The following is an 86,891-nucleotide window of genomic DNA, read 5'->3' as shown; positions in this document are numbered from 1 at the left end:
CAAGAAGAACGCCCCCTGCATCATCTTCATCGACGAGATCGACGCGGTCGGCCGCCATCGCGGCGCCGGCCTCGGCGGCGGCAACGACGAGCGCGAGCAGACGCTGAACCAGCTGCTCGTCGAGATGGACGGCTTCGAGCAGAACGAAGGCATCATCATCATCGCCGCCACCAACCGGCCCGACGTGCTCGACCCGGCGCTGCTGCGCCCCGGCCGCTTCGATCGCCAGATCACCGTGCCCAACCCGGACGTCAACGGCCGCGAGAAGATCCTCAAGGTCCACGTCCGCAAGGTCCCGGTCGCCCCCGACGTCGACCTGCGCATCCTCGCCCGCGGCACCCCCGGCTTCTCCGGCGCCGACCTGATGAACCTCGTCAACGAGGCGGCCCTGCTCGCGGCGCGGCGCAACAAGCGCCTCGTCACGATGGCCGAGTTCGAGGACGCCAAGGACAAGGTCATGATGGGCGCCGAGCGCAAGTCGATGGCCATGTCGGAGGAGGAGAAGCGGCTCACCGCCTATCACGAGGCCGGTCACGCCATCGTCGGCCTCACCGTGCCGGCGGGCCTGCCCGTCCACAAGGCGACGATCATCCCGCGCGGCCGCGCGCTCGGCATGGTCAAGTTCCTGCCCGAGGGCGACCGCTATTCGATGAAGTACAAGGAATACACCTCGCATCTCGCCGTCGCCATGGGCGGCCGCGTCGCCGAGGAGATCGTCTTCGGCAAGGAGAACATCACCTCCGGCGCCGTCGGCGACATCGATCAGGCGACCAAGATGGCCCGCGCCATGGTCACTCGCATGGGCTTTTCCGACGAGCTCGGCCTCGTCGCCTATGGCGAGAACCAGGACGAGGTCTTCCTCGGCATGTCGATGGGCCGCCAGCAGAACGTCTCCGAGGCCACCGCCCAGAAGATCGACCGCGAGGTCCGTCGTCTCATCGAAGAGGCCTACGAGGAGGCCAAGCGCATCCTCACCGAGCGCCACGACGAGCACATCAGGCTCGCCGAAGCGCTGCTCGAATACGAGACGCTCACCGGCGACGAGATCAAGGATCTGCTCGCCGGCAACCCGCCGCGCCGCGACGGCGGCGACGGCGAGACCGCCGCGCCCTCCCGCTCCTCGGCCGTCCCCCCGGCCGGCTCCAAGCGCGCGCCCGACGGCGGCGAACCGGAAGGCGGCCCGGTGCCGCAGCCGAGCTGAGCGGATCGCACGACGATCGACGACCCCCGACGCCCGCGACGACCTCGCGGGCGTCTTCGTATCCGCCGAACGAACCCTCGGCCCGCGCGGCCGCCCACCCGACACCGCATCGGGCAGCTTGACCGATCGTGGTGAGCTCGAGTTACAAGGCCCCGCTTCGCCCGGCACCTCACCACGAAGCGTCTGCGCTCACCGCCCGGTCTCCCATGCTTCATGGTGAGGTGCCGGCCACAGGCCGGCCTCGAACCATCGCGCACCGGCTTCGACGCGATCGCTCCCTCACCGGACGCCCCCTCACCGCCCGTAGGCAGCGAACGACGCTCTTCTTCCCCCGACACCGTCGCCGCCGCGACATTTCCCCCACAGCGCGTTCGCACGCCGAAATTCCGTGCGATCGGCGACGCCGATCCGGAAAATCACTTGCGCGGCGACTGGACTCGCCCTTGCATGCAGGAACGGGCGTGCGAACCCGAAGGCGGGCTCGCCGAACCCGATGCGGGGGGACAAGAACACATGTCGGACCAGATTTCCGCCGTCGACGAACGGCTGCCGCTGCCTCGCCTGTCGGCGCTCGGCCTGCAACACGTGCTGGTGATGTACGCCGGCGCGGTGGCGGTGCCTCTGATCGTCGGTCGCGCCCTGAAACTGCCGCCGGAACAGGTGGCGATGCTGATCAGCGCCGATCTCTTCGCCGGCGGCCTCGTCACCCTGTTGCAGGCCTGGGGCGCGCCGGGCGTCGGCATCCGCCTGCCCGTCATGATGGGCGTCACCTTCGCCGCCGTCGGCCCGATGATCGCCATCGGCACCAACCCGGAACTTGGCCTCCTGGCGATCTACGGATCGGTCATGGTCTCCGGCCTCTTCGGTGTGCTGATCGCACCTTTCGTGAGCAGATTGCTGCCGCTCTTCCCGCCGGTGGTCACCGGCACGATCATCACCGTGATCGGCATCTCGTTGATGCGCGTCGGCGTCAACTGGGCGGCCGGCGGCATCGGCAACCCCAATTTCGGCTCGCCGCTCTATCTCGGCATGGCGCTCTTCGTGCTCGTGGTGATCCTGGCGGTGACCAAGTGGGGCAAGGGCTTCGTCGCCAACATCGCCGTGCTGATCGGCATCGTCGTCGGATGCGCGGTCGCGGCACTCCTCGGCCAGATGCATTTCGCCAAGGTCGCGGCGGCACCGTGGTTCGGCATCATCACGCCCTTCCAGTTCGGCATGCCCGTCTTCGACATCGGCGCCATCGTCACCATGTGCCTGGTGATGATCGTGGTGATGATCGAATCGACCGGCATGTTCCTGGCACTCGGCGAGATGACCGGCACGAAGGTCGATCCCGCCCGCCTGACCAAGGGCCTGCGCGCCGATGGTCTCGGCACCTTCATCGGCGGCGTCTTCAACACCTTCCCCTACACCTCCTTCTCGCAGAACGTCGGTCTCGTCGGCGTCACCGGCGTCCGCTCCCGTTGGGTGGCGGTGGCCGGCGGCTTCATCATGCTGGCGCTCGGCCTGATGCCGAAACTGTCGGCGCTGGTCGAATCGGTGCCGCAGTTCGTGCTCGGCGGCGCCGGCCTGTGCATGTTCGGCATGGTGGCGGCGACCGGCATCCGCATCCTCGCCGACGTCGACTTCAAGGTTCAGCGCAACAACCTGCTGATCGTCGCCATCTCGATCGGCTTCGGCATGATCCCGTTGGTGGCGCCGAAGTTCTTCGAACACATGCCCAAGGCGATCTCGCCGTTGCTCGAGTCCGGCATCCTGCTCGCCTCGATCGTCGCGGTGATCCTCAACGCCTTCTTCAACGGCCTGAAGGGCGAGGCCGAGGCGCTCGCCGAAGCCACCGCCGCCGGCGAGGCGGCCGAACACGTCTGAGCGACCGATCCGCGCGACGAGAACCCGCCCGCCCGCGCCCCGCGGGCGGGTTCTTCGTCGTCCGGCTTCGCCTTCTCGCCGCGGCGGTGCTATAGGGATCGCCGAACGACGGAGAGACCCGCGTGGCCGTGGCGGCGGCCGGAGCGGTGGAAGCAGGGGACCGACGCACGATGGCGCGGAAATATTTCGGAACCGACGGCATTCGCGGACGCGCCAACAAGTGGCCGATCACCCCCGACATCGCCATGAAGGTGGCGATGAGCGTCGGCCTCGCCTTCCGCCGGGGCGGCCACCGCCACCGCGTCGTCATCGGCAAGGACACCCGCCTCTCCGGCTACATGATCGAGATGGCGATGGTCGCCGGCTTCACCGCCGTCGGCGTCGACGTGTTCATGACCGGTCCGATCCCGACCCCCGCCGTGGCGATGCTGACGCGCTCCCTGCGCTGCGATTTCGGCGTCATGATCTCCGCCTCGCACAACGCCTATCAGGACAACGGCATCAAGATCTTCGGACCGGACGGCTACAAGCTCTCCGACGAGATCGAACTCGAGATCGAGCGCCTGATCGACGAGGACCTCACCGAGCGCCTCGCCGAGAGCGCCGACCTCGGCCGCGCCAAGCGCATCGACGGCGTCGACGACCGCTACATCGAATTCGCCAAGCGCACCCTGCCGAAGAACATGTCGCTCTCCGGCCTGCGCGTCGTCGTCGACTGCGGCAACGGCGCCGCCTATCGCGTCGCGCCCCAGGCCCTGTGGGAACTGGGCGCCGAGGTGATCCGCGTCGGCGTCGAGCCGGACGGCTACAACATCAACCGCGACTGCGGCTCGACCGCACCGGCGGTGTTGCAGAAGAAGGTCCACGAGGTGCGCGCCGACATCGGTATCGCGCTCGACGGCGACGCCGATCGCGTCATCATCGTCGACGAGAAGGGCCGGATCGTCGACGGCGACCAGCTGATGGCGGTGGTGGCCGAGAGCTACGCGAGCGACGGCCTGCTGTCGCGCCCCGGCGTCGTCGCCACCGTGATGTCGAATCTCGGCCTGGAGCGCCGTCTCGCCGGCCTCGGCATCGACCTCGTCCGCACCAGGGTCGGCGACCGCTACGTCGTCGAGGAGATGCGCTCCGGCGGCTACAACGTCGGCGGCGAGCAGTCCGGCCACATCGTGCTGTCCGACCATTCCACCACCGGCGACGGCCTGGTCGCCGCTCTGCAGCTTCTCTCGGTGGTCAAGCGCTCCGAAAAGCCGGTTTCCGAGATCTGCCACCGCTTCGACCCGGTGCCGCAGATCCTCGAGAACGTCCGCATCCGCGGCGGCCGCCCCCTCGACGACGAGACCGTCAAGGCCGCCATCCGCTCGGGTGAGGCTCGTCTCGCCGGTTCGGGCCGCCTGGTGATCCGCGCCTCCGGCACCGAACCGCTGATCCGCGTCATGGGTGAAGCCGACGACGCCGACCTGCTGCGCGACGTGGTCGCCGAGATCGTCGGCACTCTCGGCCGCGTCACCGCCTGAGCCACCCCCTCCCCCGACCGTCCCTCGCCCGGCACCATACTATGCCGGGCGCCCGAGGCTCGGCGCCGACCGGACGGCGCCCGGCCCGTTTAAGATTTCGTTGAGCATGTTTTTCGTGGTTAAAGAATACGGTTAAGCGACGCTTAATGTTTCCCTGCGATGGTCTCCTCGTTCCGGTCGACATCTTCGGTCGATCGACGTGTTTCGAGTGGGAACATCGCCATGCGCCACGTCCGATCTCTCATTCTCGCCTGTCTCGCCGTCACCGCTCCGGGTGTGGCCTTCGCCGCCGACATGCCTTGGGGGCGCGGCCCGGTGGTCGTCTCCGAGCGCGGTCCGCAGGAAGAGGAGATCGGGACCGGTTGGTACCTGCGCGGCGACATCGGCTTCTCCCGCGCCACCGCGCCGTCGATGACCATGGGCGCCACGCCCTTCTCCGACGTCGGCCGTGACGGCTCCTTCGTCTACGGCGGCGGCTTCGGCTACAAGTTCAACGAGTGGTTCAGGGCCGACCTCACCGTCGATCAGATCTCTTCCTACGGCCTGAAGCATCGCATCGGCTCGGTCGGCTGCTTCGCCGTCGACACCTGCACCGTCGATCGCAAATTCGACGGCACGGTCGTGCCGATGCTGGCCAACGCCTACGTCGACCTCGGCAACTGGTGGGGCTTCTCCCCCTACGTCGGCGGCGGCGTCGGCGTGTCGCGCATGCGCACCGGTGGGGCCTTCACCTACACCGACACCACCACCGCCGCGACCGTCACCACCGTGGCGAACACCCACGTCAAGTGGTCTCCGACCTTCGCGGCGATGGCGGGCCTGACCGTCGATCTCGGCTCCGGCCTGCAGCTCGACGCGGGTTATCGCTACCTCTGGCTCTCCGAGGGGGCGACCGGAACGATGGCCCAGACCGGCGCCGGCGGTGTCGTACCGGCCACCGTCGAACTCAAGAACTCCGGCTTCCATCAGGCGCGGATCGGCCTGCGTTACTTCGTCTATTGAGCCGCCGAAGTATCGAACGGGGGGCGGTTCGGATGTTCGGTAGGAAAGGACGTGCCTCTTCGTGCCCCATCTCGTGATCTCGGCATGGTTAGCGCGATGTGTCGAAGTCGACGGGAGCTTTACCGGAAATTAACCACGATCGTGCTCAGATCGGCACGAGCCATTCGAGTAGACGGGGATCGCTTCGGTGATCCGACGACAGCAGACGGGATTGAACCCATGACCAGGATCTCGATTCACCTGATGGCCGCTGCGGCCGTCCTCGGCCTCCCGGCGGTCGCGCAAGCGGCCGACATGGGCGGTCCCTTCCGGGCTCCGTCCGTGGTGCAGCCGATCGCCGAAGTCGGATCTTCCGGCGGCTGGTATCTGCGCGGCGACGTCGGCATCGGCATCAACACCGTGCCGAAGTTCTCGTCGACCGGATCGGCCGGCATCGACGCCAACCCGGCCGCCTCGTGGCTCGCTCGCGACATCAACGACACGCCCTTCATCGGCGCCGGTGTCGGCTACCAGTTCACCGACTACCTGCGCGGCGACATCACCGCCGAGTATCGGTCGAGCACCCGCTTCCGCGCCAATGCCGCCTACCCGCGCGGCGCCGGCGACACCGCCTATCCCTATTACGACGGCGACCTCACCTCGACCGTCATCCTGGCCAACGGCTATGTCGATCTCGGCAACTACAACGGCCTGACGCCCTACGTCGGCGCCGGTGTCGGCATGGCCTACAACAAGATGGGCAACGTCTATCAGCACACCTCCTTCCCGGCCTTCGGCACCTATGCCGACGGTGTGCTCGGTTCCTCGAGCAAGTGGAACGTCGCCTGGGCGCTGCACACCGGCGTCAGCTGGGACGTCAACCCGCGCCTCAAGCTCGAAATGGGCTACTCCTACAAGAACCTCGGCAAAGTCGGCTCCGGCGAACTGCGCTGCAACGAAGCCGGCGGCGTCGTGACCAACTGCAACGAGTGGCTCAAGCTCAAGAACCTCGCCACCAACGACCTGCGCATCGGCATGCGCTGGCTCCTGAACCCGGTCGAGCCGAAGCAGGTCGCCTATTCGGCTCCGGTGATCGCCAAGTACTGAGGTCCGCTTCGTTCGGACGACGAGGGCGCGGAACCGCGGGTTCCGCGCCCTTCGTCTTTTGCGATGCCTCCGCGACGGCGCCGCTGCGCCCTGCGACCAAATATTCTCGCCATCTGCCACTTCGTCGTTGATTCCCGCGCCCGCCATCGCTACGAGCGTCGGCGGGACACCCCTCCCCACCGAAGGGCGCCCATCTGAAAGGATGGTACACATATGACGACGTCTGCTCGCCCGGCCACGAAGCCGGCCTGCCCGAACTTCTCCTCCGGCCCCTGCGCCAAGCGCCCCGGTTGGACCGTCGAAGCCCTGAAGGGCGCCCTCACCGGCCGTTCGCATCGCGCCAAGCCGGGTAAGGCCAAGCTCCAGCTCGCCATCGATCTCACCCGCGACGTGCTCGGCGTTCCCGCCGACCACAAGATCGGCATCGTCCCCGCCTCCGACACCGGCGCGGTCGAGATGGCGCTGTGGTCGATGGCCGGCGCCCGCGGCCTCGACATGCTCGCCTGGGAATCCTTCGGCGAAGGCTGGGTGACCGACGTCCAGAAGCAGCTGAAGCTCGAAGACGTGCGCGTCTTCAAGGCGCCCTACGGCGAGCTGCCCGACCTCTCGGCCGTCGACACGAAGACCCGCGACGTCGTCTTCACCTGGAACGGCACCACCTCGGGCGTCCGCGTCCCGAACGCCGACTGGATCGCCGCCGATCGCGAAGGCCTCACTTTCTGCGACGCGACCTCGGCCGCCTTCGCCATGGACCTCGACTGGTCGAAGCTCGACGTCGTCACCTTCTCCTGGCAGAAGGTCCTCGGCGGCGAGGCGGCGCACGGCATGCTGATCCTCTCCCCGCGCGCGGTGGAGCGGCTCGAGAGCTACAAGCCGGCGTGGCCGCTGCCCAAGATCTTCCGCATGACCAAGGGCGGCAAGCTGATCGACGGCATCTTCGTCGGCGAGACCATCAACACCCCGTCGATGATCGCGGTCGAGGACTATGTCGACGCGCTCCAGTGGGCGAAGTCGGTCGGCTCGTTGAAGGGCCTCATCGCCCGCGCCGACGCCAACACCAGGGCGATCGCCGACTGGGTGGCCGCCTCGAAGACCTTCGCCTTCCTGCCGAAGGTCGAAGCGACCCGCTCCAACACCTCGGTGTGCCTGTCGATCGTCGACGCCGATGTCGTCGCCAAGGGCCCCGAAGCGGTCGGCAAGGTCGCCAAGGCGATCGTCTCGCTCCTCGACAAGGAGGGCGTCGCCTACGACATCGGCGCCTATCGCGACGCCCCGGCCGGCCTGCGCATCTGGTGCGGCGCCACCGTCGAGACCGCCGACGTGAAGGCGCTCACCGCCTGGCTCGACTGGGCGCTGGCCGAAGCCAAGGCCGCGGCCTGACGACCCCGAGGCCCGGTTCCTTCGCCCTTCGAGGCTCGGCGCAGGCCGAACACCTCGGGTGAAGGAACCTCCTCGACGACCCGCGGGAACCGATGTTTCTCGTGCCGTCGTCCCCACCACTCCCCGCCCCGATCCGCTCGGGGCATCGGAAGGACCGGCCTCGCGACCGACGGGGCGGAGCGTCCTTCATGGTGAGGTGCCCGCGGAACGCGGGCCTCGAACCACGAAGGGCGCGGTCCACCGGCGCGATCCCCCTGCTTCTTCGAGGACCTCACCATGGCTCCGCGCGTTCTGATTTCCGACTCGATGTCCCCCGCCGCCGTCCAGATCTTCAAGGATCGCGGCGTCGAGGTCGACTACCTGCCCGCTCTCGGCAAGGACAAGGAGAAGCTCGCCGAGGTGATCGGCGACTACGACGGCCTCGCCATCCGCTCGGCGACCAAGGTCACCGCCAAGCTGCTCGAGAAGGCGACCCGCCTCAAGGTCATCGGCCGCGCCGGCATCGGCGTCGACAACGTCGACATCCCCGCCGCCTCCGCCAAGGGCGTCATCGTCGAGAACACTCCCTTCGGCAACTCGATCACCACCGCCGAGCACGCCATCGCGCTGATGTTCGCGGTCGCCCGCGAGATCCCCGCCGCCGACGCCTCCACCCAGGCCGGCAAGTGGGAGAAGAACCGCTTCATGGGCGTCGAGATCACCGGCAAGACGCTCGGCATCATCGGCTGCGGCAACATCGGCGCCATCGTCGCCGAGCGCGGCATCGGCCTGAAGATGCGCGTCGTCGCCTTCGATCCGTTCCTATCGCCCGAGCGCGCCGCCTCGCTCGGCGTCGAGAAGGTCGAACTCGACGAGCTTCTGAAGCGCGCCGACTTCATCACGCTCCACACGCCGCTCACCGAGAAGACCCGCAACGTCCTCTCCGCCGAGAACCTCGCCAAGTGCAAGAAGGGCGTGCGCATCGTCAACTGCGCCCGCGGCGGCCTCGTCGACGAAGTGGCGCTGCGCGCCGCCCTCGATTCGGGCCACGTCGCCGGCGCCGGTTTCGACGTCTTCGTCGAGGAACCGGCCACCACCAACCCGCTCTTCGGCCACCCCAACGTCGTCTGCACGCCGCACCTCGGCGCCTCGACCAACGAGGCCCAGGAGAACGTCGCCCTGCAGGTCGCCGAACAGCTCTCCGACTACCTCCTCACCGGCGCCGTCACCAATGCCCTCAACATGCCGTCGGTTTCGGCGGAAGAGGCGCCGAAGCTGATGCCGTTCGTCCGTCTCGCCGAACTCCTCGGCTCCTTCGCCGGCCAGCTCACCGAGACCGGCCTCGTCGGCGCGCGCATCGAGTACGAGGGCGAAGTCGCCGAGATGAACACCCGCGCCCTCGGCGCGGCGGCGCTCGCCGGCCTGCTGAAGCCGCAGCTCGACGCGGTGAACATGGTCTCCGCCCCGGTCATGGCCAAGGAGCGCGGCATCGCCGTCGAGGACGTGCGGCGCGAATCGGCCGGCACCTACGACAGCCTGATCCGACTGACGGTGAAGACCGAACGCCAGGAGCGCTCGGTCGCCGGCACCGTCTTCGCCGACGGCAAGCCGCGCATCGTCGAGATCAAGGGCATCCAGATGGACGCCGAGTTCCAGCCCTCGATGCTCTACATCACCAACAAGGACAGGCCGGGCTTCATCGGCCGTCTCGGCACTCTGCTCGGCGAAGCGGGCGCCAACATCGCCACCTTCGCCCTCGGCCGCAAGGCGGCGGGCGAGGACGCGATCTGCCTGATCGCCATCGACGGTCCGGTGTCGGACGAACTGCTGGCTCGGGTCGCCGCCCTCGACGGCGTCGTCCACGCCCAGCGTCTGGCGTTCTGATCGGCCCGGCGCTTCGCCGAAGTTTCGCGGCGGCGAGGGCGACCTCGCCGCCGTTTCAGCTTTCCAGCTCTTCCTTGAGCATCTCCAGCGCCAACCACTCGTCCTCGGCGGCCGAGAGCGCCTGCGTCTTCTCGTCGACGGCCTTGGAGACCCGGTCGAACCGCTTGGGGTCGCGCGCATAGAGATCGGGATCGGCGAGGAGGGCGTGCAACTCGCCGAGTTCCTTCTGCAACGCCTCGATCCTGCCCGGTAGGGTCTCCAGCGCGTGCTTCTCCTTGAAGGAGAGCCGTCGCCGCTTCTTCGCCTCGTCGCGCGCCGGCGCTGAGGCCGATTTCTCCACCTTCGGCGCAGTTTCCGGCTTGTCGACCCTGCGGGCGGCGACGCCGGCCCCGCGCTGGGCGATCATGTCCGAATAGCCGCCGGCATATTCGACCCAGCGGCCGCTGCCCTCCGACATGATGACCGACGAGCACACCCGATCGAGGAAATCGCGGTCGTGGGAGACGACCAGCACGGTGCCGGGGTAGTCGCCGAGCATCTCCTCGAGCAGGTCGAGCGTCTCGAGATCGAGATCGTTGGTCGGCTCGTCGAGCACCATGAGGTTCGACGGCTTGGCCAGCGCCCGCGCCAGCATCAGCCGTCCCCGCTCGCCGCCCGACAGCACGCCGACCGGCGTGTTCGCCTGTTCCGGCGGGAACAGGAAGTCTTTCATGTAGGAGACGACGTGGCGCATCTCGGCGCCGACGCGGACATGATCGCCGCTGCCGCCCGACAGCGTCTCCTTGAGGGAGGCGTTCGGGTCGAGCGCTTCGCGCTTCTGATCGAGCGTCACCATCTCGACGCCGAAGCCGATCTTCACCGACCCGGCGTCGGGCGCGAGCGTGCCCGTCAGGAGGCCGAGCAGCGTCGACTTGCCGGCGCCGTTCGCCCCGACGACGCCGATGCGGTCGCCGCGCGCCACGCGCAGCGAGAAGTCGACGACGATCGGCCGATCCCAGGCCTTGGCGACGCTCCTCGCCTCGATGACCAGCTTGCCGGACTGCTCCGCCTCGGCGATGCCCATCTTCACTTCGCCCTGGACGCGGCGCTCGGTCTTGCGGCGGTCGCGCAAGGTGCCGAGCGCGGCGAGGCGGCGCTGGTTGCGCTTGCGCCGCGCCGTCACGCCGTAGCGGAGCCAGTCCATCTCCATGGCGATCTTGCGATCGAGCTTGTGGCGCTCCTTTTCCTCGAGCTCGAGCAATTCGTCGCGCCACGCTTCGAAGGCGGAGAAGCCGCGATCCATCCGCCGGGTGCGGCCGCGATCGAGCCAGATGGTGGCGCGCGACAGGGTCTCCAGGAAGCGCCGGTCGTGCGAGATCAGCACCAGCGCCGACTTCATCGACTTCAGCTCCGCTTCCAGCCACTCGATCGCCGGCAGATCGAGGTGGTTGGTCGGTTCGTCGAGGAGCAGCACGTCCGGCTCCGGCGCCAGCACCCGAGCGATGGCGGCGCGGCGGATCTCGCCGCCCGACAGCGTCTTCGGATCCTCGTCGCCATGGAGCCCGAGATCCTCGAGCAGGCGCTGCGCCCGATAGGGGTCGTCACCGGGGCCGAGGCCCGCTTCGACATAGGCGAGCGTCGTGGCGAAACCCGAGAGATCCGGCTCCTGCGGCAGATAGCGGACGGTGACGCCCGACTGCACGACGCGCTCGCCGCCGTCGGCCTGGAGAATGTCGGCGGCGACCTTCAGGAGCGTCGACTTGCCCGAGCCGTTGCGCCCGACGAGGCAGAGCCGATCGCCCTCGTGCACCATCATTTCGGCGCCGTCGAGGAGCGGCGCGCCGCCGAAGGTGAGGGTGACGTCGCGGAGGGTGAGAAACGGTGCGGCCATGGCGCCCGATCTAGCCGATCGGAGGCGGAAAGGCCATGCCTCGCGGGCAGACGTGGCGTTCGCTCGCAGGTCCGCGGACGACGTCCCCCTCGATGCGTCGCCCCGAGTGCACTTCGCGCCTCCCTGCCTCTCCACACCGCAGCACCTGCGCCCGCCGCGCCGCGCCTCCGCCGCCCACCGCATTACCGATCTTTAATACGATGCTTCTTGAAAAAGATATATCTTATGTTAGATAGGAAGCATCCGATATATCTCGAAGACGAGATGTCGGTTTCGAATTCCTCAGAGAGGTGCTCTCATGCCCCATCCCGAACATGCCCGTGGTCCGGGCTTCTCCCCCGATCAGGCGCCCGACGGCGGCGCGGAAGCCTTCCGTCACGGCCGTGGACGCTGCTGCCACGGTGGTCCGCGCTGGCCGCTCGCCGCTGCCGCGGTCGGCGGAGCCTTCTGGCTCTTCCCGCCGCTCGGCGTCGCCTCCCTCGCCTATCTGGCGATGCGCAACGGCCGTCACGGTCGCGGTGAAGGCTCCGGCGAGGGCTTCGGCCCCGATTTCGCCGGCGGCGGACGTCATCGTGGTCGCCACGGGTTCCGCGGTTTCGGCGGCTTCGGCGGCGGTCGCCGTCGCGGCTGGTCGAGCGGCAACGCCGCCTTCGACGAGGCCCGCGCCGAGACCTGGCGCCGGCTCGAAGAGGAGGCAGAGGCCTTCGACGACTTCCGCCGCCGCGAGCGCATGGCCCGCGACCGCGAGGTCTACGATCGCTTCCGCGGCGAACGCGCCGCCGCCCCGGAAGCGCCGAAGACGCCGGACGACGGCGGCCCGACCGCCTGAGGTCGCCGCACGCGGCTCCACCCGAGCCGCACGGTGAGCGTGAAGGCCGGATCGACCTCGTGCGATCCGGCCGAGATCCGCCGAACCGGAACGCTCCGGTCCGGCATCACCCCCGAGCCCCCCGAGCGGCGCCTCCGGCCCACATGAGCCGGAGGCGCCGCGCGTGCGTTCGGTTTTCCTTCCGCTCCCACGGCGTGCTATCGATGGTGCGGCCCGCGAGGGACGCACCAGACGAGGACGATTCGACGAGATGCGGTCACGCTTCTGTGGACCCGGCGGCGGTGAGGACGACGACGAGGAGACCGGCTTCGGCGGTCCCTTCGGCGGCTTCTTCGGCCGCCATCGCGGCGGGCCCTTCGCCCGGCGCCGGGGGCGTCGCGTCTTCGATTCCGGTGCGCTGCGCCTCGTCGTCCTCGGCCTCATCGGCGAAGAACCACGCCACGGCTACGACATCATCAAGGACCTGAAGCAGCGCTTCCAGGGCGCCTATGCGCCGAGCCCGGGCGCCATCTATCCGATGCTGCAGCTGCTCGAGGACGCCGGCCTCGTCACCTCCGAATCGCGCGGCCTCAAGCGCCTCTACACCATCACCCGCGCCGGCCGCGCCTATCTCGAAGAGAGCCGCGACGAACTCGATCGCATCCGCGCCCAGATCGACGAGGCCGCCGCCCCGATCGGCGAGGTGGCGATCGGCGAGGCGATCCGCGACTTCCGCGCCGCCCTCTACGCCCGCATGCGCCGCGGCACCCTCGACGAGGAGCAGGCCCGTCGCCTACGCGACATCCTCACCGAAGCGCGCGCCAAGATCGAGAAATTGTGAGGCCGCCGTCGCGCGATTCACGGCTGGCCCGCGCCGGCGACGGCGACGACGCCCGGCGCTTCGTGTAGGAAGGCTCCTCCTCCCTCTCGGATGTTCCGATGTTCGCCTCGCTGTGGATCTTCTCCACCATCGTCGCCGCCGGCGCGCAGTCGCTCAGGAACGCGCTTCAGCGTGGCCTGACCGTCTCCCTCGGCACCCTCGGCGCCACCCACGTGCGCTTCCTCTTCGGCCTGCCCTTCTCGATCCTCTTCCTGATGATCGCGGTGGCGGCGACCGGCGCCTCGCCCGCGCCGAGTCTCGGCTTCTGGGGTTGGGCGACGCTCGGCGGGCTCGGCCAGATCGCCGCCACCGCCTGCATGCTGCATGCGATGCGCGACCGCTCGTTCCTGGTGACCATCGCCTACACCAAGACCGAACCGGTCCAGGTGGCGCTCTTCGGCATCGCCTTCCTGCACGAGGTCCCCGGCCCGATGGTGGTCATGGCCATCGTCGCCGCGACCATCGGCGTGATGATCATGTCTTGGCCGAAACCGGGGGCGAAAGGCGGGCTCGTCGAGGGCGAGGGCGGCCGCGCCGCGATGATCCGCGCCGCCGTACTCGGCAGCGCCGCCGGCGGCTTCTTCGGCATCGCCGCGGTGTTCTTCAAGAAGGCGATCCTCACCTCGGGCACCGAGAACTTCTTCGTCGCCTCCGCGACCGCGCTCGTCGCCTCGCTCGCCATTCAGACGGCGGTGCTCACCCTGTGGCTCCTGGCGGCCGACCGGCGCGTGCTCGCCGAGATCTTCCGCCAGTGGCGGCCGTCTGTCTCCGCCGGCTTCCTCGGCGCCTTCGCCTCGCAATGCTGGTTCATCGGCTTCGCCACCGCGCCGGTGGCCGCCGTGCGAACGCTGGGTCTGGTCGAGATCTTCTTCGCTCAGGTGCTGTCGCGCAGCCTGATGAAGGAACGCCCGTCGAAACGCGAACTCGTCGGCATCGCCCTTCTGGTGATCGGCGTCGTGCTGGTGTTGCAGGCCTGATCGGTCCGGCTCCGTTGGGCGGAAAGAGCCGCAGGCGAAATCCGCCGGCGGCGTATCCGGGTCGACCGACATCCGGTGCAGAGGCGACTATCGCCGCTTTCCGGCTCGGCCGGTGCAATTCGCCGGCGGCTCGTCGCACCCGACGGCCGCGGTCTTTCTCAGAACCCGCCGCCGGTGTCCGATCCGCCGTCGCCGCCGAAGCCGCCACCGGTGGAGAAGCCGCCGCCGTCACCGCCGAAACCGCCGGACGATCCGCCGCCGCCCCACGACCCGCCGTCGTTGCCGCCGCTCCACCAGCCTCCACCGCCGCCGAACGTGTCGCCGGAGCGTCGGTGCGGCGCCTGATAGCCGCCGAGGATCACCCGCCACAACTCGGGGCTCGCGATGATGCCGCCGATGATGCCGCCGATGACGTTGCCGAGCATCGACTCGTTGTTGAAGGTGACGCCCGGCCGATCGTAGCCGGAACGATGGAAGCGGTCGCGGGTCTCCTCGAGTTCGCCGCGCCGCCGCGCGATCTCGCGGATCGTCGCCCGCGTCTCGGCGATCTCGGCTTCCGCATGGGCGATCGCTTCGCCGTAGTCCTGGATGTGCTGGACGATCTTCTCGTCCTCGGGCGTCCGCGTCTCGTAGGCCTGGGCCCACAGCGTCTGGATGTCGGTCGAGGCGAGGCTCTCGGCGACGCCCTCCATGGCGCGGGCGATCTCGGGATCGTCGCCGCCGACCAGGGCGCCGTGGCTGGCGTCGAGGGCGGCGAGATCGCCCTGCATCGAGGCGATACCGGCGTTGCCGGCCTCGATCTCCGCCTTGACCCGGGCGAATTCCGCCTCGAGCGCGACGATGCCGTCGGCCTCCAGCGCGGCGCGTTCGATCGCCGTGCGCTTCGCCACTTCCTCGGCGACCGCCGCCGCCTTGCGATCGGAATGCTCGCGCAGCCGCAAGGGGATCTCCAGCAGCATGGCGTAGTTCGGCCGTGCTTCGATGAAGCCGCAGACCTTCGCCACCTTGCGATCGAAGAAGCGGACGAACGGCCCGGCCGCATATTTCGACGTGCCGAAGCCGTTGGCCCACAGATACATGAAGAGCTTGTCGGCTTCGTAGGGCTTGCCCTTCTCGGCCCGATCCGCCTCGGCCTGGTCGGCCTTGGCGTCGGCCTTGCGGGCGACCTCCTCCGCCGCCGCGACCTTCTCGTTCGCCGCCTGCCACTCGCGCTCCGACGCCAGTCGCTCCTGGGTTCCGGCGCGCAGATCGTCCATGCGGGCGATCACGTCCTCGAGCCGGCCGGCGACGCCGTGGCGCTCGGCCTGCGCCTTCTTCAACGATCTGGTCGCTTCCGCCCGGCGCTGCTGGATCTCCTCGAGCGCCGCCCGCTTCTCGGCGAGCACCTTGAGCGCCTCGCGCTCGGCCCGGTCGAGCGAGAAGGACACCTTCTCGCCGGAGAAGGCGTCGAGGCGAACGCGGGCGAGCGCCCGGTAGGCCTCGGCCTGTTCGAAGCGCAGCCGTTCGGCCTGATTGGTGACCGAGGCCAGCGTCGCATCGAGACGGTTCTCGTCGTCGCGAACTTCGGCGATGGCGTTTTCGATCTGGAGGAGCGCGTCGCGTCCGGAAATCATGATGTCACCACTTGGTGATGGCGCCGGTCTGAACCGGCATGGCCCAACGGACGGCGATCTCGCCGCGACGCTTCTCGCCGAGACGCGGATTCTGGATGATGCCGTCGTCCTGCTTGTCGCGCGCCACCTGGTCGTAGGTCGCCTGCGGCACGCGCTGGCCCCACATCGTCACCTTGGAGGTCGACTGATCCTCCTCGCTGGTGATCGACCGCTCGAGCGCCCGCCCGTCCGGCCCGATCGCCTCGACGACGAGGTAGTGGTTGCGCACCCCGGGCTTGTTGTTGGGCACGCGGAACACGCCGGAGCGCACACCCTGGCGAGAGACGATCCGCACCTCGTAGGCCTCGCGCAGCGTCGCGGTCAGCTCGTCGAGATCGGTGATGGCGGCCTTGACGGCCAGCGCGTCCTTGCGCGCCAGAGCCGCCTCGCCGACCCCGGCGACCTCGGTGGCCCTGGCCTTGGCGTCGGCGATCTTCGCTTCGTCGAGCGCCGTCTGCTTCGCCTTGGTCAGCGCCGCCGGAAGGGTCTGGGTGATCTCGATGCGCGCCGCCTCCGCCTCGCGAGCGGAGCGACCGAGGACGAAATAGTTGAACGCCCCGCCGACGATCACCAGCGCCAGAAGCCCGCCGCCGATGATCTTCGACCAGCGGCCACGCTCGACCCACATGGTGGCCATCGTCCGCGACAGGCTCGGCGGCGCCGGCGTGTAGACGAAGCGGCTCTCTTCGAGCGCCTTCACCCCCTGCTCGACGATCGAGTCCGGCACCTCGATGCCCTGGCTCGCGTAGATCTGCTTCAGCCGCTTGACGAGTTCGGCCTTGCGGACGTCGTCGTCGAGCTCCTTCAGCGCCAGGTTCTCCTGATGCCGCAGCGTGTCGACGACGTCCATGGCGAGCATGAGATCGTCGAGCTTCTGCGGAACGGGCGGTGGCGCGGCGAGCGGCGGGATCGCGGTCGACGAAGTCGCGGTGACATCGGTCATGGAGAATGCGCCTCGTGCCGAAGCCCGGCGACGACGCGCCGGGACGGGCGGTTCCGGTCCCGCCCGCGAAGGGCGGAAGCGAGGAGCCGGAGATCGACGGACGACCTCCGGCTCGACGAGCCTCAGCCCTTCGGGGCTTCGAGCGTGTTGCCTTCGACGATCAGCCGGGCGATGCGGCGCTTGCCGTCTTCGACCGCGTCGCGGATCTCGGCCGAGTTCTTGGTCGAGAGGTCGCGCATCTCGGCGATGATCTCGGTCGAGCGCTCCTGGAAGTTGACGACCGAGTCGACCAGCTTCTTGACCGCGTCGGCGCGGATCGTCGGGCCGTAGCCGGCGCGCACCGCCGACTCCTGGACCTTGTCGCCGATTTCGGCCAGCGTCTCGAGGCTCTTCGACACGCCCTCCTTCATGGCGTTCAGCGTCTCGGTCGCCTCGTGCAGACCGAACATGCCTGTGAACGAGGCCTTGAGCGCCGTCAGCACCGAGTCGTTGGTCGAGAAGAAGCTCACCGCCTGCTGATAGACGCGCTCCTTGGCGTTGGTCGTCTGCATCAGACGCGCCATGATGACCTCGGACGTGTTGTAGCCGATGGTCAGGTTGTCGGAGAGGTCCTTGGCGATCTGATAGCGCTTCTCCTCGTCCTGGGTGCGACGGACGTGCTCGTCGCGCACCATCTCGAGGCGCGCCTTCTCGGCCGCTTCGGTTCCCTGGTAGTCGGCGACCGCCTTGCCGGCGGCATCGAGCGCCTGCTTGGCGACGTCCCACTTGCCCTCGGCGGTCTTCAACACTTCGAGCGCCAGCACCTCGGCCTGCTTCAGCGCGCCACGGTAATCGCGATAGCTCTCGAGGATGACGCCCTCGCGCTGGATCTGGTTCTTGGTCTCCTTGGACACCTCGAGGTAGGTCGCACGGATCTTGTCGAAGCGATCGGCGATGTCGCCGCGCGACAGCTTCATCCAGGCGTTGGTCGCCCGCTCGAAGATGTCGATCTTCCCGTCGGCGACCTGGTCGACCATCTTCTTGGCGTCGTCGCGGATCGAATCGAAACCGGCGGTGATCTGCTTGTAGCGCTCACCGATCTCCATGCCGGCGATCTGGTTGCGCACCACCTCGTTGAACACCTCGGTCTGGCCGAGGGTACGGGTGATGACGACGATCTTGTCCGGTTCGAGATCCGAGATCTTCTCGAGCAGCCCGACGATCGGCGCGTCCTGCGTCGCCGCCGGCGCGAGGCCGAGATCGCGCAACGCTCCCATGGCCTTGTCGAGATACTGCATCGGGGTCTTGATGATGACGTCGGACACGGGGAGATCTCCCTGGTTCATGGAGGGCGGCCGAACCGCCCGTGAGGGTCGACGGCGGACCGGACCGGTCGGCCGTCGCGACAGGTGGTGATCGCCTGCCCCTCCCGCCAGAGGGGGGACGCAATTCTCGTGGCAGTCGTCGTCGACATTTCGATGACGTCGCGTGACCACCCGCGTCCGAAGCGGCGAGGGGGAGAATGACACAACATCCCGAAGGACGAAACGCCGTCGCCGGCACGAATTCCGACGCACCCCTGCCTCGCACGGCCGAGATGGCAAGCTTCGCGGCCTCGGGTATCTTCAATCGATTCGAGCAGGAAAGCCCGCGCAAGTGCCCACCCTCGTCGTTCTCGTCTTCGGTTACCTCCTCTCCCAGTTCTATCGCTCGTTCCTCGCCGTAATCGCGCCGGAACTGGCCGCCGACGTCCACCTCGGCCCGGCCGAACTCGGGGTCGTCTCCGCCGCCTTCTTCGCCGCCTTCGCCGTCGTGCAACTGCCGATCGGCGCCTCGCTCGATCGTTTCGGCGCTCGCCGCACGGTGGCGATCCCGATGCTCTCGGCGGTGACCGGCGCCACCGTCTTCGCGCTCGCCCGCGAGCCGTGGCATTCGGTCACCGGCATGGCGCTGATCGGCTTCGGCTGCGCCCCGATCTACATGGGAGCCTTGTGGGTGATCGGCCGGACCACGACCCCGGCGCGCTTCGCCCTGTGGTCTTCGGCGATCGTCGGCATCGGCTCGCTCGGCAATCTCGCCGCCGCCACGCCGCTGGCCGCCGCCGCCACCGCCTTCGGTTGGCGCACCACCATGCTCGGCATCGCCGCGGCGACGCTGCTGTCGGCGTTTCTCGTCTTCCTGGTGGTGAAGGAGCCGCCGCCCGCGCCGCCGCACGACACCGATCGGCCGAAGCCGAGCATCGGCGAGGTCTTCCGGATCCGCGAGCTGTGGCCGCTCTATCCGATCGCCCTCGTCTCCTATCCGATCGTGGTGGCGATCCGCGGTCTCTGGGTCGGCCCCTACTTCTCCCAGGTCCACGGCCTCGCCCCGGTCGAGCGCGGCAACGCCGTCTCCATCATGGTCTTCGCCATGATCGCCGGCGCCTTCTTCTACGGCCCGCTCGATCGCTGGTTCGGCACGCGCAAATGGGTGGTGGTCGCCGGCACGCTCGCCACCCTGGTCGGGCTCGGCGCTCTCGCCCTCGCGCCGACCATGCCGGTGCTGCCGGCCGCGGCGATGTTCGGGGTGATCGGCGGCGTCGGCCTGACCTACGGCGTCATGATGGCGCACGCCCGCGCCTTCCTGCCGACGCCGGTGCTCGGCCGCGGCCTCACCTTGATGAACATGTTCATCATCGGCGGCGCCGCGATCCTCCAGCCGCTGTCCGGCGCCTTCATGGAGAAATCGCTGGCCGCCGGCATGACCCCGGCCGCCGCCCACGGCGCCCTCTACGGCGCCTTCGCCGTGGCGCTGGCCGCCTCGCTCGTCGTCTACCTCGTCTCGCGCGACGCCAAACCGGTCACCTGAACGACGCCGACAAGTATTCGTAGATCGAAAGATACGAATATGGCGAAGTAGGAGCTGCACCCGATCGCCGCGCCGGGTAGTCGCAACCCGGTCGGCTGATCGTTCGGAGTGCAGAACGCCCCTCGTTCTTCGAATTCCGCCGACCTGCGGAAAGTTTTCTCCACCTCGCCGTCGATTCGCAATCGCGAACGGCGCGGACCCGCGCGTCCTCTCCTAGAACATCTCGACGTGACGGAAAGCCTCCGAGCTCCGTCCGACGTCACGGTTCGCCAGGAGAGCCCCCATGCAGGTCGTCACCGCCAATCGCCTGATCGATGGCCGGGTCGTGTTCCGCGATGCCGCCGGCCGTTGGTGCGAGGCCTTCGCCGCCGCAGCCGCCCTCGAAGCCGCCGCCACGACGCAAGCCGTCGCCGAGAGCGCCCGCGACGTCGCCGCCCGTCTGATCGTCGACCCCTACGCGGTCGACGTGGTCGCCACGCCCGCCGGCCTCACCCCGACGAGCATGCGCGAGCGGATCCGCGCCGGCGGCCCGACCTCGGGCTCGGAAGTCGCCGCCCCCCGTCTCGATCGCGCCGCCTGAGCCGTCGCCGAGGAGCCCTCGCCATGTACGTCTACGATGCTCTCGATCGCCGCTTCGTCGCGGCGCGGGTCGAACAGTTCCGCGATCAGGTCGCCCGCCGCCTCTCCGGCGAGCTGAGCGAGGAGCAGTTCCGTCCCCTTCGCCTGATGAACGGCGTCTATCTGCAGCTCCATTCCTACATGCTGCGCGTCGCCATCCCCTACGGCACGCTGTCGAGCCGCCAGCTGCGCACCCTCGCCCGCATCGCCCGCACCCACGACAAGGGCTACGGCCACTTCACCACCCGCCAGAACATCCAGTTCAACTGGCCGTCGCTGGAGATGATCCCCGACATCCTCGCCGAACTGGCCGAGGTCGAGATGCACGCCATCCAGACCTCCGGCAACTGCATCCGCTCGATCACCGCCGATCATCTCGCCGGCGCCGCCCCCGACGAGGTCGTCGATCCGCGGCCCTATGCCGAGATCCTGCGCCAGTGGTCGTCGGTCCATCCCGAGTTCAGCTGGCTGCCGCGCAAGTTCAAGATCGCGATCACCGGCGCTCCGCAAGATCGCGCCGCCATCCGCGTCCACGACATCGGATTGCAGGTGGTGAAGCGCGACGACGGCGAAGTCGGCTTCACCGTCCACGTCGGCGGCGGTCTCGGCCGCTCGCCCTTCCTCGCCTGGACGCTGCGCGATTTCCTGCCCGAGAAGCATCTCCTCGCCTATGTCGAGGCGATCCTGCGCGTCTACAATCTCTACGGACGCCGCGACAACAAGTACAAGGCGCGCATCAAGATCCTGATGCACGAGGCCGGCTTCGCGACCGTCCGCGACGAGGTCGAGGCCGAGTTCGAACGCATCCGCGACGGCGCCCTCGAACTGCCGGCGGCCGACGTCGCCCGCATCGCCCGCCAGTTCGCCCTGCCGCCGCTCGCCGCGCGCCCGGCGGCGAGCCCCCGCGAAGACGCGGCGAAGGCCGCCGATCCCGCCTTCGCTCGCTTCGTCGCCACCAACGTCACGCCGCACAAGGTCGCCGGCCACGCTTCGGTGACGATCTCGCTGAAGCCGATCGGCGGCGTCCCCGGCGACGCCACGGCCGAGGCGATGGAGCTCGTCGCCGATCTCGCCGAGCGTTACGGCCACGGCGAGATCCGCGTCTCCCATCGCCAGAACCTGATCCTGCCGCACGTCGCCCGCGACGACCTGCCCGAGATCCACGCCGCGCTCGTCGCCGCCGGCCTCGCCACCGCCAACGCCGGCCTCGTCTCCGACACCATCACCTGCCCCGGTCTCGACTTCTGCGCCCTCGCCAACGCTCGCTCGATCCCCGTGGCCAAGGACATCGCGCGCCGCTTCGCCGATCCGGCGCGGGCGGCCGAGATCGGGCCGCTCGACGTCAAGATCTCCGGCTGCATCAACGCCTGCGCTCACCACCACGTCGGCGCCATCGGCATCCTCGGCGTCGATCGCAAGGGCGAGGAGTTCTACCAGCTCACGCTGGGCGGCTCCTCCGGCGAAGACGCCGCGCTCGGCGACAGCGCCGGCCCCGGCTTCCCCCCGGAGCGGGTCGCCGACGCCGTCGAGACGGTGGTCTCCACCTACCTCGCCCATCGCACCGCGCCGCACGAGACCTTCCTCGCCACGTGGCGCCGCGTCGGTCTCGCCCCCTTCAAGGAAGCCCTCGCCCATGTCGGCCGTTGACCTCGTCACCCTCGATCGGCGGCCCCGCCTCACCGCCACCGAGCGCGCCCGCGCCCGCGCCGACCGCCTCGACGCCGAACACGGCGCCCTGCCGGCGGTCGACCTGATCGACCTCGTCGTCCATCGCCTGTTTCCGGGTGAGGTGGCGCTGGTCTCGTCCTTCGGCGCCGATGCCGCCGTCCTCCTCGATCTCGTCGCCGAGGTCGACCCCTCGGTGCCGGTGATCTTCGTCGACACCGGCCGCCACTTCGGCGAAACGCTGCGCCACCGCGACCGGCTGGTCGAGCGGCTGGGCTTCACCGACGTGCGCTCCGTCACGCCCGCCCCGGTCGCGGTGATGGCCGCCGATCCGCTCGGCGTGCTCTGGCACGGCGACGCCGACGCCTGCTGCCGTCTGCGCAAGATCACGCCACTCGCCGAAGCCGTCGCACCCTTCGCCGCCTGGATCTCCGGCCGCAAACGCTTCCAGGCGGCGACCCGCGCCGCCATCCCGACCTTCACCGCCGACGGGACGCGGATCAAGGTCGATCCCCTGGCGACCTGGACGGCCGAGGACGTCGCCACCCGGGCCGCGGCACGTGACCTGCCGGCCCATCCGCTGGTCGCCCGCGGCTACCCCTCGATCGGCTGCCTGCCCTGCACCGCCCCGGTCGCCCCGGGCGAAGACGCTCGCGCCGGGCGCTGGCGCGGGCTCGAGAAGACGGAATGCGGCATCCACCTCGGTCTTGCGACCGATGAAGAACACGGGAGCGGAATATGACCAGCCACACGGACGTCTTCGCCCGCGGGCGCTTCGTCGCCGATCGTTGGACCGTCGTCGCCGACGACGCGTCGCTCCCCGAAGGACCGATCTTCGTCTCCCTCGCCCGCTGGCGCCGCGACGCCGATCGCCTCGTCTCGCGCGGTCAGCCGATCGGCCTGATGATCGATCCCGCCGATCGCCTCGACGACGTCGTCGCCGACCTGCCGCGCTTCGCCGCGATCGCCGTCCGCTTCGCCAAGTTCGCCGACGGCCGCGGCTATTCGATCGCCCGCCTGCTGCGCGAGCGCCACGGTTTTGCCGGCGAGTTGCGGGCCGTCGGCGACATCCTGCTCGATCAGGTGGCGCACTATTTCCGCGTCGGCTTCGATACCCTCGCGATCGACCACGCCCCGACCCGCGATCGCCTCCTCGCCGGCACCCCGGTCTGCCTGCCCCTCCACTACCAACCGGCGACCGAGCCGGCGACCGCTCCGGTCCCCGGCCGCCCCTGGCTCAGGGTGCCTTATCAAGACGCCTGGTGTGGTGTATGAGCATCTTCTAATACATTAGATCGCAGCGACCGCGGCTCCGGCCGTGGTGCGCCGAGCGACGGCGGCGCGGGTCTCTCGGTGCTCGCGCCGAGGACCGTCGGCGAACGTCGGACCGGCGGGGAATCCGGTTCCGGCGAGCCCGTTCGACGTGGGGAGGGAAGATGGAAGAGACGAACGGCACGCCCCTCGCCGAAGACCATTTCGGCGAGGACCCTTGCGACTTCTTCGACGACGGCGCGATCAAGATCCGCGTCACCGACACCGACGGCAAGGAGCATGTCCTGCCGGCGGTCGACGGTTGGCGGGTGATGGAGGTGATCCGCGACTGGGGTCTGCCGATCAAGGCCGAATGCGGCGGCTCCTGCGCCTGCGGCACCTGCCACGTCTATGTCGACGACAAGTGGATGGACAAGCTGCCGCCGGCGACCGACGAGGAGATGGACCAGCTCGACCTGATCTTCGGCGTCCAGGAGAACTCCCGCCTCGCCTGCCAGATCCTCACCGCCGCCGACATCGACGGTCTGGAGATCCGCCTCGCCCCCGGCAGCGAGGTCGACTGACGGCATCGAAGCGGCCGCGTTCCCGTCGCGTCCCGCCGCCGTGCGATCGACCGGCGTCGCTTCGAGCTTGCCTTCCGTACCGAAGTACCGGAGATCTCGGTTCCGGGCTCGATCAAGGCCCCGCTCACGAGATGCTACCGAGATCCCCATGTCCGCTCCGACCTCGCCGCCGCCCTTCGTCGTGCTCTCCCGTGAGACGATCTGGAAGGGCTTCTGCCACCTCGAGCGGGTCGTCTTCGACCTCCGCACCGCCGCTGGCGGCAGTCATCGCCATTCCTTCGTCATAGAGAGCCATGGCCACGCCGCCGCGGTGCTGGCCTTCGATCCGCTGCGCCGCGAAGCGGTCCTGGTGCGCCAATTGCGCCTGCCCCAGGCCCTCGAGGGCGACGACCCGATGAGCCTCGAGATCATCGCCGGCCTCCTCGATCACGCCGGTGAGCCGCCCGAGGAGACCGCCCGACGCGAGGCGATGGAGGAGGCCGGCCTCGCGCTCACCCGTATCGAACCGATCGCCGCCGCTCGGTCCTCGCCCGGCCTGTGCGCCGAGAAGGTGTGGATCTATCTGGCCGAGGTCGACCTCTCGACCGCTCGCATCGCCGACGGCGGCGGCCTCGCCCACGAAGGCGAGGAGATCGAAGTGGTGGTGCTGCCCCTCGCCGATCTCGCCGCCATGGCCGACCGCGGCGACGGATTGGACATGAAAACGCTCTACGCGGTGCAGACGCTGCGTCTCGAGCGGCCGGAGTTGTTCGCCGCGGCGTGAACCGCGAAATGCACGGCGACCTGCGGCGACGACGCCGGTGCGAAACACCGTCGTCCCCCGCCGGCACCCGGGTCGAATTCGCATCCGCGCCTTCCGCTCCCGTCGACGATCACGGTCGCGCCGTCCACATCCCCCCTTGCATCTGCCCCCCCGATCCATGATATGACCCCCTCGGGAGGTCGGCGGTGGACGTTGTCACTCGCCGACCGGGTCAGGTCCGGAAGGAAGCAGCCCAGACGAGTCGGACGCGGGTCGCGCGTCGGCCTCCTTTTCGATCCGCTTCCGGATCCCCTTTCCGAGACCGACGAGGCCGCCGACCCGCATGGACGGACTTTTCCCGCCCGATGCCTCCGCCTCGACGCCCACCGGCGTCTACCGCGTTCTCGCCCGTAAATACCGCCCACAGAGCTTCGACGACCTGATCGGCCAGGAGCCGATGGTCAGGACATTGTCGAACGCCTTCTCGATCGGCCGCATCGCGCAAGGCTACATGCTCACCGGCGTGCGCGGCGTCGGCAAGACGACCACAGCCCGCATCCTCGCCCGCGCCCTCAACTACGAGATCCCCGGCGAGATCGACCGACCGACCATCGCCATGAACCGCGAGGGCGTCCACTGCCGCGCCATCATGGAGGGCCGCCACGTCGACGTCATCGAGATGGACGCGGCGTCCCACACCTCGATCAACGACATCCGCGAGATCACGGAAGCCTCCAGATACAAGCCGGTGTCGGCGCGCACCAAGGTCTACATCATCGACGAGGTCCACATGCTGTCGACGGCGGCCTTCAACGGCCTGCTGAAGACGCTCGAGGAGCCGCCGGAGCACGTCAAGTTCATCTTCGCCACCACCGAGATCCGCAAGGTCCCGGTGACCATCCTCTCCCGCTGCCAGCGCTTCGACCTCCGCCGCATCGACACCGACGTGCTGATCCGCCACCTCGCCCGCATCGCCGAGGCCGAGAAGGTCGAGATCGACCACGAAGCGCTGCGCCTCGTCGCCCGCGCCGCCGAAGGCTCGGTGCGCGACAGCCTGTCGCTGCTCGATCAGGCGATCGCCCACGGCGAGGGCCGCATCGAGGTGCGCGAGGTGCGCGAGATGCTCGGCCTCGCCGACCGCGCCCGCGTCATCGACCTCTTCGAGGAGGTGATGAAGGGCGACGCGGCGGCGGCGCTGGCCGAGATCCGCGCCCAGTACGACGTCGGCGCCGATCCCGCCGTGGTGATCGCCGATCTCGCCGACTTCGTCCATTTCGTCACCCGGGTGAAACTGGTGCCGGCCGCGGCGGACGACGCGGCGGCGACCGAGGACGAGCGCCGCCGCGGCCGCACCTTCGCCGAGACCCTGTCGCTGCGCGTCCTGTCGCGCGCCTGGCAGATGCTGCTCAAGGGCTACGACGAGGTGAAGTCGGCGCCGAAGTCGCTCGCCGCCGCCGAGATGCTGCTCGTCCGCCTCGCCTATGCCGCCGACCTGCCGACGCCCGACGAGGCGCTGCGGATGCTGCGCGACGGCGCCCTCCCCCAGGGGTCCGGCGCGCCCGCCCCGCGCGGCCCCTCCGGTGGCGGCGGCGCCCAGGCGAGCCTCGGCGCACCCGCTCCCCGCCCGCTCCCCGCCGCGATGAGCCGGCCGGCGAGCGACCCGGTGGCCACCGCCTCGGCCCAGCCCGGCCCCCGCCTCGTCGCCTCGACCGAACCGCAGGCCGTGAAGCCGACGCCCGTCCCGCAGCCGAGCGTCCGCCTGACCTCGCTCCAGGACGTCGCCGCGCTCGCCGCCGAGAAGCGCGACATCCGGCTCAAGCTGGCGATCGAGAAACAGCTTCGCCCGGTCGGTTTCGAGACCGGCCGCATCGATGTTTCGCCGACGAAGGATGCGCCCTTCGATCTGCCGCAGGAACTCGCCCGCAAACTCTCCGACTGGACCGGCATCCGCTGGGTGGTGGCGCTCTCCCGCGACGAGGGCGGGCCGACCATCGCCGAGGAGCGCGAAGCCGCGCGTGATCGCCTCGTCACCGACGCCCGCGCCGATCCGTTGGTGGCGGCGGTGCTGAAACGTTTCCCTGGTGCCAAGATCGTCGACGTCCGCGTCCAGGCGCCCGAGGGCGAGGAGACCGGCGACGCCGGAGCGACGCCCACCGTCGACGCCGAAGATCCCGGCTGGAGCCCGGACGACTGATCCCCGAGCCCCCCTTTTCCGATCAGAGACGCGAGGACGTCCCATGGATTTCATGAAGATGATGAGCAAGGCCAAGGAGATGCAGGCCAAGATGGCCGGTCTCCAGGACGAGTTGGCGACGATCGAGGTCACCGGCACCTCCGGCGGCGGCCTCGTCTCGGTCACCATCACCGGCAAGGGCGAGCTCCGGAACGTCGAGATCGACCCGTCGCTCCTGAAGCCCGAAGAGGCCGAGATCGTCGAGGACCTGATCGTCGCCGCCCATCGCGACGCCCATTCGCGCGCCGAGGCGGCGATCGCCGAGAAGATGGCGGAGATGACCGGCGGCATGGGCCTGCCGAGCGGCTTCAAGCTGCCGTTCTGATACTGGGCTCATGAAATTCGGACGAGCCCGAGTTTCATGAGCGTCACGGCCTGGCCGGCCGACGCCCGTTCGGGCTTGCCTTCGCCGACGACGTTTCGAAAAAGCCGAAACTTCGTCGGCTCGGTATCACTCCTCGTCGCCGAGGAGCAAGCCGAGCTGCTCCGGCCGGCCCATCGGCACCGGCAGGCCCATGTGGCGGAAGGCCGCTTGCGTCAGCATGCGGCCGCGCGGCGTGCGCTGCACGAAGCCCTGCTGGATCAGATAGGGCTCGACGATCTCCTCGATCGCATCGCGCGGCTCCGACAGCGCCGCTGCGATCGTCTCGATGCCGACCGGCCCGCCGTTGAACGACACCGCGATGACGTCGAGATAGCGCCGATCGAGCTGGTCGAGCCCGGCGCGGTCGACCTCGAGCCGGATCAACGCTTTGTCGGCGATGTCGCGATCGATCGAAGCCTTGCCGGCGACCACCGCGAAATCGCGTACCCGGCGCAGAAGACGACCGGCGATGCGCGGCGTCCCGCGCGAGCGTCGCGCGATCTCGTTCGCCCCTTCCTCGGTGATGGCGAGCCCCATCAGCCGCGCGCCCCTTCGGACGATGAACTCGAGCTCCGCCACCGTGTAGAAATTGAGCCGGATCGGGATGCCGAAGCGGTCGCGCAGCGGCGTCGTCAGAAGGCCGAGCCGGGTGGTGGCGGCGACCAGGGTGAACTTGGCGAGGTCGATCTTCACCGACCGCGCCGCCGGCCCCTCGCCGATGATCAGATCGAGCTGGTAGTCCTCCATCGCCGGATAGAGGATCTCCTCGACCGCCGGATTGAGCCGATGGATCTCGTCGATGAACAGGACATCGCGGTCTTCGAGGTTGGTCAGGAGCGCGGCGAGATCGCCCGCCTTGGCGATCACCGGACCCGAGGTCGAGCGGAAGTTGACACCCAGCTCGCGGGCGACGATCTGGGCGAGCGTCGTCTTGCCGAGCCCCGGCGGACCGACGAAGAGCACGTGGTCGAGCGCGTCGCGACGGGTCTTCGCCGCTTCGATGAAGACCGACAGGTTGTCGCGCGCCGCGGCCTGCCCGACGAAGTCGGCGAGAGCCTGCGGGCGCAGCGAGGCGTCGAAATCCTCCTCGCGCTTCTCCCCCGATACCAGTCGTCTCGGTGTGGCCATCGAATCGCCTACCCGCCGTCGAACCTCGCCTCGTCCGTTCCCTAGCATGGCCGCACGCCGGGACGAAGCGAGAACGAACCGCCGAGATCCGCTCCCGTCCGGCTGTCGCGGTCGCATTTTCGCGCTAACATGCCGGCCGGTCGCGTCGCCACCGGAGGAGTGCCATGCCGAAGCCGTCGTCCATCGGGTCCATCGTCGGCCCTGCCGCGCTCGTTCTCGGCCTCACGGCCGCGCTCGCCCTGCCGCTCACCGCCCCGGCCACGGCACAACAGCCGGCCGAAACCTCTGCCCGCCTCACCTGCACCGGCCCCTTCTCGGCCGAGGCCTCCCACGCCTCGCTCGTCGCCATCGTCGGCAAGGACAACGCGATCTTCGAACTGGTCGACGGTGCCGAGGGCGAGAAGGTCGCCTCCACCGTGCTCTTTCCCAAGAACGAGAAACGCCGCCTCGAGCTGATGTGGGCCGACGAGAACAAGCGGCGCGGCCTCGTCCACGTCCGCCTCTCCGACACCTCCACCTGGGTGGCTCCCAACGGATTGAAGATCGGCATGACGCTGGCCGAAGTCGAGAAACTCAACGGCGAGCCCTTCACCCTCTCCGGCTTCGATTGGGACTACGGCGGCTACGTCACCGACTGGAAGGGCGGCACGCTCGGCGCCGACATCCCCGGCGGCTGCACCGTCCAGGCCCGCTTCACCGTGCCCGAAGGCGCTCCCGAAGGCCCCGCCTCGAAGGTTTCCGGCGACCGTGAGTTCGCCTCCACCGACAAGAACATGCGCGCCGTGAAGCCGGTGATCGGCTCGCTCTCCTTCGGCTTCCCGCAGCCCTGAACCGGAGGGCGGCTCGCCCCCATGTCCCGCGCCGCCCGCCTCATCGATCTCGTCCAGATCCTCCGCCGCCATCGCCGGCCGGTCGCCGGCGCGGTGTTGGCGGCCGACCTCGGCGTGTCGCTCAGAACCCTCTACCGCGACATCGCCACGCTCCAGGCTCGGGGCGCACCGATCGACGGCGAGGCCGGCGTCGGCTACGTGCTGAAGCCCGGCTTCCTGCTGCCGCCGCTGATGTTCGGCGACGAGGAGATCGAGGCTCTGGCGCTCGGCGCCCGTTTCGTCGCCGAACAAGGCGACCCGCGCCTCGCCCGCGCCGCCCGCGACGCCCTCGCACGCATCGAGGCGGTGCTCCCCGCCGATCTGCGCGAGCGGCTGGACGAGGCCGGGCTGTGGATCGGTCCGAGCGGCGCGCGCGCCCCTGAACCCGTCGACACCGATCTCCTTCGCCGCGCCATCCGCGAGGAGACGAAGCTCGATCTGGCCTATGCCGACGCCGAGGGACGCGCGACGCGACGCACCGTCTGGCCGATCGCCCTCGCCTTCTTCGAGCGCGTCCGCATCCTCGTCGCCTGGTGCGAGTTGCGCGGCGGCTTCCGCCACTTCCGCGTCGATCGGATGACCGACGCCGTACTCCTCGCCGGCCGCTATCCACGCCGCCGCCGGACGCTGGTGCGCGACTGGCGGATCGCCCAAGGGGTCCCGATCGCCGATTGATACTGACGGAATTTGTCAGCATCGGACCTTAGAAGGGAGCATCCGCAACGGGAGTTCCCACCATGACCGATCCGAACCTCGTCATCCTCTACGTCACCGACGTCGCCGCCTCTCTCGCCTTCTGGAGCGATCTCCTCGGCCGCCCGCCGGTCGAGCGATCCGACACCTTCGCCATGTTGCCGCTGCGCGACGGCGTCATGCTCGGCCTGTGGAAGATCGACGGCGTCGAGCCGACGACCCGCGTCACCGGCGGAGGCGCCGAGATCGCTTTCGCGGTCGTCACCCGCGACGAAGTCGACCGACTTCATACCAACTGGTCGGAATCGGGGCGGACCATCCTGCAGCCGCCGGCCGACATGGACTTCGGCCGCACCTTCTCCGCCGCCGACCCCGACGGCCATCGCCTGCGCGTCTACTGCCCCGCCGGCTGACGAGCGGCGAGACGAAACCGTGTGACGGCCGCCTGCGGCGAGACGCCGCCGCGGCCGTCGCGCCATTGTCGTCGAAACGAGATCTCCGGCGGCGAAGATCGGCCCCGCCGAACCGCGGGTCGCCACCGGCTCCCGGACGAGGCGCCCCGATGACCCCGACGGAAGCACCGGCCTTCCGCCCTCGCCGAAGGCTCGCCCATGCGCCCACCGTGTCTCTCCCGTCGCCGGATCTTCGCCCTCTTCGTCGGGGCCGTTACGGCGTTCTCGCTTCGGGAGGCCGTCGCCGCCGCCCCGCGCGCCCTCGATTGCCCGACCCGCGACTGCGGTTGGGTCTACGATCCGACGATCGGCGACCCCGACCACGGCGTCCCGCCGGGCCTCGCCTTCGCCGATCTGCCCGACGATTGGGTCTGTCCGAACTGCGGCCGACCCAAGTCCCTGTGGACGGCCGACCACGACGACTGAGGCGGCGTGGCCCTTCCCTGCCGGCACGCGCCGACGTCGCATCGAACTCCTCCTCGCCGTCGCGAAAAGGGGCAAGCATGTCCCGCCTCGTCGTCCCGTGCGTCCTGGAGGCCGGCGCCACCGTCGCCGTCGCAGCCGAGAAGCCGTCCTTCGACTGCGGCACGGCGAAGGCCGCGCGCGAGAAGGTCGTCTGTCGTGATGCCCGCCTCGCCGCCTCCGACCGGGCGATGGCCGCGGCCCATCGCGCCGACCTCAGCCGAGCGCCAGTTCCTTCAGTCCCAGCCGAATGAGCTTCTCGGTCGGCGCGTCTTCACCCGCCTCCCGCGCCGCCGCCGCCACCGCGGCGCTCGCCTGGAGCTGCGGATAGCCGAGATTGACCAGCGCCGAGACCGCATCGGCCATCGGCTTCGGCGCCGTCTTCTCGGAGATGCCGCCCGTCAGGCGCACCAGCGCCGGATCGACCGAGGCGAAGCTCGGCGCCTTGTCCTTCAGCTCCTGGGCGATGCGCTCCGCGAGTTTCTTGCCGACGCCGTTGGCCCGGCACAGCGCGGTGACGTCCTTGAGCGCGATGGCGGACGCCAGTTCCGACGGCCGCAGCGCCGAAAGCAGCGCCAGCGCCACCTTGGTGCCGACCCCCTGCACGGTGCAGAGCAGGCGGAACCACTCCCGCTCGTCGGCGTCGGCGAAGCCGTAGAGCCGGATCATGTCCTCGCGCACGATCGTCTCGATGGCGAGCACCGCCGCCTCACCCGGCGACGGCAGGTTCTGCAGCGTCCGCGACGAGCAGTGACAGACGTAACCGACCCCGTGCACGTCGAGGATGACGTGATCGTCGCCGTATTCCTCGACGATGCCCTTGAGCTTACCGATCATCTCACCTGCTCCTCGCCCCCGGCACGAGGTCGGGACCCACGATCGGCCGCGCCACGAAGAGAGGCCGCGCCCCCCTCCCTGTCCCTCCCCCTCCGGGGGGAAGGGGACGCGAGTGGCCGATCCATTCCGAATTCCACGGCTCACCGGGAGCCGAAGCAGTCCCGTCCCGAAAGCCCTCGCCTCGTCGTTCCCTCCCCCCTGGAGGGGGAGGGACAGGGAGGGGGGGCAGGACGCCGGCGGATCCGACAAAACCCATCCCTCACCCTCCGGCGATCCTGAGCGCCCGAGCGAGCGTCTGGCGATGGTGCGCGTGGCAGATGGCGATGGCGAGCGCGTCGGCCGCGTCCGCCCCCTTCCAGACGGCACGCGGCAACAGGAGCTTGACCATGTGCTGGATCTGCTCCTTGTCGGCGTGGCCCGCCCCCACCACCGCCTTCTTCACCGCGTTGGGCTGATACTCCGAGACCGAGAGCCCGGCCTTGGCCGGCACCAGCAGCGCCACGCCGCGCGCCTGGCCGAGCTTCAGCGTCGAGGTCGGATTGGTGTTGACGAAGGTGTGCTCGACCGCCGCCTCGTCGGGCCCGTGCTCGGCGATCACCGCCGCGAGCCCGTCGTGCAACTCGACCAACCGCTCGGCGAGATCGTCTCGTGCCGTCGAGGTGATGGTGCCGCAGGCGACGAAGGACAAGCGATTGGAGACGGCCTCGATCACCCCCCAGCCGGTACGCTGGAGGCCGGGATCGATACCGATGATTCGCACGACCGAGGACATGGCCGCGACGCTACATGTTCTTGGTTCGTTTCGTAAAGAGGCATCACCGCGCGGAGACGCGGCCGGTCCGAAGCTCGACCGTGGCGCTCCGCCCGCCTTCGAGCGACGCCGCCGCCTCGCTCACCGTGCAGGCGAGCACCGCGATCCGACCGGGTAGCGGAACGCGCCGGCGCTCGACCGCCCGGCCGCCGGCGAAGGACACGGTGACGAGCGCACCGCGATCCTGGCTCGGCAGGACGACTTCGGGAACCCGGTCCCGGTCGATGTCGACCATGCAGCCGAGATCGAGGTCGCGCGTCCCGGCGATGTGGTTGGTCACGCCGTCGAGCCGACCGACCTCCACCAGTTCCCGCCCCTCGCGGCGATAGAAGCGCAGCGACCCGGCCACGTGCGGCGTCACCACGGCGGCGACGAGCCGCTCGCCCGTACCGGCGAAGTCGGCGACGCCGACGGGATTGAGCCAACGATGCGACCGTCCGATCGGCCGGCTTTCGGCCAGGGGCTCGATCCCGGCGGCGGAAATGCGATAGACGGCGATGGCCGAGCCTCGAGCGAGATCGGTCCTGACGACGAGCGCCTCCGGTGCGCCGTCACCATCGAGGTCGACGAGACGGACGCGCAGGTCCTCGAAGACCATGTCGGGCTCGAGCCGCAGGCGATGGACCTTCCCGTCGACCGTGATCGACAGCCCACCCGCTTCGAGACCGTCTCCGAGGATCCCGTGACCGTAGCGATCGGTCGGATCGATCAGGCGCGCGACGGCGCCTCCGGCCCGTGTCGTCTGCCCGTCGGGAAGCGGCGTTTCGGCTGCCGCGGCCGAAAGAACGGCGCCTGTCCACAGGGCGACCGCCGACGCCCACGAACCGATCGTCCGACGAAGTCGTTTCATGCCCCCTCCGAGACGATGACGGCCGGAACCACGAACGGCCCGCACGCGTCGAGGCGTTTTTCGGGACTCTCCCTAGACCACCTCTTTCGCGACGCGGAATCACGTCCCCGCGAAACTCGGCGTGATCGCCCGCACGGCCTTCGCCGCCCCATGGAGACGAAGACGTGCGCCGGAGGTCCCTCTCCGGCGCCCGTCGGAGTTTCATGCGGCACGTTCGCGTCACATCGCGGCGAGCTTGGCCATCACCTCGTCGGAGATGTCGAAGTTGGTGAAGACGTTCTGCACGTCGTCGTCGTCTTCGAGCATGCCGATCAGCTTCATCAGCGTCGTCGCCTTCTCCTCGTCGACCGGCACGGTGTTCTGTGGCCGCCAGTTCGGCTTGATCGATTCCGCCGGACCGAGCGACGCCTCGAGCGCCTTCGACACTTCCGACAGACCTTCGAAGGTGGTCAGGATGGTGTGGCTCTCCTCGTCGGAGATGACGTCGTCGGCCCCCGCCTCGATCGCCGCCTCGAGCACCGCGTCGGTCGACCCGGCCGAGGCCGGATAGACGATCTCGCCGACCCGGTCGAAGGAGAAGGAGACGGATCCCGTCTCGCCCAGCGCCCCGCCGAACTTGGTGAAGGCGGCGCGCACCGCACCACCGGTGCGGTTGCGGTTGTCGGTCAGCGTCTCGACGATCACCGCCGTGCCACCCGGGCCGTAGCCCTCGTAGCGCACCATCTCGTAGGTCTCGGCGTCGGACCCGGAGGCCTTCTTGATGGCGCGCTCGATGTTGTCCTTCGGCATGTTCTCGGCGCGCGCGTTGAGGATGGCGAGACGCAGCTTGGCGTTCATCGCCGGATCGCCGCCACCGTCCTTGGCCGCCACGGTGATCTCGCGAGCGAGCTTGGAGAAGAGCTTGGAGCGGACTTTGTCCTGCTTGCCCTTCCGATGCATGATGTTCTTGAACTGTGAATGTCCGGCCATGGCTCTCGTCTCTCGGTCGGTCTGTCGCCCCGCCTCGATCCACCGCCCACCAGCCGCACGTTCACGCAGGACCCGGGGTCCGGCGAACACGGCTGTGACGACGCGGATCATGCCGGCGGTGGCTGCTCGCGAAGTCGGAAATCGGTGGTGCTTATAGGCGCCTCCGGCTCGGAAATCCAGCCGGGGTGTCCGCGCGACCAATTCTAAGGGAAAATATGTAGCTTCCGTCGAAGGCGAACGTTGCCCTTTACGCGGCGGTAATCAATTCACGTCACAGTTCGATCGAAATATTCCAACTATTGGTTTTTACAACCTGTTTCGTCCGCACCAACCGCCGGTCGAGGAGAGGAAGAAGAACGATGTTCGGCATGTTCGCCAAGCGTGAAACGCCCGTGGAATCCCAGAGCGCCAGCAATGATGTACTCGGCGTCGCCACGTTGCGCGCCATGCTCGATCAGATGCCGGTGAACGTGCTGCTCGCCGATCCGACGAACGGCGACATCGTCTATGTCAACAAGACCAGCGTCGAGACGCTGAAGACCATCCGCCACGAGTTGCCCGCCGGCGTCGATCCGGAGAAGCTCGCCGGTCGTTCGATGGACGTCTTCCACAAGAACCCGGCCCATCAGCGCCGCATCATCGCCGATCCGAAGAACCTGCCCTGGCGCGCCCGCATCAAGCTGGGCAAGGAAACGCTCGACCTGCGCGCCTCGGCCATCCACGGAACCGGCGGCGAATATCTCGGCACCATGGTCACGTGGTCGGTGATCACCGGCCTCACCAATGCCATCGACACCTTCGAGACCCGGGTCAAGGGCGCCATCGACACCGTCTCCGGTGCCGTCGGCTCGCTCCAGGGCCATGCCTCGAGCATGTCGCGCATCGCCGGCGAGACCGTCGCCCAGGCGAGCACATCGGCGAACGCCGCCCAGACCGCCACCGACGACGTCGAGAGCGTCGCCGCCGCCGTGCACGAACTCGACAGCTCCATCGCCGAGATCTCGCGCCAGGCGTCGATCTCCGCCGAGGTCGCCCGCGGCGGCGTCGTCCATGCCGGTGACGCCCGCGACAAGGTCCAGCGCCTGACCGAGGCGTCGGAGAAGATCGGCCACGTCGTCGGCCTGATCCAGGACATCGCCTCCCAGACCAACCTCCTCGCCCTCAACGCCACCATCGAGGCGGCGCGCGCCGGCGAAGCGGGGCGCGGTTTCGCCGTCGTCGCCTCGGAGGTGAAGAACCTCGCCGGTCAGACCACCAAGGCGACCGAGGAGATCACCGGCCAGATCCAGACCATCCAGGCCGCCACCCGCGACGCGGTCGCCTCGATGGCCGAAATCTCGACCACCATCGACCGGATGAACGAAGTGGCGAGCGGCATCTCCGCCGCGGTCGAGGAGCAGTCGGCCACCACCGCCGAGATCGCCCGCTCGGTCGCCGATGCCGCCAACGGCACCCGCGTCGTCGCTTCGACCATGGCCAACCTCCAGGACGAGGCGCACGAGACCGGCCGTTCCGCCGACAGCGTCGCCTCCGCCGTCGCCTCGACCGGTCACGAGACCGAGGTCATGCGCACCGAGATCGATCACTTCATCGAGATCATCAAGAAGATCTGACGCGGGTTCCCCCTCGCGCGACCGCATCGGCCGTCTCCGTCGGAGGCGGCCGATGTCGTTTTCGCGAGTGCCGCGAACGGGGGTCGGGATGCGGGCCGCGCGGCCGAACGGACGACTCGCCTTGCGCCTCAGAACCGCGGCTCGATCTGCGCCAGCCGGCCGCCGAGCCGGACCGGATGGACCGTACGGGCGAGCCCGCTCGCCTCGTCGATCTCCACCGCCACACCGCACAACGTCGCCTCGCCGCCGGCCGGTTCGAACCGCGCCCGGCCGATCTTCGAGGTGAAACGGTTGATCGGTTCGTCCTTCTCCATACCGATGACGCTGTCGTAGTCGCCACACATGCCGGCATCGGTCTGGAAGGCGGTGCCGCCGGCCAGGATCTGGTGATCGGCGGTCGGTACGTGGGTGTGGGTGCCGACGACCAGGCTCGCGCGGCCGTCGACGAAATGCGCCATCGCCTGTTTCTCGCTCGACGCCTCGGCATGCACGTCGATCACCACCGCATCGGCCTGCTCGCCGAGCGGGCAGGCATCGAGCTCGCGCTCGACCGCGGCGAAGGGGTCGTCGAGCGGATCCATGAAGATCCGCCCCATGACGTTCATCACCAGCACCCGCGCCCCGTTGCGCGCCACGTAGAGGTTGGCGCCGCGCCCCGGCGTGCCGTGCGGATAGTTGACCGGACGCAGCAGCTTCGGCTGGCGCTCGATGAACACCAACGCCTCGCGCTGATCCCAGGCGTGGTTGCCGAGCGTGATGACGTCGGCACCGGCGTCGATCAGGTCCTGGGCGATCTCCTCGGTGATGCCGAAGCCACCGGCGGCGTTCTCGCCGTTGACCACGACGAAGTCGAAACGGTGCGCCTCGACGAGGCTCGGCAGGCGGTCGACCACCACCTTGCGGCCGGCGCGACCGACGACGTCGCCGAGGAAGAGCAATCTCATGGCATGTCTCCGCGGGGCATGATCGGCCCCTCTTCGGTGAGGATCAGATCGAGACGGCGATCGTGCACCTCCTCGGGAACCCGATCGACCCGCTGGGTCGAGAACGCGATGCCGATGCGCAGCACCGGATGCGATCGCTCCAACCGCTCCAGCGCCCGGTCGTAGAAGCCGCCGCCGTAGCCGATGCGGCCGCCGCGGTCGTCGAAGGCGGCGAGCGGCATCAAGAGCACCTGCGGTTCGACCTCGGCCGCCGTCGCCGGCGGCTCCGAGAGACCGAAAGCGGCCGCCACCAGCGGCTCGCCCGGCATCCAGCGCCGAAACACCATGGTGACGCCGTCGCCGAGGAGCGCCGGCAGCACCAGCGAATGGCCCTTCGCCGCCAGTCGCACCATCGCCGGCCGCGGATCGATCTCGCTGCGGATCGGCCAGAACCCGGCGACGATCGCTCGCGGCGCCAGATCGAGCCCGTCGACCAGATCGGCGACCCGCTCCGCCACCGCCGTCCGCACTTCGACGGCGAGCCGGTCACGGCGCGCCAGCGCGGCGCGGCGCAGGTCGGCCTTGAGAGCGGCGAGGGGTTCGGCGGCGCCGTCGGCGGGCGTCTCGGTCAACGGCGGAACCGGGTCGAGAGGGAAAGGGGAGTGACGAAGCCACCTCGATCGATGGAGAAATCGATCCCGGGAAACCTACAACGTAGGTGGGCGCCGTGTGGAAAGGCCCACGGGCCGATCCAGGTACAGCTCCCGTTCGGATCGATAAGGCCCCGGGGATACAGTCTCCTGTCGCACCGCGCAGCCTCGTCGGCGCCGAATATAGGGTGCGCCGCGGCGGCCCGCCACAGGTCGTGCGACGGAATTCGTCGGGGGGCTCAGCGCCGCGGTTCGATCGCCTGGGCGAGGCTCTCGATGCGCGCCACCGTCTCGTCGATACGCCGGGCGATCTCGGCCTCGACCTGATCGCGCCGTTCGATCACCGCCGCCCGCGTCTCGCGCAGAGACCGGTTCTCCGCCTCGAGGCTCTTCAGCTTGCGCTGCGTCTCGGCGAGTTCGTCCATCGCCATCACGGCCGCCATGACGGTGAGCCGCTGATCGCCGATCTCGCCGAACGAACCGCGCAGCGAATGGATGGAGTCGTCGATCCGCTGGGCCAGCCCCTGCAGATGCGCCTCCTGGCCGTCTTCGCAGGCCATGCGGTAGATCTTGCCGTTGATGGTGACGCTCACCTGGGCCATCGTCCGCCGCCCTCACCCGCCGTGCGCATCGAGAACGGCGCGGATCGACTCCATCGCCGCCACCAGACGGCGCGACACCTCGCGATTGGTGTCCTCCAGCCGGGTCGAGCGCGCCTTCTCCTGATCGAGGTCCTGGACGATGCGCGACCGGTCCTCGCCGAGGCGGACGATCTCCTCCTCGAGCGTCGCCGCCGATCGATCCGTCTCGAAACGCCGTTCCGCGGCCGCCTCGAGCCGCTCCATCGCCGCCGTCAGCCGCCCGAGCGCCGCCTCGAGGGCAGGTGCCTGAACCATTCGCCGTCTCCCGCTCCCCGCCGGCCGCCGTCCGACGCGAGCTCCTCCCCGCCGCGGTGCCCGCGCTCTCCCCCCTGTTCCGACCATCTCCTCCCGGACGACGGACGACACGATGGCCTCCATGAGGCTCATCGACGCAGGGCGCGCGCGATTTTCGGCGTCTGCGATGCACCGCGCCGACTCGGCACGGCTCACCACGGGGGAATTTAGGCTCCGCGGAAACCCTCGGTCAATGGCGACCGGACTGCTCGGAAATTTCAATACATGCAGATATTTCATTTTCATCGAGAAGGGTTTGCCCCCGGTGGACGCGTCGACGACGCCCCGGACCCTTCCGTCGCCGCCTCGTCGCGACGCGGCGTCGCGGCGATGGCTACCTGCTCCATGTGAACCGATTGAAGCACAAGGGCCTCGGGCTCCGCCGGATTGACACACCCCCCCCGCCTGCTATCAGTGCCGCGAGCCGTGATCGAAGCCGGAACGCGTCGAGACATCGACGTTACTTCAGTTTTTGCTCATGGATATCGCAATCTATTTCGCGCATGCAGCGATTTTCTGTTGCTGCGCAGCGAGAATGCGAAGAGACCCGTGGCGACGCCGAGCTGCGACCACATCGCGATCGGCCCGCGCGGCGTGACCCTACCGGCGATGTCGTCGTCGGCGACATCGGATCTTCACGAAGGGGACGTCTCGTCGTCTCCGGAAGATCGGGATCGGACGGAACGGCCGTGATCGTCCGGGAGCACTCCCGGCGGCGCGGTGATGTAGGTTTTCGAGAGGAGAGCATCCATGGCGGTACGTGTTGCCATCAACGGGTTCGGTCGCATCGGTCGCAACGTCCTGCGCGCCATCGTCGAGTCGGGTCGCACCGACATCGAAGTGGTCGGCATCAACGATCTCGGCCCGGTGGAGACCAACGCCCATCTGGTGCGTTACGACTCGGTCCACGGCCGCTTCCCCGGCACGGTGACCGTCTCGGGCGACACCATCGACGTCGGCCGCGGCCCGATCAAGGTGACCGCCATCAAGAACCCGACCGAGCTGCCCTGGGGCGAACTCGGCGTCGACATCGCCATGGAGTGCACCGGCATCTTCACCGCCCGCGACAAGGCGGCGATGCATCTGGCCGCCGGCGCCAAGCGCGTCCTCGTCTCGGCCCCGGCCGACGGCGCCGACCTGACCGTCGTCTACGGCGTCAACCACGACAAGCTGACCAAGGACCACCTCGTGGTCTCCAACGCGTCGTGCACCACCAACTGCCTCTCGCCCTTCGCCAAGGTGATCAACGACGTCATCGGCATCGAGAAGGGCATGATGACGACCATCCACTCCTACACCGGTGACCAGCCGACGCTCGACACCATGCACAAGGACCTCTACCGCGCTCGCGCGGCGGCCCTCAGCATGATCCCGACCTCGACCGGCGCCGCCAAGGCCGTCGGTCTGGTGCTGCCGGAGCTCAAGGGCAAGCTCGACGGCTTCGCCATCCGCGTGCCGACCCCGAACGTCTCGGTCGTCGACCTGAAGTTCATCGCCAAGCGCGCCACCTCGGTCGCCGAGATCAACGCCGCCATCAAGGCCGCCGCCGACGGCGCGCTCAAGGGCGTCCTGGGCTACACCGAGGACAAGAACGTCTCGTCCGACTTCAACCACGACCCGCATTCCTCGGTCTTCCACATGGACCAGACCAAGGTCATGGACGGCACGCTGTGCTCGGTCCTGTCGTGGTACGACAACGAATGGGGCTTCTCCAACCGCATGGCCGACACGGCCGTCGCGATGGCGAAGTTGATCTGATCGCCCGCATCGAAGCGAAGGGCCGGTGACCACCGGCCCTTTTTTCTCGCCCAGTCACAAGGGGAGTGGATCCATGAGCGCCTTCAAGACCCTCGACGACGCCGACGTGAAGGGCAAGCGCGTCCTCGTCCGTGTCGATCTCAACGTGCCGATGGAAGCGGGCAAGGTCACCGACGACACCCGCATCCGCGCCGTCCTGCCGACCATCACCGAGATCTCCAAGAAGGGCGGCAAGGTGGTCCTGCTCGCTCATTTCGGTCGTCCGAAGGAGGGTCCGGAGGCCAAGTACTCCCTCGCCCAGATCGTCGACGCGGTCGCCGAACGCCTCGGCGCGCCGGTCGCCTTCGCCGCCGACTCGGTCGGCCCGGTCGCGGCGGACGCCATCGCGAAGATGAAGGACGGCGACGTCCTCCTGCTCGAGAACACCCGCTTCTACAAGGGCGAGGAGAAGAACGATCCCGAGCACGTGGCGAAGCTCGCCGCCCTCGGCGACGTCTACGTCAACGACGCCTTCGCCACCGCCCATCGCGCCCACGCCACCACCGAGGGTCTCGCCCATCACCTGCCGGCCTACGCCGGCCGCTGCATGCAGCAGGAACTCGACGCGCTGACCAAGGCGCTCGAGGCACCGCAGCGCCCGGTCGCGGCGGTCGTCGGCGGCGCCAAGGTGTCGTCGAAGCTCGAGCTGCTCGGCAATCTGGTCAAGAAGGTCGATTACCTGATCATCGGTGGCGGCATGGCCAACACCTTCCTCGCCGCGCAGGGCATCGAAGTCGGCAAGTCGCTGTGCGAGCACGACCTCGCCCCGACCGCCCGTGAGATCGTCGAGAAGGCGAAGGCCGCCGGCTGCACCGTCGTCCTGCCGGTCGACGGCGTGGCGGCCAAGGAGTTCAAGGCCGGCGCCGCCAACCGCGTCGTCAAGAACGGCGACATCGCCGCCGACGAGATGGTCCTCGACGCTGGTCCGGCCTCCGTCGCCGCCGTCGTCGCGCTCCTCTCCGAGATCAAGACCCTCGTCTGGAACGGCCCCTTCGGCGCCTTCGAGATCGAGCCCTTCGATGCCGCGACCAACGCCGTCGCCCGCGCCGCCGGCGATCTCGCCGCGGCCGGCAAGCTGACCGCGGTCGCCGGTGGCGGCGACACCGTGGCGGCGCTCAACCACGCCGGTGCGGCTGAGAAGTTCACCTACATCTCCACCGCCGGCGGCGCCTTCCTCGAGTGGCTCGAGGGCAAGGCCCTGCCGGGCGTCGAGTGCCTGCGCAAGGCGTGAGAAATCGTCGCGTCGAAATCTGGAACGGCCCGGGCTCGCGCTCGGGCCGTTCGGCTTTTCGGCGAGCCCGAAGCCGCGCCCGCCTCACCCTCGCCCCTTTTCCCCGCGATTTGACAATCCGGTCGGGACGCGGTCGAAAGAGACCCGTCTTCCGCCTGCCGATTTCCGAGGATCCGATCCCGTGGCCCGTCTCTATCTCGTCACCCCGCGCGACCTCGACATCGCCACCTTCCCCGACGTTCTCGACCAGGCACTCGCCGCCGGCGACGTCGCCTCGCTGCTGATCGCCGTCGACGGCGGCTCCGACATGACCCGCCAGCGCATCGCCGAGATCCTCACTCCGCTCGGCCAGAAGCACGGCGTCGCCGTTCTCGTCCGCAACGACACCCGCGCCGCCGGGCGGTCGAAGGCCGACGGCGTCCACGTCGACACCGGCAAGGCCGATCTCGACGCGGCGCTCGACACCTTCCATCCCGCCTCGATCGTCGGCGTCGGCAACCTCGCCACCCGACACGAGGCGATGGAAGCCGGCGAGACGCAGGTCGACTACGTCTTCTTCGGCGATCTCGACCGCCCCGAATTCGAAGGCGGCAACCCGCGCGCCCGCGAGCTCGCCGAATGGTGGGTGCCGCTGTTCGAGCCGCCGGTGGTGGTGCTCGCCGGTTCCGACCTCGCCTCGCTCGACGCCGCCGCCGCCACCGGCGCCGAATTCGTCGCGCTGCGCGACGCCGTCTGGAGCCATCCGGAAGGCCCCGCCGCGGCCGTCGCCGAAGCGACCCGCCGTCTGGCGGCCGTTCCCGCCTGAGGCAGAGCCATGACGTCCCGCACCCGCCCGATCGGTTTCGGCTCCGCCCTCCTCGCCACCGCCATGGTCCTCGCGACCGTGGCGACGGCCGGCGCCGCCTCCGACAAGACCGGCGCGGGCGCCGCCAAGAAGCCCGCGGCCACCGAGCGCGCGCCGGCGAAGAAGGCGCCGCCGACTCCCGCCCTGCCCACCGACGTCTTCGCCCCCCTCCTCACCGACCTGCCCAAGGCCGGCCTCGATGCGCCGTTCATCAGCCCGACCCTCGGTGACGCTCCGGCCGACGCCACCGACGACCCGGACGCCGATCCGGTCTTCGCCGCCTTCCAGCGCGGCCTGTGGCTGAAGGCCTTCGCCCTCGCCATCCCCCGCGCCGAGGCCGGCGACGCCGCCGCCATGACCATGCTCGGCACGCTGCTCGAGACGGGTCTGGGCGCCAAGATCGATCAGGCCAAAGCGGCCGAATGGTACGGTCTCGCCGCCGCCCGCGGCGACCGCGAAGCCGCTGCCGCGCTGGCGCTGATGCATGTCGAAGGGCGCGGCGTGAAGCGCGACGTCGACCGCGCCGCCGAACTCTTCCGCGCCGCCGCCGCCGGGAGCCAACCGGTCGCGCTGACCAATCTGGCGCTGATGCATCTGCGCGGCGAACTGCCGGACCGCGCCGACGAGGATCCGGCCGATCTGCTGACCCGCGCCGCCACCCGCGGCAACGTCGAAGCGCAATACACCCTCGCTTCCCTCTTCGCCGACGACAAGAATCCGAAGCGCGATCCGGTCGCCGCGGCGCGCTGGATGCGCGAAGCGGCGATGGCCGGCTTCGAAGCGGCGGAGGTCGAATTCGGCCTGATGCTCGCCAACGGCAAGGGCATCCAGAAGAACATCGGCGACGCCTTCATCTGGATCCGCCGCTCGGCGCTGCGCGGCAACGCCATCGGCCGCAATCGCCTCGCGCGCATGTACGCCGTCGGTCTCGGCGTCGATCCCGACCCGGTCGAGGCGTGGAAGTGGCACAGTCTGGCCAAGCGCCAGGGCCTCCCCGACCTGTGGCTCGAGACCCGCCTCGCCGGCATGTCCGACGCCGATCGCAAGCGCGCCGAGGAGATGGCCGCCGCCATCGCCGGCGGCATCGCGCCGCCGCCGCGCCCCGCGCCGAGCGAGACCCCGGATACTCCCCCGCCGAGCGAGCCCGCGCCCGCCCGTCCCTGACGCTTTCCGCCTTGACCCCCCGGCCGTTTCGTGATGACGAGAGGCCGACCCCGGCGGGCGATGCCCGCGAGCCGCGCAGACCCGCGCCCCACCCGGATACAGGATCCCCCGATGGCCCGCTCGGCACTTCTCAACGTCATGGTCGACGCCGCCCGCAAGGCCGGCCGGTCGCTCACCCGCGACTTCGGCGAGGTCGAGAACCTCCAGGTCTCGCACAAGGGTCCGGCCGACTTCGTCTCCGCCGCCGACCGCAAGGCCGAACAGATCGTCCGCGACGAACTCCTCAAGGCGCGCCCGACCTGGGGCTTCCTCGGCGAGGAGGGCGGCGCCACCGAAGGCAGCGATCCGAGTCATCGCTGGATCGTCGATCCGCTCGACGGCACCACCAACTTCCTGCACGGCATCCCGATCTTCGCCGTCTCCATCGCCCTGGAGAGGCAGGGTCAGCTCGTCGCCGGTGTCATCTACAACCCGATCATGGACGAACTCTATGTCGCCGAGCGCGGCTCCGGCGCCTTCGTGAACGACCGCCGCCTACGCGTCGCCGCCCGCCACGACATGAAGGCCTGCGTCATCGGCACCGGCATCCCCTTCCTCGGCCACGGCGACCACCCGAAGGCGCTGCGCCAGATCGGCGCGGTGATGGGCGAAGTCGCCGGCATCCGCCGTTGTGGCGCCGCCGCGATCGACCTCGCCTGGGTCGCCTCCGGCCGCCTCGACGGCTTCTGGGAACAGCCGCTCAACGCCTGGGACATGGCGGCCGGCATCGTCCTGATCCGCGAGGCCGGTGGTTTCGTTTCCGACCTCGACGGTCGTGATCGCATGTTCGAGACCGGCGGCATCGTCGCCGGCAACGAAAACGTCCACCGTCGCCTGTCGGCCATCCTCGCCAAGGCGTGACGCTCAGATCTCCTCGCCCTCGATCCGCATCCGCAACGTCAGCGTCTCCAGGAGATCCTTGAGGGTGAGGAGGCCGACGAGACGTCCGCTCTCGTCGACGACCAGCAGCCGCGAGCGACCGGACTTGCGCATCAGATCCAGTGCCTGACGCGCCGACAGGTCGGGGGCCACGGTGCCGCCGGCCTCGATCGGCTCGGCGATCTCCATCACCGAGGTCGAGGGCCAGGCTTCGCGCGGCACGCTCGACAACGCCCCGACCGCCACCAGCCCGCGCGGTCGATCCGCCCCGTCGGTCACCGGATAGGTGTCGTGGCGGGTGCGATAGACCACCTCTTCGACGAAGTCGGTGAGCGACAGCCCGACCGGCACCGTGACCGGGTCGGGCGTCATGAACCGCGCCACCGTGGCGTCGCCGAGCATCCGCCGCGCCGCCAGATCGAGCCCCGAGGCGATCGCCGCCGAGCGGATGAAGAAACCGATCAGCACCGTCCACAACCCGTCGCCGAGCCGTCCCGCGAGGATCTGCATCACCCCGAGGGCGGCCAGACCGAAGCCGAGACCGGCGCCGATGTGCGAGGCGAGCCGCGTCGCCTTGTCGTGGTCGCCGCCCTTCAGCCACAGCGCGGCGCGCAGGATGCGTCCGCCGTCGAGCGGGAAGGCCGGCAGCAGATTGAAGATGCCGAGCACCAGATTGAGGCTGGCGAGATAGCGCAGCAGCAATTCGACCGGCAGCTGGCTCGACGACAGCCCGGCGGTCGCCATCGCCAAGAGCTTGAGGATCCCGGCGAGAGCGAAGGAGGTGGCCGGCCCCGCCGCGGCGACCAGCAGCTCGGCGGTCGGCGACGTCGGCTCGTCCTCGAGCTCCGCCGCGCCCCCGAACATGTGCAGCGTGATGCCGCGCATCTCCATGCCGAAACGCCGAGCCACCAGCGAATGGCCGAGCTCGTGCAGCACGATCGAGGCGAAGATGCCGACGACCGCGAAGAAGCCGAGGATCCAGTAGGTGGAGGCGGGAAGCCCCTCGTGCACCGCCGGGAAATAGCCGGAGGCGAGCGAACCGCCGATCAGCACCGCGATCAGCAGGAAGGAGAGATCGATGCGGATCTCGAAACCGAAGATCCGAAAGAGGGTGACGCCGCGACCGAACATGCCCGACCTCGCGCGCGATCGACGCCGGGGGATCCGGCGATCATACGCGTTTCGGACGAGTATATCCGAAACGCGTATTCCGTTCCTCGAAAGCCCGTCCCGACAGGGGCTTTCGACGGGTCGAATCCGGCATCGCGAAGCGATCCGCCGGATTTCCCGTCACGGGCAGGCGCAATCGCAGATGACGCGATCCAGGCTGCCGTAGGTCGGTGTACCACCTCTGGTGACCGAGACGAAGCCGCACTTCGGCACTTCGCGCCAACTGTCGCATTCCTCGTCGATCGGTTCCGACACGACGATGGTGCCGTCGAGCCGATCGGAGATGTAGAGAGTGGGCGGCCGCGGGTCCGACGACCAGCGGAAGGCCCACAACCGATCCCCATCGGTGAGGCAGGCGGCGAACCGGAAGGCCTCGCGCACCCCCGCCTGCTGCTGGATGTCGAGCACCAGACGAATGGTCCGCGCGATCGCCCCGACCGGATCCCCGTCGAGCCCCTGGCCGAGGGCGGCGAGGAAGAAGGCCTCGGAATCGGTCGACCCCACCCGCCGGACGTAGAGATCGTCGGGGATCAGCCCCTCGACCTTGCGGCGGATCAGCTTGTGGCCGCCGATCTGGCCGTTGTGCATGAACATCCACTTGCCGTGGACGAAGGGATGGCAGTTGACCCGAGCGACCGCCGCCTCGGTCGAGGCCCGCACATGGGCGAAGAACAGCCCGGAGCGCACCTGGGCGCAGATCGAGCGCAGGTTCTCGTCCGACCAAGCCGGCAGCGTCTCGCGATAGCACCCCGGTTCGGAGCGCTCGCCGTACCAGCCGATGCCGAAGCCGTCGCCGTTGGTCGGCGTCTTGCCCTGCGAGGCGGAGAGCGCCTGATGGACGAGGGAATGTTCCGGACGGCAGACGAGATCCTCGAGCAGGATCGGCCGACCGGTATAGGCGAGGATGCGACACATGGGCGATGGTCCCCGACGACCCGGAGATTTGCGTCGAAAGCTCAGTATGAGGAACCAATTGTTAACAAACCGGCAAGGAATGGTAAACCATCCCGTTGCCGCTTGTTCCGGCGCAATTCGAATCCTCGTGCCGAATTTCCCGGCACGCCGGGCCCGACCCGGCGCGCCGTTCGTCCGATGCTTCGCCGGCGAATGTGGCGAAGGCGGGACGCGGAGTCGGACGCGGGCTCGGGCGAAGAGATTCGCACGGCCCGTGTCGCCGCGATCACGCGGTCCACTGCCGACCCGGACGGTGGAAGCCCTGCCGCCGCCTTGCCCCCGCCTCCGCGCATCGCTACATAGGGCGCAACCGGCGAGAGACGGCCGAAATCGGGGCCTCCCGAGAGCCGTCCCCCTCCCCCTTCCGAGACCCTGCGGGCGACGCCCGTCGACGAGACCCACCGAGGACGCGAGCCCCCATGGCCTCCTACCAGTACATCTATTACATGCACGGCCTGTCGAAGACCTATCCGGGCGGCAAGAAGGTCCTCGACAACATCCACCTGCAGTTCTTCCCCGACGCCAAGATCGGCGTCCTCGGCGTCAACGGCTCGGGCAAGTCGACGCTCCTCAAGATCATGGCCGGCCTCGACAAGGAGTTCACCGGCGAGGCCTGGGTGGCTCAAGGAGCCACCGTCGGCTACCTCGAACAGGAGCCGCAGCTCGACCCGAACCTGAGCGTCGTCGACAACGTCATGATCGGCGTCGCGCCGAAGAAGGCGCTGGTCGACCGCTTCAACGAGATCTCCATGCAGCTGGCGGAAGACTATTCCGACGAGTTGATGGAGGAGATGACCAAGCTCCAGGACCAGATCGACCACGCCGGCCTCTGGGACCTCGACAGCCAGGTCGAGATGGCGATGGACGCGCTGCGCTGCCCGGCGCCGGACGCCGACGTCACCAAGCTCTCCGGCGGCGAGCGCCGCCGCATCGCGCTGTGCCGCCTGCTGCTGTCGAAGCCCGATCTCCTCCTCCTCGACGAACCGACCAACCATCTCGACGCCGAATCCGTCGCTTGGTTGGAAGCGCATCTGCGCGCCTATCCCGGCGCCGTGCTGATCGTCACCCACGATCGCTACTTCCTCGACAACGTCACCGGCTGGATCCTCGAGCTCGATCGCGGCCGCGGCATCCCCTACGAGGGCAACTACACCGCCTGGCTCGGCCAGAAGCAGAAGCGCATGGAGCAGGAGGGCCGCGAAGAGGCCGCCCGCCAGCGCTCGCTCGCCCGCGAACAGGAGTGGATCGCGGCGTCCCCGAAGGCGCGTCAGGCCAAGTCCAAGGCGCGTATCCAGCGCTACGAGGATCTGGTGCAGAAGGCCGCCGCCAAGCAGGTCGGCGCCGCCGAGATCGTCATTCCCGTGGCCGAGCGCCTCGGCAACAACGTCATCGACTTCGAGCACCTGTCGAAGGGTTACGGCGACCGCCTGCTGATCGACGACCTGACCTTCAAGCTGCCGCCGGGCGGCATCGTCGGCGTCATCGGCCCCAACGGCGCCGGCAAGACCACGCTCTTCCGCATGATCACCGGTCAGGAGACCCCCGACGCCGGCGGCATGAAGATCGGCGAGAGCGTCAAGCTCGGCTACGTCGACCAGTCGCGCGACGCCCTCGACCCGAACAAGACGGTGTGGGAGGAGATCTCCGGCGGCAACGACGTGATCTATCTCGGCAAGCGCGAGATCAACAGCCGCGCCTACTGCTCGACCTTCAACTTCAAGGGCGGCGACCAGCAGAAGAAGGTCGGCGTGCTCTCCGGCGGTGAGCGCAACCGCGTCCACCTCGCCAAGATGCTGAAGTCCGGGGCGAACGTCCTGCTCCTCGACGAACCGACCAACGACCTCGACGTCGAGACCCTGCGGGCGCTCGAAGAAGCGCTCGAGGACTACGCCGGCTGCGCCGTGGTCATCTCGCACGATCGCTGGTTCCTCGACCGCCTCGCCACCCACATCCTCTCCTTCGAGGGCGACAGCCACGTCGAGTGGTTCGAGGGCAACTTCCAGGACTACGAAGCCGACAAGGTGCGTCGTCTGGGAGCCGCCGCCGTCGAGCCCCACCGCATCAAGTACAAGCCGCTGACGCGGTGAGAGCCGGCCGACGGGCGGCACCTCCTCTCTGAGACGAAGAACCCGGCGAGATCGCTCTCGCCGGGTTCAGACTGAAAAGGGCTTCGACTATCCCGAACGGGCTCGCACCCGCCCCCATTCCCGCAATGTCCCGATCATCGGCGTCTTCGAACGAAGTTGCATGTACATACGAGATACAACCACTGGCATTCCAATTGTTTCGGCCTCGGTGTTGCCGTTGCGCTACACTCCCCTCCCCCCCCGAAACATGCTACGTCGCCGCCTCGCACCGACGTCCGTTTCCCGAGATCCCCGATGACCGACCTCACCCGCCGCCTGCCCGCTTCCTGCTTCGCCTACGTCGACGGTGACCTCACCCTCGACGGCGTCAAGGTCGCGGACATCGCGAAGGAGGTCGGAACCCCTTTCTATCTCTATTCGGCCAAGCGCCTGCGCGAGAACTGGGCGCGGCTCGCCGATGCGTTGGCGCCTCTGAACGTCTCCATCCACTACGCCATGAAGGCCAACGCCAATCGCGCCGTGGTCGCGGTGCTGGCGAAGGAGGGCGCCGGCGCCGACATCGTCTCGGGCGGCGAGCTGACGCGGGCGCTCGATGCCGGCATTCCGGCCTCCAAGGTGGTGTTCTCCGGCGTCGGCAAGACCGACGAGGAGATCGCCCGGGCGCTCGAGGCGCAAATCCACCAGCTCAACGCCGAGTCCTACGAGGAACTGCACCGCATCGACGAGATCGCCCGCGCCCGTGGCGTGGTGGCGAGTGTCGCGCTGCGCGTCAACCCGGACGTCGACGCCGAGACCCACGCCAAGATCACGACCGGAAAGAAGGACAACAAGTTCGGCGTCGACGCCGATCGCCTCGCCGCGCTCGACAACGAGCTGAAGGCGATGGCCAACGTCCGCCTCGTCGGCCTCGCCGTCCACATCGGCTCGCAGATCCTGTCGACCCGTCCCTTCGCCGCGGCCTACGCCCGGGTGGCCGAGCTGACGCGCGAGCTGCGCGCCCGTGGTCACGCTCTCACCCGCCTCGACCTCGGCGGCGGCTTCGGCATCCCCTATCAGAACGAACTCGGCATCGATCCGGCCGACCTCGCCGCAACGATCCGCGACACCGTCGGTGATCTCGGCTGCGAACTCGCCGTCGAACCAGGCCGTTCGATCGTCGCCGACGCCGGCGTGCTGGTGTCGAAGGTGGTCTTCGTCAAGGACGGCGGCTCGCTGCAGTTCGCCGTGCTCGACGGCGCGATGAACGACCTGATGCGCCCGGCGATGTACGACAGCCACCACGACATCGTGCCCGTCCGCGAGCCGGCCGCCGGCGCCGAGCCGATCGAATACGACGTCGTCGGGCCGATCTGCGAATCCTCCGACACCTTCGCCAAGCGGCGAAAGCTGCCGCCGCTCAGCCCCGGCGACCTCGTCGCACTGGCAACCGCCGGGGCCTACGGCGCCACCATGTCGGGCACCTACAATGCCCGCCCGCTGATCCCCGAAGTGCTGGTCGACGCCGGCCGCTTCGCCGTCACCCGCAAGCGCGTCACCGTCGAGGAACAGCTCGGCTGGGAGAGCGTGCCGGCCTGGCTGTGAGGGCAGGGACGGACGTCCCTTCTCCCCTTGCGGGAGAAGGTGCCCGAAGGGCGGATGAGGGGTCCGAGCCTCTCCACGCCGCACTGCGTCGCTGAACCGCCGCGGTTGCCCCGCTTCGCGGCACCCCCTCATCCGGCCCTGCGGGCCACCTCCCCCGCGAGGGGGACGGAAGACGGTGCCCCGGCCGGAGGTGATCGCGGAAGTAGCTGCGGTTCACAGACCCTACGACCCGCTCACTCCGTCCCGCTGCCGCCGTTGCGGAACTGCAGACGCGCCAGACGAGCGTAGAGCCCGTCCTTGGCCACCAGGGCCGCGTGGGTGCCCTCCTCGACGACCTTGCCGCCGTCGATGACCAGGATACGGTCGCAGGCGAGCACGGTGGCGAGGCGATGGGCGATGACCAGCGTCGTGCGGCCGACCATCAGGCGTTCGAGTGCGGTGTGGACGGTCGCCTCGCTCTCGGCGTCGAGGGCGCTGGTCGCCTCGTCGAGGAGCAGGATCGGCGCGGCGCGCAGCACGGCGCGGGCGATGGCGAGGCGCTGGCGTTGGCCGCCGGAGAGCGTCACACCGCGTTCGCCGACCTGGGTTCCGTAGCCGTCGGGCAATGCCCCGACGAACTCGTCGACGAGCGCCGCCTTCGCCGCTTCGATCACGTCCGCGTCCGAGGCGTCGCGCCGGCCGTAGCGGATGTTCTCCATGATCGTGTCGGCGAAGATCACCGTGTCCTGCGGCACGATGGCAATGCGGTCGCGCACCGCCGTCGGATCGGCCGTCTTGACGTCGACCCCGTCGACCAGCACCCGGCCGCCGGTGGTGTCGTAGTAGCGCAGCAGCAGATGGAAAAGTGTCGATTTGCCCGCCCCCGAGGGGCCGACGAGGGCGATCTTCTCGCCCTTCTTCACGGCGATGTCGACGCCGTCGAGCACGGTTCGGTTCGGCGCACCGGGATAGGCGAAGCGCACGCCCTCGAAGGCGACCTCGCCGAGCGACGGCGACGGCATCGCCACCGGGAAGGCCGGGGCGGTGATCGACGGTTCCTCGTGGAGAAGCTCACCGAGCCGTTCGGCCGCACCCGCCCCTTGCGCGATCTCGCCCCACACCTGGGAGAGCTCGGAGAGCGCGCCGGCGGCGAAGACCGAGTAGAGCACGAACTGGGAGAGCGAACCGGGCGTCAGGCGGCCGGCGAGCACGTCGGTGGCGCCGATCCACAACACCGCCACCACCGATCCGAAGACGGTGAAGATGGCGACCGCGGTCAGCCACGCCCGCGCCTTGGTCGATGAGCGCGCCGCCTCGAAGGCGCTCTCCACCGATCGGGCGAAATGGGCGATCGCCGAGCCCTCGTTGGTGAAGGCCTGCAGCGTCCGCATCGCCCCGATGCTCTCCGAGGCGAAGGCGGCGGCCGAGGCCAGCGTGTCCTGGGCGAAGCGCGAACGGGCCCGCACCTTGCGCCCGAAGGCGACGAGCGGCAGCACGATCACGGGGATGGCCAGCAGCACCAGCCCGGAGAGGCGGGGGGAGGTGACGATCATCATCGCCACGGCGCCGATGAACAGGAAGAGGTTGCGCAGCGCGATCGAGGCCGAGGCGCCGACCGCCGACTTGATCTGCGTGGTGTCGGCGGTCAGACGCGACACGATCTCGCCCGACTGCGAGCGATCCCAGAAATCGGCCGAGAGCTTGGTCACATGGTCGAAGACCTGACGGCGCAGGTCGGCGACGATGCGCTCGCCGAGCCAGGTGACGAGGTAGTAGCGGGTGGCGGAGGCGACGGCGAGCGCGCCGGCCAGGATCACCAGCATGGCGAAATAGCGATCGATGAAGGCGCCGTCGGCGGCGGAGAAGCCGTGGTCGATCATCCGCCGGATGGCGAGCGGCAGCAGCAGCGTCACCCCGGCGGCGGCCACCAGCGCCGCGAAGGCGGCGAGGACGTGGCCCTTGTGGCGGGCGAGGAACGGCAGGAGCGCCTTCAGCGGCTTGATCGAACGGCGGCGCGCCGCCGCGTCGTCGGGGGTCGCCGCATCGGCGGAAGCGGATCTGCGCACGGGTCTGGCGTCCTCACCCTGGGTCTCGAGGCGCACGGGCCGCCTCGCGCGGGAGCCACGCGGGCTCCCCGGCTTCTGAGATGCCTGTTCATTGACCCGAACGGCGCTCCGGATCAAGTCCGACGTCGCCGCGGCGAGCGACACGATCCGGTGAAGAACCCGGCTCGGAACCGCGGTTTCGCGCCTCGCCGGCGCTTGTTCCCGGACGAGAGATGAGCTATGGATGCGCCCGAACCGACGAGACGGCCGCAGGCGCCCGCACTGCGGCCTCGTTTTTCGTCGAGCGCTCTTCAGATCGATCCTCGTCGCGCCCCGGGGCGCCGGATGGATCAGCACGGACGAGGACAGACCGATGAAGCAGGGTATCCACCCCGACTACCACACCATCAAGGTGGTGATGACCGACGGCACCGAGTTCTTCACTCGCTCGACCATGGGCAAGGACGGAGACACGCTGAACCTCGACATCGACCCGAAGTCGCATCCGGCGTGGACCGGCGGTTCGCAGCAGCTCCTCGATCGCGGCGGCCGCATCTCCAAGTTCAAGGACAAGTTCAAGGGCTTCGGTCTCTGATCGACCCTGGACGAGATGTCCGGACATGCGAACCCCGGCCCGAGAGGCCGGGGTTTTCGTTTGCGCGGTGTCGTTTCGCGCCGGGCGCGTCTGAGCCCTCCGGCCTCCGCTATCAGCGCCGCAGCCACAGCCCGACCCGCGGCCCGAAGACGTTGGTGACGAGCCCGGCGATCACCAGGACCGCACCGATCGCCTCGCGCCCGCCGATCGGCTCGCCGAGGACGAGGAAGGCGCTCGTGAGGCCGAAGACCGGCACCAGCAGCGAGAACGGCGCGACCGTCGCCGCCGGATGGCGCGACATCAGATGCGACCAGATGCCGAAGCCCAGCACCGTCGTCGGCCAAGCGAGATAGGCGACCGCGGCGATCGCCATCGGGGTCGGATGCGACAACGTGGCGACGATCGCCTCGCCGCCTTCGAAGACCCACGACAGCGCGAACAGCGGCAAGGGCGCGACGAGGCTCGCCCAGACGACGAAGCCGAGCATGTCGATCCGCCCCGCCTTCTTGGTGATGATGTTGGCGAGCCCCCAGCAGGCCGCCGCCGCGAGCACCATCAGGAACGGCCCGAGCGGCGCACCGCCCCCTGTCCGCGTCGAGGCGATCACCAGGATGCCGAGCGCCGCCACCGCCGCGCCGACGATCTGGATCGGCTTCGGCCTTTCGCCGAGGAGGAAGAAGGCGAGCCCCATGGTGAAGAAGGCCTGCATCTGCAGCACCAGCGACGAGAGGCCGGCCGGCATGCCGACCTTCATGCCGACGAACAACAGGCCGAACTTGACGACGCCGAGGACGAGACCGAAGGCGATCACCCAGCGTGCCGCACAGGCCGGCCGCTTCACGAAGAACACCGCCGGCAGCGCCGCGAAGAAGAAGCGCAGCCCGGTCAACAACAGTGGCGGCACGTCGGCGACGCCGAGCTTGATGACGACGAAGTTGAAGCCCCAGATCGCCACCACGAGGACGGCGAGAAGAATGTCCCGAACCGGCATGACGCTCTCCTCGGTCGCCCGTCGCGACCTTGCCGAACCGGAGCCTCAGCCGGCCATCCGCCCGATCAGCCGGCCGAGCCGGCCGATGCCCTCGGCGATCTGCGCCTCGTTGGGCGACGAGAAATTGAGGCGGATGGTGTTCGCCATCGCGTCGGTGGCGAAGAACGCCTTGCCGGGGACGAAGGCCACCCGCTCCTCGGCGATCGCCCGGGCGAGCAGGTCGGCGCCGTCGATGCCGGCCGGCAGCGTCACCCAGACGAAGAGGCCGCCCTCCGGATGGGTCCAGGTGGCACCCTTCGGCATCGAGGCGTCGAGTGCCGCCATCATCGCGTCGCGACGCTTGCCGTAGAGCGCCTTGGCGCGCTCGACGTTGGCCTCGTAGGTGGTCTCGGCGGTCTTCGCCATGACCATCTGGTTGAGCGTCGAGGAGTGCAGGTCGCCGGCCTGCTTGATCAGCACCAGCTTCTGGATCAGCGGCGTCGCCGCGACGATCCAGCCGACGCGCAGCGCCGGGACCAGCGTCTTGGAGAAGGTGCCGCAATAGATGGTGCGGGTCTTCTCGATGTCGCCGCCGTTGCGGGCGAGGTCGAGCGACAGGATCGACGGGCTCGGCTCGCCGTCGAAGCGCAGCGCCTGATAGGCGCTGTCCTCGATCACCGGAATCTCGAGTTCCTCGGCGAGATCGAGCAGCTTCTCGCGGCTCGCCAGCGGCATGGTGATGCCGGTCGGATTGGCGTAGTCGGGCACGACATAGGCGAACTTGACCCGCCCGCCGTTCGCCGCCGCTGCACTCGCATAGGCCGCCGGCGTGGTGTTGCCACCGTCGAGGATGAGCCGGTCGTAGCGCGGCTCGTAGGAATTGAACGCCTGCAACGCACCGAGATAGGTCGGCGCCTCCACGAGCGCCGTGTCGCCCGGCGACAGGAACAGCTTGCCGAGGAAGTCGAGCCCCTGCTGCGAGCCGCAGGTGATCAGCACGTGGTCGGCGGTGCAGGGAACGCCGTTCCGACCCATGAAGTCGACGATCCAGCGGCGAAGCGGCGCGTAGCCCTCGGAGACCGAGTACTGCAACGCCTGCGCCGCCTGCGCCGGATCGGCGAGGATCTCGTCCTGGGCGCGGCGAATGGCCTCGACCGGGAACAGCACCGGATCGGGGATGCCGCCGGCGAAGGAGATGATGTCCGGCTGGTCGAGGAGCTTCAGGAGCTCGCGGATCTCGGAGGCGCGCATGCGCTCCGAACGGGTGGCGAAGACATGGGACCAGTCGACCGCGGACATGAGGCTCACCTGTCGATTTCGAGGGTGGAGCACGCTAGGCCCGACCACGAAAAAGGTCAACAATACTGTCTTAAAATTTTCGCGGTTTCGCGCCCTGTTTCGCCGCTGCGCCGCCCGCTCTGCGACAGTTGGCGCGCGCCCGGCGCAGGACCGCGACACCGAGCGCGGTGAGAACCGCGAAGCCGGCCCCGGTGAGGAAGGTCGCCTGCGCCCCGAAGGCGTCCCACAGCCCGCCGGCGAGGAGGCTGGCGCCGAGCGCGGCGACACCGGTGACGAAGTTGAAGATGCCGAAGGCTGTGCCGCGGCGCGACGCCGGCGCGGCGTCGGCGACGAGAGCGGTGATCACCCCTTGCGTCAGCCCCATGTGCAGCCCCCAGGCGGCGACGCCGACCGCCGCCAGGACGAGGCCATCGGCGAAGGCGAGGGCCAGATCGCCGGCGATCAGCACCGCCAGCCCGACGAGCAGCGGCGCCGTCCGCCCCGCCTTGTCGGAGAGCGCCCCGGCCGGATAGGCCGCGATCGCGTAGACGACGTTCATCACCACCAGCACCAGCGGCACCAGCGCCGCCGGCAGCCCGACAGCGGACGCTTTCAGCACCAGGAAGGCCTCCGAGAAACGCGCCAGACCGAACACCGCCGCGACCGCCACCACGCCCCAGAAGGCACCGCCGAGCGGCACCCGCCCGTCGACCGGATCGTCGGGATCACCCTCCGCCGCGGGTCGAGCCACGTCCTCGACGCCGAAGACCAGCAGCGCCACCGCCACGAAGGCCGGCACCACCGCCACCCAGAAGACCAGGACGTAGGACCCGCCCGACGCCCACATCAGGACGACGGCGAGGAACGGTCCCAGGAAGGCGCCGACCGTGTCGAGCGATTGCCGGAGCCCGAAGGCGGCGCCGCGCATGTCGGGGGGCGCGATGTCGGCGGCGAGCGCGTCGCGCGGCGCCCCGCGGATGCCCTTGCCGATGCGGTCGACGAACCGCGCCGCCGTCACCCAGGCGACCGAGGGCGCCAGCGGAAAGATCGGCTTGGTGAAGGCCGCCAGCCCGTAGCCGAGGACGGCGAGCCATTTGCGCGTGCCCAACCGGTCGGAGAGCGTGCCCGAGACGATCTTGACCAGCGAGGCCGTCGCCTCGGCGATGCCCTCGATGAAGCCGACGGTCAGGGTGGAGGCGCCGAGCACGGCGACGAGATAGACCGGCAGCAGCGCGTGGATCATCTCCGAGGAGACGTCCATCGCCATCGACACCAGCCCGAGCACCCAGATGCCGCGCGGCAGGGCGGAAAGTCCGGTCTTCGCAGGGGTGGGAGGGGTCATCCTGGCCTCCGGCGAGGGGAAACACCCGGCGCTACGGTCGTCCGCGCCGCCGGAGTTCGCACCTTCCTTCCCCCCTCGCGGGAGAAGGGCTTCCGCCCCGACGTCTCCGGCGTTCCCGCGACCAGCGACACGACGAAACGGCCGGAACCGCCACCCTCCGCGGCTCGCCTTCGGCGACCCACGGATAGAGCCGCTGCCCGCCTCACTCCGCCGCCGGCTTCGATGCCTCTTCGCTCTCGCGCTTCTCCTGGATCTTCAACTCCTCGAGCCGCGGCATCGAGACGATCGAATAGCCCGAATCGACGAAGTGAACCTCGCCGGTGACGCCGGTCGAGAGATCGGAGAGAAGATAGAGCGCCGTGCCGCCCACTTCCTCGATCGAAACCGTGCGACCGAGCGGCGAATTGCGCTTCTGGAAATTGTACATGAGGCGGGCATCCGCCACACCGGCACCGGCCAACGTGCGCACCGGCCCGGCCGAGATGGCGTTGACGCGGATGTTCTCGAGCCCGAAGTCCATGGCGAGATAGCGCACCGAGGACTCGAGCGCCGCCTTGGCGACGCCCATGACGTTGTAGTTCGGCATCACCCGGGTCGAGCCGCCGTAGGTCAGCGTGATGATCGAGCCGCCGTTCGGCATCATCGCCGCCGCACGCTTGGCCACTTCGGTGAAGGAGAAGCACGAGATCACCATGGTGCGCGAGAAGTTCTCGCGGGAGGTGTCGGCATAGCGGCCCTTGAGCTCGTTCTTGTCGGAGAAGCCGATCGAGTGGACGAGGAAATCGATCGTCCCCCACTTCTCCTTCAGCGCCTCGAACACCGCGTCGACCGAGGCGATGTCCTCGACGTCACAAGGCAGCACCACGTCCGAGCCGACGGTCGCGGCGAGCGGACGGAGCCGCTTGCCGAAGGCCTCGCCCTGATAGGTGAAGGCCAGTTCGGCGCCGTGCTCGGCGAGCTTCTTGGCGATGCCCCAGGCGATCGAATGGTCGTTCGCGACCCCCATCACGAGGCCGCGCTTCCCCGCCATGATCCCGCTCATGGATGCTCCTTCGGATGTCCCCTGCCACCGTCACACCCGCCGGCTCGACCCCTCCCGAGGAGAAGCCGTCCGTCGCGGCCGGACAGCGATGTTACGATCTCGTTGCAATGAGATGACGGCTTTTTTCGGGCCGCCGTCGAGCCACCCGAAGAGAGACGTCCGATTCCCCCGCCGCCCGTCGCGAGCGGCGTCGATCACAGGCCGGCGCGGCTGAACACCAACGTCGCGTTGGTGCCGCCGAAGCCGAAGGAGTTCGACAGCACCGTGTCGAGCTTCGCCCCGTCGACGCGCTTGCGCACGATCGGCATGTCGGCGAAGGCCGGGTCGATCTCCTCGATGTTGGCGCTCTCGCAGATGAAGCCTTCCTTCATCATCAGCAGCGAGTAGATCGCCTCCTGCACGCCGGTGGCGCCGAGCGAATGGCCGGTCAGCGACTTGGTCGCCGAGATCGGCGGGCAGTTCGCGCCGAACACCTCGCGGATCGCCTCGATCTCCTTGATGTCGCCGACGGGGGTCGAGGTGGCGTGCGGGTTGATGTAGTCGATCGGGCTCTTCACCGTGGCGAGCGCCTGCCGCATGCAGCGGATGGCGCCCTCGCCCGACGGCGCGACCATGTCGTAGCCGTCGGAGGTGGCGCCGTAGCCGACCACCTCGGCGTAGATCTTGGCGCCGCGCGCCTTGGCGTGCTCGAACTCTTCGAGCACCAGCACACCGGCACCGCCGGCGATGACGAAGCCGTCGCGGTTCTTGTCGTAGGCGCGCGACGCGGTCGCCGGCGTGTCGTTGTACTTCGACGACATGGCGCCCATGGCGTCGAACAGGTTCGACAGCGTCCAGTCGAGGTCCTCGCAGCCGCCGGCGAACATCACGTCCTGCTTGCCCCACTGGATCAGCTCGTAGGCGTTGCCGATGCAGTGGTTGGAGGTCGCGCAGGCCGACGAGATCGAATAGTTGACGCCCTTGATCTCGAACCAGGTGGCGAGCGTCGCCGAAGCCGTCGAGGACATCGCCTTCGGCACCGCGAAGGGGCCGATGCGCTTCGGCCCGCCCTTGTCGCGGGTGATGCCGGCGGCTTCGACGATCACCTTGGTCGACGGGCCGCCCGAGCCCATGACGATGCCGGTGCGCTCGTTGGAGATGTCGGCCTTGTCGAGGCCGGCGTCGGCGATCGCCTGATCCATGGCGATGTGGTTCCAGGCGGTGCCCCCGCCGTGGAAGCGCATGGCGCGCCGGTCGATCAGCGCCGCGACGTCGAGATCCTTCGGGATGCCGTGGACCTGACAGCGGAAGCCGAGCTCGGCGTAGGCGTCGGCCCGGACGATGCCGGACTTCGCCTCGCGCAGCGACGCGGTGACCGCCTGCGTGTCGTTTCCGATCGAGGAAACGATGCCCATACCCGTGACGACGACCCGCCTCATCTCTGTCGGACCTTCTCGATACCGGCGGCGCCCACCGGCGTCCGCACCCGTTCCGGATCACGCCGCCCACCGGCGACGCCTCGAAGACCCGCGGCGACGTCCGCCACGGATCCGCATCACTCTAGCACGTCTCGAGCCGCCGAGCCCGGCCCGCGCGATCGCTGCGGCGACGAAACCGCGGACCGGTCGCCGGCGCGCCGCTCCTCGCCTCAGGCCTGGAACAGGCCGACGCGCATGTCCTTGACTTCGTAGATCGGCTTGCCGTCGGCGATCAGCTGGCCGTCGGCGATGCCCATCTTGAGCTTGGTCTTGAAGACACGTTTGAAGTCGACGCGGTACTCGACCAGCTTGGTGGTCGGCAGCACCTGATCGGAGAACTTCACCTCACCGACGCCGAGCGCCCGGCCGCGGCCCGGCAGGCCGAGCCAGCCGAGGAAGAAGCCGGTCAGCTGCCACAGCGCATCGAGGCCGAGGCAGCCCGGCATCACCGGATCGCCCTGGAAGTGGCAGGGGAAGAACCACAGGTCCGGACGGATGTCGAACTCGGCACGCACCAGGCCGACGCCGTTCGCCCCGCCCGTCTCGGAGATCTCGACGATGCGATCGAACATCAGCATCGGCGGCAGCGGCAGCTGGGCATTGCCGCCGCCGAACAACTCGCCGCGACCGCAAGCGAGCAGGTCCTCGTATTCGAAGCTGGAGCGCCGGTCGACCATCGTCTCGTCCATTTCCTTCTCTGTCCCGCCCCCGGAGGATCCGCGAACGGGCACGCCGTCGTGCCTTCGGCGCGAACCCCTGAAATCGGCGTCTTCGTAACATGTCCACCGACCGCCCGGAAGATCCGCGACCTTCCGAACCGCGGTCCTTTCGTCGCGATTTCGCTTTGCCGGTGAAACGACGACGCTCCGCGACACCCCCACACAGCGATCACCGCCGAGGCGAGGCGGCCATCCGGTCCGGCCCGGCGATCCGATCGGAACGCCGATCCGGCACGCGTTCGCTCCGAACACCGGCGCGGTACGTCGACGCCGACCTCGACGCGGCGCGGCGCGGCGCGGCGGACGTCGCAGCGCCTCGACCGACGACGGCTCGACGAAACGCGCGGCGACGAGACCGGAAAGTTCGGCGGCGAGACCGGAAGGTCGGCACTCGCACGAACCGGCGAGCCGACGCGGCGACGCGGCGACGCTCGGCCGACCGTGAATCCCGCCCGCCCACCGAAGTCCCCGGCGGCGCTTGCAGTTGTTGCGAATGCCTCTTAATATCAAATCCGCGACACTGGGAGACCCGATCCGATGTACGGCGAGACGACCGAGACTTTCCCCCGCCCGACGAGCGCCCCGCAATTCGCCCACGATCCGCATGTCCGGGCGGATGTCGTCGAGACGTTGCGCCGCGCCGGCCTGCGCCCGACCCGCCAGCGTACCGCCCTCGCCGCCCTGCTCTTCGGCGGTCCGGATCGGCACGTCTCGGCCGAGACGATCTACGAGGAGGCGATGACGGCGCGCGTCTCGGTTTCGCTCGCCACCGTCTACAACACGCTGCATCAGTTCACCGAGGCCGGCCTCCTGCGCGAACTGGCGGTGTCGGGAGCGAAGTCCTTCTTCGACACCCGCACCTCGCCGCACCATCACTTCTGGAACGAAGCGGACGGCGAGATGACCGACGTGTCGGTCGACGCCGTCGACGTCACCCGCCTGCCCGAGCCGCCCGAAGGGATGGAGATCGCCGGGGTGGAGGTGATGATCCGCCTGCGTCCGCGCCGCGATCGATCCGGAACCGCGACGACGAACGGCCGCGACGAAGTCGTCGCGGCCGCTGAAACCGGTCCGATGTGACCGACGCCGGTTCGGCGTCTCGGCGATGGCCGGACGCGTCGGCGTCCTCGGCCGACGGGAATCACTGCTTGGTCCAGTTCTCCGCGTCGCACATCGACTGGCCGACGGCGCAGCCCTGGACCTTGAGGCCCTTGCCGGTCGTGGTGACGGTGCCGTTGAAGGTCATGAAGCCCGGCATGTCGGGATGCTTCATGTCCCCCTTCCAGGTGCCCTCGCCGGCCGGCGCGATGCCCGAGAGGAACATGTTGAACTTCGATTCCTGAACGGTGGCGCAGAGCTTGCCGCCGCAGGTCCACACCTTGGCGGTGGTGCCGTTGGGGCGCTTGTACATGCCGTCGACGCCGGCGGCGGCGGCCGGCGTGGCGATGGCGATGGCGAGGACCGCGAGGGCGGCGAATGCCGGAAGCAGGGTACGCATGGGTTTCCTTCCCGTCGTGTTCGGGCGGCTCGTGTCCGCCGTTCTCGTCTTTCTTCGGTCGCTCGCACGGTGGCCCGCCGCGCGTCTCGGCGGATGGGCGCCGCCGCCATCAGAATATCCTGATACGTGAATATACAAAGCGAAAAGAGTGGGCTTGCTGCCCCGACGTGACGGGGTCCCCCGGCGTCACGTTCGCGTCCCCGATCGGACGACGATCGCGACCCGGCGAAATCCCCCGTATCCGGCCTTTCTTTCGCAGAGCCGCACTGCTATTCCCTCGCCCATGACGACGCCCCTCGACCACATCCGCAACTTCTCCATCATCGCCCACATCGACCACGGCAAGTCGACGTTGGCCGACCGGCTCATTCAGATGACCGGCGGTCTCGAGACCCGCGAGATGGTCGAGCAGGTGCTCGACAACATGGAGATCGAGCGCGAACGCGGCATCACCATCAAGGCCCAGACCGTCCGCCTGGAGTACAAGGCGAAGAACGGCGAGACCTATGTCCTGAATCTCATGGACACTCCCGGCCACGTCGACTTCGCCTACGAGGTCTCCCGCTCGCTCGCCGCCTGCGAGGGCTCGCTGCTCGTCGTCGACGCCTCCCAGGGCGTCGAGGCCCAGACGCTCGCCAACGTCTATCAGGCGATCGACAACCACCACGAGATCGTGCCCATCCTCAACAAGGTCGACCTGCCGGCGGCGGACACCGACCGGGTCAAGGAGCAGATCGAAGAGGTGATCGGCATCGACGCCTCCGACGCGGTGCCGATCTCGGCCAAGACCGGCCTCGGCATCCCCGACGTGCTGGAGGCGATCGTCACCCGGCTTCCCGCCCCGAAGGGCAACATCGATGCTCCGCTGAAGGCGATGCTCGTCGACAGCTGGTACGACACCTATCTCGGCGTCGTCGTTCTGGTGCGCATCGTCGACGGCGTCATGCGCAAGGGCCAGAAGATCCGCATGATGGAGGCCGGCGCCACCTACGAGGTCGAGCGCATGGGCGTCTTCACGCCCAAGATGGTCGAACTCAAGGAGCTCGGCCCCGGCGAGATCGGCTTCATCAACGCCTCGATCAAGGAGGTCGCCGACACCCGCGTCGGCGACACCATCACCGACGAGCGCAAGCCTTGCGTCGAGGCACTGCCCGGCTTCCGCCCGACCCAGCCGGTGGTGTTCTGCGGTCTCTTCCCGGTCGACGCCGCCGACTTCGAGGACCTCAGGACCGCGGTGGGCAAGCTGCGCCTCAACGACGCCTCCTTCACCTACGAGATGGAGACCTCGGCCGCCCTCGGCTTCGGCTTCCGCTGCGGCTTCCTCGGCCTCCTCCACCTGGAGATCATCCAGGAGCGGCTCGAGCGCGAGTTCAATCTCGACCTGATCGCCACCGCCCCCTCGGTCGTCTACAAGATCCTGGTGCGCGACGGGACCGTGCTGGAGATGCACAACCCGATCGACATGCCCGAGGTCACCCGCATCGAGGAGATCGAGGAGCCCTGGATCCGGGCGACGATCATGACGCCGGACGAGTACCTCGGCTCGGTGCTGAAGCTTTGCCAGGACAAGCGCGGCATCCAGGCCGACCTGTCCTACGCCGGTTCGCGCGCCCTCGTCGTCTACGACCTGCCGCTCAACGAGGTGGTCTTCGATTTCTACGACCGGCTGAAGTCGGTGTCGAAGGGCTACGCCTCCTTCGACTATCACCTCACCGACTACCGCCCCTCCGACCTCGTGCGCCTGCAGATCCTGGTCAACGGCGAGCCGGTCGATGCGCTGTCGATGCTGGTCCACCGAACCCGCGCCGAAAGCCGCGGTCGGGCGATCTGCGAGAAGCTCAAGGACGTGATCCCGCCGCACATGTTCCAGATCCCGGTCCAGGCGGCGATCGGCGGCAAGATCATCGCCCGCGAGACCATCCGGGCGCTCAGGAAGGACGTCACCGCCAAGTGCTACGGCGGCGACGCCACCCGCAAGCGCAAGCTCCTCGACAAGCAGAAAGAGGGCAAGAAGCGGATGCGTCAGTTCGGCAAGGTCGAGATCCCCCAGGAAGCCTTCATCCAGGTGCTGAAGGTCGAGGGGTGAGGAGCGATCGTTCTTCGTCCGACGGACGAAGAACGACGATGAGGTCCGGTGGACCTCTTCGAGCGACGAGCGCCCGGAGCGCAAGCGCAGGGCCGGATGGGCGACGGTTCGGCTTCGCTATGGGCGAAGCCGAACGAAAACGTCCGGTGGACGTTTTCGAGCCACGAACGCCCCGAGCCGTGCGCAGGGCCGGGTGGGCGGTCGGGGCCCCATCGGATCGCCGGGACCCACGCCACCGAACGACCACGCCTCGCGCCCCCCCCCTCCGAAACGCGAAACCGGGCGCCGAAATCCTTCGGCACCCGGCTGTTCGTTCTCTGACTTCTCGGCTTCTTGCCGCGACCATCCGCCCCCGGGAAAGCTCCGAGACCGAGCCCCTCCGACCGGCTCTCACGCCGACCGGAGACCCCACGGCGCCGGCGTCACGCCGGGGCGGTCATCACCAGTTCCAGGGCATCCAGCCACCGTCCCACGGACCCCAGCCGCGACGGCCCCAACCGCCACGACGACCCCACGGACCGCCCCAATAGGGATCGTAGCCACCATAATAGGGATGGCCGTAGCCGCCGTAGGGAGGATAGCCACCCCAGCCGGGACCACCATAGGGATGACCCCCGTAGGGATAGCCGCCATAGGGATGGCCGTAGCCGTAGTAGGGCGGGTAGCCACCGTAGGGATAGGCCGGATACGGGGCCGGCGCCTGCGCCGCCGGAGCGGCCGGTGCAGCTGCCGGGGCGGCGGACGGAGCCGCCTGCTGCGCGACCGCGGCAGTCGCCAGAATGCTCATCGCCGCCGCCAATCCGACGGAGACCAATCTCGATGCGCGTACTTCGCTCATGATCCTCCCCCTCTTGCTCTTCGGCGAAGCGGCGATCCGAAACACGTCACATACTTCCGACGTGACCGCCTGCCGACGTTGGTTCTGTCGATGTCGGACATCTGGTCTCGGCCCGCGAAAGCGGCATGGAGACCAGATATCGGATTAGAATATACTCATATGTATCGCCTCGGCGAAATCCGTGAAAAAGCTGAGTATCGAGGGGTTCCGAAGGAGGCCGCGGCGCGCGAAAGCTCGCGACACGCGTGGGGAACCGGACGGATACGTGATTCTGTTCGCTCGGCGCCGTTCGACGCCCCTCAATAGGCCGGAACACACGAGCGCGCGTCGACCGGGAGCTTCATCGGCGACAGCATCGGGATTTCGACGGTGTAGTCGTAGGTGATCGATACCGATTGCCCGCAGCTCTCCTTTGCGACCACGAAGCGCGTCGGCTCGACGGAGAGGCCATAGGCCTGGGTGACCGCATAGTTCTGGGTCGACGCCGCGTCGACGCAGCTCGCCGCGCCGATGCCGGCGCATCTCGCCGACATGTCCACCGCGTGCTTCAGCCCCAGTACGGTCCACAGATAGAGGCTGAGTTGGAGGATCCCGACGGCGACCATCAGGTAGAGCGGTGCCGTGATGGCGAACTCCACCGCCGTGGTGCCGCTCTCGCAGCGCCCGAGCCGCACCGGCGATCTCATTGCAGCCTCGCGACCGCGGTCGACCGAAGCGCGAAGGACTCCGGGATCATCGGGAAGGAGATCGGCGGCACGTAGGTCGCCGAGGCGGAAACCGATACGTAAGCGCCCGTGGTCGAGCCGTCCGGGCAGAAGGTGTCGCAGGTCGCCGCATCGACCCCGCTCGCCGTCGGGCAACCGCAGTAGCGCTCCGGCGCCGGCGAAGCGGTGATCGCGAACCCGTCGACGGCGGCGACCTGCGTCGAGATCGCGCCGGCGTCGTAGCCGTGGACGAGCGCATAGCGCATGCCGGCATGCGCCGCGTCGTCGACCTGCATCGCCCGATAGAGGCCGAAGCCGATGTCGGTCAGCCCGACCGCCGTCGCGATCAGGAACGGCGCCACCAGCGCGAATTCCACCGCCGCGATGCCGCGACGATCGCGGCCGAAGATCGAACCCCGCGACATCCCCCGTGACCCGCCTCCGCGGACGGCACGAAATCGAGTGATCGCCATCGGCTCACTCCCCGAGCTTCGCGTTGACGATGCCGAAGTTCTTCAGCGGGTAGGTGCTGCAGTCGACCGCCAGGTTCGAATTGCCGGTGAAGGTGATCGTGTCGCCGATCAGCTTGGTGCACGACGCCGCGACGTCGGCGCCGCCGGCGTAGGTGAGCGCCCCGGTCGGGACATAGACCGTTCCGCCGAGGCTCTGCGTCGCCCCGCCATTGAGCTTGTAGGAGGTGCCGACCGGCGCCTTGCGGTCGGCGATCATGACGAGCCCGGCGGTCCAGCCCGAGGTGGGCGCGGTCAGGTTGATGTTCGCGCCGCCGTTGAGCGACGCCGTCGCATGGTTCTTGTTCGTCGACGAGGTGAAGATGATCGTCACGCCCGCGCCGTTCAGGGTGCCGCCACCGTTCACCGTCAGCGAGCCCTGATCCATGTAGTAGACGCCCGGGGCGAGCGTCGCCGTGGCGCCGGCGTTGACCGAGATACCGCCGCAATAGACGCCCGGCGTGAGCGTCGCCGTGTTCTTCACCGTCGTGTTGTGCGCCGAACAGGCGCCGAGGCTCGGCAGCGACAGCGCCGCGTAGGGATCGCCGACCGGCGCGAGGCTGGTGTTGATGCCGGCGCTCACGTCGAAATGCGACACGCCGGAGACGTCGCCCACGGTGTTGACCGACAGCGCCGTGACGGTGGACGAGCCACTCCCGGACACCGCGCTGGAACTGGCGGAATTGGCGATCAGGCTGCAGTTCTTCAGCACCACGCTGGTCGAACCCTGCGCCGCGATCGCGCCGCTCACCGTCCGATTGAGGGCGAGGGCGCAACCGTCGCCGGTGTTGCCCAATGCGACCGCCCGCCCCGTCACCTTGGGCGCCGTGTCGGTCCAACTCGCCGAGAACAGGCGCGGCTCCTGCTGCTGCACGATCACCTCGACCGCGTAGCTCTTGCCGCTGTACTTGCCCGAAGACGGCGGCCAGTTGACGGTGACCGTCTGGCCCTCCGCCTCGTTCCTGAAGCCGTAGGTCGCAGCCACCGCCTTGGCCTGACCGGAGATGCGATCCTGCGCACCGGAGGACAGAATCGTCCCGGCGCTGACCGCGGCGGAATCCGCCGCTTCTTGCGCCTTCTGGTGCGAATAGACCCACAGGCCGTAATCGGTCCCGAGCCCTACCGTCCCGATCGTCACCGACAACAGAACGCTGGAGAGAGGCGTCGTGCTCCCCGCGATGTCGGCGACGATTTCTTGCGCCGCCGCGGACAGCGATTCGACGACGTTTGCGAGCGGCTCGAACCAGTTCATGGACCATCTCCCGATCGATCGAGTAGTCTCACACAACTCTACCGATGACATTCGATGGCGACTGTGGTTCTACAAGTGCAAACGATTCGTTATGCGCACGGCAGAGATTATATGTAAGCGAAACGAGAACCGAAACGCCGCAGAAACATACTAACGCTTGGCGATTTCATATTGTGAACATCGATGAGATTTTTACTAAAATGCGAAGTCTACGAGGGAAGCAGGATTACGAGCCGAGACCCGAGACGGCCCGTCGCCTTCCGCGAGGGGCGCCCCTTCGGGCGCCCCTCTCCGGATCTTCGCCGCGACCGGCCGGCGGCGACGGCGGCGCTCGCGACCCGCAGCGCTGCGCTCAGCGCAGGCTCACCGCGTAGTCGGCGACCGGAGGCACCGTGTCGATGAGACCGCGCTCCTTCAGGAACGCCGCCAGCCGTTCGGTGCGGCCGACGTCGAGCGCGCCGGGACGCTTGGCGAAGCGCGGCAAGGTGTCGAAGAAGGCGCGGCGGTTGAGTTCGTCGTCGAGCTTGGCGTCGGCCTTCTTGAGGATCTCCCAGGCCTCGGCCGGATGATTGCTCATCCACAACGTCGCCGCCTCCACCGCCGCGACGAAGCGGGGCAGCCGCGGGTCGGCGATCTTCGCCTTGGCGGCGACGTAGATCAGCTCGTCGTAGGCCGGCACGCCGTTCTCCTCCGGATAGAAGGTCACCGCCTTCTTGCCGGCGAGTTCGAGCTCGGTCGCCTCGAAATTGCGGAAGCCGCCGACCACGGCGTCGACCTGCCCCGACACCAGCGCCGCGGTGAGGGCGAAGTTGACGTTGATCAGCGTGACGTCGGAGAGCTTCAGCCCTGCGGTCGCCAGCATCGAACCGAGGATGGCGTCCTCGAAACCGCCGACCGAGAAGCCGATCTTCTTGCCCTTCAGATCGGCGAGGCTCTTCACCGGCCCGCCGTCGAGGGCGATCACGGTGTTGAGCGGCGTCTCCACCAGCGTGGCGAAGCGCACGAGCGGCAGCCCCTCCTTCACCGCCAGGTTCAGTTGCGGTTGATAGGAGACGGCGACGTCCGCCTGTCCCGCGGCGACGAGCCGCGGCGGCGCCGACGGATCGGCCGGCGCGATCAGTTCGACGTCGAGACCCTCGGCCTCGAACATCCCCTTGTCGCGCGCCACGACCAGCGGCGCGTGGTCGGGATTGAGGAACCAGTCGAGCAGCACCGTCATCTTGTCGGCGGCGGCGGCCGGGGCCACCGAGAGAAGAAGCGCGAGAGCGGCGGAGGCGAGAAGGCGTTTCATGAGGAGACTGTCCGTTTCGTGGTTCTGTCGGGGAGAGGTGTCAGAGGAGGGAACCGCCGCTCTCGGGCGCCCATGGCGCCCAGCGGCGAGTGAGGAGGTCGACGGCGAGACGCAGCGCCAACGCCATGGCCGCCACCACGACCAGGGCGGCGAACATCACGTCGGTCTGCATGCGCGCGTTGGCATGCATCATCATCAGCCCGAGGCCGCTCGAGGCGCCGACCCATTCGCCGATGATCGCCCCGATCGGGGCGAGCGTCGCCGCCATCCGGAGACCCGAGACGAGGCCGGGCACGGCGCCGGGCAGGCGGATGAAGCGGAAGGTCTGCGCCGTCGTCGCGTGGTGCAGCCGGGCGAGATCGAGGAGCCCCGGATCGGCGCGCGAGACGGCGTCGGAAAGCGCCGAAGCGACGGGGAAGAAGATGACGATTGCCGCCATGACGATCTTCGAGGCGAGGCCGAAGCCGAGCCACAGCACCAGGACCGGGGCGATGGCGAAGACCGGCAGCGCCTGCAACACGACCACCGCCGGCTGCACCAGCCGCGCCGTCCACGGCACCAGCCCGGTGAGAAGCGCCGTGGCGATGCCGAGAAGAACGCCGAGCGCCAGACCCGCCAGGATCTCGCCGCCGGTGACCGCCGCATTGGCCATGATCTCCGGGAAGCGGGCGACGAAGGCGCTCGCCACCCGGTCGGGTCCGGGCAGCAGGAAGGGGGGCGGCGCGGTGACCGCCACCAGCGCCCACCACACGCCGACGATCGCCGCGGCGACGGTGACGAAGGTCGTGACGAAACCGAGGAAGACGCGGCCGGTCGACGCCGCCGGGCCGCGCGGCGGCCGGGTCAGTCGGGGCGACATGGCGATCTCCACGGTCGCGCCGCATCGGGCGCGAGACGACGAGGAGATCCGGTGAGACGTGCGACGGCGGTCATGAGAAGTCCCGTCCCTTCGCCGGCATGACCCGGATCAGGTTCGAAGGGTTCGCCGCGACGTACGGCATCTCAGTTCTCGGACGAGAACACCCCTCGGAACGCGGGAACCATGACGGATCCGCGACGGTTTCGCAAGCCCACGGAAAAGGTCAGCCGACCACGTGCTCGGGGCCGGGGAAGCGACGGGCGCGGACGTCGTCGGCGTAAGCCGTGACCGCCGCTTCGATCGCTTGGCCGACCTCGCCGTAACGGCGGACGAACTTCGGCGTGAACTCGGCGAAGAGGCCGACGAGATCGTCGGTGACCAGCACCTGCCCGTCGCAGGCGACCGACGCGCCGATGCCGATGGTCGGGATCGCGATCGCCTCCGTGATGTCGCGCGCGACCGCCTCGACCGTCCCCTCGATCACCACGCAGAAGGCCCCCGCCGCCTCCACCGCCCGGGCATCCTCGACCAGACGGCGCGCCGCGTCGGCGTCGCGGCCCTGGGTGCGATAGCCGCCCTGGGCGTTGACCGACTGCGGCAACAGGCCGATGTGGGCCATCACCGGCACGCCGCGCTCGGTGAGAAAGCGGATGGTCGGCGCCATCTCCACCCCGCCCTCGAGCTTCACCGCCTGCGCACCGGTCTCGATCATCACCCGCGCGGCGTTACGGAACGCCTGCTCGGGGCTCTCGTGATAGGTGGCGAAGGGCATGTCGACGACGACGACGGCGCGGGCCGAGCCGCGCACCACCGCCGCGCCGTGGGCGATCATCATGTCGAGCGTCACCGGCAGGGTGCTCTGGAAGCCGTAGACCACCATGCCGAGGCTGTCGCCGACCAGGATCAGGTCGCAGTGGCCGTCGAGGATCCCGGCGACGGGCGCGGAATGGGCGGTGAGGCAGACGATCGGCGTGCCGCCCTTGGCGGTGCGGATGTCCCGGATCGTCCGGCGTCGGACCGGTCGAACGGCGCTCATGTCAATGTCCTCTCGCTACGCGGACGCGGACTTCGAAGCGGCGAACGACGCGTCAGTCGTTCTGTCCCCAGGCGGTGAGAACGTCGGTGACGGCCTGATCGCCGGCGCCCGCCTTTTCGAGGGTGAGGATCGCCCTTCGGCTGTTCTCGTAGAGGATCGGCACGTCGATCCAGCCGCGTTCCTTGATCATCTTGAGATTGCGGGTGCGGTCCTGTTCGGGCGCACCCAACGCCACCCAGAAGTAGTTGTCGGCGACCTTGGCGGCGGCGCCGGCGAGCGGATCGCCGCGCGCCTGCTCGGTCAGCTTCATGATCAGGCCCGGCACGTTGGCGACCGCCTTGCCGTCGAAACCCTGCGGCACCGTGAAGCGGAGCTCGATCAGATGACTCGCCGGGAACGAGGTGTCGTTGTTCGGCCGCATCTGCAGCGTCATGGCGAAGCCGCGATCCGGGATCTCGACCTTGGCTTCGAGCTTCACCGCCCCCGCCTTCGGATCGGTGGGATCGGAAACGACGCTCCACACCACCTTGCCCGGCGAAATCTGGGCCTGCCCGCCACCCGCCTTGCCTTCTTCGTAGAGAATGGCCTTCTGGGCGACGAGCGGCACGGCCTGCTGCTTCGGCGGCGCCGGCTTCGGCTCCTCGCCGGCCGCCATCGACGACTGCAACTGCGGCGCCGCGGTCGTCGGCGAAATCGTCTGGGTCGGAACCGGCTTCACCGGATTGGCGGGACGCCCCGCGCCCTCGTCGGAGGCCAGCCGGTCGTTCGCCTTGGGCGCCAACTTCTCGGTGTTCTGGCGCTGGGCCATGTCGACGATCGGCGCCTTGGTCCCGCCGAAGAAGGCCGAGATCGCCTCCCGCTGAGACCACAACGCCACGATGCCGATGCCGACCACCAGAATGGCCGCACCGATGCCGACCACCAGCGGCAGCCGCGAGGTCGGCGCCTCACCGGTCACCGCCTCCTGGCGCCGACGACGCCGCTTCTCCTTCTCCGCCTTGCGCGGCGCGGCCTGCGCCTCACGCCCGAAGGCCGGCGGAGCGGCGGTCGCGGGACCGGCCTCGCCGAGAACGTCCCGGGCCTGCCGGCCGAGTTCGGCCGTCGCGCCACCGAGTTGACCGGCTTCGTCGACGGCGCGCTTGAGAACCCCCGTCGAGGCGGCGCGCGGCGGCACCGGTTCCGCAGGTTCGGCCCGCGGCGGCGTCACCATCGTTCCCGGCGGCACCGCTTCAACCGGCGATGCCGGCGGAGGTGCGACCGGCGGACGGGCGACCGGTTCGGCCGCGGCCGGTCGCTCCGCCGGAGCGGCGGGCGTCGAGGAAGGAGCCGGGGACGGCGGCTGCGGTGCGGCGGCGGGCGGCTGGGGTGCGGCGGCGACCGGCGGCGGCGGAGCCGCGACGTGCGGTTGGCGCAGCAGACCTTTGGCGGCTTCCGATTCGACCTTGCGGATGGCGTCTTCGAGCTGCAGCCGCTGCTGGGTGATCTCCGAGGCGGCGAGCGGCGGTTCGAAGGACTTCAGCTGATTGACGAGGGCCGTGCGCGCCTTCTCGTAGACCGCGCGCCGCGCCTCGCCGGTCGGCGAAGGCAGGGCCGTGATCGCCCGTTTCAGGATCGCATGATAGTCAGCCATCACCCGCCTCTGAGAGACCCGCCCGAAAGGACCGCCACCTTCCGGATCGAGCCGCCGGACCGCAATTCATCCGGTCCACGCTCCACCGGTCGAACGGCGCGAGACCGCGCCGCCCTCGACCGTAACCAGACCGCGCGGAAAACGGAACCTCCCTCCGCGCGGCATTCCCGATTCGGCGCCGCCCTCAATCCTGGAACGGATCCTGGACGAGGATGGTGTCCTCGCGCTCCGGCGAGGTCGACAACATCGCCACCGGCGTACCGATCAGTTCCTCGACGCGACGCACGTATTTGACCGCCTGCGCCGGCAGATCGGCCCAACTGCGCGCCCCGCGGGTCGAATCCTTCCAACCCTCGATGGTCTCGTAGATCGGCTCGACCCGCGCCTGCTCGGACTGAGAAGCCGGGAAATGGTCGATTTCACGACCGTCGAGGCGATACTTCACACAGACCTTGATCTCGTCGAGGCCGTCGAGCACGTCGAGCTTGGTCAGCGCGATGCCGTCGATGCCGGAGACCTGCACGGTCTGGCGCACCAGCACCGCATCGAACCAGCCGCAGCGCCGCTTGCGCCCGGTCACCGTGCCGAACTCGTGGCCGCGAGTGCCGAGGAAGTCGCCGATCTCGTCCTTCAGCTCGGTCGGGAACGGTCCTTCGCCGACGCGCGTCGTATAGGCCTTGGTGATACCGAGCACGTAGCCGATGGCGCCGGGTCCGAGCCCCGAGCCGGGCGCCGCCTGACCCGAAACCGTGTTGGACGAGGTGACGAAGGGATAGGTGCCGTGATCGATGTCGAGCAGCGCCCCCTGCGCGCCCTCGAACAGGATGCGGTCGCCGGCGCGCCGGCGCTCCTCGAGCAGCCGCCAAGTGACGTCCATGTAGGGCAGGACCTTCGACGCCACCGCCTCGAGTTCGGCGATGAGCGTCGCCGCCGCCACTTCCGGCTGGCCGAGGCCGCGCCGCAGGGCGTTGTGATGGGCGAGCAACCGCTCGATCTTCATCGGCAGCGTCGACGGATCGGCGAGATCGGTGAGGCGGATGGCGCGACGGCCGACCTTGTCCTCGTAGGCCGGGCCGATGCCGCGGCCGGTGGTGCCGATCTTGGTGCCCGAATTCGACGATTCGCGCGCCTGATCGAGCTCGCGATGCACCGACAGGATGAGCGTGCAGTTCTCGGCGATACGCAGCGTCTCCGGGCTCACCGTCACGCCCTGGTCGGCGAGGCGGCCCATCTCGGCGACGAGCGCATGAGGATCGAGCACCACGCCGTTGCCGATGACGCCGAGCTTGCCCGGGCGAACCACGCCGGAGGGCAGCAGCGACAGCTTGTAGGACACGTCGTCGATGACCAGCGTATGGCCGGCGTTGTGGCCGCCCTGGAAGCGCACCACCACGTCGGCGCGCTCGCTCAACCAGTCGACGATCTTGCCCTTACCCTCGTCGCCCCACTGCGACCCGACGACTACGACGTTGGCCATCTCGCCCTTTCCTGTTCCGGTCGACCCCGGATATCCGCCCGACGGTCACCCCGAGCCGCTCCCCCTCCTCTCCGGCTCTCCGGAGCGGGGCGAGCCGGCGCCGGGCGCCTCTTTCGTCCACTCGTGCCGAAGCGTCGGGAGCATCGCCCGTCCCGCTCGGCGCGCGGACTATAGACGCATTCCCCCGCGGGCGCGACCCCGGGCGATCCCTTGCATCGCAAGTCTCACCCCGTCGAGCCGGATGCGGATTCCGCGGCCGCGACGGGCGCCGCGAGCCCCCGTGTCGCACTCGGAAGAAATGCGCGGAATTCGTCAACGGATCGGTAACACACCTCCCCTTAACTACGATCGAGGCCATGGTCGGGACGTCGTCCGGACCCCGGCGTTCGTGACATCTCGGCAGCGGTCGCGGCCGCTTTCCCCGGAAGGGCGCACATGCGCATCGTGTTGGCGGATCCGAGTCGGATCGGGCTGAAACTGATGGCCAAGATGCTCACCGACGGTGGGCACGAGGTGCTGCCGTTCACCGACGGCAACGCGGCGCTCGAATGTCTGCGCGGCGACGAGAGCGTCGACGTGTTGCTCACCTCCTTCGAGGTGCCGGGTGTCTCCGGCCTCGAGCTGTGCTGGGAAGCGCGGCTCATCGCCACGTCGCGCCATCCGATCTACGTCGTCGCCATGTCGTCCTCGCACGACCGCGACCGCCTGATCGAGGCGCTCGACTCCGGCGCCGACGACTTCATCACCAAACCGCCGGTGCCGACCGAACTCTTCGCCCGCCTGCGCGCCGCCGAACGCATGACCCGCGCCCAGCGCGAACTGGTGCGCATGGCCACCATCGACGCCCTCACCGAGCTTCCCAACCGCCGCGCCTTCTTCGATCGCGCCGGCGAGGCCGCCCTGCGCGGCCGTGACGGGGCGCCACTGTCGGTGGTGATGTTCGACATCGATCACTTCAAGCGGGTCAACGACACCTGGGGTCACGACGCCGGCGACATCGTCCTCAAGGCCGTCGCCGACGTGATTCGCCGTCGCACCGGCAGCCCCGCTCGCCTCGGCGGCGAGGAGTTCGCCGTCCTCCTCGACGGCTGGGACCTGCTCGACGCCTACCACGAGGCCGAGCGCCTCCGGGTGGACATCGAAGCGACCCGCATCGAGGTGCCGGGAACGGTGCTGTCGGTGACCTGCTCGCTCGGAGTCGCCGAACATGCCGCCGGCCAATCGGTCGACCAACTGCTGAAGAACGCCGACGTCGCCCTCTACGCCGCCAAGACCTCGGGCCGCAATCGCGTCGTCGCCGCCCAGACCTCCGCCGCCGGCGACCCTCGCAGCGCCGACAAGGCGGAGACGCGGACCATCTATCTGGCCTGCTGACCCCGCGCTCCACCTCCGGGAGGGCTCCCCCTCGCGACGGCGCCTTTACAATCCGCCTCGCCTCGGATCTCTTCCGCCCTCCACCGGATCGGAACCATGACGGGCGACGCTCCCACTTCGACGCGGCGGTTCTTCGACCGCCCCTATGTGCTTCTGTCGCTCGCCGCGCTGCAGTGGGCGGGCAACATCGTCGCCGGCCGTCTCGCCGTCGGCGAGATTCTGCCGATGCAGCTCGTCGTCCTGCGTTGGGGTTTGGTCTTCGCCGCACTCGCCGTTCTCAATCGCCGCGGCTTCGCCGCCGACTGGCCGGCGATGCGCGGCCGGCCGTGGTTCCTGCTGGTGCTCGGCGTCACCGGCTATACCGCCTTCACCGCCTTCTTCTACGCCGCGGCGCATTTCACCACCGGCGCCAACATGTCGATCATCCAGGGGTCGTTCCCGCTCTTCGTCTTCACCATGGCCTGGGTGGTGCGCGACCGGCCGATCCGACCGTTGCAGGGCGTAGGCATCGTCGCGGCGCTCGCCGGCGTCGCCCTGGTGGCGATCCGCGGCGACCTCGCGGTGGCGCGCAGCCTCGCCTTCAATCTCGGCGACATCTTCATGCTCGGCGCCACCATCGGCTACGCGATCTACACCATCGGCCTCGAAGAACGCCCGCGGGTCTCCTCGCTCTCCTTCTTCACCGCCATGGCGGGGATCGCCTTCGTCACCTCGCTCCCCCTGCTCGCCGTCGAAGCGGCGGTGCTGCCCTTCCATTGGCCGACGGCGACCGGTTGGGCGATCACCGCCTACGTGGCGATCTTCCCGTCGTTCCTCGCTCAGATCTTCTTCATCCGCGGCGTCGAACTGATCGGCCCCGGGCGCGCCGGCGTCTTCATCAATCTCAACCCGGTCTTCGGCGCCGCCATGGCGGTGGCCTTCCTCGGCGAAAGCGTCGGCTGGTATCAGGGTGTCGGCCTCGTCCTGGTCATGTCCGGCATCGTCCTCGCCCAGAGGCGCTGATGCGCCCCCGGCGCCCCGGCGCACGCGGTCGAAAACCGGGTGGCGCCGGAGCCGCGGCCGCTCCATTCTCCCGCCCCGAGATCATCGGAGACGCGACATGCCCGCCGCCGCCTGGGGAATGCTCCTCACCCTGTCGCTCCTGTGGGGCGGATCGTTCCTGTTCATCCGTGTCGCGGTGGCCGAGATCCCGACCCTGACGGTGGTGCTCGGCCGCGTCGTCGTCGCCGCGCTCGTCCTCCTCCTCGTCGCCCGCCTGACCGGCACCGAGATGCCCCGCGACCGCCGCGCCTGGCGCGACTATCTGGTCATGGGCCTCCTCAACAACATCGTCCCCTTCGTTCTCATCGTCTGGGGACAGCGGACCATCGGCGCCGGCCTCGCCTCGATCCTCAATGCCACGACGCCGATCTTCGGCGTCATCGTCGCCCACCTCTTCACCACCGACGACAAGGCGACGCCGCTCAAGTCGGCCGGCGTCGCCGTCGCCTTCGTCGGGGTGGCGGTTCTGGTCGGCGTCGACGCCCTCTCCGGCCTCGGCGACCATCTCCTCGCCGAACTCGCCTGTCTCGGAGCAGCACTCTCCTACGGCTTCTCGGCGCTGTGGAGCCGCCGCTTCCGCGGTCGCCCGCCGATCGCCACCGCCGCCGGGCAACTCACCTGCTCGAGCCTGGTGCTGACCCCGGCGGTGCTCCTCCTCGACCCGCCTTGGCAGCACGCCGCCCCCGGCGCCACCGCCGTCGCCGCCGTGGCCGGACTGGCGCTGCTCTCCACCGCGGTCGCCTACATCCTGTTCTTCCGCCTGACCACCACGGTCGGACCGACCAACACCATGCTGGTCACCTTCCTCATCCCGCCGAGCGCCATTCTGCTCGGCTGGCTGTTCCTCGCCGAGCGGCTGGCGCCCCAGCATCTCGTCGGCGTGGTGCTGATCGGCGCCGGCCTCGCCACCCTCGACGGCCGCCTCGTCCGTCGCTTCGCCGGACCACGCGAAGCGTGAGAGACGAAGACGCCGCCGGCGCGGGGGGCGCAGGCGGCGTTCACATCGTCTTGCGGAGCGGAGGGTTCGCGGACGATCATACCATCGGCCATTGAAAATGGCCGATGGTATTCCCGACGCGAATTTCTCATGCCCCGGATGCGAATGAGATATTCGCGTTCCTTCGAAGGCCGGGTGCGTCGGCACCTCCGGCCTTTGGTATCAGTCGTCCGACCCGAAGGCGCGATTGAGCAGGCCGAGCTGTTCGCCGACCGGATTGGGCGCCGGGACCTCGGGCGCCGCGCTCTCCTCGGCGTAGATCGCATCGTCGAGACGGCGGATACGCTGCTGCAACCGCTGCGACCGGCCGACCAGTTCCCGGAGCATCTCCGGCACCTCGTCCCAGCCCGGGCCACCCTGGCTCGACGACGGCCCGTCGATCCGCACCTTGGATTTTTCCAGACCGGCCTGTTCCTGCGTCATCTCGCCTTCGTTCACCGCCCGCTGCAGGAGCAGCCAGGAGGCGAGCTGCATCAGCCGGGTGGTGAGCCGCATCGACTCGGTGGCGTAGATCAGCGACGCCGCCCGCGACAACCCGCGCGATTCCGACCGCCCCGGCCCGTCGAGATAGGAGGCGGTCTCTTCCACCAGCTGCATGCCTTCGCGGAACAGCGTGCGGAACGTCTCCGATCCGGTGAACCGCGCGGCGAAGTCGATGGTCTCGCCGCGAGCCTCGTCGCCGTCTCGGGTGGTCTCGTGGTTCATCTCGGCCGGCCTCCTGGTCGAAATCGTCGCATGGGACGCGCCGCGGGTCCATGCACCCCGATGCGGCGTCCCGCCGCTCGGCGTCCGTGCCGCCACGGCCGCTTTCGGCACTCTCTCACCATGACGAATATCATGAGCGGGTTAACGTCCGCTCTCACGTCGACCGACTTCGCAAAAAAGAGAGCCGCGCGGGGGCGCGGCTCGGCGGAAGTCTACAGGGAGGCGTCGAACAGAATGACGGGTGTCACTCGGATCCGGTTTCCCGGATACTTCGATGATGGACCGGAAACCTTAACGTTCCGTATACGAGCGTTCCGAAACGCCCCTCGCCCGACCCATGATGATCGAATGACGACGACCACGCGTTCGGCGCGTCCCAGCCATGCCGCATCGCATGACCGGGGCGCGTGGACTTGTGCACTGCGAAGAGATATTTCTCGCGCCGCGGGATGCGGCCCGAAAAAAGCCACGAGCGATCCCCATCTGTGCCATCGCGGCGGTGGCGCCGAACCGACCGAGGGGTCGAAGACCGGTATTCGTCCCGCTTCGGCGGGTCCACACCGAATCTTCACCATCGGAATCGAGGGCGCCGACTTGCCGTGGCCGGAGAGGCGCGAGTTAAGGCTCGAGCAACGTCCGGTCGATAACATTCGATTCAAAGCCGAACGACCTTCGCTGTGAAGGTGCGGCGAATTCCCGAGGTATCTCGATCATGTATGCCGGGCAACGTGTCCATCCCGACGAACTCATCGGCAAGGCTCGCCTGACCGTCGCCGAAATGACCAATCTGATCGCCGCCATGGTCTCCGACCTGCCGTCGGTCCGCTCCGTCGCGGTCGACGACGACGGTGGCGAGATCTCCGTTGCCCTGGTGACCGGCAAGCGCATCGGCATCGCCGCCATCCCCGTCGCCCATGCGATGAACGAGTCGATGAACAGCCGCCTGCAGGCGCTGGACGACCTCTTCAAGCGCTGCGCCGCCTGAGGCGCCGCGACGACCGTGAAAAGACCGACGGCGGGCGCGAGCCCGCCGTTCTCGTTTGAGGAGCCGGGTCGATCTCATACTGGGCTGATGAATTTCGGACTCGTCCGAAATTCATCAGCGTTACGGCCTGACCGGCCGACGCCCGTTCGGGCTTGCCATCGCCCATGAAGTTCTGAACAGGTCGGAACTTCATGGGCTCGGTATCAGCCCTCGCCGGCCGCGTCCCGCCGCCATTCGAGTTTCAGCGTCGCCAACCCCGAGCGCGGGTTGGTGCCGCGGCCGATCTCGCGGAACCCCTGCCGGACATAGAAGGCGACCGCGCGCGGATTGTCGGCGTTGACGTCGAGGACGATCTTTTCCGGCGACAGCCGCCGCGCCTCCACGATCAACGCTTCGGCGATCCCCGCCCCCCACAGATCCGGATGGACCGCGATCTGGTCGAGATAGCCGGTCGCCGGGTCGATCAGGACGAAGCCGCCGACGTCGCCGGTGGCCGTCATCGCCAGCCGCACCGCCGCGCCTTTCGCCGTCGCCGCGTCGAGATGATCGACGAGCCACGCCCGCCGGGCTTCGAAGTCGATCGACGGCAGCGTCCGTTGCCACGACGCCACCCACAGGTCGGTGACCTCGGGCAGGTGCGCCGGCACGAGATCGACCATGTCGGCGAGACGGCGCCGCGGATCGGAACTCGTCGGCACCGGGTCGGTATTCGTCGGCTCGCTCATGGGAGAGACGTCCTCGTTCGGCTCACCGGTCGGTGAGCCGGATCTCGATGCGCCGGTTGCGGCCGTAGACCTCTTCGGTCGCCCCCTCCTCCACCGGCTGGAACTCGCCGAAACCGGCGGCGACCAGATGTTTCGGCGACACACCGCCCTCGATCAGCCGGCGAACCACCGCGATGGCGCGCGCCGCCGAAAGCTCCCAGTTCGACTTGAAGCGACCACCCGGCGCGATCGGCCGGCTGTCGGTGTGGCCGTCGATGCGCAGCGTCCAGGCCACCTCCGGCGGGATCTCGCGCTCGAGGTCGACCACCGCGGCGGCGAGCCGATCGACCGCAGCGTTGCCCGCCTCGTCGATCTGGTCGGAGCCGACGGGGAAGAGCACCTCCGACTGGAAGACGAAGCGGTCGCCCACCACCCGGATGCCCGGCCGGTTGCCGAGGATCTCCTTCAGCCGCCCGAAGAAGTCGGAGCGATACTGCTGCAACTCCTGAACCCGTTGCGCCAGCGCCAGATTGAGGCGTTTGCCGAGATCGGCGATCTTGGTCTGGCTCTCCTTGTCGCGGCTCTCGGTCGCCTCCAGCGCCTGTTCGAGCGCCGCGATCTGACGCCTCAGCGCCGAGATCTGCTGATTGAGCAATTCGACCTGGGCCAGCGCCTGGGCCGAGATCCGCTTCTCCGCATCGAGCGCCAGACCCGCCGTGGCCGCCGCCCCGCCGCTCGCCGCCGCCTGACCGTCGCGCGCCGCCAGAAGGCTTAACAGGCGTCCCTTCTCGCCCTCGGCCGCGTCGAGACCCGCCTTCAATCGGGCGATCTGGTCGTCGCCGTCCGCCTTGCCGGCGCGCTCCAGGGACAGGAGTTGGGTGAGTTCGGCGATCTGGCGATTGAGCTTGGCGAGAGCCGTGTCCTTGCCGGTGATCTCGCGCGACAGGAAGAACTGCGCCAGCATGAACACCGACAACAGGAAGATGATGACCATCAACAGGGTCGACAGGGCGTCGACGAAGCCCGGCCAGTAGTCGATCGAACCTTCGCGGCGGCGGCGGGCGAGGCGCATCGCGGTCACGCCCCCGTCCGGTCGTGCGGAGGCTCTCGGTCACGCGGCGTGAGCGCCGCGGCGATGGTCTCGAGTGCGATGCGAGTCCGCCGGTTCTCCTCCTCCTGCGTCTCGATCCAGCCGCGCACCTGCGCCTGCTCGCTGCGGACGTGAGCGACGAGACCACGCAGGGACTCCGACAGATCGACCAACGCCGCCGAGGTGTTGCGGCTGCCGCCACCGCCCTCCTGGGCGACGCGGGTGAGGCGGTCGACCGAGGCGCGCAGCTGTTCGGCGATGCCGCGCCCGCTCGCCCCTTCGTCCTCGAGATCGACCTCGGCCTCGGTCGACAGCCAGTCCTCGAGTTCGTTGTAGAAGCGGTTCTGCGCCTGCGACGCCTGCAGGTCGAGGAAGCCGATGACCAGCGAGCCGGCGAGACCGAACAGCGACGACGAGAAGGCGACGCCCATGCCGCCGAGCGGCTTGGCGAGGCCGGTCTTCAGATCCTCGAACACCGCGCCGATGTCGGTCGCCCCGACGTTGAGCGATTTCAGCGTGTCGCTCACCGACGACACCGTCTCGGAGAGGCCGGTGAACGTGCCGAGCAGGCCGAGGAACACCAGCGTGCCGCCGATGTACTTGGTGATGTCACGGGTCTCGTCGAGGCGCATGCCGATCGAATCGAGGATCGAGCGCATCACCTCCGGCGAAATGCCGGCGACGCCGCGGTCACCGAGCAGCGACGCCATCGGGCCGAGCAGCCGCGGCCGGAGATCGGCGTCGAAATCCGGTTCGCGGCGGCGGAAGGCGTTGGCCCAGCGCACCTCGGGAAAGAGCCGCGTCACCTGACGCAACGCCAACAGGATGCCGAGCGCCAGCACGAACAGGATGAAGCCGTTGAGGCCCGGGTTGGCCCAGAAGGCGAAGAGGATCTGCTTCTGCAGGATCAGGGCGACGAAGCCGGCGATCACCAGGAAGATGACCATCCGCCACAGGAACACCTGGGGGCTCGACATCCGATGTGATTCGTATCCGCTCGCCATCTCTCGCCTCGCTTCGCCCCCGACAGCATGGCCCGCCGACCGGGGTCGAGACAAGCAGCCGAATGCGTCGAAGACACGACAAGTTGTCGGTCGCCGCCGTGTTTCAGTCACACGGGGCGAGCCGGACCGCCTCTCCGTCCATCGGCCGACCGAGGATCGCTTCCGCCGTACGGCATGTCTCCTCGACGCACAGCCGCCAGTCGGCGGTCGCGCCCGACCGGGCGAGATGGACCTCCTCCGCCGCCGGCCGTTCGGGATGCCACACCCACCAGCCGTCCTCGAGCCGCGCGTCGTCGCCGGGCTCCATCCCGGCGCCCGATCCCTTGGTCCGCGCTTCGACCAGTTCGAGCCCGGCCGGCGTCGCCCGCCAGGTCTCGCGCCAATCGACCTTCTCGATCGAATGGGTCCAGACCAGGGTGACGACCGTCGCCAGACGCACGCTCACCCCGGCGGCGGCGAGGCAGATCGCGCTCATCCGCTCGCCGAGACGGCCGCGCCGCGCGACCGCCACCAGTGCAGCGCCACCAGCGCCGCCCCGGCGCCGAGGCCGATCGGATCGCTCCACTCGAAGCGCCCGACGATCGCCACGGCGGCGACCAGCATGCCCCCGCGTTCCCACAACGCCAGCGGTCCGAACAGCCAACCGATGAGGCCGGCGCCGAACAGACCCATGGCGATCGCCGTCTTGACGAAGGCGAAGACCACCGCCCCCCAGAAGCCGAGATGCACCGCCATCGGGTCGCCCGACTGCATCATCAGGGCCGGCGCATAGACGGCGGCGTAGGGGATGACGTAGCCGGCGCCGGCGATGCGCATCGCCTCGAGGCCGATCTTGTCCGGCTTCTCGCGGGCGATCGGCGCGGCGGCGAGCGCGGCCAGTGCCACCGGCGGCGACAGGTCCGCCATGATGCCGAAGTAGAAGGCGAACATGTGGGCGACGATCAGCGGCACGCCGAGCGAGGCCATCGCCGGTGCGGCGAGCGCCGCGACGATGATGTAGGTCGGGATGGTCGGGATGCCGGTGCCGAGGATGATCGACAGCACCATGGTGAGGATCAGCGACAGGAACAGGCTCGACTTGCCGATGCCGACGACCCATGTGCCGAAGGTGGTGCCGAGGCCGGTCAGCGTGAAGGTGCCGATGATCGTGCCGACGATGGCGCAGGCGATGCCGACCGAGAGCGCCGTCTTGGCGCTGTCGGCGAAACTGTCGCGGCAAAGGAGAAGCGTCTCGCGCCCGCCGCGGACGAAGAGCAGCACCACCGCCAGGACGACGATCGCGCCGACCACCGGCATCATGCCGAACTTCAGGAAGCTCGCCGTCACGAGACCGAGGCCGATCCAGAACACCGCCCGCATCCACGTCGCCGGCAGCCCGGCCGAAGCGCCGGCGCCGAGGATCAGCACGACGGTCAGCGCCAGACCGAGAGTGCCGGCGAAGAGCGGCGTGAAGCCGTGGAACAGCATGAAGATCAGCGCCGCGAGCGGCAGCGCCAGATACCAACGCGCCTTCAGCGCGGCGAGCGCGCTCGGCACTTCGGTCATGCCCGAGAGCCCGTGCTTGCCGGCCTCGAGATGCACCATCCAATAGGCCGAGGCGAAATAGAGGATCGCCGGCAGCACCGCGGCGGTGACCACCGCCGAATAGGGCACGTCGAGCGTTTCGGCCATGATGAAGGCGGCCGCCCCCATCACCGGCGGCATGATCTGCCCGCCCATCGACGCCGTCGCCTCGACGCCCGCCGCGAAGGCGCGGCGATAACCGAAGCGGATCATCAACGGGATGGTGAACTGGCCGACGGTGACGACGTTGGCGACGCCCGATCCGGAGATCGTCCCCATCAGGCCGGAGGAGAACACCGCCACCTTGGCCGGACCGCCGCGCGCCTTGCCGAACAGGCCGAGCGACACGTCGGTGAAGAGATGGATCATCCCGGCCTTCTCGAGGAACGAGCCGAACAGGATGAACAGGAAGATGTAGGTGGCCGAGACGTTGACGGGTACGCCGTAGATGCCTTCGGTGCCGAAGGACATCTGGTCGATCACCTGCGAGAAGCCGTAGCCGCGGGTGGTCAGCGGCTCGGGAAACCACTGGCCGCCGAAGGCATAGACGAGGCAGATGCCGCACATGATCGGCAGCGCCGGCCCCATCAGACGGCGACAGGCCTCGAACACCAGGACGATCAGCGCCACCCCGACGACCACGTCGCGGGTGTCGAGGTCACCGGCCCTGAGGATCAGCGCGTCGTGCTCGATCCACTGATAGAGGCCGATGCCGAAACCGATGACGCCGAGCGCCCACCCCGTCATCAGTTCGAAGCGCGAGCGCGACCGGAAATTGGCGATCAGCCCGAAGGAGAGCAGCAGCAGGAACCCGACGTGGATGCCGCGGATCGCCAGCGACGGCAGGATCGGCCAGGCCGAGACGAAGATCTGGAAGGTGGAGAAGACGAGCGCGATGGAGAAGGCGACGAGCGCCATCGCTCCCTTGCCGAACCCGGTCGGAAAGCCGTGTTCGAAGCTGTCGAGGGCACTCGGGGAACTGGTCGTCGCGGTCATCGTCGGATCTCGATGGAGCGGGGTCACGGGCGGTACGGGCGGAGGCGAAGGCATTCGAGGGACCGTCGAAATCGGGCCGGATGCCGCCGCGATCTCCTCTTCTCCCCTTGCGGGAGAAGGTGGCCGAAGGCCGGATGAGGGGGCTGGAACTCTCCCCGATCCGATCGCCGGCGGTCGTGGTCTCGGCCCGACGCCGCCCACGCGGCATCCCTCGCCCGGCCCTGCGGGCCACCTTCCCCCGCGAAGGGGGAAGGAAGAGGGGGCTCACCGAGATCGCGTGCGACGGAGAGCGTCGGAGCCGGAGGAGCGATCCACCCGGCGCGAGCCGGCGACGCCGGCTCGCCCGACGGGCCTCACTTGAGGAGCCCCTTCTCCTTGAAGTAGCGCGCCGCACCCGGATGCAGCGGCACCGGCATGCCGTCGAGCGCCGTCTCGAGCTTGATGTTCTTGGCCGCACCGTGGGCGGCGACCAGCTTGTCGAGGTTCTCGAAGGTGAGCTTGGTCATCTGATAGACCGTCTCGTCCGGAACCCCGGCGTGGGTGACGAGGAAGTTCACCACCGCCGCGGTCGGAACCGGTTCGCTCTGGCCCTGATAGGTACCGGCCGGAATGGTCACGGGCACATAAGGCGCACCGATCTTCTTCACCGTCTCCGCATCCACCGCCACGATCGTCGTCTCCACCGAGGTCGAGAGGTCGCGGATCGAGGCGACGCCGAGGCCGGCCGACTGCAGCGTCGCGTCGAGCTGGCGGTTCTTCATCAGGTCGACCGACTCGGCGAAGGGCAGATATTCGGTCTTGCCGAGGTCGGCGTATTTCATGCCGTGAGCGCCGAAGATGGCGCGGGCGTTGAGCTCGGTGCCCGACTTGGGCGCGCCGACCGACAGGCTCTTGCCCTTGAGATCGGTGAACTTGGTCACGCCGCTCGACTTGAGCGCCACGATCTGGATGTAGTTCGGATAGATGGCGGCGATGCCGCGCAGCTTGTCGAGCTTCGCCTTGAAGCCGACCTCGGTGTTGCCCTCCCAGGCGTCGCGCACCGAATCGCCGAGCGCGAAGGCGATCTCGCCGCGGCCCTGCTGCAACAGGTTGAGGTTCTCGACCGACGCCTTGGTCGCCTGGACCTGGGTCTTCACGCCGGGAATGCCCGCCCCGTAGATCTGGGTCAGCGCCACGCCGAGCGGATAGTAGACCCCCGAGGTGCCGCCGGTGAGGACGTTGACGAAGCCGTCGGCGCGAGCTGGGGCGGCGAGAGTGGCGACCGACACGGCCGCCGCCGCGAACGCGGCGAAGCGGATCTTCGAGAGCATCGTGTTTCCTCCTTACGTCTCTTCGACGAACGTCTGAGGAGGCGAGCATAACGTCTCCCGCCTCGTGGTCCACCCCCGACGTCGCTCGCCACGCCCGGGGCGAGCGACGTCGCGGAACGTTCTGTGATCACGGCCATGATTTTGACGCGCCTCAAGGAAAGCGAAACGAGCGTCGATTATGGTTCGCCATCGAACGGTGCGCCGTGGGCGCGAAAGTGACGGATTCCGGTCCAGAACAGGCGGCTCCTCTCATTCGCGACGACGGACGTGTCGCCGTGCGCGAACCAGAGGGGTGGACATGACCGAGATCACGCGAGTGGAAGACGCCGTCGAACAACCGAGCCCAGCCACGGCCGCCGCGCCCGCGACGGCCGAACCCACCCCGAAACCGGTGAGACCTTCGAGGCCCGCGCGCCCGCGCAAGACGCCGGTCACCATCGCGGCGCCCGTCGAGGCGACCGAGCCCGCCGAGGCGGCCGAGGACGGCCTCGAGGACGTGGTCATCCCCGATCCGGAAGCCTTCAAGAAGCTCGAAAAGGCGCCCAAGCAGGACGGCGGCGCCACGCGCCATCTCCTCGCCGAGATGCGCCACGACCCGGAGGCGATCGCCCACGTCTTCGAGAGCGGCGAATACCCCTACAAGACCAAGATGCGCACCAAGGTCTACGAGGCGCACAAGCTCGAGCTCCAGCGCGAGTTGTTGCGCCTCCAGCGCTGGGTCGAGGAGACCGGCGAACGCATCATCATGCTCTTCGAGGGACGCGACGCCGCCGGCAAGGGCGGCACCATCAAACGCTACATGGAGCACCTCAATCCGCGGACCGCTCGCGTCGTCGCCCTCCAGAAACCGACCGAGCGCGAGAAGACCCAATGGTACTTCCAGCGCTACATCGCCCATCTGCCGGCCGCCGGCGAGATCGTGATGTTCGACCGCTCCTGGTACAACCGCGCCGGTGTCGAGCGTGTCATGGGCTTCTGCTCGCCCACCGAATACCTCGAGTTCATGCGCCAGGCCCCCGAGTTCGAGCGCATGCTCACCCGCTCCGGCATCCGTCTGGTGAAGTACTGGTTCTCGGTCACCCGCGAGGAACAGAAGCGCCGCTTCGACAGCCGCGAGCACGACCCGTTGAAGCAGTGGAAGCTGTCGCCGATCGACCGCGCCTCGCTCGACAAGTGGGACGACTACACCGAGGCCAAGGAGGCGATGTTCTTCTACACCGACACCGCCGACGCGCCGTGGACGATCATCAAGTCGAACGACAAGATGCGCGCCCGCCTCAACTGCATGCAGCACTTCCTGACGACCATGCCCTATCCCAACAAGGACAAGAGCACCGTCACCGGCCCCGATCCGCTCATCGTCGGCTCGACCGAGCACGTCATCGGCCGCGACAGCAAGCTGCTCGGCAAGGTGATGCACCCGGAGCTGAAGCGCGGTCGCTGAGACGGACTTCGGATGCATGCATCCGAAGTCCCGATCTCGCATGTGACCGGCGACATTTCACGGCGACCACCTATGATCTCTCGGCCTCGGGATCGCTCCCGGGGCCGATTCGCTTACTGGGAGGCCGCCGTGCCCCGGATCACCAACGTCGTCTTCGACTTCGGCAACGTCCTGTTGCGCTACGACCCCCGCCTCCTCTACGACACCTTCTTCCCCGATCCGGCGAAACGCGACTGGTTCATCGAGGAGATCGTCGCCGACGCCTGGAACCGCGAGATGGACCGCGGCCGCCCCTTCGCCGAGGGTATCGCCGAGCGCGTCGCGCTCCACCCCGAATGGGAGACCGAGATCCGCGCCTGGGACGAGCGCTGGCACGAGATGGTGCCCGGCCTGATCGAGGAGACCGTCGCCATCCGCGACCGGCTGGCGGCGCGCGGCGTGCCGCTCTACGCCATCACCAACTTCTCCGCCGAGAAATATGCCGACGTCCTCGTCCGCTACCCCACCCTCGGCGACTTCGTCGACATCGTCGTCTCCGCCCACGAGAAGCTGTTGAAACCGGATCCGGCGATCTATCGGGTGCTGACCGAACGCAACGGCCTCGACCCGGCCTCCTGCCTGTTCATCGACGACGTCCCGGCCAACGTCGAGGGCGCCCGCGCGATCGGTATGCAGGCGGTCCGATTCGTCTCGCCCGAGCAACTCGCCCGCGATCTCGCCGCCCTCGGCGTCGCCGTCGACTGAGGGCTCATGAGACCTGTGCGCGGTTGGACCATCATGTTGATTTGATGCGTTTAATGTG

General features: G+C 68.8%; 80 protein-coding genes, 2 other RNA genes and 1 riboswitch. Of the genes, 42 read left to right on the top strand and 40 right to left on the bottom strand.

Translation table 11 applies throughout. The annotated features are described in order from the left end of the window. The 7 genes from V7Q42_RS09600 to serA all read left to right on the top strand — a co-directional run. A partial coding sequence (locus tag V7Q42_RS09600; RefSeq protein ID WP_333823794.1) for an ATP-dependent metallopeptidase FtsH/Yme1/Tma family protein occupies positions 1-1,201 on the top strand: 1,201 nt, incomplete at its 5' end. 513 nt (positions 1,202-1,714) lie between these two features. Then, on the top strand, positions 1,715-3,070 hold the full coding sequence (locus V7Q42_RS09595) for a nucleobase:cation symporter-2 family protein (RefSeq protein ID WP_333823793.1): 1,356 nt from the start codon (positions 1,715-1,717) through the stop codon (positions 3,068-3,070). A gap of 170 nt (positions 3,071-3,240) precedes the next feature. Further along, positions 3,241-4,587 carry a phosphoglucosamine mutase gene (gene glmM, locus V7Q42_RS09590; protein ID WP_333823792.1) on the top strand — a complete coding sequence of 449 codons (1,347 nt, stop codon included), beginning with the start codon at positions 3,241-3,243 and terminating at the stop codon, positions 4,585-4,587. 222 nt (positions 4,588-4,809) lie between these two features. Next, positions 4,810-5,589 (top strand): outer membrane protein, encoded by a 780-nt coding sequence (locus V7Q42_RS09585; RefSeq protein WP_333823791.1) that lies wholly within the window; start codon positions 4,810-4,812, stop codon positions 5,587-5,589. A 219-nt stretch (positions 5,590-5,808) separates the two neighbouring features. Next, positions 5,809-6,675 (top strand): outer membrane protein, encoded by an 867-nt coding sequence (locus V7Q42_RS09580; RefSeq protein WP_333823790.1) that lies wholly within the window; start codon positions 5,809-5,811, stop codon positions 6,673-6,675. A gap of 213 nt (positions 6,676-6,888) precedes the next feature. After that, positions 6,889-8,055: a phosphoserine transaminase gene (locus V7Q42_RS09575; RefSeq protein ID WP_333823789.1), complete on the top strand. Its 1,167-nt coding sequence runs from the start codon at positions 6,889-6,891 to the stop codon at positions 8,053-8,055. A 276-nt stretch (positions 8,056-8,331) separates the two neighbouring features. Next, positions 8,332-9,918, top strand: a complete 1,587-nt coding sequence (gene serA / locus V7Q42_RS09570; RefSeq protein WP_333823788.1) for a phosphoglycerate dehydrogenase — start codon at positions 8,332-8,334, stop codon at positions 9,916-9,918. 55 nt (positions 9,919-9,973) lie between these two features. On the opposite strand, the gene V7Q42_RS09565 is transcribed toward serA, so the two are convergent. Next, positions 9,974-11,788 (bottom strand): ABC-F family ATP-binding cassette domain-containing protein, encoded by a 1,815-nt coding sequence (locus V7Q42_RS09565; protein WP_333823787.1) that lies wholly within the window; start codon positions 11,786-11,788, stop codon positions 9,974-9,976. Between the two features lie 298 nt (positions 11,789-12,086). Here V7Q42_RS09565 and V7Q42_RS09560 point away from each other — a divergent pair, with 298 nt between their 5' ends. The 3 genes from V7Q42_RS09560 (at position 12,087) to V7Q42_RS09550 (ending at position 14,453) form a co-directional block, all read left to right on the top strand. Further along, positions 12,087-12,617 (top strand): DUF2852 domain-containing protein, encoded by a 531-nt coding sequence (locus tag V7Q42_RS09560; protein ID WP_333823786.1) that lies wholly within the window; start codon positions 12,087-12,089, stop codon positions 12,615-12,617. Positions 12,618-12,867: 250 nt separating this feature from the next. Next, positions 12,868-13,437 (top strand): PadR family transcriptional regulator, encoded by a 570-nt coding sequence (locus tag V7Q42_RS09555; RefSeq protein ID WP_333823785.1) that lies wholly within the window; start codon positions 12,868-12,870, stop codon positions 13,435-13,437. 98 nt (positions 13,438-13,535) lie between these two features. Further along, the gene (locus V7Q42_RS09550) at positions 13,536-14,453 is read left to right on the top strand and encodes an EamA family transporter (RefSeq protein ID WP_333823784.1); all 918 of its coding nucleotides are present in this window, start codon (positions 13,536-13,538) and stop codon (positions 14,451-14,453) included. A 158-nt stretch (positions 14,454-14,611) separates the two neighbouring features. Here V7Q42_RS09550 and V7Q42_RS09545 read toward each other — a convergent pair whose 3' ends face one another. The 3 genes from V7Q42_RS09545 to V7Q42_RS09535 form a co-directional block, all read right to left on the bottom strand. Further along, positions 14,612-16,066: a hypothetical protein gene (locus V7Q42_RS09545; RefSeq protein ID WP_333823783.1), complete on the bottom strand. Its 1,455-nt coding sequence runs from the start codon at positions 16,064-16,066 to the stop codon at positions 14,612-14,614. A 4-nt stretch (positions 16,067-16,070) separates the two neighbouring features. Beyond that, on the bottom strand, positions 16,071-17,048 hold the full coding sequence (locus tag V7Q42_RS09540) for a DUF6384 family protein (protein ID WP_333823782.1): 978 nt from the start codon (positions 17,046-17,048) through the stop codon (positions 16,071-16,073). A gap of 122 nt (positions 17,049-17,170) precedes the next feature. Further along, on the bottom strand, positions 17,171-18,352 hold the full coding sequence (locus tag V7Q42_RS09535; RefSeq protein ID WP_333823781.1) for a cell surface protein: 1,182 nt from the start codon (positions 18,350-18,352) through the stop codon (positions 17,171-17,173). A gap of 331 nt (positions 18,353-18,683) precedes the next feature. Here V7Q42_RS09535 and V7Q42_RS09530 point away from each other — a divergent pair, with 331 nt between their 5' ends. From V7Q42_RS09530 to V7Q42_RS09485, 10 genes are all read left to right on the top strand, one after another. Beyond that, positions 18,684-19,874, top strand: coding sequence for an MFS transporter (locus V7Q42_RS09530; RefSeq protein WP_333823780.1), 1,191 nt, complete (start codon positions 18,684-18,686; stop codon positions 19,872-19,874). A 283-nt stretch (positions 19,875-20,157) separates the two neighbouring features. Continuing rightward, positions 20,158-20,454: a DUF2849 domain-containing protein gene (locus V7Q42_RS09525; protein ID WP_333823779.1), complete on the top strand. Its 297-nt coding sequence runs from the start codon at positions 20,158-20,160 to the stop codon at positions 20,452-20,454. Positions 20,455-20,477: 23 nt separating this feature from the next. Continuing rightward, entirely contained in the window at positions 20,478-22,139 is a 1,662-nt protein-coding gene (locus V7Q42_RS09520) for a nitrite/sulfite reductase (RefSeq protein WP_333823777.1), read from the top strand. Beyond that, complete coding sequence (locus V7Q42_RS09515; RefSeq protein WP_333823774.1) at positions 22,126-22,899, top strand: phosphoadenylyl-sulfate reductase; 774 nt, start codon at positions 22,126-22,128, stop codon at positions 22,897-22,899. The genes V7Q42_RS09520 and V7Q42_RS09515 overlap by 14 nt, the downstream gene beginning before the upstream one ends. Further along, on the top strand, positions 22,896-23,432 hold the full coding sequence (locus V7Q42_RS09510) for a DUF934 domain-containing protein (protein WP_333823773.1): 537 nt from the start codon (positions 22,896-22,898) through the stop codon (positions 23,430-23,432). Before V7Q42_RS09515 ends, V7Q42_RS09510 begins: the two co-directional genes overlap by 4 nt. 239 nt (positions 23,433-23,671) lie before the next feature. After that, complete coding sequence (locus V7Q42_RS09505; RefSeq protein ID WP_333823797.1) at positions 23,672-23,992, top strand: 2Fe-2S iron-sulfur cluster-binding protein; 321 nt, start codon at positions 23,672-23,674, stop codon at positions 23,990-23,992. A 148-nt stretch (positions 23,993-24,140) separates the two neighbouring features. Continuing rightward, on the top strand, positions 24,141-24,755 hold the full coding sequence (locus V7Q42_RS09500; protein ID WP_333823772.1) for an NUDIX hydrolase: 615 nt from the start codon (positions 24,141-24,143) through the stop codon (positions 24,753-24,755). Between the two features lie 174 nt (positions 24,756-24,929). Then, an RNA gene (ffs, locus tag V7Q42_RS09495) (signal recognition particle sRNA small type) lies at positions 24,930-25,026 on the top strand. Between the two features lie 51 nt (positions 25,027-25,077). Further along, positions 25,078-26,928 carry a DNA polymerase III subunit gamma/tau gene (locus tag V7Q42_RS09490; protein WP_333823771.1) on the top strand — a complete coding sequence of 617 codons (1,851 nt, stop codon included), beginning with the start codon at positions 25,078-25,080 and terminating at the stop codon, positions 26,926-26,928. Positions 26,929-26,971: 43 nt separating this feature from the next. Continuing rightward, complete coding sequence (locus V7Q42_RS09485; protein ID WP_333823770.1) at positions 26,972-27,292, top strand: YbaB/EbfC family nucleoid-associated protein; 321 nt, start codon at positions 26,972-26,974, stop codon at positions 27,290-27,292. A 126-nt stretch (positions 27,293-27,418) separates the two neighbouring features. On the opposite strand, the gene ruvB is transcribed toward V7Q42_RS09485, so the two are convergent. Further along, entirely contained in the window at positions 27,419-28,459 is a 1,041-nt protein-coding gene (ruvB, locus tag V7Q42_RS09480; RefSeq protein ID WP_333823769.1) for a Holliday junction branch migration DNA helicase RuvB, read from the bottom strand. 164 nt (positions 28,460-28,623) lie between these two features. Between ruvB and V7Q42_RS09475 the strand changes: the two genes are divergently transcribed. From V7Q42_RS09475 to V7Q42_RS09455, 5 genes are all read left to right on the top strand, one after another. Continuing rightward, on the top strand, positions 28,624-29,289 hold the full coding sequence (locus tag V7Q42_RS09475; protein ID WP_333823768.1) for a hypothetical protein: 666 nt from the start codon (positions 28,624-28,626) through the stop codon (positions 29,287-29,289). 21 nt (positions 29,290-29,310) lie between these two features. Continuing rightward, positions 29,311-30,003: a helix-turn-helix transcriptional regulator gene (locus V7Q42_RS09470; RefSeq protein WP_333823767.1), complete on the top strand. Its 693-nt coding sequence runs from the start codon at positions 29,311-29,313 to the stop codon at positions 30,001-30,003. Positions 30,004-30,065: 62 nt separating this feature from the next. Beyond that, positions 30,066-30,434: a VOC family protein gene (locus V7Q42_RS09465; protein ID WP_333823766.1), complete on the top strand. Its 369-nt coding sequence runs from the start codon at positions 30,066-30,068 to the stop codon at positions 30,432-30,434. Between the two features lie 198 nt (positions 30,435-30,632). Beyond that, on the top strand, positions 30,633-30,899 hold the full coding sequence (locus V7Q42_RS09460; RefSeq protein WP_333823765.1) for a rubredoxin: 267 nt from the start codon (positions 30,633-30,635) through the stop codon (positions 30,897-30,899). 77 nt (positions 30,900-30,976) lie between these two features. Then, positions 30,977-31,189, top strand: coding sequence for a hypothetical protein (locus V7Q42_RS09455; protein WP_333823764.1), 213 nt, complete (start codon positions 30,977-30,979; stop codon positions 31,187-31,189). Here V7Q42_RS09455 and ruvA read toward each other — a convergent pair. The 4 genes from ruvA to V7Q42_RS09435 form a co-directional block, all read right to left on the bottom strand. Beyond that, positions 31,152-31,772 carry a Holliday junction branch migration protein RuvA gene (gene ruvA / locus V7Q42_RS09450; protein WP_333823763.1) on the bottom strand — a complete coding sequence of 207 codons (621 nt, stop codon included), beginning with the start codon at positions 31,770-31,772 and terminating at the stop codon, positions 31,152-31,154. The two genes, V7Q42_RS09455 and ruvA, sit on opposite strands and share 38 nt — an antisense overlap. Before the next feature lie 259 nt (positions 31,773-32,031). Further along, the gene (gene ruvC, locus V7Q42_RS09445; RefSeq protein ID WP_333823761.1) at positions 32,032-32,544 is read right to left on the bottom strand and encodes a crossover junction endodeoxyribonuclease RuvC; all 513 of its coding nucleotides are present in this window, start codon (positions 32,542-32,544) and stop codon (positions 32,032-32,034) included. A gap of 43 nt (positions 32,545-32,587) precedes the next feature. Continuing rightward, positions 32,588-33,433 carry a hypothetical protein gene (locus V7Q42_RS09440; RefSeq protein ID WP_333823759.1) on the bottom strand — a complete coding sequence of 282 codons (846 nt, stop codon included), beginning with the start codon at positions 33,431-33,433 and terminating at the stop codon, positions 32,588-32,590. A 219-nt stretch (positions 33,434-33,652) separates the two neighbouring features. Then, complete coding sequence (locus tag V7Q42_RS09435; protein ID WP_333823757.1) at positions 33,653-34,402, bottom strand: YebC/PmpR family DNA-binding transcriptional regulator; 750 nt, start codon at positions 34,400-34,402, stop codon at positions 33,653-33,655. A gap of 359 nt (positions 34,403-34,761) precedes the next feature. On the opposite strand from V7Q42_RS09435, the gene V7Q42_RS09430 reads away from it, so the two are divergent. Beyond that, a complete protein-coding gene (locus V7Q42_RS09430; RefSeq protein WP_333823755.1) occupies positions 34,762-36,015 on the top strand; it encodes a methyl-accepting chemotaxis protein in 1,254 nt (417 codons plus the stop codon). Positions 36,016-36,143: 128 nt separating this feature from the next. On the opposite strand, the gene V7Q42_RS09425 is transcribed toward V7Q42_RS09430, so the two are convergent. From V7Q42_RS09425 to V7Q42_RS09405, 5 genes are all read right to left on the bottom strand, one after another. Further along, positions 36,144-36,959 (bottom strand): TIGR00282 family metallophosphoesterase, encoded by an 816-nt coding sequence (locus V7Q42_RS09425; RefSeq protein ID WP_333823753.1) that lies wholly within the window; start codon positions 36,957-36,959, stop codon positions 36,144-36,146. Continuing rightward, positions 36,956-37,570: a 5-formyltetrahydrofolate cyclo-ligase gene (locus V7Q42_RS09420; RefSeq protein WP_333823752.1), complete on the bottom strand. Its 615-nt coding sequence runs from the start codon at positions 37,568-37,570 to the stop codon at positions 36,956-36,958. Before V7Q42_RS09420 ends, V7Q42_RS09425 begins: the two co-directional genes overlap by 4 nt. Positions 37,571-37,602: 32 nt before the next feature. Continuing rightward, a non-coding RNA gene (gene ssrS, locus V7Q42_RS09415) (6S RNA) lies at positions 37,603-37,760 on the bottom strand. A gap of 67 nt (positions 37,761-37,827) precedes the next feature. Beyond that, entirely contained in the window at positions 37,828-38,190 is a 363-nt protein-coding gene (locus V7Q42_RS09410) for a cell division protein ZapA (RefSeq protein ID WP_333823751.1), read from the bottom strand. A 12-nt stretch (positions 38,191-38,202) separates the two neighbouring features. Beyond that, positions 38,203-38,484 (bottom strand): DUF4164 domain-containing protein, encoded by a 282-nt coding sequence (locus V7Q42_RS09405; protein WP_333823750.1) that lies wholly within the window; start codon positions 38,482-38,484, stop codon positions 38,203-38,205. A gap of 789 nt (positions 38,485-39,273) precedes the next feature. Here V7Q42_RS09405 and gap point away from each other — a divergent pair. The 5 genes from gap (at position 39,274) to V7Q42_RS09380 (ending at position 44,459) form a co-directional block, all read left to right on the top strand. Beyond that, positions 39,274-40,281 carry a type I glyceraldehyde-3-phosphate dehydrogenase gene (gene gap, locus V7Q42_RS09400; RefSeq protein WP_333823749.1) on the top strand — a complete coding sequence of 336 codons (1,008 nt, stop codon included), beginning with the start codon at positions 39,274-39,276 and terminating at the stop codon, positions 40,279-40,281. 73 nt (positions 40,282-40,354) lie between these two features. Further along, positions 40,355-41,551, top strand: coding sequence for a phosphoglycerate kinase (locus V7Q42_RS09395; RefSeq protein WP_333823748.1), 1,197 nt, complete (start codon positions 40,355-40,357; stop codon positions 41,549-41,551). A 181-nt stretch (positions 41,552-41,732) separates the two neighbouring features. Next, the gene (locus V7Q42_RS09390; protein WP_333823747.1) at positions 41,733-42,356 is read left to right on the top strand and encodes a thiamine phosphate synthase; all 624 of its coding nucleotides are present in this window, start codon (positions 41,733-41,735) and stop codon (positions 42,354-42,356) included. Between the two features lie 9 nt (positions 42,357-42,365). Further along, the gene (locus V7Q42_RS09385; protein WP_333823746.1) at positions 42,366-43,559 is read left to right on the top strand and encodes a tetratricopeptide repeat protein; all 1,194 of its coding nucleotides are present in this window, start codon (positions 42,366-42,368) and stop codon (positions 43,557-43,559) included. A gap of 111 nt (positions 43,560-43,670) precedes the next feature. Beyond that, on the top strand, positions 43,671-44,459 hold the full coding sequence (locus V7Q42_RS09380) for an inositol monophosphatase family protein (protein ID WP_333823745.1): 789 nt from the start codon (positions 43,671-43,673) through the stop codon (positions 44,457-44,459). Between the two features lie 3 nt (positions 44,460-44,462). On the opposite strand, the gene V7Q42_RS09375 is transcribed toward V7Q42_RS09380, so the two are convergent. Together V7Q42_RS09375 and V7Q42_RS09370 are read right to left on the bottom strand one after the other, a co-directional pair. Beyond that, entirely contained in the window at positions 44,463-45,608 is a 1,146-nt protein-coding gene (locus tag V7Q42_RS09375) for a site-2 protease family protein (RefSeq protein WP_333823744.1), read from the bottom strand. A gap of 159 nt (positions 45,609-45,767) precedes the next feature. Beyond that, positions 45,768-46,562 carry a class II glutamine amidotransferase gene (locus tag V7Q42_RS09370; RefSeq protein WP_333823743.1) on the bottom strand — a complete coding sequence of 265 codons (795 nt, stop codon included), beginning with the start codon at positions 46,560-46,562 and terminating at the stop codon, positions 45,768-45,770. Between the two features lie 458 nt (positions 46,563-47,020). Here V7Q42_RS09370 and ettA point away from each other — a divergent pair, with 458 nt between their 5' ends. Beyond that, on the top strand, positions 47,021-48,688 hold the full coding sequence (gene ettA, locus V7Q42_RS09365) for an energy-dependent translational throttle protein EttA (protein WP_333823742.1): 1,668 nt from the start codon (positions 47,021-47,023) through the stop codon (positions 48,686-48,688). Between the two features lie 294 nt (positions 48,689-48,982). Continuing rightward, positions 48,983-50,269 carry a diaminopimelate decarboxylase gene (lysA, locus tag V7Q42_RS09360; RefSeq protein WP_333823739.1) on the top strand — a complete coding sequence of 429 codons (1,287 nt, stop codon included), beginning with the start codon at positions 48,983-48,985 and terminating at the stop codon, positions 50,267-50,269. Positions 50,270-50,502: 233 nt separating this feature from the next. Here lysA and V7Q42_RS09355 read toward each other — a convergent pair whose 3' ends face one another. Beyond that, a complete protein-coding gene (locus tag V7Q42_RS09355; protein WP_333823738.1) occupies positions 50,503-52,314 on the bottom strand; it encodes an ABC transporter transmembrane domain-containing protein in 1,812 nt (603 codons plus the stop codon). A 352-nt stretch (positions 52,315-52,666) separates the two neighbouring features. Between V7Q42_RS09355 and rpmE the strand changes: the two genes are divergently transcribed. Continuing rightward, positions 52,667-52,888 (top strand): 50S ribosomal protein L31, encoded by a 222-nt coding sequence (gene rpmE, locus V7Q42_RS09350; RefSeq protein WP_333823737.1) that lies wholly within the window; start codon positions 52,667-52,669, stop codon positions 52,886-52,888. Between the two features lie 112 nt (positions 52,889-53,000). On the opposite strand, the gene V7Q42_RS09345 is transcribed toward rpmE, so the two are convergent. The 6 genes from V7Q42_RS09345 to fabA form a co-directional block, all read right to left on the bottom strand. Beyond that, the gene (locus V7Q42_RS09345; protein ID WP_333823736.1) at positions 53,001-53,879 is read right to left on the bottom strand and encodes an EamA family transporter; all 879 of its coding nucleotides are present in this window, start codon (positions 53,877-53,879) and stop codon (positions 53,001-53,003) included. 45 nt (positions 53,880-53,924) lie between these two features. After that, the gene (locus V7Q42_RS09340; protein WP_333823796.1) at positions 53,925-55,157 is read right to left on the bottom strand and encodes an aminotransferase-like domain-containing protein; all 1,233 of its coding nucleotides are present in this window, start codon (positions 55,155-55,157) and stop codon (positions 53,925-53,927) included. 70 nt (positions 55,158-55,227) lie between these two features. Beyond that, positions 55,228-56,478, bottom strand: coding sequence for an MFS transporter (locus tag V7Q42_RS09335; RefSeq protein ID WP_333823735.1), 1,251 nt, complete (start codon positions 56,476-56,478; stop codon positions 55,228-55,230). Positions 56,479-56,680: 202 nt separating this feature from the next. Beyond that, on the bottom strand, positions 56,681-57,520 hold the full coding sequence (gene fabI / locus V7Q42_RS09330) for an enoyl-ACP reductase FabI (protein WP_333823733.1): 840 nt from the start codon (positions 57,518-57,520) through the stop codon (positions 56,681-56,683). A 194-nt stretch (positions 57,521-57,714) separates the two neighbouring features. Then, positions 57,715-58,938 carry a beta-ketoacyl-ACP synthase I gene (fabB, locus tag V7Q42_RS09325; protein ID WP_333823732.1) on the bottom strand — a complete coding sequence of 408 codons (1,224 nt, stop codon included), beginning with the start codon at positions 58,936-58,938 and terminating at the stop codon, positions 57,715-57,717. A 209-nt stretch (positions 58,939-59,147) separates the two neighbouring features. After that, the gene (gene fabA / locus V7Q42_RS09320) at positions 59,148-59,666 is read right to left on the bottom strand and encodes a 3-hydroxyacyl-[acyl-carrier-protein] dehydratase FabA (RefSeq protein WP_333823731.1); all 519 of its coding nucleotides are present in this window, start codon (positions 59,664-59,666) and stop codon (positions 59,148-59,150) included. A 567-nt stretch (positions 59,667-60,233) separates the two neighbouring features. On the opposite strand from fabA, the gene irrA reads away from it, so the two are divergent. Further along, positions 60,234-60,776 (top strand): iron response transcriptional regulator IrrA, encoded by a 543-nt coding sequence (gene irrA / locus V7Q42_RS09315; protein ID WP_333823730.1) that lies wholly within the window; start codon positions 60,234-60,236, stop codon positions 60,774-60,776. 61 nt (positions 60,777-60,837) lie between these two features. On the opposite strand, the gene V7Q42_RS09310 is transcribed toward irrA, so the two are convergent. After that, positions 60,838-61,194 carry a hypothetical protein gene (locus tag V7Q42_RS09310; RefSeq protein WP_333823729.1) on the bottom strand — a complete coding sequence of 119 codons (357 nt, stop codon included), beginning with the start codon at positions 61,192-61,194 and terminating at the stop codon, positions 60,838-60,840. Between the two features lie 283 nt (positions 61,195-61,477). Here V7Q42_RS09310 and lepA point away from each other — a divergent pair, with 283 nt between their 5' ends. Beyond that, complete coding sequence (lepA, locus tag V7Q42_RS09305; protein ID WP_333823728.1) at positions 61,478-63,280, top strand: translation elongation factor 4; 1,803 nt, start codon at positions 61,478-61,480, stop codon at positions 63,278-63,280. A gap of 439 nt (positions 63,281-63,719) precedes the next feature. Here the strand turns inward: lepA and V7Q42_RS09300 are convergent, their stop codons facing one another. The 9 genes from V7Q42_RS09300 to V7Q42_RS09260 all read right to left on the bottom strand — a co-directional run bounded on the left by V7Q42_RS09300 (position 63,720) and on the right by V7Q42_RS09260 (position 72,876). After that, positions 63,720-64,118: a hypothetical protein gene (locus tag V7Q42_RS09300; RefSeq protein WP_333823727.1), complete on the bottom strand. Its 399-nt coding sequence runs from the start codon at positions 64,116-64,118 to the stop codon at positions 63,720-63,722. Between the two features lie 299 nt (positions 64,119-64,417). Further along, the gene (locus V7Q42_RS09295; RefSeq protein ID WP_333823726.1) at positions 64,418-64,804 is read right to left on the bottom strand and encodes a TadE/TadG family type IV pilus assembly protein; all 387 of its coding nucleotides are present in this window, start codon (positions 64,802-64,804) and stop codon (positions 64,418-64,420) included. Beyond that, positions 64,801-65,247: a TadE/TadG family type IV pilus assembly protein gene (locus V7Q42_RS09290; protein ID WP_333823725.1), complete on the bottom strand. Its 447-nt coding sequence runs from the start codon at positions 65,245-65,247 to the stop codon at positions 64,801-64,803. The genes V7Q42_RS09295 and V7Q42_RS09290 overlap by 4 nt, the downstream gene beginning before the upstream one ends. A 52-nt stretch (positions 65,248-65,299) precedes the next feature. Beyond that, complete coding sequence (locus V7Q42_RS09285; RefSeq protein ID WP_333823724.1) at positions 65,300-66,583, bottom strand: pilus assembly protein TadG-related protein; 1,284 nt, start codon at positions 66,581-66,583, stop codon at positions 65,300-65,302. Positions 66,584-66,935: 352 nt separating this feature from the next. After that, on the bottom strand, positions 66,936-67,874 hold the full coding sequence (locus tag V7Q42_RS09280; RefSeq protein WP_333823723.1) for an ABC transporter substrate-binding protein: 939 nt from the start codon (positions 67,872-67,874) through the stop codon (positions 66,936-66,938). 40 nt (positions 67,875-67,914) lie between these two features. Beyond that, positions 67,915-68,733, bottom strand: a complete 819-nt coding sequence (locus V7Q42_RS09275) for an ABC transporter permease (RefSeq protein ID WP_333823722.1) — start codon at positions 68,731-68,733, stop codon at positions 67,915-67,917. A gap of 68 nt (positions 68,734-68,801) precedes the next feature. Then, a riboswitch (TPP riboswitch) is annotated at positions 68,802-68,911 on the bottom strand. A gap of 45 nt (positions 68,912-68,956) precedes the next feature. After that, on the bottom strand, positions 68,957-69,769 hold the full coding sequence (panB, locus tag V7Q42_RS09270; protein WP_333823721.1) for a 3-methyl-2-oxobutanoate hydroxymethyltransferase: 813 nt from the start codon (positions 69,767-69,769) through the stop codon (positions 68,957-68,959). Between the two features lie 52 nt (positions 69,770-69,821). Further along, positions 69,822-71,399: a hypothetical protein gene (locus tag V7Q42_RS09265; RefSeq protein ID WP_333823720.1), complete on the bottom strand. Its 1,578-nt coding sequence runs from the start codon at positions 71,397-71,399 to the stop codon at positions 69,822-69,824. Positions 71,400-71,583: 184 nt separating this feature from the next. Continuing rightward, entirely contained in the window at positions 71,584-72,876 is a 1,293-nt protein-coding gene (locus tag V7Q42_RS09260) for an adenylosuccinate synthase (RefSeq protein WP_333823719.1), read from the bottom strand. A 435-nt stretch (positions 72,877-73,311) separates the two neighbouring features. On the opposite strand from V7Q42_RS09260, the gene V7Q42_RS09255 reads away from it, so the two are divergent. From V7Q42_RS09255 to V7Q42_RS09245, 3 genes are all read left to right on the top strand, one after another. Beyond that, the gene (locus V7Q42_RS09255) at positions 73,312-74,250 is read left to right on the top strand and encodes a GGDEF domain-containing response regulator (protein ID WP_333823718.1); all 939 of its coding nucleotides are present in this window, start codon (positions 73,312-73,314) and stop codon (positions 74,248-74,250) included. Positions 74,251-74,346: 96 nt separating this feature from the next. Then, positions 74,347-75,252 carry a DMT family transporter gene (locus V7Q42_RS09250; protein ID WP_333823717.1) on the top strand — a complete coding sequence of 302 codons (906 nt, stop codon included), beginning with the start codon at positions 74,347-74,349 and terminating at the stop codon, positions 75,250-75,252. 97 nt (positions 75,253-75,349) lie between these two features. Then, complete coding sequence (locus tag V7Q42_RS09245; RefSeq protein ID WP_333823716.1) at positions 75,350-76,249, top strand: DMT family transporter; 900 nt, start codon at positions 75,350-75,352, stop codon at positions 76,247-76,249. A 201-nt stretch (positions 76,250-76,450) separates the two neighbouring features. Here the strand turns inward: V7Q42_RS09245 and rcdA are convergent, their stop codons facing one another. Continuing rightward, positions 76,451-76,993 (bottom strand): protease adaptor protein RcdA, encoded by a 543-nt coding sequence (gene rcdA, locus V7Q42_RS09240; protein ID WP_333823715.1) that lies wholly within the window; start codon positions 76,991-76,993, stop codon positions 76,451-76,453. Positions 76,994-77,705: 712 nt separating this feature from the next. On the opposite strand from rcdA, the gene V7Q42_RS09235 reads away from it, so the two are divergent. Continuing rightward, on the top strand, positions 77,706-77,978 hold the full coding sequence (locus V7Q42_RS09235) for a hypothetical protein (RefSeq protein ID WP_333823714.1): 273 nt from the start codon (positions 77,706-77,708) through the stop codon (positions 77,976-77,978). Between the two features lie 203 nt (positions 77,979-78,181). Here the strand turns inward: V7Q42_RS09235 and V7Q42_RS09230 are convergent, their stop codons facing one another. From V7Q42_RS09230 to V7Q42_RS09205, 6 genes are all read right to left on the bottom strand, one after another. Beyond that, positions 78,182-78,703 carry a GNAT family N-acetyltransferase gene (locus V7Q42_RS09230; RefSeq protein ID WP_333823713.1) on the bottom strand — a complete coding sequence of 174 codons (522 nt, stop codon included), beginning with the start codon at positions 78,701-78,703 and terminating at the stop codon, positions 78,182-78,184. Positions 78,704-78,725: 22 nt separating this feature from the next. Then, a complete protein-coding gene (locus V7Q42_RS09225; RefSeq protein WP_333823795.1) occupies positions 78,726-79,754 on the bottom strand; it encodes a peptidoglycan -binding protein in 1,029 nt (342 codons plus the stop codon). Positions 79,755-79,759: 5 nt separating this feature from the next. Next, positions 79,760-80,749, bottom strand: coding sequence for a flagellar motor protein MotA (locus V7Q42_RS09220; protein ID WP_333823711.1), 990 nt, complete (start codon positions 80,747-80,749; stop codon positions 79,760-79,762). A 130-nt stretch (positions 80,750-80,879) separates the two neighbouring features. Then, positions 80,880-81,251 carry a DUF1850 domain-containing protein gene (locus V7Q42_RS09215; RefSeq protein WP_333823710.1) on the bottom strand — a complete coding sequence of 124 codons (372 nt, stop codon included), beginning with the start codon at positions 81,249-81,251 and terminating at the stop codon, positions 80,880-80,882. Further along, the gene (locus V7Q42_RS09210) at positions 81,248-83,335 is read right to left on the bottom strand and encodes a TRAP transporter permease (protein ID WP_333823709.1); all 2,088 of its coding nucleotides are present in this window, start codon (positions 83,333-83,335) and stop codon (positions 81,248-81,250) included. Before V7Q42_RS09210 ends, V7Q42_RS09215 begins: the two co-directional genes overlap by 4 nt. Positions 83,336-83,688: 353 nt before the next feature. Beyond that, a complete protein-coding gene (locus tag V7Q42_RS09205) occupies positions 83,689-84,645 on the bottom strand; it encodes a TAXI family TRAP transporter solute-binding subunit (protein WP_333823708.1) in 957 nt (318 codons plus the stop codon). A 298-nt stretch (positions 84,646-84,943) separates the two neighbouring features. Here V7Q42_RS09205 and ppk2 point away from each other — a divergent pair, with 298 nt between their 5' ends. Both ppk2 and V7Q42_RS09195 read left to right on the top strand, forming a co-directional pair. Further along, the gene (gene ppk2 / locus V7Q42_RS09200; protein WP_333823707.1) at positions 84,944-86,089 is read left to right on the top strand and encodes a polyphosphate kinase 2; all 1,146 of its coding nucleotides are present in this window, start codon (positions 84,944-84,946) and stop codon (positions 86,087-86,089) included. A 129-nt stretch (positions 86,090-86,218) separates the two neighbouring features. Beyond that, entirely contained in the window at positions 86,219-86,833 is a 615-nt protein-coding gene (locus V7Q42_RS09195; RefSeq protein WP_333823706.1) for an HAD family hydrolase, read from the top strand. Positions 86,834-86,891: the final 58 nt, after the last annotated feature.

The organism is Pinisolibacter sp., assembly GCF_036782435.1.
Classification (GTDB): domain Bacteria; phylum Pseudomonadota; class Alphaproteobacteria; order Rhizobiales; family Ancalomicrobiaceae; genus CALBKH01.
Note: the sequence above shows the minus strand (reverse complement) of the source record. Positions and strands in the feature narration are given on the sequence as shown.

Coding starts and splice junctions, on each gene's coding strand:
- V7Q42_RS09335 (WP_333823735.1), bottom strand. CDS start 56,478: ATGACCCCTCCCACCCCTGCGAAGACCGGACTTTCCGCCCTGCCGCGC.
- V7Q42_RS09380 (WP_333823745.1), top strand. CDS start 43,671: ATGGCCCGCTCGGCACTTCTCAACGTCATGGTCGACGCCGCCCGCAAG.
- V7Q42_RS09550 (WP_333823784.1), top strand. CDS start 13,536: ATGTTCGCCTCGCTGTGGATCTTCTCCACCATCGTCGCCGCCGGCGCG.
- V7Q42_RS09565 (WP_333823787.1), bottom strand. CDS start 11,788: ATGGCCGCACCGTTTCTCACCCTCCGCGACGTCACCCTCACCTTCGGC.
- V7Q42_RS09215 (WP_333823710.1), bottom strand. CDS start 81,251: ATGAGCGCGATCTGCCTCGCCGCCGCCGGGGTGAGCGTGCGTCTGGCG.
- V7Q42_RS09210 (WP_333823709.1), bottom strand. CDS start 83,335: ATGACCGCGACGACCAGTTCCCCGAGTGCCCTCGACAGCTTCGAACAC.
- ruvA (WP_333823763.1), bottom strand. CDS start 31,772: ATGATCGGTAAGCTCAAGGGCATCGTCGAGGAATACGGCGACGATCAC.
- V7Q42_RS09515 (WP_333823774.1), top strand. CDS start 22,126: ATGTCGGCCGTTGACCTCGTCACCCTCGATCGGCGGCCCCGCCTCACC.
- ruvC (WP_333823761.1), bottom strand. CDS start 32,544: ATGTCCTCGGTCGTGCGAATCATCGGTATCGATCCCGGCCTCCAGCGT.
- ruvB (WP_333823769.1), bottom strand. CDS start 28,459: ATGGCCACACCGAGACGACTGGTATCGGGGGAGAAGCGCGAGGAGGAT.
- ettA (WP_333823742.1), top strand. CDS start 47,021: ATGGCCTCCTACCAGTACATCTATTACATGCACGGCCTGTCGAAGACC.
- V7Q42_RS09235 (WP_333823714.1), top strand. CDS start 77,706: ATGTATGCCGGGCAACGTGTCCATCCCGACGAACTCATCGGCAAGGCT.
- V7Q42_RS09465 (WP_333823766.1), top strand. CDS start 30,066: ATGACCGATCCGAACCTCGTCATCCTCTACGTCACCGACGTCGCCGCC.
- V7Q42_RS09555 (WP_333823785.1), top strand. CDS start 12,868: ATGCGGTCACGCTTCTGTGGACCCGGCGGCGGTGAGGACGACGACGAG.
- V7Q42_RS09300 (WP_333823727.1), bottom strand. CDS start 64,118: ATGAGCGAAGTACGCGCATCGAGATTGGTCTCCGTCGGATTGGCGGCG.
- V7Q42_RS09255 (WP_333823718.1), top strand. CDS start 73,312: ATGCGCATCGTGTTGGCGGATCCGAGTCGGATCGGGCTGAAACTGATG.
- V7Q42_RS09245 (WP_333823716.1), top strand. CDS start 75,350: ATGCCCGCCGCCGCCTGGGGAATGCTCCTCACCCTGTCGCTCCTGTGG.
- V7Q42_RS09385 (WP_333823746.1), top strand. CDS start 42,366: ATGACGTCCCGCACCCGCCCGATCGGTTTCGGCTCCGCCCTCCTCGCC.
- V7Q42_RS09405 (WP_333823750.1), bottom strand. CDS start 38,484: ATGGTTCAGGCACCTGCCCTCGAGGCGGCGCTCGGGCGGCTGACGGCG.
- V7Q42_RS09510 (WP_333823773.1), top strand. CDS start 22,896: ATGACCAGCCACACGGACGTCTTCGCCCGCGGGCGCTTCGTCGCCGAT.
- V7Q42_RS09475 (WP_333823768.1), top strand. CDS start 28,624: ATGCCGAAGCCGTCGTCCATCGGGTCCATCGTCGGCCCTGCCGCGCTC.
- V7Q42_RS09295 (WP_333823726.1), bottom strand. CDS start 64,804: ATGAGATCGCCGGTGCGGCTCGGGCGCTGCGAGAGCGGCACCACGGCG.
- rcdA (WP_333823715.1), bottom strand. CDS start 76,993: ATGAACCACGAGACCACCCGAGACGGCGACGAGGCTCGCGGCGAGACC.
- serA (WP_333823788.1), top strand. CDS start 8,332: ATGGCTCCGCGCGTTCTGATTTCCGACTCGATGTCCCCCGCCGCCGTC.
- V7Q42_RS09500 (WP_333823772.1), top strand. CDS start 24,141: ATGTCCGCTCCGACCTCGCCGCCGCCCTTCGTCGTGCTCTCCCGTGAG.
- V7Q42_RS09520 (WP_333823777.1), top strand. CDS start 20,478: ATGTACGTCTACGATGCTCTCGATCGCCGCTTCGTCGCGGCGCGGGTC.
- irrA (WP_333823730.1), top strand. CDS start 60,234: ATGTACGGCGAGACGACCGAGACTTTCCCCCGCCCGACGAGCGCCCCG.
- V7Q42_RS09485 (WP_333823770.1), top strand. CDS start 26,972: ATGGATTTCATGAAGATGATGAGCAAGGCCAAGGAGATGCAGGCCAAG.
- V7Q42_RS09285 (WP_333823724.1), bottom strand. CDS start 66,583: ATGAACTGGTTCGAGCCGCTCGCAAACGTCGTCGAATCGCTGTCCGCG.
- V7Q42_RS09435 (WP_333823757.1), bottom strand. CDS start 34,402: ATGGCCGGACATTCACAGTTCAAGAACATCATGCATCGGAAGGGCAAG.
- V7Q42_RS09265 (WP_333823720.1), bottom strand. CDS start 71,399: ATGGCTGACTATCATGCGATCCTGAAACGGGCGATCACGGCCCTGCCT.
- V7Q42_RS09375 (WP_333823744.1), bottom strand. CDS start 45,608: ATGTTCGGTCGCGGCGTCACCCTCTTTCGGATCTTCGGTTTCGAGATC.
- lysA (WP_333823739.1), top strand. CDS start 48,983: ATGACCGACCTCACCCGCCGCCTGCCCGCTTCCTGCTTCGCCTACGTC.
- V7Q42_RS09280 (WP_333823723.1), bottom strand. CDS start 67,874: ATGAAACGCCTTCTCGCCTCCGCCGCTCTCGCGCTTCTTCTCTCGGTG.
- V7Q42_RS09575 (WP_333823789.1), top strand. CDS start 6,889: ATGACGACGTCTGCTCGCCCGGCCACGAAGCCGGCCTGCCCGAACTTC.
- V7Q42_RS09440 (WP_333823759.1), bottom strand. CDS start 33,433: ATGAAACGACTTCGTCGGACGATCGGTTCGTGGGCGTCGGCGGTCGCC.
- ppk2 (WP_333823707.1), top strand. CDS start 84,944: ATGACCGAGATCACGCGAGTGGAAGACGCCGTCGAACAACCGAGCCCA.
- V7Q42_RS09470 (WP_333823767.1), top strand. CDS start 29,311: ATGTCCCGCGCCGCCCGCCTCATCGATCTCGTCCAGATCCTCCGCCGC.
- V7Q42_RS09580 (WP_333823790.1), top strand. CDS start 5,809: ATGACCAGGATCTCGATTCACCTGATGGCCGCTGCGGCCGTCCTCGGC.
- V7Q42_RS09205 (WP_333823708.1), bottom strand. CDS start 84,645: ATGCTCTCGAAGATCCGCTTCGCCGCGTTCGCGGCGGCGGCCGTGTCG.
- V7Q42_RS09260 (WP_333823719.1), bottom strand. CDS start 72,876: ATGGCCAACGTCGTAGTCGTCGGGTCGCAGTGGGGCGACGAGGGTAAG.
- V7Q42_RS09340 (WP_333823796.1), bottom strand. CDS start 55,157: ATGTCCGCGGTCGACTGGTCCCATGTCTTCGCCACCCGTTCGGAGCGC.
- gap (WP_333823749.1), top strand. CDS start 39,274: ATGGCGGTACGTGTTGCCATCAACGGGTTCGGTCGCATCGGTCGCAAC.
- V7Q42_RS09460 (WP_333823765.1), top strand. CDS start 30,633: ATGCGCCCACCGTGTCTCTCCCGTCGCCGGATCTTCGCCCTCTTCGTC.
- fabI (WP_333823733.1), bottom strand. CDS start 57,520: ATGAGCGGGATCATGGCGGGGAAGCGCGGCCTCGTGATGGGGGTCGCG.
- V7Q42_RS09430 (WP_333823755.1), top strand. CDS start 34,762: ATGTTCGGCATGTTCGCCAAGCGTGAAACGCCCGTGGAATCCCAGAGC.
- lepA (WP_333823728.1), top strand. CDS start 61,478: ATGACGACGCCCCTCGACCACATCCGCAACTTCTCCATCATCGCCCAC.
- V7Q42_RS09225 (WP_333823795.1), bottom strand. CDS start 79,754: ATGCGCCTCGCCCGCCGCCGCCGCGAAGGTTCGATCGACTACTGGCCG.
- V7Q42_RS09560 (WP_333823786.1), top strand. CDS start 12,087: ATGCCCCATCCCGAACATGCCCGTGGTCCGGGCTTCTCCCCCGATCAG.
- V7Q42_RS09230 (WP_333823713.1), bottom strand. CDS start 78,703: ATGAGCGAGCCGACGAATACCGACCCGGTGCCGACGAGTTCCGATCCG.
- V7Q42_RS09410 (WP_333823751.1), bottom strand. CDS start 38,190: ATGGCCCAGGTGAGCGTCACCATCAACGGCAAGATCTACCGCATGGCC.
- V7Q42_RS09290 (WP_333823725.1), bottom strand. CDS start 65,247: ATGTCGCGGGGTTCGATCTTCGGCCGCGATCGTCGCGGCATCGCGGCG.
- V7Q42_RS09220 (WP_333823711.1), bottom strand. CDS start 80,749: ATGTCGAGCCCCCAGGTGTTCCTGTGGCGGATGGTCATCTTCCTGGTG.
- V7Q42_RS09540 (WP_333823782.1), bottom strand. CDS start 17,048: ATGACCGATGTCACCGCGACTTCGTCGACCGCGATCCCGCCGCTCGCC.
- V7Q42_RS09395 (WP_333823748.1), top strand. CDS start 40,355: ATGAGCGCCTTCAAGACCCTCGACGACGCCGACGTGAAGGGCAAGCGC.
- V7Q42_RS09250 (WP_333823717.1), top strand. CDS start 74,347: ATGACGGGCGACGCTCCCACTTCGACGCGGCGGTTCTTCGACCGCCCC.
- V7Q42_RS09545 (WP_333823783.1), bottom strand. CDS start 16,066: ATGATTTCCGGACGCGACGCGCTCCTCCAGATCGAAAACGCCATCGCC.
- V7Q42_RS09425 (WP_333823753.1), bottom strand. CDS start 36,959: ATGAGATTGCTCTTCCTCGGCGACGTCGTCGGTCGCGCCGGCCGCAAG.
- rpmE (WP_333823737.1), top strand. CDS start 52,667: ATGAAGCAGGGTATCCACCCCGACTACCACACCATCAAGGTGGTGATG.
- V7Q42_RS09345 (WP_333823736.1), bottom strand. CDS start 53,879: ATGCCGGTTCGGGACATTCTTCTCGCCGTCCTCGTGGTGGCGATCTGG.
- V7Q42_RS09275 (WP_333823722.1), bottom strand. CDS start 68,733: ATGTCGCCCCGACTGACCCGGCCGCCGCGCGGCCCGGCGGCGTCGACC.
- fabA (WP_333823731.1), bottom strand. CDS start 59,666: ATGGACGAGACGATGGTCGACCGGCGCTCCAGCTTCGAATACGAGGAC.
- V7Q42_RS09455 (WP_333823764.1), top strand. CDS start 30,977: ATGTCCCGCCTCGTCGTCCCGTGCGTCCTGGAGGCCGGCGCCACCGTC.
- V7Q42_RS09585 (WP_333823791.1), top strand. CDS start 4,810: ATGCGCCACGTCCGATCTCTCATTCTCGCCTGTCTCGCCGTCACCGCT.
- fabB (WP_333823732.1), bottom strand. CDS start 58,938: ATGAGGCGGGTCGTCGTCACGGGTATGGGCATCGTTTCCTCGATCGGA.
- V7Q42_RS09310 (WP_333823729.1), bottom strand. CDS start 61,194: ATGCGTACCCTGCTTCCGGCATTCGCCGCCCTCGCGGTCCTCGCCATC.
- glmM (WP_333823792.1), top strand. CDS start 3,241: ATGGCGCGGAAATATTTCGGAACCGACGGCATTCGCGGACGCGCCAAC.
- V7Q42_RS09370 (WP_333823743.1), bottom strand. CDS start 46,562: ATGTGTCGCATCCTCGCCTATACCGGTCGGCCGATCCTGCTCGAGGAT.
- V7Q42_RS09595 (WP_333823793.1), top strand. CDS start 1,715: ATGTCGGACCAGATTTCCGCCGTCGACGAACGGCTGCCGCTGCCTCGC.
- V7Q42_RS09525 (WP_333823779.1), top strand. CDS start 20,158: ATGCAGGTCGTCACCGCCAATCGCCTGATCGATGGCCGGGTCGTGTTC.
- V7Q42_RS09490 (WP_333823771.1), top strand. CDS start 25,078: ATGGACGGACTTTTCCCGCCCGATGCCTCCGCCTCGACGCCCACCGGC.
- panB (WP_333823721.1), bottom strand. CDS start 69,769: ATGAGCGCCGTTCGACCGGTCCGACGCCGGACGATCCGGGACATCCGC.